Annotated in this window: 98 protein-coding genes, 5 tRNA genes and 1 pseudogene (1 of these 104 only partly in view); 51 read left to right on the top strand and 53 right to left on the bottom strand. The window is 61.6% G+C overall.

Going from position 1 to position 113,928, the window contains the following annotated elements:
* From N8H22_RS09715 to N8H22_RS09675, 9 genes are all read left to right on the top strand, one after another.
* Positions 1-176: the final stretch of a FimV/HubP family polar landmark protein gene (locus N8H22_RS09715; RefSeq protein ID WP_264590305.1), read on the top strand. 2,617 nt of this gene lie to the left of the window's left edge; 176 of the gene's 2,793 nt are visible here — the last part of the coding sequence; its start codon lies off the left edge, out of view; its stop codon occupies positions 174-176.
* 1 nt (position 177) lies between these two features.
* Positions 178-1,041 carry a tRNA pseudouridine(38-40) synthase TruA gene (gene truA / locus N8H22_RS09710; RefSeq protein WP_264590304.1) on the top strand — a complete coding sequence of 288 codons (864 nt, stop codon included), beginning with the start codon at positions 178-180 and terminating at the stop codon, positions 1,039-1,041.
* A 106-nt stretch (positions 1,042-1,147) separates the two neighbouring features.
* A complete protein-coding gene (locus N8H22_RS09705; protein WP_264590303.1) occupies positions 1,148-1,771 on the top strand; it encodes a phosphoribosylanthranilate isomerase in 624 nt (207 codons plus the stop codon).
* 224 nt (positions 1,772-1,995) lie between these two features.
* Entirely contained in the window at positions 1,996-2,889 is an 894-nt protein-coding gene (gene accD / locus N8H22_RS09700) for an acetyl-CoA carboxylase, carboxyltransferase subunit beta (RefSeq protein WP_264590302.1), read from the top strand.
* A complete protein-coding gene (gene folC, locus N8H22_RS09695; RefSeq protein ID WP_264590301.1) occupies positions 2,886-4,187 on the top strand; it encodes a bifunctional tetrahydrofolate synthase/dihydrofolate synthase in 1,302 nt (433 codons plus the stop codon). The genes accD and folC overlap by 4 nt, the downstream gene beginning before the upstream one ends.
* The gene (locus N8H22_RS09690; RefSeq protein ID WP_264590300.1) at positions 4,171-4,767 is read left to right on the top strand and encodes an SPOR domain-containing protein; all 597 of its coding nucleotides are present in this window, start codon (positions 4,171-4,173) and stop codon (positions 4,765-4,767) included. The genes folC and N8H22_RS09690 overlap by 17 nt, the downstream gene beginning before the upstream one ends.
* Before the next feature lie 136 nt (positions 4,768-4,903).
* Positions 4,904-5,416 (top strand): CvpA family protein, encoded by a 513-nt coding sequence (locus tag N8H22_RS09685; RefSeq protein WP_264590299.1) that lies wholly within the window; start codon positions 4,904-4,906, stop codon positions 5,414-5,416.
* A 74-nt stretch (positions 5,417-5,490) separates the two neighbouring features.
* Positions 5,491-6,996 carry an amidophosphoribosyltransferase gene (gene purF / locus N8H22_RS09680; protein ID WP_264590298.1) on the top strand — a complete coding sequence of 502 codons (1,506 nt, stop codon included), beginning with the start codon at positions 5,491-5,493 and terminating at the stop codon, positions 6,994-6,996.
* Positions 6,997-7,053: 57 nt separating this feature from the next.
* Entirely contained in the window at positions 7,054-8,265 is a 1,212-nt protein-coding gene (locus tag N8H22_RS09675) for an O-succinylhomoserine sulfhydrylase (RefSeq protein ID WP_264590297.1), read from the top strand.
* A 62-nt stretch (positions 8,266-8,327) separates the two neighbouring features.
* Here N8H22_RS09675 and gspD read toward each other — a convergent pair whose 3' ends face one another.
* Both gspD and N8H22_RS09665 read right to left on the bottom strand, forming a co-directional pair.
* On the bottom strand, positions 8,328-10,583 hold the full coding sequence (gene gspD, locus N8H22_RS09670; protein ID WP_264590296.1) for a type II secretion system secretin GspD: 2,256 nt from the start codon (positions 10,581-10,583) through the stop codon (positions 8,328-8,330).
* A gap of 3 nt (positions 10,584-10,586) precedes the next feature.
* Positions 10,587-11,210 (bottom strand): type II secretion system protein N, encoded by a 624-nt coding sequence (locus tag N8H22_RS09665; protein WP_264590295.1) that lies wholly within the window; start codon positions 11,208-11,210, stop codon positions 10,587-10,589.
* Positions 11,211-11,488: 278 nt separating this feature from the next.
* Here N8H22_RS09665 and N8H22_RS09660 point away from each other — a divergent pair.
* Positions 11,489-11,564, top strand: a tRNA-Val gene (locus N8H22_RS09660).
* A gap of 37 nt (positions 11,565-11,601) precedes the next feature.
* Positions 11,602-11,678: transfer RNA gene (locus N8H22_RS09655), tRNA-Asp, on the top strand.
* Positions 11,679-12,178: 500 nt separating this feature from the next.
* Here N8H22_RS09655 and N8H22_RS09650 read toward each other — a convergent pair.
* Both N8H22_RS09650 and N8H22_RS09645 read right to left on the bottom strand, forming a co-directional pair.
* Positions 12,179-12,508 (bottom strand): protealysin inhibitor emfourin, encoded by a 330-nt coding sequence (locus N8H22_RS09650; RefSeq protein ID WP_264590294.1) that lies wholly within the window; start codon positions 12,506-12,508, stop codon positions 12,179-12,181.
* Positions 12,509-12,519: 11 nt separating this feature from the next.
* Positions 12,520-13,560 carry a M4 family metallopeptidase gene (locus N8H22_RS09645; protein ID WP_264590293.1) on the bottom strand — a complete coding sequence of 347 codons (1,041 nt, stop codon included), beginning with the start codon at positions 13,558-13,560 and terminating at the stop codon, positions 12,520-12,522.
* Between the two features lie 191 nt (positions 13,561-13,751).
* Between N8H22_RS09645 and N8H22_RS09640 the strand changes: the two genes are divergently transcribed.
* From N8H22_RS09640 to N8H22_RS09630, 3 genes are read left to right on the top strand one after another with little or no spacing between them, the layout of a single operon-like run.
* On the top strand, positions 13,752-15,191 hold the full coding sequence (locus N8H22_RS09640) for a cytochrome ubiquinol oxidase subunit I (RefSeq protein ID WP_264590292.1): 1,440 nt from the start codon (positions 13,752-13,754) through the stop codon (positions 15,189-15,191).
* 1 nt (position 15,192) lies between these two features.
* Positions 15,193-16,200: a cytochrome d ubiquinol oxidase subunit II gene (gene cydB, locus N8H22_RS09635; RefSeq protein ID WP_264590291.1), complete on the top strand. Its 1,008-nt coding sequence runs from the start codon at positions 15,193-15,195 to the stop codon at positions 16,198-16,200.
* Between the two features lie 9 nt (positions 16,201-16,209).
* Complete coding sequence (locus N8H22_RS09630) at positions 16,210-16,347, top strand: DUF2474 domain-containing protein (RefSeq protein ID WP_037020167.1); 138 nt, start codon at positions 16,210-16,212, stop codon at positions 16,345-16,347.
* Between the two features lie 227 nt (positions 16,348-16,574).
* Here N8H22_RS09630 and N8H22_RS09625 read toward each other — a convergent pair whose 3' ends face one another.
* Both N8H22_RS09625 and N8H22_RS09620 read right to left on the bottom strand, forming a co-directional pair.
* Positions 16,575-17,618, bottom strand: a complete 1,044-nt coding sequence (locus N8H22_RS09625; protein WP_264590290.1) for an AraC family transcriptional regulator — start codon at positions 17,616-17,618, stop codon at positions 16,575-16,577.
* A complete protein-coding gene (locus N8H22_RS09620) occupies positions 17,615-18,625 on the bottom strand; it encodes a carbon-nitrogen hydrolase (RefSeq protein ID WP_264590289.1) in 1,011 nt (336 codons plus the stop codon). The genes N8H22_RS09625 and N8H22_RS09620 overlap by 4 nt, the downstream gene beginning before the upstream one ends.
* Before the next feature lie 181 nt (positions 18,626-18,806).
* On the opposite strand from N8H22_RS09620, the gene N8H22_RS09615 reads away from it, so the two are divergent.
* From N8H22_RS09615 to N8H22_RS09600, 4 genes are all read left to right on the top strand, one after another.
* Positions 18,807-20,837, top strand: coding sequence for an NADPH-dependent 2,4-dienoyl-CoA reductase (locus N8H22_RS09615; protein ID WP_264590288.1), 2,031 nt, complete (start codon positions 18,807-18,809; stop codon positions 20,835-20,837).
* A 54-nt stretch (positions 20,838-20,891) separates the two neighbouring features.
* Complete coding sequence (locus N8H22_RS09610; protein ID WP_264590287.1) at positions 20,892-21,305, top strand: nuclear transport factor 2 family protein; 414 nt, start codon at positions 20,892-20,894, stop codon at positions 21,303-21,305.
* A gap of 209 nt (positions 21,306-21,514) precedes the next feature.
* Positions 21,515-22,876 (top strand): chromosome partitioning protein ParA, encoded by a 1,362-nt coding sequence (locus N8H22_RS09605; protein WP_264590286.1) that lies wholly within the window; start codon positions 21,515-21,517, stop codon positions 22,874-22,876.
* Positions 22,876-23,829, top strand: coding sequence for a pyridoxal-phosphate dependent enzyme (locus tag N8H22_RS09600; RefSeq protein ID WP_264590285.1), 954 nt, complete (start codon positions 22,876-22,878; stop codon positions 23,827-23,829). Before N8H22_RS09605 ends, N8H22_RS09600 begins: the two co-directional genes overlap by 1 nt.
* A gap of 44 nt (positions 23,830-23,873) precedes the next feature.
* Here the strand turns inward: N8H22_RS09600 and chrA are convergent, their stop codons facing one another.
* Both chrA and N8H22_RS09590 read right to left on the bottom strand, forming a co-directional pair.
* Complete coding sequence (gene chrA / locus N8H22_RS09595; protein ID WP_264590284.1) at positions 23,874-25,094, bottom strand: chromate efflux transporter; 1,221 nt, start codon at positions 25,092-25,094, stop codon at positions 23,874-23,876.
* A 90-nt stretch (positions 25,095-25,184) separates the two neighbouring features.
* Positions 25,185-26,129: a DUF1853 family protein gene (locus N8H22_RS09590; protein ID WP_264590283.1), complete on the bottom strand. Its 945-nt coding sequence runs from the start codon at positions 26,127-26,129 to the stop codon at positions 25,185-25,187.
* 188 nt (positions 26,130-26,317) lie between these two features.
* Here N8H22_RS09590 and N8H22_RS09585 point away from each other — a divergent pair, with 188 nt between their 5' ends.
* From N8H22_RS09585 to N8H22_RS09550, 8 genes are all read left to right on the top strand, one after another.
* On the top strand, positions 26,318-27,205 hold the full coding sequence (locus tag N8H22_RS09585; protein ID WP_264590282.1) for an NAD(+) kinase: 888 nt from the start codon (positions 26,318-26,320) through the stop codon (positions 27,203-27,205).
* A complete protein-coding gene (locus N8H22_RS09580) occupies positions 27,205-28,176 on the top strand; it encodes a metallophosphoesterase (RefSeq protein ID WP_264590281.1) in 972 nt (323 codons plus the stop codon). Before N8H22_RS09585 ends, N8H22_RS09580 begins: the two co-directional genes overlap by 1 nt.
* Positions 28,173-29,033, top strand: coding sequence for a rhomboid family intramembrane serine protease (locus N8H22_RS09575; protein ID WP_264590280.1), 861 nt, complete (start codon positions 28,173-28,175; stop codon positions 29,031-29,033). The genes N8H22_RS09580 and N8H22_RS09575 overlap by 4 nt, the downstream gene beginning before the upstream one ends.
* A gap of 71 nt (positions 29,034-29,104) precedes the next feature.
* Positions 29,105-29,383, top strand: coding sequence for a DUF1315 family protein (locus N8H22_RS09570; RefSeq protein WP_049325827.1), 279 nt, complete (start codon positions 29,105-29,107; stop codon positions 29,381-29,383).
* A complete protein-coding gene (locus N8H22_RS09565; RefSeq protein ID WP_264590279.1) occupies positions 29,383-30,222 on the top strand; it encodes a DUF2797 domain-containing protein in 840 nt (279 codons plus the stop codon). Before N8H22_RS09570 ends, N8H22_RS09565 begins: the two co-directional genes overlap by 1 nt.
* A 218-nt stretch (positions 30,223-30,440) precedes the next feature.
* Positions 30,441-33,101, top strand: coding sequence for an aminopeptidase N (gene pepN / locus N8H22_RS09560; RefSeq protein ID WP_264590278.1), 2,661 nt, complete (start codon positions 30,441-30,443; stop codon positions 33,099-33,101).
* Between the two features lie 390 nt (positions 33,102-33,491).
* Complete coding sequence (locus N8H22_RS09555; protein ID WP_264590629.1) at positions 33,492-34,493, top strand: YCF48-related protein; 1,002 nt, start codon at positions 33,492-33,494, stop codon at positions 34,491-34,493.
* A gap of 21 nt (positions 34,494-34,514) precedes the next feature.
* Positions 34,515-36,890: an RND family transporter gene (locus N8H22_RS09550; protein ID WP_264590277.1), complete on the top strand. Its 2,376-nt coding sequence runs from the start codon at positions 34,515-34,517 to the stop codon at positions 36,888-36,890.
* A gap of 270 nt (positions 36,891-37,160) precedes the next feature.
* Here the strand turns inward: N8H22_RS09550 and nuoN are convergent, their stop codons facing one another.
* From nuoN to nirB, 17 genes are all read right to left on the bottom strand, one after another.
* Positions 37,161-38,630, bottom strand: coding sequence for an NADH-quinone oxidoreductase subunit NuoN (nuoN, locus tag N8H22_RS09545; protein ID WP_264590276.1), 1,470 nt, complete (start codon positions 38,628-38,630; stop codon positions 37,161-37,163).
* 7 nt (positions 38,631-38,637) lie between these two features.
* Positions 38,638-40,167, bottom strand: a complete 1,530-nt coding sequence (gene nuoM / locus N8H22_RS09540) for an NADH-quinone oxidoreductase subunit M (protein WP_264590275.1) — start codon at positions 40,165-40,167, stop codon at positions 38,638-38,640.
* 21 nt (positions 40,168-40,188) lie between these two features.
* Positions 40,189-42,033, bottom strand: coding sequence for an NADH-quinone oxidoreductase subunit L (gene nuoL, locus N8H22_RS09535; RefSeq protein WP_264590274.1), 1,845 nt, complete (start codon positions 42,031-42,033; stop codon positions 40,189-40,191).
* A complete protein-coding gene (nuoK, locus tag N8H22_RS09530) occupies positions 42,030-42,338 on the bottom strand; it encodes an NADH-quinone oxidoreductase subunit NuoK (protein WP_264590273.1) in 309 nt (102 codons plus the stop codon). Before nuoK ends, nuoL begins: the two co-directional genes overlap by 4 nt.
* Before the next feature lie 3 nt (positions 42,339-42,341).
* Positions 42,342-42,842, bottom strand: coding sequence for an NADH-quinone oxidoreductase subunit J (gene nuoJ / locus N8H22_RS09525; RefSeq protein WP_264590272.1), 501 nt, complete (start codon positions 42,840-42,842; stop codon positions 42,342-42,344).
* A gap of 78 nt (positions 42,843-42,920) precedes the next feature.
* Positions 42,921-43,469, bottom strand: a complete 549-nt coding sequence (gene nuoI, locus N8H22_RS09520) for an NADH-quinone oxidoreductase subunit NuoI (protein WP_264590271.1) — start codon at positions 43,467-43,469, stop codon at positions 42,921-42,923.
* A gap of 12 nt (positions 43,470-43,481) precedes the next feature.
* Positions 43,482-44,474: an NADH-quinone oxidoreductase subunit NuoH gene (gene nuoH, locus N8H22_RS09515; protein ID WP_264590270.1), complete on the bottom strand. Its 993-nt coding sequence runs from the start codon at positions 44,472-44,474 to the stop codon at positions 43,482-43,484.
* On the bottom strand, positions 44,471-47,200 hold the full coding sequence (nuoG, locus tag N8H22_RS09510; RefSeq protein WP_264590269.1) for an NADH-quinone oxidoreductase subunit NuoG: 2,730 nt from the start codon (positions 47,198-47,200) through the stop codon (positions 44,471-44,473). The genes nuoH and nuoG overlap by 4 nt, the downstream gene beginning before the upstream one ends.
* Before the next feature lie 133 nt (positions 47,201-47,333).
* Entirely contained in the window at positions 47,334-48,683 is a 1,350-nt protein-coding gene (gene nuoF, locus N8H22_RS09505; RefSeq protein ID WP_264590268.1) for an NADH-quinone oxidoreductase subunit NuoF, read from the bottom strand.
* On the bottom strand, positions 48,680-49,174 hold the full coding sequence (gene nuoE / locus N8H22_RS09500) for an NADH-quinone oxidoreductase subunit NuoE (protein ID WP_264590267.1): 495 nt from the start codon (positions 49,172-49,174) through the stop codon (positions 48,680-48,682). Before nuoE ends, nuoF begins: the two co-directional genes overlap by 4 nt.
* Before the next feature lies 1 nt (position 49,175).
* Positions 49,176-50,957 carry an NADH-quinone oxidoreductase subunit C/D gene (gene nuoC / locus N8H22_RS09495; RefSeq protein ID WP_264590266.1) on the bottom strand — a complete coding sequence of 594 codons (1,782 nt, stop codon included), beginning with the start codon at positions 50,955-50,957 and terminating at the stop codon, positions 49,176-49,178.
* A 65-nt stretch (positions 50,958-51,022) separates the two neighbouring features.
* On the bottom strand, positions 51,023-51,697 hold the full coding sequence (locus N8H22_RS09490) for an NADH-quinone oxidoreductase subunit B (RefSeq protein ID WP_264590265.1): 675 nt from the start codon (positions 51,695-51,697) through the stop codon (positions 51,023-51,025).
* 10 nt (positions 51,698-51,707) lie between these two features.
* Complete coding sequence (locus tag N8H22_RS09485) at positions 51,708-52,115, bottom strand: NADH-quinone oxidoreductase subunit A (protein ID WP_264590264.1); 408 nt, start codon at positions 52,113-52,115, stop codon at positions 51,708-51,710.
* Between the two features lie 270 nt (positions 52,116-52,385).
* A complete protein-coding gene (gene cobA, locus N8H22_RS09480; RefSeq protein WP_264590263.1) occupies positions 52,386-53,141 on the bottom strand; it encodes a uroporphyrinogen-III C-methyltransferase in 756 nt (251 codons plus the stop codon).
* A 25-nt stretch (positions 53,142-53,166) separates the two neighbouring features.
* The gene (locus tag N8H22_RS09475; RefSeq protein WP_264590262.1) at positions 53,167-56,016 is read right to left on the bottom strand and encodes a nitrate reductase; all 2,850 of its coding nucleotides are present in this window, start codon (positions 56,014-56,016) and stop codon (positions 53,167-53,169) included.
* Positions 56,017-56,098: 82 nt separating this feature from the next.
* The gene (gene nirD, locus N8H22_RS09470; protein ID WP_264590261.1) at positions 56,099-56,425 is read right to left on the bottom strand and encodes a nitrite reductase small subunit NirD; all 327 of its coding nucleotides are present in this window, start codon (positions 56,423-56,425) and stop codon (positions 56,099-56,101) included.
* Between the two features lie 24 nt (positions 56,426-56,449).
* Positions 56,450-58,915, bottom strand: coding sequence for a nitrite reductase large subunit NirB (nirB, locus tag N8H22_RS09465; protein ID WP_264590260.1), 2,466 nt, complete (start codon positions 58,913-58,915; stop codon positions 56,450-56,452).
* A gap of 480 nt (positions 58,916-59,395) precedes the next feature.
* Between nirB and N8H22_RS09460 the strand changes: the two genes are divergently transcribed.
* Positions 59,396-59,704: a methionine biosynthesis protein MetW gene (locus N8H22_RS09460; protein WP_264590259.1), complete on the top strand. Its 309-nt coding sequence runs from the start codon at positions 59,396-59,398 to the stop codon at positions 59,702-59,704.
* 8 nt (positions 59,705-59,712) lie between these two features.
* Here the strand turns inward: N8H22_RS09460 and N8H22_RS09455 are convergent, their stop codons facing one another.
* Together N8H22_RS09455 and N8H22_RS09450 are read right to left on the bottom strand one after the other, a co-directional pair.
* On the bottom strand, positions 59,713-61,386 hold the full coding sequence (locus N8H22_RS09455) for a bifunctional protein-serine/threonine kinase/phosphatase (RefSeq protein ID WP_264590258.1): 1,674 nt from the start codon (positions 61,384-61,386) through the stop codon (positions 59,713-59,715).
* A gap of 51 nt (positions 61,387-61,437) precedes the next feature.
* The gene (locus N8H22_RS09450) at positions 61,438-62,649 is read right to left on the bottom strand and encodes a nitrate/nitrite transporter (protein ID WP_264590257.1); all 1,212 of its coding nucleotides are present in this window, start codon (positions 62,647-62,649) and stop codon (positions 61,438-61,440) included.
* Between the two features lie 387 nt (positions 62,650-63,036).
* On the opposite strand from N8H22_RS09450, the gene N8H22_RS09445 reads away from it, so the two are divergent.
* Positions 63,037-63,987 (top strand): 1-phosphofructokinase family hexose kinase, encoded by a 951-nt coding sequence (locus N8H22_RS09445; RefSeq protein WP_264590256.1) that lies wholly within the window; start codon positions 63,037-63,039, stop codon positions 63,985-63,987.
* On the opposite strand, the gene N8H22_RS09440 is transcribed toward N8H22_RS09445, so the two are convergent.
* The 9 genes from N8H22_RS09440 to N8H22_RS09400 all read right to left on the bottom strand — a co-directional run bounded on the left by N8H22_RS09440 (position 63,971) and on the right by N8H22_RS09400 (position 73,259).
* On the bottom strand, positions 63,971-64,414 hold the full coding sequence (locus N8H22_RS09440; RefSeq protein WP_264590255.1) for a thioesterase family protein: 444 nt from the start codon (positions 64,412-64,414) through the stop codon (positions 63,971-63,973). The two genes, N8H22_RS09445 and N8H22_RS09440, sit on opposite strands and share 17 nt — an antisense overlap.
* A 90-nt stretch (positions 64,415-64,504) precedes the next feature.
* The gene (locus N8H22_RS09435; RefSeq protein ID WP_264590254.1) at positions 64,505-65,083 is read right to left on the bottom strand and encodes an ANTAR domain-containing protein; all 579 of its coding nucleotides are present in this window, start codon (positions 65,081-65,083) and stop codon (positions 64,505-64,507) included.
* Between the two features lie 12 nt (positions 65,084-65,095).
* Positions 65,096-66,316 (bottom strand): CmpA/NrtA family ABC transporter substrate-binding protein, encoded by a 1,221-nt coding sequence (locus N8H22_RS09430; protein ID WP_264590253.1) that lies wholly within the window; start codon positions 66,314-66,316, stop codon positions 65,096-65,098.
* A 161-nt stretch (positions 66,317-66,477) separates the two neighbouring features.
* The gene (locus tag N8H22_RS09425) at positions 66,478-68,103 is read right to left on the bottom strand and encodes a BatD family protein (protein ID WP_264590252.1); all 1,626 of its coding nucleotides are present in this window, start codon (positions 68,101-68,103) and stop codon (positions 66,478-66,480) included.
* A complete protein-coding gene (locus N8H22_RS09420) occupies positions 68,100-69,824 on the bottom strand; it encodes a VWA domain-containing protein (protein WP_264590251.1) in 1,725 nt (574 codons plus the stop codon). The genes N8H22_RS09425 and N8H22_RS09420 overlap by 4 nt, the downstream gene beginning before the upstream one ends.
* Entirely contained in the window at positions 69,821-70,840 is a 1,020-nt protein-coding gene (locus N8H22_RS09415) for a VWA domain-containing protein (protein ID WP_264590250.1), read from the bottom strand. Before N8H22_RS09415 ends, N8H22_RS09420 begins: the two co-directional genes overlap by 4 nt.
* Complete coding sequence (locus N8H22_RS09410) at positions 70,833-71,333, bottom strand: DUF4381 domain-containing protein (protein ID WP_264590249.1); 501 nt, start codon at positions 71,331-71,333, stop codon at positions 70,833-70,835. Before N8H22_RS09410 ends, N8H22_RS09415 begins: the two co-directional genes overlap by 8 nt.
* Entirely contained in the window at positions 71,330-72,298 is a 969-nt protein-coding gene (locus tag N8H22_RS09405; RefSeq protein ID WP_264590248.1) for a DUF58 domain-containing protein, read from the bottom strand. The genes N8H22_RS09410 and N8H22_RS09405 overlap by 4 nt, the downstream gene beginning before the upstream one ends.
* A 1-nt stretch (position 72,299) precedes the next feature.
* Entirely contained in the window at positions 72,300-73,259 is a 960-nt protein-coding gene (locus N8H22_RS09400; protein ID WP_264590247.1) for a MoxR family ATPase, read from the bottom strand.
* A gap of 209 nt (positions 73,260-73,468) precedes the next feature.
* Here N8H22_RS09400 and N8H22_RS09395 point away from each other — a divergent pair, with 209 nt between their 5' ends.
* Positions 73,469-78,334: an NAD-glutamate dehydrogenase gene (locus N8H22_RS09395; RefSeq protein WP_264590246.1), complete on the top strand. Its 4,866-nt coding sequence runs from the start codon at positions 73,469-73,471 to the stop codon at positions 78,332-78,334.
* 75 nt (positions 78,335-78,409) lie between these two features.
* Here the strand turns inward: N8H22_RS09395 and N8H22_RS09390 are convergent, their stop codons facing one another.
* On the bottom strand, positions 78,410-79,306 hold the full coding sequence (locus N8H22_RS09390; protein WP_264590245.1) for a DUF6685 family protein: 897 nt from the start codon (positions 79,304-79,306) through the stop codon (positions 78,410-78,412).
* A gap of 200 nt (positions 79,307-79,506) precedes the next feature.
* Between N8H22_RS09390 and N8H22_RS09385 the strand changes: the two genes are divergently transcribed.
* A complete protein-coding gene (locus tag N8H22_RS09385) occupies positions 79,507-79,728 on the top strand; it encodes a DUF2835 domain-containing protein (RefSeq protein WP_264590244.1) in 222 nt (73 codons plus the stop codon).
* 100 nt (positions 79,729-79,828) lie between these two features.
* On the top strand, positions 79,829-80,860 hold the full coding sequence (locus N8H22_RS09380) for a quinone-dependent dihydroorotate dehydrogenase (protein WP_264590243.1): 1,032 nt from the start codon (positions 79,829-79,831) through the stop codon (positions 80,858-80,860).
* Between the two features lie 115 nt (positions 80,861-80,975).
* Here the strand turns inward: N8H22_RS09380 and N8H22_RS09375 are convergent, their stop codons facing one another.
* Positions 80,976-81,191, bottom strand: a complete 216-nt coding sequence (locus tag N8H22_RS09375) for a ribosome modulation factor (RefSeq protein ID WP_003289553.1) — start codon at positions 81,189-81,191, stop codon at positions 80,976-80,978.
* A 356-nt stretch (positions 81,192-81,547) separates the two neighbouring features.
* Here N8H22_RS09375 and rlmKL point away from each other — a divergent pair, with 356 nt between their 5' ends.
* Positions 81,548-83,725 carry a bifunctional 23S rRNA (guanine(2069)-N(7))-methyltransferase RlmK/23S rRNA (guanine(2445)-N(2))-methyltransferase RlmL gene (gene rlmKL / locus N8H22_RS09370; RefSeq protein ID WP_264590242.1) on the top strand — a complete coding sequence of 726 codons (2,178 nt, stop codon included), beginning with the start codon at positions 81,548-81,550 and terminating at the stop codon, positions 83,723-83,725.
* 71 nt (positions 83,726-83,796) lie between these two features.
* Here rlmKL and dacB read toward each other — a convergent pair whose 3' ends face one another.
* Complete coding sequence (gene dacB / locus N8H22_RS09365; RefSeq protein ID WP_264590241.1) at positions 83,797-85,254, bottom strand: D-alanyl-D-alanine carboxypeptidase/D-alanyl-D-alanine-endopeptidase; 1,458 nt, start codon at positions 85,252-85,254, stop codon at positions 83,797-83,799.
* 268 nt (positions 85,255-85,522) lie between these two features.
* Between dacB and N8H22_RS09360 the strand changes: the two genes are divergently transcribed.
* Positions 85,523-85,867, top strand: a complete 345-nt coding sequence (locus N8H22_RS09360; RefSeq protein ID WP_264590240.1) for a 50S ribosome-binding protein YggL — start codon at positions 85,523-85,525, stop codon at positions 85,865-85,867.
* On the opposite strand, the gene N8H22_RS09355 is transcribed toward N8H22_RS09360, so the two are convergent.
* The 6 genes from N8H22_RS09355 to N8H22_RS09330 form a co-directional block, all read right to left on the bottom strand.
* Complete coding sequence (locus N8H22_RS09355) at positions 85,851-86,939, bottom strand: FUSC family protein (RefSeq protein WP_264590239.1); 1,089 nt, start codon at positions 86,937-86,939, stop codon at positions 85,851-85,853. The genes N8H22_RS09360 and N8H22_RS09355 overlap by 17 nt on opposite strands.
* A gap of 3 nt (positions 86,940-86,942) precedes the next feature.
* Entirely contained in the window at positions 86,943-88,274 is a 1,332-nt protein-coding gene (locus N8H22_RS09350; RefSeq protein WP_264590238.1) for a deoxyguanosinetriphosphate triphosphohydrolase, read from the bottom strand.
* A gap of 119 nt (positions 88,275-88,393) precedes the next feature.
* The gene (locus N8H22_RS09345) at positions 88,394-88,714 is read right to left on the bottom strand and encodes a hypothetical protein (RefSeq protein WP_264590237.1); all 321 of its coding nucleotides are present in this window, start codon (positions 88,712-88,714) and stop codon (positions 88,394-88,396) included.
* Complete coding sequence (locus N8H22_RS09340) at positions 88,711-89,091, bottom strand: phage holin family protein (protein ID WP_264590236.1); 381 nt, start codon at positions 89,089-89,091, stop codon at positions 88,711-88,713. Before N8H22_RS09340 ends, N8H22_RS09345 begins: the two co-directional genes overlap by 4 nt.
* A 17-nt stretch (positions 89,092-89,108) precedes the next feature.
* Positions 89,109-89,510, bottom strand: a complete 402-nt coding sequence (locus N8H22_RS09335; RefSeq protein ID WP_264590235.1) for a DUF883 family protein — start codon at positions 89,508-89,510, stop codon at positions 89,109-89,111.
* Positions 89,511-89,697: 187 nt separating this feature from the next.
* On the bottom strand, positions 89,698-90,966 hold the full coding sequence (locus tag N8H22_RS09330) for an OprD family porin (RefSeq protein ID WP_264590234.1): 1,269 nt from the start codon (positions 90,964-90,966) through the stop codon (positions 89,698-89,700).
* A 420-nt stretch (positions 90,967-91,386) separates the two neighbouring features.
* On the opposite strand from N8H22_RS09330, the gene N8H22_RS09325 reads away from it, so the two are divergent.
* Complete coding sequence (locus tag N8H22_RS09325) at positions 91,387-91,626, top strand: glutaredoxin family protein (RefSeq protein ID WP_264590628.1); 240 nt, start codon at positions 91,387-91,389, stop codon at positions 91,624-91,626.
* Between the two features lie 121 nt (positions 91,627-91,747).
* Here the strand turns inward: N8H22_RS09325 and N8H22_RS09320 are convergent.
* From N8H22_RS09320 to mobA, 4 genes and pseudogenes are all read right to left on the bottom strand, one after another.
* Positions 91,748-91,824: transfer RNA gene (locus tag N8H22_RS09320), tRNA-Pro, on the bottom strand.
* Between the two features lie 107 nt (positions 91,825-91,931).
* Positions 91,932-93,086 (bottom strand): annotated as a pseudogene (locus N8H22_RS09315) (IS3 family transposase).
* 173 nt (positions 93,087-93,259) lie between these two features.
* Entirely contained in the window at positions 93,260-93,481 is a 222-nt protein-coding gene (locus tag N8H22_RS09310) for a YgdI/YgdR family lipoprotein (protein WP_264590233.1), read from the bottom strand.
* A gap of 67 nt (positions 93,482-93,548) precedes the next feature.
* Positions 93,549-94,130, bottom strand: a complete 582-nt coding sequence (mobA, locus tag N8H22_RS09305; RefSeq protein WP_264590232.1) for a molybdenum cofactor guanylyltransferase MobA — start codon at positions 94,128-94,130, stop codon at positions 93,549-93,551.
* A gap of 604 nt (positions 94,131-94,734) precedes the next feature.
* On the opposite strand from mobA, the gene N8H22_RS09300 reads away from it, so the two are divergent.
* The gene (locus N8H22_RS09300; RefSeq protein ID WP_264590231.1) at positions 94,735-95,766 is read left to right on the top strand and encodes an acyltransferase; all 1,032 of its coding nucleotides are present in this window, start codon (positions 94,735-94,737) and stop codon (positions 95,764-95,766) included.
* 75 nt (positions 95,767-95,841) lie between these two features.
* On the opposite strand, the gene N8H22_RS09295 is transcribed toward N8H22_RS09300, so the two are convergent.
* Complete coding sequence (locus tag N8H22_RS09295) at positions 95,842-96,093, bottom strand: I78 family peptidase inhibitor (protein ID WP_264590627.1); 252 nt, start codon at positions 96,091-96,093, stop codon at positions 95,842-95,844.
* A gap of 271 nt (positions 96,094-96,364) precedes the next feature.
* On the opposite strand from N8H22_RS09295, the gene N8H22_RS09290 reads away from it, so the two are divergent.
* Positions 96,365-96,766: a PA2779 family protein gene (locus tag N8H22_RS09290; RefSeq protein WP_264590230.1), complete on the top strand. Its 402-nt coding sequence runs from the start codon at positions 96,365-96,367 to the stop codon at positions 96,764-96,766.
* Positions 96,763-97,758 carry a PA2778 family cysteine peptidase gene (locus N8H22_RS09285; RefSeq protein WP_264590229.1) on the top strand — a complete coding sequence of 332 codons (996 nt, stop codon included), beginning with the start codon at positions 96,763-96,765 and terminating at the stop codon, positions 97,756-97,758. Before N8H22_RS09290 ends, N8H22_RS09285 begins: the two co-directional genes overlap by 4 nt.
* On the opposite strand, the gene N8H22_RS09280 is transcribed toward N8H22_RS09285, so the two are convergent.
* Positions 97,728-99,011, bottom strand: a complete 1,284-nt coding sequence (locus N8H22_RS09280; RefSeq protein WP_264590228.1) for an FAD-binding oxidoreductase — start codon at positions 99,009-99,011, stop codon at positions 97,728-97,730. The genes N8H22_RS09285 and N8H22_RS09280 overlap by 31 nt on opposite strands.
* A gap of 172 nt (positions 99,012-99,183) precedes the next feature.
* On the opposite strand from N8H22_RS09280, the gene N8H22_RS09275 reads away from it, so the two are divergent.
* From N8H22_RS09275 to N8H22_RS09230, 10 genes are all read left to right on the top strand, one after another.
* Positions 99,184-99,260 (top strand) — tRNA-Val (locus tag N8H22_RS09275).
* Positions 99,261-99,486: 226 nt separating this feature from the next.
* A complete protein-coding gene (thrS, locus tag N8H22_RS09270; protein WP_264590227.1) occupies positions 99,487-101,409 on the top strand; it encodes a threonine--tRNA ligase in 1,923 nt (640 codons plus the stop codon).
* Positions 101,409-101,960: a translation initiation factor IF-3 gene (gene infC / locus N8H22_RS09265; RefSeq protein ID WP_264590226.1), complete on the top strand. Its 552-nt coding sequence runs from the start codon at positions 101,409-101,411 to the stop codon at positions 101,958-101,960. The genes thrS and infC overlap by 1 nt, the downstream gene beginning before the upstream one ends.
* A gap of 61 nt (positions 101,961-102,021) precedes the next feature.
* Positions 102,022-102,216, top strand: a complete 195-nt coding sequence (gene rpmI, locus N8H22_RS09260; protein ID WP_003298367.1) for a 50S ribosomal protein L35 — start codon at positions 102,022-102,024, stop codon at positions 102,214-102,216.
* Between the two features lie 27 nt (positions 102,217-102,243).
* Positions 102,244-102,600 carry a 50S ribosomal protein L20 gene (gene rplT / locus N8H22_RS09255; RefSeq protein WP_008569012.1) on the top strand — a complete coding sequence of 119 codons (357 nt, stop codon included), beginning with the start codon at positions 102,244-102,246 and terminating at the stop codon, positions 102,598-102,600.
* A gap of 167 nt (positions 102,601-102,767) precedes the next feature.
* The gene (gene pheS, locus N8H22_RS09250) at positions 102,768-103,784 is read left to right on the top strand and encodes a phenylalanine--tRNA ligase subunit alpha (RefSeq protein ID WP_264590225.1); all 1,017 of its coding nucleotides are present in this window, start codon (positions 102,768-102,770) and stop codon (positions 103,782-103,784) included.
* 35 nt (positions 103,785-103,819) lie between these two features.
* Entirely contained in the window at positions 103,820-106,198 is a 2,379-nt protein-coding gene (gene pheT, locus N8H22_RS09245) for a phenylalanine--tRNA ligase subunit beta (protein ID WP_264590224.1), read from the top strand.
* A 3-nt stretch (positions 106,199-106,201) separates the two neighbouring features.
* Positions 106,202-106,504 (top strand): integration host factor subunit alpha, encoded by a 303-nt coding sequence (ihfA, locus tag N8H22_RS09240; protein ID WP_003282572.1) that lies wholly within the window; start codon positions 106,202-106,204, stop codon positions 106,502-106,504.
* The gene (locus N8H22_RS09235; protein WP_264590223.1) at positions 106,485-106,841 is read left to right on the top strand and encodes a MerR family transcriptional regulator; all 357 of its coding nucleotides are present in this window, start codon (positions 106,485-106,487) and stop codon (positions 106,839-106,841) included. The genes ihfA and N8H22_RS09235 overlap by 20 nt, the downstream gene beginning before the upstream one ends.
* 80 nt (positions 106,842-106,921) lie before the next feature.
* Positions 106,922-106,998 (top strand) — tRNA-Pro (locus N8H22_RS09230).
* Between the two features lie 95 nt (positions 106,999-107,093).
* Here the strand turns inward: N8H22_RS09230 and N8H22_RS09225 are convergent.
* Positions 107,094-108,293 (bottom strand): tyrosine-type recombinase/integrase, encoded by a 1,200-nt coding sequence (locus N8H22_RS09225; protein WP_272890757.1) that lies wholly within the window; start codon positions 108,291-108,293, stop codon positions 107,094-107,096.
* Positions 108,294-108,328: 35 nt separating this feature from the next.
* Between N8H22_RS09225 and N8H22_RS09215 the strand changes: the two genes are divergently transcribed.
* Positions 108,329-108,565 carry a hypothetical protein gene (locus N8H22_RS09215; RefSeq protein WP_264590648.1) on the top strand — a complete coding sequence of 79 codons (237 nt, stop codon included), beginning with the start codon at positions 108,329-108,331 and terminating at the stop codon, positions 108,563-108,565.
* 291 nt (positions 108,566-108,856) lie between these two features.
* A complete protein-coding gene (locus N8H22_RS09210) occupies positions 108,857-110,062 on the top strand; it encodes a hypothetical protein (RefSeq protein WP_264590222.1) in 1,206 nt (401 codons plus the stop codon).
* A gap of 133 nt (positions 110,063-110,195) precedes the next feature.
* Here N8H22_RS09210 and N8H22_RS09205 read toward each other — a convergent pair whose 3' ends face one another.
* Positions 110,196-111,695 (bottom strand): Fic family protein, encoded by a 1,500-nt coding sequence (locus tag N8H22_RS09205; protein WP_264590221.1) that lies wholly within the window; start codon positions 111,693-111,695, stop codon positions 110,196-110,198.
* A gap of 432 nt (positions 111,696-112,127) precedes the next feature.
* Between N8H22_RS09205 and N8H22_RS09200 the strand changes: the two genes are divergently transcribed.
* Together N8H22_RS09200 and N8H22_RS09195 are read left to right on the top strand one after the other, a co-directional pair.
* Positions 112,128-112,949 carry a type IV toxin-antitoxin system AbiEi family antitoxin domain-containing protein gene (locus N8H22_RS09200; RefSeq protein WP_048329024.1) on the top strand — a complete coding sequence of 274 codons (822 nt, stop codon included), beginning with the start codon at positions 112,128-112,130 and terminating at the stop codon, positions 112,947-112,949.
* The gene (locus N8H22_RS09195) at positions 112,933-113,814 is read left to right on the top strand and encodes a nucleotidyl transferase AbiEii/AbiGii toxin family protein (RefSeq protein WP_264590220.1); all 882 of its coding nucleotides are present in this window, start codon (positions 112,933-112,935) and stop codon (positions 113,812-113,814) included. Before N8H22_RS09200 ends, N8H22_RS09195 begins: the two co-directional genes overlap by 17 nt.
* Positions 113,815-113,928 lie beyond the last annotated feature (114 nt).

The following is a 113,928-nucleotide window of genomic DNA, read 5'->3' as shown; positions in this document are numbered from 1 at the left end:
ATGATTTTAATTTCTTCTCCGACACCGATGAGGCGACCACGAAGCTCGATTTGGCGCGCGCCTATATTGATATGGGTGACGCAGAGGGCGCCCGCGATATCCTCGATGAGGTCGTAACGGAGGGGAGCGAAGTTCAGCGGCAAGAGGCGCGAGAGATGCTCGCCAAGCTAGCCTGATATGCCTCATGAAGTACCTGAAGCGGCAGCCGTAACGGCTGCCGTTAACATTTCCAGAATCGCCCTAGGCGTCGAATACAAAGGTTCTAGGTATCGTGGTTTCCAGCGCCAGCGTGCCGGAGTGCCTTCTGTACAGGAGGCCTTGGAGCGGGCTCTTGGCAAGGTTGCGGGCGGGTATCCAGTTGCTTTGAGTTGCGCCGGGCGCACCGACGCTCTGGTGCATGCGAGCGGGCAGGTGGTGCACTTCGATACGCCAGTAGACCGCGATATGCATGCATGGGTCATGGGCGCGAATATGAACTTGCCTGGCGACATCAGTGTTACTTGGGCAAAGGAAATGCCTGCTCATTTCGACGCCCGCTTCAGTGCTATGGCACGTCGCTACCGCTATGTCATCTACAACGATCAGATTCGACCTGCCCACATGGCTGAGGAGGTCACTTGGAACCATCGCCCGCTCGATATTGACCTGATGCGAGAGGCGGCCCAAGCGCTCGTTGGTACGCATGACTTCAGCGCGTTCAGGGCGCGGCAATGTCAGGCCAAGTCGCCCATCAAAACAGTGCACCACCTGGAATTGTTTGAGCACGGTAAGTTTATCGTGATCGATGTGCGGGCCAATGCGTTCCTGCATCATATGGTGCGCAATTTTGCAGGGGTTTTGATGACCATTGGTGCTGGTGAGCGGCCAGTCGAATGGGCTCGCCATGTTCTTGAAACGCGAGTCCGGCGAACTGGAGGGGTTACTGCGCATCCTTACGGCCTGTATCTGGTGCGCGTGGAATATCCTGCAGAATTTGATTTGCCATCGCGATATCTTGGTCCGCATTTTCTCTCAGGCCTGAATGACTGCCAGTACGGCTAAGTGCATTACGAGTACTAACATTGTGTGGTTCGGCGACTGTCCACATTGGCTTGCAGGCTGCTGCGCTTTTGTTACCATCCGGTGTCTTTTGTATAGGTGTGCTTAGTTGTCGGTCGTTCGTAGCAAGATTTGTGGAATCACCCGCGTCGAGGATGCTCTTGCTGCTGCACAGGCTGGGGCGGACGCTATCGGCTTGGTGTTCTATGCCAAGAGTCCGCGCGCGGTCGGTATCCAGCAGGCACGACAGATCGTCAATGCGTTGCCACCCTTCATCAGTACCGTTGGTTTGTTCGTCAATGCGACTCGATGCGAGATTGGCGAGGTGTTGGATGCGGTTGCGCTTGATGTATTGCAGTTTCATGGTGACGAGACGCCCGCTGATTGCGAAGGCTTCGGTCGCCCCTGGTACAAGGCGCTACGTGTCGGTCCTGGTATTGATATAGCCACTCAGGCGGCACACTTTGCCGGGGCGAACGCCATTCTGCTCGATACCTATGTCTCCGGCGTGCCTGGAGGGACTGGGGAGCGTTTCGACTGGTCGCTGATTCCAGGTGCTCTACCTAAACCGTTGATACTTGCTGGCGGACTGACCATGGACAACGTGGCTGAAGCGATCGCCCAGGTGCGTCCTTATGCGGTCGACGTGAGTGGCGGTGTCGAGGTGAGCAGGGGCATAAAGGATGCTGCGAAGGTTCGGGCGTTCATCCGACAGGTTAGAGGTGTCATGTGACGCTTGGGGACTCTTTACCGTCCAGTAACGGATCGCTGGTTGTATTTGGCTCCGAGCGCCCTGTTCCATGTACGGCAAGGTCTTAGTAACTAGCGATCACGTAATTTGGCGTATCGCCGAATGCGGTAGCGGGTACCGGATGCGCGGTACCGAGCCGTAACAATGAATTTGACCGGCGCGCGACATGAATGCGCGTGGGATTGCAAGCTTTGGAGAACAAAAGCATGAGCAACTGGCTGGTAGACAAGCTGATCCCCTCGATCATGCGCTCCGAGACGCAGAAGAGCTCCGTGCCCGAAGGGCTGTGGCATAAGTGCCCATCCTGCGAAGCCGTGCTGTATCGCCCCGAGCTGGAGAAGACGCTCGATGTATGCCCGAAATGTCAGCATCACATGCGAATCGACGCTCGTACTCGGCTGGATATTTTTCTCGATGCCGACGGCCGTGAAGAAATCGCCAGTGATCTTGAGCCCGTTGATCGCCTGAAGTTTCGTGACAGCAAGAAATACAAGGATCGCCTCTCTGCTGCGCAGAAACAGACAGGTGAAAAGGATGCCTTGATTGCTATGCGGGGCACCTTGTTCAAGATGCCGGTGGTCGCGTGCGCGTTCGAGTTTTCCTTCATGGGCGGCTCGATGGGTGCGATCGTTGGTGAACGCTTTGTGCGTGCGGCCAATGTGGCGCTGGAGCAGGGCTGTCCCTTGGTTTGTTTCTCGGCTTCCGGTGGCGCGCGCATGCAGGAAGCGTTGATTTCGCTTATGCAGATGGCCAAGACCTCGGCCGTTCTGGCGCGCATGCGCGAAGAAGGCCTGCCGTTCATCTCCGTGTTGACCGATCCGGTTTACGGGGGGGTCTCCGCCAGTCTCGCGATGCTGGGCGATGTCATCGTCGCCGAGCCGAAGGCCCTGATTGGTTTTGCTGGTCCACGTGTTATCGAACAGACCGTTCGCGAGAAGCTTCCGGAAGGTTTCCAACGTAGCGAGTTTCTCCTGGACCACGGTGCTATCGATCTCATCATTCCGCGTGCCGAGCTGCGTGCCCGCCTCGCCAGTCTGCTCGCGCAGCTACAGCGCCTTCCTGCACCCGCGACACCCGCGCAGGTAACGGCTTCTGCATGAGCGCTAGAAGCCTCCCGGACTGGCTGAGTTATCTCGAGCAGCTGCACCCCGCAGCAATCGACATGGGGCTCGACAGGGTTCGCGAGGTTGCTGCGCGCCTCGGTTTGACTCGTCCTGCACCGCGCGTAGTTACCGTCACTGGTACTAACGGAAAAGGCTCCACCTGTGCCTTCATTGCCTCGTTGTTGCGGGGGCAGGGCCTCAAGGTCGGTGTGTACGGTTCGCCGCACTTGCTGCACTACAACGAGCGAGTGCGCATCGATGACAGTGAAGTCGATGACGTTGCTCTCTGCGAGGCCTTTGAGGCCGTGGAGTCGGCGCGTAACGGAACCTCGCTCACCTATTTCGAAATGGGCACGCTGGCGGCACTCTGGCTTTTCGAGCGTGCCAATCTGGACGCTGCGGTACTGGAAGTTGGCCTCGGCGGGCGCCTTGATGCCGTCAATCTGGTTGATGCGGACGTGGCGGTCGTGACCAATGTTGGCCTCGATCATGCCGAATGGTTGGGTGATAGCCGAGAAAGTGTAGGTTTCGAAAAATCTGGCATCTTTCGAAGTGCAAAACCCGCTATTTGCGGCGATCTCGACCCGCCAGTATCACTGCTGAGCCAGGCTGAGAGCTTGGGTGTGCCATTGTGTTTGCGTGGCCGGGATTATGATCTCGCGAGTGGTTCGGCGAACTGGCATTGGAGAGGCGTCAATGCGGTAGGCGATCAGCTTGAGCTGCATGACTTGCCGTTACTGCAGCTGCCCCTTGAAAATGCGGCTCTGGCGTTACAGACATACGCCCTGTTGAATTTGCCGTGGCAGCCAGAGTTTCTCGTTCGGGCTCTGCTGCAAGCTCGGATCGCAGGACGTTTCGACCGTCGAATGGTTCACTGGGAGGGGCGGACGCTCTCACTGCTGTTGGATGTCGGGCACAATCCCCACGCGGCCAGCTATTTGGCTGGGTATCTCGCGCAGCAGCCGCGACTTCGTCGTCTCGCAGTATTTGGTTTGCTGGCAGATAAAGATCTTGACGGCATTCTCGAGGTAATGGTGCCGCACGTGAGTGAGTGGGCGGTTGCGCCGCTCGATAGTCCGCGCTCCCGCTCTGCGACCGAATTGCGTGCTGCACTACTTGAACGCAAGGCGACGGTATACGAGTATCCAACGGTCGCGCAGGCGCTGGAGGCACAATGTCGCCGAGCCGAAGATCAGGATGAGATTCTCCTGTTCGGATCTTTCTATTGTGTCGCTGACGCATTGAAGTGGCTCACCCAGCGTACAGAGGGAACGGGACATGGCACTGCTGGATAAGGGATTGAAGCAACGCATGGTCGGGGCGTTGGTACTGATCGCTCTAGCGGTAATCTTCGTACCCATGCTGTTCACCCGTCAGAATGATCTGCGTCACGTGAGTGTTGACGCCCCTGCAATGCCTGCCACACCCTCGATCTCGAAAGTTGAGATGGAGCCGATTGCGGTGCCCGAGCCAGCGTCGATTCCCGAGGGTTTGGAAATCGCCGAAGAGACGGTGGACGAGGCATCTGCCGCCCCGACGCCTCAGGCAACCCCAGAAGAGAGGCCGACGGTCGCCACTCAGTCGGACGCGGTCCAATCGGCCCCGCAGGAACAAGCACGGCTGGATGCCAACAAACTGCCGGTGAGCTGGTCGATCCAGCTGGCCAGTTTGTCCAATCGGGCGAGTGCCGAAACCTTACAGAAAACGCTGCGTTCGCAGGGCTACAATGCATATATTCGTGTTGCGGACGGAATGAATCGGGTCTTCGTCGGGCCGCTGATCGAACGCGATGAAGCCAATCGATTGCGTGATCAGCTGCAGCGGCAACAGAAGCTGAACGGGTTCGTGGTTCGCTTCAAGCCGGAAGCCCTCTGAGCTGTCTGCGGGTGCTGAATCACGTTGCCGTGACCTTCCGGTACGCATACGCATCATGTTTGCTCCGGTGTTTGTGCTTACCCCGCAGCCGGGCGTCTGCTAAAATGCGCCGCCTTTCCCCTACGCAGAAGACGCCGTGGTTCTAACCTGGGTCGATTGGGCCATCATCGCCGTCATCGCTGTCTCCAGTTTGATCAGTTTGAAACGAGGATTCGTCAAGGAGGCCTTGTCGCTGCTCACTTGGATCGTTGCCGGGGTAGTCGCCTGGATGTTCGGTGGTGCGCTGTCACATCATCTTGCCGAATTCATCAGCACACCATCGGCACGGGTCATCGCTGCATGCGCCATTTTGTTCGTTGCCACTCTGCTGGTGGGCGCGCTGATCAATTTTCTGATCGGTGAACTGATTCGAGTGACCGGGCTGTCGGGAACCGACCGATTGCTGGGCATGGTATTCGGTGCGGCTCGGGGTGGTCTGTTGGTCGTGGTGCTGGCGGGTTTGCTTAGCCTGGCGCCAGTGCAAGAGGACATCTGGTGGCGGGAGTCGACCTTGTTACCGCACTTCCTGCTGATAGCCGATTGGTCGAAGAACCTGATTGTCGGGCTCAGCAGCCAATGGCTTGCAGGTTCGCTCACTCCGTCCAGCTGAGCCAAATTATCGAAAGCGCTTCTGGCAGTTCACTGCCTGGGTGCCAGCCTGAAACAAACTGAGAGGTTCCTTGCATGTGTGGCATTGTCGGCATTGTCGGTAAGTCGAACGTCAATCAGGCGCTGTATGATGCGCTTACCGTACTGCAGCATCGCGGGCAGGACGCCGCCGGTATCGTGACCAGCCATGATGATCGCCTGTTCCTACGCAAGGACAATGGCCTGGTTCGTGACGTTTTTCAGCAGCGTCACATGCAGCGACTGATCGGCAATATGGGCATCGGTCATGTCCGTTATCCCACTGCTGGCAGCTCCAGTTCTGCTGAAGCGCAGCCGTTCTATGTCAATTCGCCCTACGGCATCACGCTGGCGCACAACGGCAACCTGACCAACGTCGAGCAGCTCACCAAGGAAATCTACGAGTCTGATCTGCGTCATGTGAACACCAATTCCGATTCGGAAGTACTGCTCAACGTATTCGCCCATGAGCTGGCGGTGCGCGGCAAACTGCAGCCGACCGAAGAAGACGTTTTCGCTGCTGTGAGCAAGGTGCACGAGCGTTGCCGCGGTGGCTATGCGGTGGTGGCGATGGTGACTGGATATGGCATCGTCGGCTTCCGCGACCCCCATGCGATCCGTCCGATCGTCTTCGGTCAGCGTCATACCGATGAGGGCGTGGAGTACATGATCGCTTCGGAAAGCGTGTCACTCGATGTGCTCGGCTTTACGCTGATTCGTGATCTGGCGCCCGGCGAGGCGGTGTACATCACTACCGATGGCAAGCTGTTCACCCGTCAGTGCGCGGAAGCGCCGAAACTTGCTCCATGTATTTTCGAATATGTCTACCTGGCGCGCTCGGATTCCCTGATGGATGGGGTGTCGGTGTACAAGGCGCGTCTGCGCATGGGCGAGAAGCTTGCAGACAAAATTCTGCGTGAGCGACCCGAGCACGACATCGATGTGGTCATTCCGATTCCCGACACGAGCCGCACCGCTGCACTGGAGTTGGCCAACCGTCTGGGCGTCAAGTTTCGTGAAGGTTTCGTCAAGAATCGCTACATCGGCCGAACCTTCATCATGCCCGGTCAGGCAGCGCGCAAGAAGTCGGTACGACAGAAGCTCAACGCCATCGACCTTGAGTTTCGCGGCAAGAACGTGATGCTGGTCGACGATTCCATCGTCCGTGGTACCACCTGCAAGCAGATCATTCAGATGGCCCGTGAAGCCGGGGCGAAGAATGTGTATTTCTGCTCGGCAGCTCCGGCGGTGCGCTACCCAAATGTCTACGGTATCGACATGCCCAGTGCTCACGAGCTGATCGCACACAATCGTAGTACCGAGGAAGTGGCCGAGCTGATCGGTGCGGACTGGTTGGTGTATCAGGATCTTGAGGACCTGATCGATGCTGTCGGCGGCGGCAAGGTGAAGATTGAGAGCTTTGATTGCGCGGTGTTCGACGGCAAGTACATCACCGGCGATATCGACGACGCCTATCTGCAGAAAATCGAACAGGCGCGCAACGACGCGAGCAAGGCCAAGACCAATGCGGTCAGCGCCATCATCGACCTGTACAACAACTGACGAGACCGTCGCCTGCGGCGGCGGATACCGCAGCAGCGATACAAGGTGGAAATCACTATGTCGAATGAATGGGAAGCCGGACGGCTGGACAGCGATCTCGACGGTGTAGGGCTCGACACCCTCGCCGTGCGTGCAGGTCAGCGCCGGACTCCGGAGGCCGAACATGGCGAGCCCTTGTTCTTCACCTCCAGCTATGTATTCCGCAGTGCTGCCGATGCGGCGGCGCGCTTTGCCGGTGATGTGCCCGGCAACGTTTATTCACGTTATACCAACCCTACCGTGCGCGCATTCGAAGAGCGTATTGCCGCTCTGGAGGGCGCTGAACAGGCGGTCGCTACGGCGTCTGGCATGGCCGCGATCCTCGCCACGGTGATGAGCCTCTGTTCCGCTGGCGACCATGTGCTGGTTTCGCGCAGCGTATTTGGTGCCACCGTTTCGCTGTTCGAAAAGTATTTCAAGCGCTTCGGTGTGCAAGTCGACTACGTACCGCTGACCGACTTTTCGGCTTGGGAGCAGGCTTTCAAACCCAACACCAAGCTGGTGTTCGTCGAGTCACCATCCAACCCGTTGGCTGAGCTGGTGGACATCACTGCCCTCGGGCAGCTTTGCCATGGCAAAGGTGCACTGCTGGCAGTGGACAACTGCTTCTGCACGCCGGTATTGCAGCAGCCACTGGCGCTCGGTGCCGATATCGTCATCCACTCGGCGACCAAGTACATCGACGGCCAGGGCCGTTGCCTGGGCGGCGTTGTTGCCGGGCGAGGCGAGCAGATGAAGGAAATTGTCGGCTTTCTGCGGACCGCCGGCCCGACCCTCAGTCCGTTCAATGCCTGGGTATTTCTCAAGGGGTTGGAGACGCTGCGTTTGCGCATGCAGGCCCACTGCGCCAGCGCTCAGCAGCTGGCCGAGTGGCTGGAGCAGCAACCTGGGGTGGAGAAGGTCTACTACGCCGGCCTGCCCAGCCATCCGCAGCATGAACTGGCCAAGCGTCAGCAGAAGGGGTTTGGTGCCGTAGTGAGCTTCGAGGTCAAAGGTGGCAAGGAGGGCGCCTGGCGCTTCATCGACGCCACCCGCCTGATCTCGATCACGGCCAATCTGGGTGATAGCAAGACCACCATCACCCATCCAGGATCGACAACCCACGGGCGCCTGTCGTCGGTAGATCGTGCCACTGCCGGCATCCGCGATAGCCTGATCCGCGTCGCGGTGGGCTTGGAAGATGTCGCTGACCTGAAAGCGGATCTGACTCGCGGTCTAGCCGCGCTTTGACGCCAGCGGAGGGAACAGCGGGCGCAGACTCCCGCCCCCTCCGCAACCGTTGTTGCACCTGTTCACTCAGCTGCTGGCCCCACCCGTAGCACTATTCCGTCCAGACGTTGTTCCTGCGAGAGCCGTTCGCGCAGGCGAATGGCTTCGGCGCGGTCAGCGAAAGGGCCGACGTAGACGCGGGTGGTGCCGTTTCCCGGGCGGATATAGGCGGCGTAACCTAGCCCGGCCAGGCGCTCCTGCAAAGCTTTGGCACTGGCTGGATTGCTCAGACTCGCCAGTTGGACTGACCAACCCGCCGCTGATGGCCGGGGTTGCGATGTGGTTTGGATTGAGCTGGAACTACGCGATGGAACCGGTGCCAACGAGCCTTGGATCGGCTCGTTGGCACGCAGGTCGATGGCCGGTGCCGGTTCGCCTTGGCCATCGAACAAACGTTCGGGATTAGCTGGCAGGATGGCAGGACTGGCAGAGCCGGTCTCGATTACGCGGATATCGCTGTATTTCTTCCCAGACAGCGCGGCAAGGCCAGCGCGGTCGCGCACCACCGTTGGGCGCAGGAACACCATCAGATTGCGTTTGACGTGGCTCTCCTGCGTGGAGCGGAAGAGCGCGCCGAGTAGCGGGATGTCACCTAGAAGCGGGACCTTGGAGTCAGTGCGGGTCACATCATCCTGAATGAGTCCGCCGAGCACGATCACCTGGCCGTCCTCGGCAAGGATGGTGCTTTTGATCGAGCGTTTGTTGGTAACTAGATCGACTGCCTGGGCCGTCAGGCTGGCGCTCGGCGCGATGGAGGAAATCTCCTGTTCGATCTCCAGACGCAGCGTTGCGCCTTCGTTGATATGGGGGGTCACCTTCAGGGTGACACCGATATCCTGCCGCTCGATGGTGGTGAAAGGGTTGTTTGCTCCGGAGGCATCGGTGGTATAGGCGCCGGTCTGGAACGGCACGTTCTGCCCGACGAGAATTTCCGCCTCCTGGTTATCTAGCGTGAGCAGGCTCGGCGTCGAAAGCAGGTTGCTCTTGCTGTTGGACGACAGCGCGGTGACCAGGGCACCGAAGCTGCGCGTTCCGATGCCGATGATCGCGCCATCGGGCAGGTTGCTCGGTATTTCGTCCTCGTTAATAGCGTTCAATACGCTGCCAATCGACAGTCCGGTATTGCCGAAGTTGACCCCGCCGACCCCGCCGGTACCGCCGCGCGCATCCACTGCCCATTGCACGCCCAAGGCATCGGAGATGTCGCCGGAAACCTCGACGATCGCTGCTTCCACCATGACCTGCGCGCGGGGAACGTCCAGTTGGCGAACAATGCTTTCCAGCGTGCCGACCAGCTCCGGCTCCGCCAGCAGCACCAGGGCGTTCAGACTCTCGTCGGCGCGGATCAGAATATTCTGCGGGCGACTGGTGGTGGTTTCGCTTTCGCCAGTTTCCTTTAGCCCTTCGGAAATGTCGCCGAGGGTTTCGGCCAACGCCTTGGCATCGTTATGTCGCAGGCGTATCACCCGTGTGTTGGCCGAGCGGGTGGTGGGAGTGTCCAGAGTTTGCGCCAGGCTAACGAGCTTGCTGCGCGCCTGGGCCGGGCCGATGAAGATCAGCTGGTTGGTCCGTGAGTCGGCAATGATTTGCATCCCGGCGGTGCTTTTCGCTTCGCCGCGAATCAGCGAGTTGCGTAGCACCTCGGCAATGTCCGTCGCCCAGCCGTGGCGCAGGTTGAGCACACTGTAGTCGTCGGTCTCCGTGCGGTCGAGCTGGCGTACCAAATCCTCGATGCGAGCGATATTGGCACTGCGATCGCTGATGATCAGGGCATTGGCCGATGTTACGGCAGCAAGATGGCCGTACTGCGGCACCAGTGGCCGGATCAGTGGAATCAGTTCGGTTGCCGCGGTGTGCTGCACCTGGATGACCCGCGTTTCAAGCTGATCGCCTCCTGACGGACCACCGCCGGCTTCGGCCTTTGCCTCGGCGTTCGGGACGATGCGCGCGACATCGCCTTGAGTCAGCACGCTGAAACCGTGGGTGGCCATTACCGAGAGGAACAGCTGATAGACCTCGCTCATCGTCAGTGTGGCGTTGGATACCACACTGACCTGGCCCTTCACGCGGGGATCGACGATGAAGGTCTGGCCGCTGAGCTGACTGATCTGATCGATGAACGCCCGGATATCGGCATCCTTCAGGTTGATGGTCCAGCCGTCCTCTTGAGATGAGCTCGGCTCGATCCCTGCGTCTCCGGCTGCCAGCGAGGACAGCGGAGCGATCAGGGCAGAGGTGACGATCACAGCAAGCAGCGGGCGAGTGAAAAACGGCGGCATCGTTCAGTCATCTTCCATGGGCGGTTCGTTTGAGGGTTCAGTGGCTGGCTGGTTCACAGCGTTCTCCAACTGCTGGCGCAGCGCTTCCATCTGTTGTTGCATCTGTTCGGTACCAACGCCATCCATGGTCTCGTAGGGCTGTTGCGAAGACTCTTCGGGGATGAAGACGGGGGACCGGACGGCCGGGAAGTTCAGAATTTCCCGGCGGCCGTCGCGCATTATTTCGACGTGGTCCGGATGAACGCTGTGCAGGCTTATGCCGCTTTGCACTTCTTGACCCTGCCAGACCAGCTGAGGCGGCTGGCCGTCAAACTGGATGATTGCACTGGAGCGGTCGGGATCGGCATGCACGAAGCTGCCGTGCAGGGTCAGGCCGGCGGTGTTGGCTGTCGTTGTGCTCTGGGCGGCCGGCAGGGCTCCGAAGAGGAATTCCAGGCGCTGCGGATCAGACTGGCTCGCGGGGTTGATGCGACTGTCGTTGGCGGCAGGCGCGATCGGCGTGCGGCTGAGTTGCAGCCAGGCGCTGATTTGCCCGGCCAGGTAGATGCCGAAGAGGCAGAGCAGCAGGGCACTTAGGGCCACGGGGGTATGTTGCCGGTAATTCCGCAGGGTTCCTGGCAAAGACAAGCGAGATACTCCATGCCGCATCGTGTTGTTATGTCCGTTCGTGTACTGCCAACCTTAGGCACATATCGCGGTTTTCGACAGGCGACGGGTGGTGCAGGTGCATCAGTGGCCACCGTGATCCCGGCAGAACACTGACCGCACAGATATTCGATAGTGCCACCGCATAATTACAAACCCGTGAGGCAAGCGTGGTAGACCATCGTTGCGATAAAAAAATTCAACGCTGCTGTTGACTTAGCGTAGGTGGATAAGTAAATTGCGCGCCTCGCAAGGCGATCGGCTGATTAGCTCAGCTGGGAGAGCACCTGCATCACACGCAGGGGGTCGGCGGTTCGATCCCGTCATCAGCCACCAACCTTTGCGAGATTACGGACGAAAGTCCGGCCGACGCGCAGCGGTAGTTCAGTCGGTTAGAATACCGGCCTGTCACGCCGGGGGTCGCGGGTTCGAGTCCCGTCCGCTGCGCCATATCTGCTTCATCAAGGCTAGTTGCATAGCCCGGAAGCGTAGAAGAAGCGTCCCACAGGGGCGCTTTTTTTATGCCCGCGTTTTCGTCATGGTTGGCGGCGGGCTTTCGCGGCTGATGCGAGTTTGCGCCCGGAAACGAAGCGATCAGCTGACTCGAAATTGATGCGCACCATCTGGCGCAAAAGTTCCCAAGCTGCCCACGCAACTGGGCGCGTAAGTTCGGGACCAGAGCAGTTTGGGCAATTCTTGTGGCTGGGCCGTTTGAACGGCCACCTCCGCGTGCACCAGTGTATCCACAGCGCAATCAAGTCTCTTCATCGCTCAGCTATCTGAGCCGCTTGCGGCTGGCCATCGATCAAGATTGATCGCGCGTGATCAAGGGTATCCAGCAGCGCGAGGAGCAGGCTGCGACGAGTACCAGGGCTATCTGCCGTCGCGCCCGAGGCCGGTATCCTCCGCTGGTTGGCGAACGGCGCGCAGATCCTGGCGTGACCGTGGGCTCAGTCGCCGTCCAGTGAGCCGTTCTGCCACAGCGTCACCAGCTCCGCCGGCGCGCGTTCTTCGGGTACCTGCAAAACCAATTCGTTATTGATCTGGTCGCGATGAAAATGCAGTTCGATGCGGTAGAAGCGCTGGTCACCGGCGCCGGCGGTGGAGCTGGTCAGCGGCAGGCAGCGCTCCAGCACCGAGCAGAGGCGTCCGCGCTGGTGGCTGTCGTACTGGGCGAGGTCGATTTCCCGTGGGCGAGCGCGGGCGGGGAAGACGGCTACACCGCCTTGACGCGAGAGGCGTAGCCAGGCGTCGTGGCCTAGCGCCGGCAGTTTTTCCATCGTTTCATTTCCTATGCGACCGGTACGCCGACATCGTGCCAGGCCTGCTCCACCATGCGCGCGGTGTCTGCGCCGAACAGGCGCGCGCCATGCGCAATGGTGAGTCGGGCGAAATCAGCGAACTGTGCGTCGTTGGCCAGTCGACGATCACACAGCGTGTCATACCAGATCTGCCCGGCGTGTTCCCAGGCATAGCCGCCCAATGCGCTGGCGACAAGGTAAAAGGCGCGATTGGGAATGCCGGAGTTCAGGTGGACGCCGCCGTTGTCGTCACGGGTGACGATGAAGTCACGCATATGTGCCGGTTGCGGGTCTTTGCCCAGCACGGGATCGTCATAGGCACTGCCAGGTTCGGCCATCGAGCGTAGGGCTCGGCCCTGGACGTTGTCGGTGAGCAACTCGGCACCGATCAGCCAGTCCGCTTCGCCGGCGGTCTGGCCCAGGACATGCTGCTTGCTGAGTACGCCGAACACGTCGGATATCGATTCGTTGAGCGCGCCGGACTGATTGGCATATACCAGCGCGGCCTCACTCTCGATCAGGCCGTGGGTCAGCTCATGAGCGACCACGTCCAACGAGCGGGTGAACCGATGGAACAGCTCGCCGTCACCATCGCCGAATACCATCTGCTCGCCGTTCCAGAAGGCGTTTTCGTAACCCTGTCCGTAGTGCACGGTGCCGATCAGTGGCATCCCCTGGTCGTCCATCGAGTCGCGCTGGTAGACCTGCCAGAACAGCGCGTAGGTGGCACCGAGCGCGGCGTAGGCTTCGTCCACCGCGGCATCGCCGCTGTTCGGCTCGCCTTCGCTACGTCGCAGCATGCCGGGCAGCTGCATCTGCTGCTGGGCATCGTGGATGCGTCGCTGTGGGCGCCCAGGCGTGCGCAGCGCCGCAATGGCCGGGATGTGTTGCAGGTGCGGTGGACCAGGGTTGGCGCGCAGGCTGCGGACGTGTTCGAGCGTGCCACGCGCGCAGCGGCGCTGCTGTTGCGAGCCGTGCTTGACGATGCGATCAAGCAGGTAGGGTGGCATGAAGGTGCTGTGAGCCAGCATCGCGGGTGCTCCTTGATGTACTGCGCATTCTGATGGCGGCGGATATTCATCTGAACGAAGCCGAGCGCTGGTGTTCCCGCGCTGCGTGAACCGCTCGGAAGGTCGTGGCGCACCCTCGCGGGGTTCTGCTGTCACTTGAGCTGGGCCGTCATAACCGAGTGGCCAGCGGGCAGTACACGAGGATCAGTTTCATGTTCGGATTGGAAGCACTTGAACTTGCGCGAATCCAGTTCGCTTTCACCATCTCCTTCCACATCATCTTCCCGGCCATCACCATCGGCCTCGCCAGCTACCTGGCAGTGCTGGAGGGGCTGTGGCTGAAGACACGGCGCGACGTCTATCGCGACCTGTACCACTTCTGGCTGAAGATCTTCGCCGTCAACTTCGGCATGGGCGTGGTATCGGGCATCGTCATGGCCTACCAGTTCGGCACCAACTGGAGCGCCTTTTCGGAGTTCGCCGGCAGCGTCACCGGCCCCTTGCTGACCTACGAGGTGCTGACTGCCTTCTTCCTTGAGGCGGGCTTTCTCGGCGTGATGCTGTTCGGCTGGAACCGCGTCGGCCCGGGGCTGCATTTCTTCTCCACGGTGATGGTGGCGCTCGGCACGCTGATCTCGACCTTCTGGATTCTCGCCTCCAACAGCTGGATGCATACGCCGCAGGGGCACGAGATCATCGACGGCATCGTGGTGCCGGTGGACTGGCTGGCGATCATCTTCAATCCGTCGTTCCCGTACCGCCTGGCACACATGGCCACGGCTGCATTCCTCGCCACGGCATTCTTCGTCGGCGCTTCCGCTGCCTGGCACCTGCTACGCGGGCGCGACAATCCGGCGATCCGCAAGATGCTTTCGATGGCGATGTGGATGGCCCTGCTGGTGGCGCCGCTGCAGGCGGTGATCGGCGATCTGCACGGCCTCAACACGCTGGAACATCAGCCGGCGAAGATCGCTGCGATGGAGGGCCATTGGGATAACTCGTCGGGCGAACCGACGCCGTTGCTGCTGTTCGGCTGGCCGGACATGGAAGCCGAAGAAACCCGCTACAAGGTCGAGATTCCCTACCTCGGCAGCCTGATCCTGAAACACAGCCTGACCGAGCCGATCCCGGCGCTGAAGGATTTTCCGCCCGAGGACCGGCCGAACTCGACGGTGGTGTTCTGGTCGTTCCGCATCATGGTCGCGCTGGGCCTGCTGATGATCCTGACGGGCGTCTGGAGCCTGCTGCTGCGCCGCGGTGATCGCCTCTATCACTCGCGGCCGTTCCTGCGCCTGGTGTTGTGGATGGGCGCGTCCGGCCTGCTGGCGTTGCTCGCCGGCTGGTTCACCACCGAGATCGGCCGTCAGCCGTGGGTGATCTACGGCCTGATGCGTACCGCCGATGCGGTGTCCGCGCACAGCGCCGGGCAGCTGGGGCTGACATTGGCGTTGTTCGTCGTGGTGTATTTCGCGGTGTTCGGCGTGGGCATCGTCTATGTGCTGCGACTGGTCGCCAAGGGGCCGGTGGTCAATGAGGGGCGCGAGCAGGGCGTCGGCGGCGCGGGTCAGCAGCGCACGCCGATGCGGCCGATCTCGGCGGCCGACGCGGCGCTGGACGAACAGGGTGGCGATCAACTGGGGCAGGGGAATTGAGATGGGTATCGATCTTTCACTGATCTGGGCGGTGATCATCATCTTCGGGATCATGATGTACGTGGTGATGGACGGCTTCGATCTGGGCGTCGGCATCCTCTTTCCGTTCGTGCCTGGGCGCAGCGATCGCGATGTGATGATGAATACCGTGGCGCCGGTGTGGGACGGCAACGAAACCTGGCTGGTGCTCGGTGGCGCCGGGCTGTTCGCGGCGTTTCCGATGGCCTATGCGGTGGTGCTGTCGGCGCTATACCTGCCGATCATCCTGATGCTGATGGGGCTGATCTTCCGCGGCGTCGCCTTCGAGTTTCGCTTCAAGGCCAGCGAGGAGCGCCAGCACATCTGGGACAAGGCCTTCATCGGCGGCTCGCTGACGGCGACCTTTTTCCAGGGCGTGGTGCTGGGCGCATTCATCAGTGGGCTGCCGGTGGAGGGGCGTGCATTCGCCGGCGGCGCGTGGGACTGGTTGACGCCGTTCTCGCTGTTCTGCGGGCTGGCGCTGATCGTCGCCTACGCCTTGCTCGGCTGCACCTGGCTGATGATGCGCACGGCTGGTGATCTGCAGAGGCGCATGCATGACATCGGTATTCCACTCGTTTGGGCGGTGTTGGCTGTGACCGGCATCGTCAGCCTGTGGACGCCGCTGACCCACCCGGACATCGCCGAGCGCTGGTTCAGCCTGCCCAACCTGTTCTGGTTCATGCCGGTGCCGATCCTCGTGCTGCTCTGTGCCTTCGGCCTGCTGCGCGCGATCCGCCGCTACGCCAGTTTCACGCCGTTCCTGCTCACGCTGGCGCTGATCTTCCTAGGCTATAGCGGTCTGGGCATCAGCCTGTGGCCGAACATCATCCCGCCGTCGGTGAGCATCTGGGACGCCGCTGCGCCGCCACAGAGCCAAGGGTTCACGCTGGTCGGCGCGCTGCTGATCATCCCGCTGATCCTGATGTACACGGCCTGGAGCTACTACGTGTTCCGCGGCAAGGTCAGCGCCGAGGACGGTTATCACTAGGAGGCGTCCATGTCTGGTATGGAGCAGAAGCCATTGTGGCGGCGTCTGGCCTGGCTGGTGTTGCTCTGGAGCGGCAGCGTGCTGGCGCTGGCGGTGGTGGCCTGGCTGTTGCGCCAGGCGATGCAAGCGGCCGGTTTGAGTGCGTGAGCGAATGCCCGTGCACTTCATCGGTGCGGGCAGCGCCCCGCGCGGACGTCATCGTTCCTTCATCTGCGGCTTATAGCTTGGTTGGCACGCGGCTTGATGCGAATCCGCACGAGCCACCTCTGCAAACTGGAGCCAGAACGATGGACGACTACCAAGACGAAATACTCGAATTGCGCGCCGCCGAACAGGATTGCCCCGACGCCAGTGAAGACGCTGTCGAGCTCTGATCAGGGCAGCTGACGCTGGGCACGGCGGTACGCGCCGGGCGTCTGCCCGCTCCAGCGGCGAAATGCGCGCTGGAACGCTTCTGCTGAGGAGAAGCCGAGCAGCCAGGCGATCTCGCCGAATGCCAAGTCGGTATCGCGGATATAAGCCATCGCCAGATCGCGGCGCGTGTCGTTGAGAATGTCGCGGTAACGGGTGCCTTCCTCGTGCAGCTTGCGCCGCAGCGTCCAACTGGGCAGCTGCAGACGGTTGGCGATCTGCTGCAGGTCCGGCTCCTGGCCCTTGAGCAGTGGGCCGAGGACCTGGGTGACGCGTTCGCGCAGGCTGCGCGTGCGTGTAAGACGCGTCAGCTCCGCCTCGCAGAAGGTCAGCAACTGTCGCCAGGTCGCCGGGCAATGCTCCGGGTTGCGCAGGGCGAGCGCCGCCTGATCCAGATGCAGCTCGTTGGCGCTGGCGCCAAATGCCACGGCACGACCGAACAGCGCCTCGTAGCAGGCGGCGTAATCCGGGGCGTGAAATTCGATATGCACGGCGCTGGGCACCAGACGCTCGCCGGCCAGCCGTTGCAGCTGGGTCAACCAGCTGGCCAGAACGGTGTCGACCACGAAGCGGTTGAACGCGTTGTACGGGCTGATCGAATAGAAGCGCAGCCAGGCGCCGCTGGCGTCCTCGTGAAAGCTGGAACTGCCGCGATAGTTGGACGCGTACAGCGGCTCGAAGCGAATCAGCGTACGCGCCGCTTCACGCACGTTCGGCGCCTGGGCCGCGGTGATGCCGGCCAGGCCGAGGTGGCTCGGCAGGCGCAAGCGGCCCATATCCAGACCCAGCGCGGCATCGCCGGCAAGCTGGATGGCGGCGTGACCCAGGCGCATGTAGCGCGGAATCGACAGCCGCCCCTGCGGCTCGGCCAGGCGCTCGGCGTCCAGTCCATAACCAGCGAGCAGCGGTTGCGGGTCCAGGCCGCGCTCGCGCAGGGCTTCGCCCAGACTCAGCGTGAAGCTGACCGACAGATCGCCCAGGCGCACCGGCTGTGCCTTGAGCGTCACCGTTGCAACCACAGATTGGTCAGCTGCACCGGCGTACCGTGCAGGTTACGCGCCGGCTTGCGCGGTGAGCCGAGCAGGTTCCACGGCACGCCGAGGGTGCGCACCGCCATGTAGGGGCGCTCGTCCGCGGCGATGCCGGGGGAATCGGGGCAGGCTTCGGCCCAGTCATCGCGCGCGCCGGGTACAACGAGCAGGACAGCGTCTGCCGGGGGAGGCTCGCGATAGGCATCGCAGCCGATCAGCACCGCCAGCGGGCCGGCCGGCGTCGCCAGCGTCTGGCGCTGGATCTGTTCCGGCGCCGCGCTGTAGCGCCGTTCGTAGCGACCGAGTGCACGCTTGTACTGCAACGGGCCGATCGGCTGGCCGGAGCGGTCGAACGTCAGGCTGATCTGGCGCAGCGGACCCTCGCCGATCCGCAAGCGGCCCTGTTCCAGACGCGGCTCCGGCAACACGATGGAGCCGGCCACCAGCGTGATGCCATAGCGCGCCGCCAGCTCGCCGAAGATTGCCTGATAGGCCTCGGCCATCCTTTTCGCCTTCAGCAGCAACACCGCCTCGGTGCGCCGGTCGTCCTTCTGCTGGTTGCCGGTCAGCGCGCGCAGGTAGCGGCCGGGATTGCTCAGCGCCGTCCACTGCATGGCATCGCGCAGCGTGCGTGCCTGCTGCACTTCGGGTTTTTCACCGAGCGCGAACAGGCCAGTGCCGACATGCTCGGGCAGCACGACAATGGTCTTGGCGTTCAGCAATCCGGCGGCACGGGCCTGATCGAGATAGGTGGCGAATTTGAGGCGCAGGCGTTCCGGGCTCTGGTAGTCGGCCGGCTGCAGGCGCGTCTCGATGCCGAGCAGGTTGCCGTCGTCACCCGGCACGCCGACGCTGTGGATCGGCAGGGTGCGCAGGTCGGAGAGCAAAGGGCCGCTGCGCCGGTCGCCGGTCCAGTGCAAATAGGCGGTAAGCCCCGCGCCAGCGAGGATCAGTAGCAGGAGCAGTTGCAGATAGTGGCGCATGGGTCGGATCGCTTGGGGGAGGCGACCAGACTAGGCAAGCAGGCGCAGGTTGCCAAGTGCTTTGCACGAATCGATCAGGAAGTTGTCATTTCTGATCATTGAGTGGGGTGGGCGCTGTGGTTATCGTCGCCACATACCGACCGCGTCCCATGAGGCGCGGCAATTGCCATGAGGAACGACCATGACCGCCTACCCGCATCTGCTGGCTCCGCTCGACCTGGGCTTCACCACGCTGCGCAATCGTACCCTGATGGGCTCCATGCACACTGGCTTGGAGGAGATGCCCAATGGCTTTCAGCGCATGGCCGCCTTCTTTGCCGAGCGCGCCCGTGGCGGTGTCGGGCTGATCGTTACCGGCGGCGTCGGGCCGAACGAGGAAGGCTCTGTACGTGCCGGCGCGGCCAAGCTGTCGACGGCTGAGGAGGCCGAAGAGCACAAGATCGTCACCCAGGCGGTACACGAGGCAGGCGGCAGGATCTGCATGCAGATCCTGCACGCCGGGCGCTACGCCTACAGTCCCAAGCTGGTGGCGCCGAGCGCGATTCAGGCGCCGATCAACCCCTTCACGCCGCGCGAGCTGGACGAAGAGGGCATCGAGAAGCAGATTCAGGACTTCGTCAACTGCGCCCGGCTGGCCCAGCAGGCCGGCTACGACGGCGTCGAGATCATGGGTTCGGAAGGCTATTTCATCAACCAGTTCCTGGTCGCGCACACCAACCACCGTACCGATCGCTGGGGTGGCAGCTACGAAAATCGCATGCGCCTGCCGGTGGAGATCGTCACGCGCGTGCGTGATGCGGTCGGGCCGAACTTCATCATCATCTACCGACTGTCGATGCTCGACCTGATCGAGGGCGGCAGCGAATGGAGCGAAGTGGTGACGCTGGCCAAGGCCATCGAGCAGGCCGGCGCCACGCTGATCAACACCGGCATCGGCTGGCACGAGGCGCGCATTCCGACGATCGCCACCAAGGTGCCGCGTGCTGCTTTCACCAAGGTCACCGCCAAGCTGCGCGGCGAGGTGAACATTCCGCTGATCACCACCAACCGGATCAACACGCCGGAAGTTGCCGAACAGGTGCTGGCCGAGGGCGATGCCGACATGGTGTCGATGGCGCGGCCGTTCCTGGCCGACCCGGAATTCGTCAACAAGGCTGCCGCCGGTCACGGCGAGACGATCAACACCTGCATCGGTTGCAACCAGGCCTGTCTGGACCACACCTTCAGCGGCAAGCTGACCAGCTGTCTGGTCAACCCGCGCGCCTGCCACGAAACCGAGCTGAACTACATCCCCACCACCACGGTGAAGAAGATCGCCGTGGTCGGTGCTGGCCCCGCCGGCCTCGCCGCCGCGACGGTCGCCGCCGAGCGCGGCCACGAAGTGACGCTGTTCGACTCGGCCGCGGAGATCGGCGGCCAGTTCAACGTCGCCAAGCGCGTGCCGGGCAAGGAGGAGTTCTACGAGACACTGCGTTACTTCGCCAATCGGCTGCAGGAAACCGGCGTCACGCTGCGGCTGAACACCCGCGTCGGGGTGAACGAGCTGCTCGCCGGCGGCTTCGACGAGATCGTCCTGGCGACCGGCATCGTGCCGCGCACGCCGGACATTCCGGGCGTCGATCATCCGAAGGTGATCGGCTACCTGGATGCGATTCTCGAGCGCAAGCCGGTCGGGCAGAAGGTCGCGGTGATCGGTGCCGGCGGCATCGGCTTCGATGTCTCCGAATACATCACCCACGATGGCGAATCCACCAGCCTGGATCGCGAGGCGTTTTGGAAGGAATGGGGCATCGATCTGGGACTTCAGGCGCGCGGTGGCGTAGCCGGGGTCCAGCCGGCACCGCACGCGGCGAAGCGTCAGGTCTATCTGCTGCAGCGCAAGAAGTCCAAGGTCGGCAACGGCCTCGGCAAAACCACTGGCTGGATTCACCGTGCCGGCCTGAAGAGCAAGCATGTGCAGATGATCAGCTCCGTCGAATACTTGAATATCGACGACGCCGGGCTGCACATCCGAGTGGCGGAGGGCGAACCGCTGGTGCTGCCGGTAGATACGGTGATCCTCTGTGCCGGCCAGGATCCCTTGCGCGAGTTGCAGGGTGGACTGGAAACGGCGGGTGTCCCAGTGCACCTGATCGGCGGTGCTGATGTCGCCGCTGAGCTGGATGCCAAGCGCGCCATCGACCAGGGTTGCCGGTTGGCAGCCAGCCTCTGAATGACGAAAGCCCTGCCTCGAACGGGGCTATTCATTTTGCCAGGAGGTAAAACAATGGACAGCACACCCGTTCTGCAAGCTAATGCCGCTGCCACCCTGGATCGTTGGCACCGCATGATCGCGGCAGCGGATCTCAGCCACCTGCCGGAGCTGCTGCATCCGCAGGCGGTGTTCCGCTCCCCGATGGCGTTCAAGCCGTATGAGGGCGCGTCGATGGTCAGCCTGATCCTCAATACAGTGCTCAAGGTGTTCGAGGATTTCCGCTATCACCGCCAGCTGGCCAGCGCCGACGGTCTCGACGTCGTGCTGGAATTCAGCGCGCGTGTCGGTGATCGCGAGCTCAAGGGAATCGACATGATCCGCTTCGACGAGTCCGGCAGGATTATCGATTTCGAGGTGATGGTGCGTCCGATGAGTGGCCTGCAGGCGCTTGGCGCGGAAATGGGCAGACGCCTCGCAACGCGTTGACTGCGCGCTTTAGCCAAACCCATCGCAAATAAACCGGCTGGCGCGTGCGTCCCGTCCGATCCCGCCGGGGTGCTGCCAACCGAGTCACATTGCCAGCGCCGCCGTTTCCCCTAAACTTGCGCAACCAGCGAGATAGCCGCCTGCGTTGACGGCAATGCGCTATCTCGGGATTAACGTTGCTCGCTGGCGAGCGAAAAGGGACATCGAGCATGCAGATCAAACCGCAGATGGTCGAGGCTGTGCTGTTTTTCAATGAGCGCGGCATCTGCAAGGAAATGCTGTTCCCCGAATTCGAGGCCGTGCTCGATGGTGTGGTGAACCTGCGCGAATTCGCCGACCAGCAGATGCGTGCCGCCTACGTACTGATCGATCCGCGATTGCTGATTCGCGCTGCGGTGTTCTTCTACATCGACTTCAACGATGACGGCTCCGCGGACCAGGGCTGGAACATTCCACTGCGTAATCTGGCCGAGCGCACCGGACGTGGCCCCGATCTGGGCGCTGGCCCGATTCGGCTTGCCTGCCGCAGCCAGTGCCCGGTGTCCTGGCATCAGATGCATCTATGGGATCCGAGCCTGGGAAGCGAGAACAACACGCTTTCGCTGCTGGTCGAGCGAGTCAAGCGCAACCAGCTGGGCCTGCTGGTGGAGGAAGAGGCTCCGCCGGTCGTTCCGGCTGAGCGGTTGCAGATGGTCGCCGAAGATGCCTGGTACGCACGTGACCCGGCCAAGGCCGCAGCAGCCAAACGTTCGGAAGCACTCGAGCAGGAACAGCGACAGAAGGCGGCGTTGCTGATCAAACAGCAGCGCCAACGCATTACCAACCTCGAGCGCCAACGTGACGAGGATGTTGCCAGGTTGCGCGAGACTGCCGACGCGCAGCGACAACAGTTACAGGCCGAGATTGCCACCTTGCAACAGCGTCTGCAGCAGCAGATCGAACTCAATGGCAGCCTGCACGCGCAGATGGTCGAGCAGGCCGAGGCATTTCAGAAGGCGCGCGAGGAAATGAGCGGCCAGCTGCGTACGCTGGAGAAGAACGGCCGTATCGAGGTAAGCGCGGCGCGTGATCAGTTCGAGCACGAAGCGCAGGCACGTATCGCTGCGGCCATCGCTGAATACAAGGAGCAGGTATCGATTCGCGATGTGGAACTCGCCTACCGTAACGAGCTGGATGCGCAGCTCGAAGAGGAGATTCACCGCTTGACGCTCGAGCGCGATGAGCTGGCCGCACGCAGTGGCGACAAAATCCTCGAGCAGCTCGCACAAGCAGGGGTGGTCTTCATGGCCTACCACCCGGGGGCAGGCCATCTCACCATTGCGCTGGCGGATATCGCTCGCTACCAGGCCAACCCGCTGGCCTATGTCGCGGCCAAGTGCGCCGTTTCTGAAGAGCAGTACCGGCAGTGGTTGGAGCATTACCAGCAACCGAGTTGCGTGGCACGTCTGCCGAGTGGTGAGCGCTGTGCAATTCCGCTGGACAAGATCGACAGCCCGAGCCGTTTCGTGATTGGCCATTCCAACTGCTGCGCCCGCCATCGAACTGAAAACCGCCAGCGCACCGGCAGCTGATGACTTCGGCGGCGTCCGATGCATTCGCCCTCGCGGCCGGTGCAGCACCGCTGCAGGAGCTGCGGCTCGACTGGCTGACCGCACATGGCATCAGCCTGGCGGTACTGCGGTTAGATCTGGTCGATCCGGAGTTGTCCGGTAACAAGTGGTTCAAGCTCTCGCAGCACCTCGTGGCGGCTCACCTCAATCGGGCGCCAGGCCTTATCAGCCTCGGTGGTGCACACTCCAATCATCTGCATGCGCTGGCCGCCGCCGGACGCCGTTTCAGTCTGCATACCGTCGGTTTGTTGCGGGGCGTTGCGCAGGACACGCCTACGGTGCGCGATCTCCAGCGCTTTGGCATGCAGCTGCACTGGCTCGGCTATGGCGGTTATCGCGCGCGTCATCGAGCGGACTTCTGGGAGCCTTGGCTGCAGCACTATCCAGAATACCGTTGCATCCCCGAGGGCGGAGGCGGGTTGGCCGGCGCGCTGGGTTGCGTGCCTCTGGTCGCGCAACTACAGGCGCGCTTGGGCGATATTGGATGGACTGGATACGACGCGCTCTGGCTCGCAGTCGGGACTGGCACCACACTGGCGGGCCTGGTAATCGGTGAGGCGGGGCGGCATCCGGTGTTCGGTGCGCTGGCAGGACCGCCGTCACACGCAGTACCCGCCAATCTGGCACGATTGCTAGCCGAGGCAGGTATGGCGAACGCTGGTTATCAGCTGGTGGATGCCAGTCGCGACGGTTTCGGTCGTTTCGATGCCGAGCTCGCCAATTTCATGCTCCAGACCGAGCGCGTCGGTGGTGTGCCGCTGGAGCCCGTCTATACCGCCAAGGCCCTGCTGGCGTTGCGCTTGCGGATCGAGGCCGGAGATTTCTCGGCTGGCACGCGGCTGATCTTCGTGCATACCGGCGGTCTGCAAGGTCGGCGGGCTGCCGAAGCGCAGCTGCAGCAACTGGGCGGCTGACCTACGCGCGACTTGTTTCTTGCGCGAGAGCGCGCCGATCTGCGTCAGGTTGCCAGACCAAACAACCATCCCGCTCCGCCACCGGCCGCGACCACCAGCCAGGGCGGCATCTTCCAGAACATCAACGCGACCAGCGCGAGCAGCGCCGCTGCGAAGTCCGCTGGACCTGCAATGGCGCTGGTCCACACCGGATCGTAGAGGGCGGCAATCAGCAGACCGACTACCGCGGCGTTCACGCCGCCCAAGGCAGCCTGGGTGTGACGGCTGCGGCGCAATAGCTGCCAGAAGGGCATGGCGCCGATCACCAGCAGAAACGATGGCGCGAACACTGCCAGCAGACACACTGTTGCGCCGAGCCAGCCGCTGGGCGCGGTGTTCATCGAGGCGCCGAGGAAGGCGGCGAAGGTGAACAGCGGACCGGGAACCGCCTGCGCCGCACCGTAGCCGGCAAGAAAGGTGTTCTTGTCGACCCAGCCGGTCGGAACGACCTCGGCCTGCAACAATGGCAGCACTACATGGCCGCCACCGAACACCAGCGATCCGGTGCGATAGAACGCATCGACCATCGCCAGCAGCGGGTTCGATGACACTTGCGCGAGGACTGGCAGCCCGATCAGCAGCGCGAAGAATAGGCCCAACAGCAGCAAAGCCGTGCGCCGCCCGACAGCGACAGACAGTGACGTACTCTGAGGGGCGGCATCAGCGCGGAACAGCCAGAGGCCGAACAGGCCCGCAGCCAAAATGACACCGACCTGGCTCCAGGCCGAGGGTGCCAAGAGCAACGTGCCAGCGGCAGCGACGCAGATACCGATGCGCCGGTTATCGGTGCAAAGGCTGCGGCCCATGCCCCAGACCGCCTGGGCGACCACAGCCACGGCGACAATCTTCAGCCCCTGCAGTGCGCCGCTCGGTACTGCATCGTCCCAGGCCTGGATGCCGATGGCGAACAGAGTCAGGACGAGGGCAGAAGGTAGGGTGAAGCCGGCCCATGCGACCAGGGCGCCACGATACCCGCCGCGTAACAAGCCTATGGCGAGACCTACCTGACTGCTCGCCGGGCCTGGCAGGAACTGACAGAGCGCTACCAGATCGGCATAACTGTGCTCGTCCAGCCAGCGGCGGCGCTGGACGAACTCATTGCGGAAAAAGCCGAGGTGCGCGACCGGGCCGCCAAACGAAGTCAGGCCCAGTCGCAGAAAAACCAGAAAGACCGTCCACGCGCTGGAGCGTGGCGTGGCGTCGGAGTGGTTGTGAGGGGTTGTCATGGTCCAATCGTAGTCGTGGCAGGTGACGGGCCGGGCCGGGCATGCAGCCAGCTAGCTAGCTTAGGTAGTCTTTGTGACAAGCTGAAGCATCTAGGTGTGTGTCTGAGCTGGCCAGGCATCGTCGACGAGAAATACACGCTCTTGTTCGATCCAGGTGCCGTGATCGACTGAGTCGAGACGTATCAGCAACCGCGGTTGCGTCGCCGCGGGGGCGAGCGCGAGCCATTGATCGAACTCGTCCCGCGCCCACAGCTGGAGAGTCTCGATTCGAGCAGGTGCCAGCCAGCTTTGCCGTTGCAGCGGTTGCCAGCGGGCGTTGGGGTGCAGCTGGTCAAATTCCTTCCAGCATGACTGACGAATCCAGCGACCGTGCAGATGCTGCGGGTTGCAATCAGCAGGAGTTCCTCCGGCGGACGGCCAGGGCTGAAACAGGTAACCGCCGAGCCAGAAACTGCTGCGCACGGGTTGGCAGGTCAGCTCCTGCAGCACTGCGGCTGCTTGAGCATGCTGCGCCAGCGGCAATTGACGTTGGCATAGATGCGCCAGCTTGAGGTCGAGCCGGTCATGGCTGCCGGGTCCAAGCCAGTGGTCATGCCGGAGGCTGTCCCCTTGGTCGAGGCCGAGGTAGAACTTCACGGCGAGCTCGAGGTGATGGACTCCCTCGGCATCGCGCAGCAGCAGATCCAGTTCGCCAAGCGTCTGGCCGCCCTGACGTATCGGCAGATTGGCCGCGAGCAGCTCGATATCCGGCACCTGGCAGAGTACGTATTGCCATAGTCGCTCGTAATACAGTCCCAGCCGACGCACGCTGCTGCGCGCGAGCCAGGCTTGCAGCGGCGTGGGATCGTCGTCCTGGCGTATCAGCCAGTCGGCGAGTAACCCAGGCGACGCCTGCCAGCGGGTCGCCGCGAGGGGATGCCGCTGCATCCAGCGCCCGTTGTCCAGTAGCGGTGGTGAGACGATGGCCCAGGCGAGATCACGCACCTGCGGATTTAGCAGGCGAGTCGGAAAGTCGTGGAGGCTGGAAATAGACATGCCTGGAGCATAGCCGAGGATGGTTTGCCGCTGCTTCGGCGTTTCGCCCATAATCGCCGGACCGGCGGATATCTTCTGCCGGCTTATGTTCTAAGGCGAGGAGACGGCGCTCGAGTCGACTCCAGCCGTTTCGTCACGTGCGCCGCCTTCCGACTGCCCCGTCCTGTTACTCATACCAGGGAGCCTCAATGGAGCAATTCCGCAATATCGGCATCATTGGCCGCCTGGGCAGTTCTCAGGTGCTGGATACCATCCGCCGGCTGAAAAGGTTTCTCGTCGAGCGTCATCTGCATGTGATCCTCGAGGAGAACATTGCCGAGGTGCTGCCCGGCCACGGCATGCAGACTTCGTCGCGACAGCGCCTCGGCGAGACCTGCGACCTGGTGATCGTGGTCGGCGGCGATGGCAGCCTGCTCGGAGCTGCGCGGGCGATGGCTAAACATCGCGTGCCGGTGCTGGGAATCAACCGCGGCAGCTTGGGTTTTCTCACTGACATCCGCCCGGATGAGCTGGAGGAAAAGGTCGCCGAGGTGCTCAGCGGGCAATACACCCTGGAGAACCGTTTCCTGCTTGAGGCTCATGCCCGGCGCTTCGAGGAAACCATCGGCGCCGGCGATGCGCTCAACGACGTGGTGCTGCATCCGGGCAAGTCGACCCGGATGATCGAGTTCGAGCTGTATATCGATGGCCAGTTCGTCTGCAGCCAGAAGGCCGACGGCCTGATTGTTGCGACGCCTACCGGATCCACCGCCTACGCTCTGTCTGCGGGTGGACCGATCATGCATCCCCGGCTGGACGCCATCGTCATCGTGCCGATGTATCCGCACACGCTGTCGAGCCGCCCGATCGTGGTCGACGGCAACAGCGAGCTGAAGATCGTGGTCTCGCCAAACATGCAGATCTATCCGCAGGTATCCTGCGATGGCCAGAACCACTTCACCTGCGCACCGGGCGATACCGTCACGGTGCGCAAGAAGCCGCAGAAACTGCACTTGATCCATCCGCTGGATCACAATTACTACGAAGTGTGCCGGACCAAACTTGGCTGGGGCAGTCGCTTGGGCGGAGGCGATTGATGCAGCTTGATCCCGAGCGCGGCTATGACCTGATCGGCGATGTGCATGGCTGCGGCCACGCGCTGGGACGTCTACTGGACGGACTCGGTTATCGCTTCCAGGGCGGTGTCTGGCGTCATCCGCGTCGGCAGGTGATCTTCCTCGGCGACATCATCGACCGTGGCCCGCACATCCGCGAGGCGCTGCATCTGGTCTATGACATGGTCGATCATGGGCAGGCCTACTGCATCATGGGTAATCACGAGTTCAACGCTCTGGGCTGGTACATGCCGGCGCCGCCGGGTAGCGGTCGTGATTTCGTGCGTGAGCATTCACCGCGTTTTGCCCGGCTACTGCAGGAGACGCTCCAGCAGTTCGAGCACCATGCCGAGGAGTGGAAAGCCTTCCGCGAATGGTTCTACGGTTTGCCGCTGTTTCTTGAGAGCGAGCGCTTCCGGGTAGTGCATGCCTGCTGGGACAACAGCGTCATCGCGCGGCTGCGGCCGCTACTGAACGACGGCTGCATCAGCCCGGGCATCCTGCGCGAGGCTGGCCTGCCGGGCACCTTCATCTGTCAGGCTCTGGACCGGCTGCTGCGTGGCACCGACATGCCGTTGCCCGAGGGCGTGACGCTGACCAGCGAGGAAGGCTTCGTGCGCACCTTCTTCCGTACCAAGTTCTGGGAAGAAAACCCGCAGACCTACGGCGACGTGGTATTCCAGCCCGACGGCCTGCCGGAACACGCGGCGCGCATGCCGCTGTCTGCGCAACAGAAGAACCGCCTGTTCCTCTACGGGCCGGACGAGCCGCTGTTGTTCGTCGGCCACTACTGGCGGCGCGGCCAGCCGGGGCCGCTGCGCGACAATCTGGCCTGCCTGGACTACAGCGCAGTGAAGAATGGCAAGCTGGTGGCCTATCGGCTGGATCAGGAAGTCCGTCTGGACCCGGCGAAGTTCGCCTGGGTCGACGTCTGTGCGGTGTTCCGCACATGAGTGTCGCGGTGAGCGAAGCGCTGCGCCTGCCCCTGTCGGAAGACCTCAGCGGGTTCATCGCGCTGCTGCACCGCCTGCGCGTGCCTTGCCGGGTGTCGGAGGAGGGCGACCAGCAGGTGCTGCGCGTGCCCGGCGAGGTGGTCGAGCAGGTTCGTGATCTGTATGCGCGCTATCCGCGAGGCGACGACCGCGTGGTCGTCGAACAGCCTGGTCGGCGCGGCGGTTTCGTCACGACTCTGCGTGCCAGCCCGCTGACTGCGGCGCTGCTGGTGCTCACCCTGATCGTCGCGGCGATCACCCTGCTCGGCGAGAATTTCGCGGCGATTCGCTGGCTGAACTTCGTTGATTTTCGCATCGACGGCGAGTACGCCTATTTCGCCACATTGGAGCAGACCTTCGCAGCGGGGCAGTGGTGGCGTCTGATCACGCCGATCTTCGTGCACTTCGGCATCCTTCATCTGGCCATGAACAGCATGTGGTACTGGGAGCTGGGGCGGCGTATCGAAGCCCATCAGCGTGCCTGGATGCTGCTGGCGCTGACCGTGCTGTTCGGTCTGGTATCCAACTTCGCGCAGTATCTGTTCGGTGGGCCGGGCATCTTCGGTGGTCTGTCCGGTGTGCTCTACGGTCTGCTCGGGCATTGCTGGCTGTATCAGAAGCTCGCGCCGAACGAGGCCTACCGGCTGCCGCCCGGCGTCGTGGTGCTGATGCTGGTGTGGCTGGTGATCTGCCTGACGGGCGTCATCGAGGTGCTCAGCTTCGGCGCGCTGGCGATTGCCAACGCGGCGCATGTCGGCGGGCTGGTCGCCGGCTGCGTGACCGGCGTGATCGGCGGCACCCTGGCGCGGCGCCGCTAGTGGGCTGTCGCGCTTTTCCCTAAAGCGCGACAGCCCGGTAGAATGCCCGCTCGTTTCCCCCGGAGCTGGCCATGTCGACCTTTATCCAAACCGCCGAAAATATCACCCCCGAAATTTACGCGAGCCTCAAGCAGGCCCTCGAACTGGGCAAATGGGCTGACGGCCGCAAGCTGACCCCTGAGCAGAAGGAAACCTGCATGCAGGCGGTGATCGCCTGGGAGATGAAGAATCTTCCCGAGGAAGAACGCACCGGCTACATGGGAGGCCAGGAATGCGGCTCCAAGAGCAAGAAGGCCGAGGCCGCCATTGACACCAGCCTGTTCGCGCCGGCTTCCGGAACCCGCCACTGATGCTGGAGCTTGGACGCGGCGCGCTGGAGAAGATGTCGGTTCAGCTCGAATCTGGCGTGCCGGTGCAGTATGCCTTTCGCCTCGGTGAAGGGCTGGTGCCGGTCAATCCATTGATCGGCAGGACGCTGCGGCTGGAGTACCTCGGTGCCATCAACTGCACCCACTGCGGGCGCAAGACCAACAAGAGCTTCAGCCAGGGCTACTGCTATCCCTGCTTCAAGAAGCTGCCGCAATGCGACGTCTGCATCATGAGCCCGGAAAAATGCCACCACGACTTCGGCACCTGCCGCGATCCGCAATGGGGCATGGACTTCTGCATGACCGACCATGTGGTCTACCTGGCCAACTCGTCGGGCATCAAGGTCGGCATCACCCGCGCCACCCAGCTGCCGACGCGCTGGCTTGACCAGGGCGCCAGCCAGGCGCTGCCAATCATGCGCGTCGCCACTCGTCAGCAGTCCGGCATGGTCGAGGACCTGTTGCGCAGCCAGGTGGCCGATCGCACCAACTGGCGCGCGCTGCTCAAGGGGGATGCCGACCCCATCGACTTGATCGCGATGCGCGAGCAGATCTTCGATGCCTGTGCCGAAGGGCTGCGGAATCTGCAGCAACGCTATGGCCTGCAGGCGATTCAGCCGGTGGCCGATGCCGAAGTGCTGGAGATTCGCTATCCCGTCGAGGCGTATCCGACCAAGGTGGTCAGTCTCGATCTGGACAAGACACCGGTGGTCGAAGGCACGCTCAGGGGCATCAAGGGCCAGTACCTGATCCTCGATACTGGCGTGATCAACATTCGCAAGTTCACCGCTTATCAGGTGGTAGCCAGCGCCGCTGCGTAGGGTGGATAACGCTTCGCTTATCCACCGATTGGCGCGGCAGGCTCAAGAATGAGCGGCCAGAGCAACCGCGTGGAAAAGACCGCGCCGTTTTCCACCCTACAAGTCGGCCGCGACAGACGTTAAGCTCGAACCATCTGCAGCCCGGCATACGGGCTGGCAATCCATCGCCACTTTCCCGCTTGAAGCTTGCCGCTTGAAGCTCAGCCGACGAGGTTTCCATGCGTACCGAACAACCGAAAGTCATTCATCTGAAGGATTACCAGGCCCCCGAGTACCTGATCGATGAAACCCATCTGACCTTCGAGCTGTATGAGGACCGCACGCTGGTGCACGCCCAGCTGGTGATGCGCCGCAACCCCGAGCGCCCGGCGGGCAAACTTCCGCCGCTGGAGCTGCATGGCCAGGAACTCGAGCTGCTGTCCATCGCGCTGAACGATCGCGAGCTGGGCCTGGGCGACTATCAGCTCAGCGAAGATTGCCTGACCCTGCAGCCGGACAGCGACAGCTTCGTCATCGACAGTTCGGTGGTGATCCATCCGGAGAGCAATACCGCGCTGGAAGGGCTATACAAGTCCGGCAGCATGTTCTGCACGCAGTGCGAGGCCGAGGGCTTCCGCAAGATCACCTACTACCTCGACCGCCCGGACGTGATGAGCAAGTTCACCACCACCGTGAGCGCCGAGCAGAAGGCCTACCCGGTGCTGCTGTCCAACGGCAACCCGATCGCCAGCGGCAGTGAGGACAACGGCCGCCACTGGGCGACCTGGGAAGACCCGTTCAAAAAGCCGGCCTATCTGTTTGCCCTGGTGGCGGGTGACCTCTGGTGCGTCGAGGACAGCTTCACCACCATGAGCGGACGCAACGTGGCGCTGCGCATCTACGTCGAACCGGAAAACATCGACAAGTGCCAGCACGCCATGGACAGCCTGAAGAAGTCGATGAAATGGGACGAGGAGGCCTACGGTCGCGAGTACGACCTGGACATCTTCATGATCGTCGCGGTGAACGACTTCAACATGGGCGCCATGGAGAACAAGGGCCTCAACATCTTCAACTCCAGCGCGGTGCTGGCCCGCGCCGAAACTGCCACCGATGCTGCGCACCAGCGCGTCGAGGCAATCGTCGCTCACGAATATTTCCATAACTGGTCCGGCAACCGTGTGACCTGCCGTGACTGGTTCCAGCTGTCGCTCAAGGAGGGCTTCACCGTCTTCCGCGACTCGCAGTTCAGTGCCGACATGAATTCGGCGACGGTCAAGCGCATCGAGGACGTTGCCTACCTGCGCACCCACCAGTTCGCCGAGGATGCCGGCCCGATGGCCCACTCGGTGCGCCCGGAGTCCTTCATCGAAATCTCCAACTTCTACACCCTGACCGTTTACGAGAAGGGTGCTGAAGTGGTGCGCATGATCCAGACGCTGCTGGGCGAAGAGGGCTTCCGCAAGGGCAGCGATCTGTACTTCGCACGGCATGACGGCCAGGCTGTGACAGTCGATGACTTCGTCAAGGCTATGGAAGATGCCAACGGCGCGGATTTCACCCAATTCAAACGCTGGTACAGCCAATCTGGAACACCGCGCCTCGCCGTCAGCGAGCAGTACGACGAGGCGGGCAAGACCTACAGTCTGACCTTCCGCCAGAGCTGCCCACCGACGCCGGGTCAGCCGAGCAAGCAGCCCTTTGTCATTCCGGTGGCGTTGGGCCTGCTGGGCGCCGATGGCGCTGAACTGCCGCTGCGACTGGAAGGCGAGTCGGCAGCAGTCGGAACCAGTCGCGTGCTGGCGGTTAGCGAAGCCGAGCAGACCTTTACCTTCGTCGACGTCGCCGAGCGCCCACAGCCATCGCTGCTGCGTGGCTTCTCCGCGCCGGTGAAGCTGGATTACCCGTATAACCGCGACCAGCTGATGTTCCTCATGCAGCACGACTCCGACGGCTTCAACCGTTGGGAGGCGGGCCAGCAGTTGTCCGTGCAGGTGCTGCAGGAGCTGATCGGCCAGTATCAGCGCGGTGAAGCGCTGGCGATGGACGAGCGTCTGATCGAGGCGCTGCGCAGCTTGCTGCAGAACGAGGACCTCGACGCCGCGATGGTCGCCGAGATGCTGTCGCTACCCAGCGAGGCCTATCTCACCGAGATCAGCGATGTGGCCGATGTCGATGCCATTCACGCCGCGCGCGAGTTCGCCCGCAAGCGCATTGCCGAAGAGCTGTTCGATCTGCTCTGGCAGCGTTATCAGACCAATCGCGAGCTATCCAGCCAGACGCCCTATGTGGCTGAAGCCGGTCATTTCGCCCGTCGCGCGCTGCAGAACATCGCGCTGTCGTACCTGATGCTCACCGAACGCCCTCCGGTGCTGGAAAGCTGCATCGAACAGTTCGATCAGGCCGACAACATGACCGAGCGTCTGACAGCGCTGGCGGTGCTGGTCAATTCACCGTTCACAAAAGAGCGCGAGCAGGCGTTGAGTACCTTCGCTGAGCACTTCAAGGACAATCCGTTGGTCATGGATCAGTGGTTCAGTGTGCAGGCTGGCAGTTCGTTGCCCGGCGGGCTGGAGCGGGTCCAAGCGTTGATGCAGCACCCGGCTTTCACCTTGAAGAATCCGAACAAGGTTCGCGCGCTGATCGGTGCCTTCGCCAACCAGAACCTGGTCAACTTCCACCGCGCCGATGGTGCCGGCTACCGTTTCCTCGCCGATCAGGTGATCACCCTCAACGCGCTCAATCCGCAGATTGCCTCGCGCCTGCTGGCGCCGCTGACGCGCTGGCGCAAGTATGACGCAAGCCGTCAGGCGTTGATGAAGCACGAACTGGAGCGCATTCTCGCCTCCGGCGAACTGTCCAGCGACGTATACGAAGTGGTGAGCAAGAGCCTCGCCTGATGCTCGGTCCAGGCCGGTCATGCAAGGTGACTGGCCTGGCCCGCGGCGCGCTCTGCTATCGGGTGCGTGTGTTGTCCATCCCGACAGGATGTCGGGGTGGACATCCTGTCGTGCGTCGCGACTACTCCGCAGTGTAGTGGCATCGTGCTAGATCAGCTTGGCTGATCGGCCGCCAATCAGCACCCGCAAGTTAACAAAACATAACGTCCCGTCGATTGTAAGCCTTCTTCGAAGCTGGCTAGGATGGCTGTGCCTGCCAATCCAGGCCTTACCTAAATAAAAATAAAGGGGGTATGTATGAGTGAGCCCGTTTTGCGGCGCACCCAGTCCGGCCGCGCTGTGGCAACAGCCCAGACAGCGGTATTGCGTTCTCGCTTTTCGCTGGCCAGTGTGCTTTCGCTCTGCGGTGCCATCTCACTGTTGTCGCTGAATGCGCTGCCGGTGCAAGCCCAGGCCGCTGTCGATCCTCAGACCCGCTATTCGATTGAATCGAAGCGTGCGGTCTCCCATCTTCTTCTCGACATCACCCAAGCCGGCGATCGACTGGTTGCCGCGGGTGACCGTGGACACATCCTCTTCTCCGACGATGCCGGCAAGCACTGGCTGCAGGCCAAGGTGCCAACGCGCCAGCTGCTCACAGCCCTTCACTTCGTCGATGACAAGCACGGCTGGGCAGTCGGTCATGATGCACTGGTGCTCGCCACCCAAGACGGGGGCGAAAACTGGAACGTGCAATACGAAGAGCGCGAGCGCGAAGCGCCGCTGCTGGATGTCTGGTTCGAGAATCCCCAGCATGGCATCGCCGTTGGCGCCTACGGTGCGCTGATCGAAACCACGGACGGCGGCCAGAGCTGGAACGACATCAGCGATCGCCTGGATAACGAAGACGGGGTGCACCTGAACGCCATCGCACAGATCCAGCATGGCGGGCTGCTGGTGGTAGGCGAGATGGGCAGCCTGTTCCGCTCGTCGGACCTGGGGCAGACCTGGGAACGGCTCGATTCGCCCTACGAGGGTTCCTTCTTCGGCGTGCTCGCGGGGGGCGAGAGCGGGTTGGTGTTTGCCTACGGGCTGCGTGGCCATCTGTTCCGCTCTGTCGATTCCGGTGATAGCTGGGAGCAGATCGAGTTGAGCAACGGTAACGGTCATCCCCTGGAGTCGGGCCTGGCGGGCGGCAGTGTGCTGCGTGACGGTCGCATCATCATCGTCGGCCACGGCGGTGCGGTGCTGACCAGCAGCGATCAGGGACGCACGTTCAAGTACTTCAGCCGGCCTGACCGGTTGTCGCTGTCGGGTGTGAGCGCCAACGGTGGTGACAACCTGGTCCTGGTAGGGCAGGGCGGTGCCCGCATCACCTCGCCGTCGGGCGCGGATCTGGCCACACAACAATAAGAAGCCGGGAGAACCACTCGCATGACCAAGCATCAACAGAAACCGGCGTCGTTCCTTGAGCGTCTGGTCTTCAACAACCGCAAGGCGGTCATCTTCATCTGTGCGCTGATCAGCGCGTTCCTGTTTTACCAGGCCGCTCAGGTGCGCCCGGAAACCAGCTTCGAGAAGATGATCCCGCTGGGGCATCCGTACATCCAGAAGATGCTCGAGCACCGCAACGACCTCAGCAACATGGGCAACACGGTGCGCATTTCCGTGGAGGCCCTGGAAGGCGACATCTTCTCCAAGGAGTACATGGAGACGCTGCGCCAGGTGCATGACGAGGTGTTCTATATCCCCGGCGTTGATCGCTCCAACATGAAGTCGCTGTGGAGTCCCAGCGTACGCTGGACGGAGGTGACCGAAGAGGGCTTCGCCGGTGGTGAGGTGATTCCGCAGACCTATGACGGCTCGCCCGAGAGCCTCGATGACCTGCGCGACAACATCCTCAAATCCGGACAGATCGGCCGGCTGGTGGCGAACAACTTCAAATCGAGCATCGTCGACGTGCCGCTGATGGAGTCCTATCCGGATCCCGAAGACCAGGGCAAGCAGATCAAACTGGATTACCAGCAGTTCTCCCACGAACTGGAAGAGAAGATTCGCGAGAAGTATCAGGCGCAGAATCCCAACGTGAAGATTCACGTCATCGGCTTTGCCAAGAAGGTCGGTGATCTGATTGACGGCCTGGTAGGCGTGGCGCTGTTCTTTATCGTCGCCATCGGTGTCACCTTCGCGCTGCTGCTGTGGTTCACCCGCTGCCTCAAGAGCACCATCGCCGTACTGGTGACCACCTTGATCGCCGTGGTTTGGCAGCTCGGCTTGCTGCATACGCTGGGCTTCGGGCTGGATCCGTATTCGATGCTGGTGCCGTTCCTGGTGTTCGCCATCGGGATCTCCCACGGCGTGCAGAAGATCAATGGCATCGCCATGGCCTCCGGGCAGACCACCGACCCGCTCGCCGCGGCGCGCCTGGCATTTCGTCAGCTGTTCGTTCCCGGCATGGTGGCGTTGCTGTCCGATGCGGTGGGCTTCGTCACGCTTCTGTTGATCGACATCGGCGTGATTCGTGAGCTGGCCATCGGCGCCTCGCTGGGTGTGGCGGTGATCATCCTGACCAACCTGATCCTGTTGCCAGTGGCGATTTCCTACATGGGTATCAGCCAGAAGGCGATCAAGCAGGCCCGTGACGAGGCCTCGCGTGACCATCCGTTCTGGCGTGGGCTGTCGAAATTCGCCAGTCCGACCGTGGCGCCGATTTCCATCACCATCGCTGTGCTGGCCTTGGTCGGTGGCCTCTGGTACGGGCAGAACCTGAAGATCGGCGACCTCGACCAGGGAGCGCCGGAGCTGCATCCGGACTCGCGCTACAACCTGGACAATGATTTCGTCATCCGCAACTACTCCACCAGTTCCGACGTGCTGGTCGTGATGGTCAAGACCGCACCCGAAGGCTGCTCGCATTACGACACGCTGGCGGCGATGGACGAGCTGATGTGGAAGATGCAGAACACCAGTGGTGTGCAATCCGCGGTGTCGATGGTTACGGTGGCGCGCCAGGGCATCAAGGGCATGAACGAGGGCAGCCTGAAGTGGGAAACGCTGTCGCGTAACCAGCATGTGCTGAACAACTCCATCGCCCGTGCCGAAGGCATGTACAACAGCGACTGCTCGCTGGCGCCGGTACTGGTATTCCTTAACGACCACAAGGCCGAGACGCTGGAACACGTGGTCGCCGCGGCCAAGGAGTTCGCCGAGGAGAACAATCGCGAAGGTCTGGAGTTCGTGCTGGCGGCGGGTAACGCTGGTATCGAGGCGGCTACCAACGAGGTGATCGCCGCGTCGGAAACCACCATGTTGATCGCGGTTTACCTGGCGGTCAGCGTCATGTGCCTGCTGACGTTCCGCTCGCTGGCGGCCACGCTTTGCGTGATCCTGCCGCTGGTGCTGACCTCGATCCTCGGTAACGCGCTGATGGCCTTCATGGGCATCGGGGTGAAGGTCGCCACGCTGCCGGTGATCGCGCTGGGCGTGGGTATCGGTGTCGACTACGGCATCTACATCTACAGCCGCCTGGAAACCTACCTGCGCCAAGGCATGACATTGCAGGAAGCCTACTACCAGACGCTGAAATCCACCGGCAAGGCGGTGGTGTTCACTGGCATCTGTCTGGCGATCGGCGTAGTCACCTGGGTGTTCTCGGCGATCAAGTTCCAGGCCGATATGGGTCTGATGCTGACCTTCATGTTCCTCTGGAACATGGTCGGCGCGATCTGGCTGCTGCCGGCACTGGCCCGCTTCCTGATCAAGCCGGATCGGCTCGCCGGCAAGGCTGTCGATGCAGTGGCGGCTCACTGAGAGAGAGTCGTCAGCGCCTCGGTGCGCTGACGCAGCATCCGGAACGCCCGCAGCGCAAGCTGCGGGCGTTCTGCTTTCTAGCCCAGGCGCCGCTGCGCGGGGTGAAGGTCTGAATGTGGAATAGCCACCCGGATTCGATCCCGGGAGGTGCTGGGTGCAAGGCCGGCGGGCGTATCAGTCCGCATCCTCAGGTCGCGGAAAGCAGAACGCCCCGAACCAGGCGGGGCGTTCTGTCAGAGACCGGGGGCGATCCCGGTATTGTGGGGACGCTCAGAGTGCGGCCAGGCCTACCTGTTGGACCAGCTCCAGCAGCGGCTGTGGGTAGATGCCAAGCAGCAGGGTAAGTGCGGCGACAGCCACCAGCATGATGCCACCGGCGCGCTGGCCCCAGTCGAACGGTGCATCGTGGCGGCGAATGCCCGGCTCGACGAGAAACAGCGTCACCATGACTCGCAGGTAGTAATACAGGCCGATGGCGCTACCGGCGATCAGCGTACCGAGCAGCCACCACAGCTGCGACTCGACCCCGCTGGCGACCACGTAGAACTTGCCGATGAAGCCCGCGGTCAGCGGAATACCGGCCAGCGAGAGCATCATCAGGGTAAGCACGGCAGTCAGGTACGGACGCCGCCAGAACAGACCGCGGTACTGGTACAGCGCGTCCGCGTCACGGCCCTGGAACGGGCTGGACATCAGAGTGATCACGCCGAACGCGCCGAGGCTGGTCAGCACGTAAGTCACCAGATATACGCCGACTGCTTCCACCGCCAGGCCGTTGCTGGCGATCAGCGCCACCAAAAGATAGCCGAAATGGGCGATCGACGAGTAGCCGAGCAGGCGCTTCAAGTTGCTCTGGTTCAACGCCAGCAGGTTGCCGGCGAGAATCGAGGCGATGGCGATCAGGCTCAGCGCGTCGTTCAGCCAGCCGCCGCTGGTAGCTGGCGACAGCTGATACAGCCGCAGCAGCACCGCGAATACGGCAACCTTGCTGGCAGTGGCGAGAAACGCCGAGACCGGTGCCGGGGCGCCCTCGTAGACATCTGGGGTCCACAGGTGGAAGGGGACCAGCGAGAGCTTGAAGCCAAGGCCGATCAGCATCATGCCGATGCCGGTTTGCACCAGTATCGACGAGCCCTGTGCGGCAAGACTGCTGCCAATCTCGGTGAAGGCCAGGCTGCCGGACTCGGCGTACAGCAGCGCCATGCCGAACAACAGAAACGCGCTGCCGGCGGCAGAGAGCACCATGTACTTGATGCCGGCTTCGAGCGAACGCCTGTTGAAAAAGGCATACGCAACCAGCCCGTAGACCGGTACGGAAAGCAACTCCAGACCAATGAACAGGCTCGCCAGGTGCTGTGCGCTGACCAGCACCATGCCGCCTGCTGCGGACAGCAACATCAGCAGGTAAAGCTCTTCCCGATTGCCGGGAAAGCCGCTGCCGCCAGGCCTCTCGCCCAGATAGGCATGTGCCAGCGTGACGCAAACCAGCGTCGCGAGCAGCATCAGTGTCATGTAGAAGTAGGCGAAGCCGTCGGTGCGCAGCAGCATCGTGACCTGCTGCACATCGGCTTGCATCGCCGGAACGATCGAAAACAGGGCGAGCACCAGGCCGCCGGTGCTCAGTGTGTAGCTCAGGCCGTGGTTGCGCCGCCAGGCGATTGCCAGCATCACCACCACGACGGTGGCACTGACGACGAGCAGCGGCAGCAGGGCGATGAAGTGTTGTTGAGTGAGTTCCATTGCGCGACTACCGGACCGAAGCGAGTTGGGAGAAAGCGGTACTGAACCATTGCTGCACGCCGCTCATGGTGGCCAGCGAGGTATCGAATACCGGCTGCGGATAGATTCCGAGCAGCACCAGCAACGCGGCAAGCGAAAGGATCATGCCGACCTCGCGGACATCCAGACTCGGCAGGCTGCCCTCCGCCTTGACCGGACCGAAATGCGCGCGATGGATCATCGCCAGCGAATACACCGAGGAGAGCACCAGACCGAAGGTGGCGATCACCACGATCCACGGCCACTGGCCGAAAGCACCGAACAGCACCACGAACTCGCCGACGAAGTTGCCGGTACCGGGCAGGCCCAGCGAGGCGGCGGCGAAGAACAGGCTCAGCGCCGGCAGCCAAGGCAGGCGCGACCACAGACCGCCCATCTCGCGCATGTCGCGGGTGTGCAGGCGCTCGTAGAGCTGGCCACAGAGGATGAACAGCGCTGCCGCCGAGAGACCGTGGGCGATCATCAGCACCACCGCACCTTGCAGTGCCAGTTCGCTGCCGGAGTAAATGCCGATCAGCACGAAACCCATGTGGGAGATGCTGGAATAGGCGACCAGACGCTTGATGTCGGTCTGACCGAACGACAGCAGCGCGCCGTAGAAGATACCGATGAGGCCGAGCGCCATCGCGATCGGCGCGAAGTCCGCCGAGGCATCTGGAAACAGCGGCAAGGCGAAGCGGATCATGCCGTAGGCGGCGGTCTTCAGCAGGATGCCGGCGAGATCGACCGAGCCTGCGGTCGGTGCCTGGGCGTGGGCATCCGGTAGCCAGGCGTGCAGCGGTACGATCGGAAATTTCACTGCAAAGGCGATGAAGAAGCCGAGCATCAGCAGAAACTCGATCTTGGGATCGAGATCGGCATCGAGCAGCAGGGCGTAGTCGAAGGTGAGCACGCCGGTGTTGTGGTAGTTCACCAGCACCAGGCCGAGGATCGCCACCAGCATGATCAGGCCGCTGGCCTGGGTGTAGATGAAGAACTTGGTCGCCGCGTTGATCCGCGAACGCTTGCCTTCCGAGCTGTGGCCCCAGAGCGCGATAAGGAAGTACATCGGCACCAGCATCATTTCCCAGAAGAAGAAGAACAGGAACAGGTCGAGGGCGAGGAACACACCGACCACGCCGCCGAGAATCCACATCAGATTGAGGTGGAAGAAGCCGACATGGCGCTGGATCTCTTTCCACGAGCAGAGCACCGACAGCACACCGAGCAGGCCGGTAAGCAAGATCATCAGCAGCGACAAGCCGTCGAGCGCCAGGTGCAGATTGATGCCGAAGCGCTCGATCCAGACGTGTTTGAACTCCAGCGCCCAGGTCGAGCCCGACTCAGGCGCGGGCGCCAGGCTGTAGTCGCCGTGGCCCCAGAGCCAGAGGCCCAGGCCGAACAACAGCGCCATGGTGAACAGCGCGATCCAGCGCGGCAGGGTCTGGTCGAAATGCTCGACCACCCAGCAGAGCAAGCCGCCGATGAAGGGAATCAGGATTAGCCAGGGCAGAATCACGGTTTCGAGTCCTTGGGCAATTCAGAGCAGGATGATGCCGAGCAACAGCACGGCTCCGCCGACGATGGACAGCGCATACCAGCGCAACTGGCCGGTTTCGCTGCGGCTCAGCACGAGGTGACTGCCGCGCGCGGTGCGTGGCACCAGGCCGATGGTGGCGTCGAAGGGGTCACGGGCGAGCAGGCGGCAGAGCCACAGGTAGGGCTGCACGAAGAGCTTGTCGTAGAGCCAGTCGAAGCCCCAGGCGGCGAACCACCAGGCGCTCAGCAGGCGTCCGGGCGCGCTCTGGGCGATGGACGTGACCAGCCCGCGCTTGCCGAGGAACAGTGCCGCGGCCAGCAGAATGCCGGCGATTGCAATGGCGCCGGACACCAGCTCCAGGCTGTGCTTGGCCTCGCCGCCAGCATGGCCGACGCTTTCAGGCAGCACGCCAGCCAGTGGCGGAGTGATCAGCGCGCCGACCACGGTCGACAGCACGATCAACACCATCAACGGCAGGTTGTGGGCGATACCGTGGCCGGCATGCGCTTCGGTCTGCGGCTTGCCGTGGAAGGCGATGAAGATCAGCCGGAAGGTGTACAGCGAGGTGAGGAAGGCGCCTGCGAGCCCCGCATAAAGCAGCCCGCTATGTCCGCTGGCGAAGGCTTCCCAGAGGATCTCGTCCTTGGAATAGAAACCGGCCGTGACCAGCGGCAGGGCGGCCAGTGCGGCGCCGCCGACGATGAAGCTGGCGTAGGCCAGCGGCAGCTTCCTCCACAGACCGCCCATCCTGAAGATGTTCTGCTCGTGGTGGCAGGCGTGAATCACCGCGCCGGAGGCGAGGAACAGCAGGGCCTTGAAGAAGGCATGGGTCATCAGGTGGAAGATCGCCGCGTCCCAGGCGCCGACGCCGAGGGCGAGGAACATGTAGCCGATCTGGCTCATGGTCGAGTAGGCGAGGATGCGCTTGATGTCGGTCTGCACCAGCGCGGCAAAGCCGGCCAGCACCAGCGTCACGCCGCCGACGACGCCAACCAGTTCGTGCACGTCTGGCGCCAGCAGGAACAGCCCGTGGGTGCGGGCAATCAGGTAGACACCGGCGGTAACCATGGTCGCCGCATGGATCAGCGCAGAGACGGGAGTCGGGCCAGCCATGGCGTCGGCCAGCCAGGTCTGCAGCGGCAATTGCGCCGATTTCCCGACTGCGCCGCCGAGCAGCGCCAGGGTTGCGAGGGTGATCCACAGATCGCCCTCGGCGAACTTCTGCGGCGCCAGCGCCAGCAGCTCCTGGATGTTCAGCGTGCCGAGCTGGACGAACAGAATGAACAGGCCGAAGGCCATGAACACGTCGCCGACGCGGGTGACGATGAACGCCTTCAGCGCGGCGTTGCCGTTCTTGCGCTCCTTGAAATAGAAGCCGATCAGCAGGTAGGAGCAGAGCCCGACGCCTTCCCAGCCGAAGTACAGCAGCAGCAGGTTGTCGCCCAGCACCAGCAGCAACATGCTGAAGATGAACAGGTTGGTATAGGCGAAGAAGCGCGAATAGCCCTCCTCGCCGCGCATGTACCAGCTGGCGAACAGGTGGATCAGGAAGCCCACGCCGGTAACCACGCCGAGCATGGTCAGCGACAGGCCGTCCAGATGCAGACCGAAGGACGCCTGCAGACCGGCGACGTCCAGCCACTGCCACAGCTGCAGGATGTAGACCCCTTCGGCCGGCGGCGTGGTGTTGAATTGCCAGATGACCCAGGCGCTGGTCAGGGCGCTGAGGCCCACCGAGCCGACGCCGATGGTCGCAGCCAGATTCTCGGAAATCCGCCCGCGGGAAAAGGCGAGCAGGAAGTAGCCGAGCAGCGGAAAAACGAAGGTCAGGAATAGAAGATTCATCCGTGCATCTCGCTTGCGGCATCGACGTCGAGGGTATTGAAGCGGCGGTACAGCTGCAGCAGGATCGCCAGGCCGATGGCGGCTTCGGCTGCCGCTAGGGTGATCACCAGGATGAACATGATCTGCCCGTCCGCCTGTGCCCAGCGGCTACCGGCGACGATGAAGGCCAGACCGGCGGCGTTCATCATGATTTCCAGACTCATCAGCATGAACAGGATGTTGCGCCGCACCATCAGACCGACCAGCCCGAGGCAGAAGAGGATCGCGGCGACGGCCAGGCCGTGTTCGAGAGGAATGGCTTGCATGGTTTACTCCTTCGCCTCGTGACGGCCCAGGTGGTAGGCGGCGATCAGCGCGGCGAGCAGCAGCAGCGACGCCAACTCGACGGCCAGCAGATAGGGGCCGAATAGCGCCACGCCAACCTCCTTCGGACCGACGCTGGTCTGTGCCAGCGGGGCGTTGCTTGGCGCGGCGAACAGCGCCCAGAGCAGCTGTGCGAGCAGCAGGGCAGCGAGCAGCGACGGGCCGATCCAGATTTTCGGTGTCAGCCAGGCGCGTTCCTGTTGAGCGATCGCCGGGCCGAGGTTGAGCATCATCACCACGAAGACGAACAGCACCATGATGGCGCCGGCATAGACGATGATCTCCAGCGCTCCGGCAAACGGCGCGCCGAGGCTGAAGAAGCACATGGCTACCGCCAGCAGCGAGATGACCAGATAGAGCAGGGCGTGCACCGGGTTGCTGCCGGTGATCACCCGCAGGGTGGAAACCACCGCGACACCGGCGGAGAAATAGAAGGCGAATTCCATGACGTCAGGTCCTCGAAACTGTGGCGTCGCTTGCCCATAAGGCGAGCGGGCGGAAGGAGCGGGGGCGCGGCGATACGGTCACGGCAGCAACCCCTTGACGTTGATTGGCTCGGCTTCGCACTGCGCGGCGCCCTTCGGCTTGCCGGCGATGGCCAGGCCGGAAACGCGGTAGAAGTTGTAGTCCGGGTTCTTGCCCGGACCGGCGATCAGCAGGTCTTCCTTCTCGTACACCAGATCCTGGCGCTTGTACTCGCCCATCTCGAAATCCGGGGTCAGCTGGATTGCGGTGGTCGGGCAGGCCTCCTCGCACAGGCCGCAAAAAATGCAGCGCGAGAAGTTGATGCGGAAGAATTCCGGATACCAGCGGCCATCCTCGGTCTCGGCCTTCTGCAGCGAGATGCAGCCCACCGGGCAGGCCACCGCGCAGAGGTTGCAAGCCACGCAGCGTTCTTCGCCGTCGGGGTCGCGAGTCAGCACGATGCGACCGCGGTAGCGCGGTGGCAGGTACACGGCCTCTTCCGGGTATTGCAGGGTGTCGCGCTTGCGGAAGGCATGGCTGAACACCATCACCAGGCTGCGCAACTGGGTGTAGGTGCCGTGCAGCACCTCGCCTAGGTATTTGAACATGGGTCTTTCTCCTTACTGCGCGGCAAGCACGAGCGCGCCGGTCACCAGCAGGTTGATCAGGGTCAGCGGCAGGCAGAACTTCCAGCTGAAGGCCATCACCTGGTCGTAGCGCGGCCGCGGAATCGAAGCGCGCAGCAGGATGAACAGCATGATGAAGAAGCCGGTCTTGAGCGCGAACCAGAAGAACGACAGCCACGGCAGCGTCTCGAGGAAGGGCCCGTGCCAGCCGCCGAAGAACAGCGTGGTCAGCAGTGCGGAGATCAGCACGATGCCGATGTACTCGCCGACGAAGAACATGCCCCACTTCATGCCCGCGTATTCGATGTGATAGCCGTCAGCGAGCTCCTGCTCGGCTTCTGGCTGGTCGAACGGATGACGGTGGGTGACGGCAACGCCGGCGATGAAGAAGGTCGCGAAACCGAGGAACTGCGGGATGATGAACCACAGGTGCTGCTGTTGATACTCGACGATGTCGCGCATGTTGAACGAGCCGACCTGCGCCACGATGCCCATCAGCGACAGGCCGAGGAACACCTCATAGGACACCGTCTGCGCCGAGGCCCGCAGGCTGCCGAGCAGGGCGAACTTGTTGTTGCTCGACCAGCCGGCGAACAGCACCGCATAGACGGTGAGGCCCGCCATCGCGAAGAAGAACAGCAGGCCGATGTTCAGATCCGCCACGCCCCAGGTCGGCGTCACCGGCACCACGGCAAAGGCGATCAGCAGCGAACTCATCGCCACCACCGGTGCCAGGGTGAAGATCGGTTTGTCGACGAAGGGCGGTGTCCAGTCTTCCTTGAAGAACATCTTCAGCATGTCGGCGGCAAGCTGGAACAGACCGAACGGCCCGACGCGGTTGGGGCCGTAGCGATCCTGCCAGAGTCCGAGAAGGCGCCGCTCGACGAAGCTCAGCAGCGCGCCTGCGACCACCACCACCAGCAGGATGACGATGGCCTTGAGCACCTGGATGATCACGTCGATGATTTCGGGGGTCAGCCAGCTCATTGCGCGGCCTCCTGCAGGTTACTCACGGTCGCGCCGGCGAAGACGGCAGGCACGCCGGTGAGGCCAACCGGCAGTCCCACCACTCCCACGGCGAGATCATCAAGAATGCGCAGCGGCAGCCGCAGCGGTTGCCCGTTCACGCGCAGGGTCAGCATGGCGCCTTCGTTGACGGCCAGGCGCGCGGCTTCGGCCGCGTTCAGCGCCACATAGGCCTGCGGGATGCGTTCCTGGATCGGTGCGGCCAGTGCCGAGGTCTCGTCGCTGCCGAACAGGTGATACAGCGGCACGGCCTGCCAATGCCCGGGCTGCGGGGCAAAGGCGGCGTTCGGGACGAACCAGGGCAGCGCGGCACCGCGGGATTCGAGCAGGCGCACGCCTGGATCGCCGGCGCGCAGATGCCCGCCGACCTCGTCCTGGAACTTGTTCCACGCTTGCGGCGAGTTCCAGCCGGGCGACCAGGCGAAGGGGATCTGTTGGCGGGCCTCGGCCGAGCCGGAATAGCCTTCCATGGAGAAGGCGAACGCCGAATCCGGGTCCTGCGGCTGACGCGGCTCGTGCACGCTGATATTGGCGCGCATGGCGGTGCGGCCGCTGTAGCGCAGTGGTTCGCGGGCCAGCTTCAGGCCCTTGATGCGGAAACCGGCCTTCGGCGCCGCGTCGCGGATACCGTCCAGCAACGGCTGGCTGGCGGCGCACGCTTCGGTGGCCTGGTCGAGCTGCGTCCATTCCACCGGGCGGTGCTCACGGGTCGATTGCAGCGCGTGCAGCCAGCGCCAGCCCTCACGAATCAGGATGCTGCTGTCGTAGTAGCTGGGTTCGAATACCTGGAAGAAGCGCTGCGCGCGGCCCTCCTGGCTGACCAGGGTACCGTCGCCCTCGGCGAAACTGGCCACCGGCAGCAGCAGGTCGGCACGCGCGGCCGTTGCGGTGTGCTGATGATCGGCGACGATCCGCACCTTTGCCGCATCCAGCGCAGCGTCGACGTCGGCCTGGGCTGCGCGGCGATAGAGGTCGTTCTCCAACACCAGCACGGCGTCGGCCTCGCCGCTGGTCAGCGCGCGTAGCGCGGCGTCCACCGATTTGTCGGCGCGCTCGTCGGCCAGCAGCAGAGCCATGCCCAGGCTGTTGGCTTCGGCGGCCACCAGACTGATCGAGGCATTCTTCTCGCGGTTGTGCAGCGCCTGGGCGATGTTTGCGGCGGCCTCGAGCACGGTTTTCGAACCGAGCGAGGCACCGCAGACGATCAGCGGACGCTTGCCGGCCAGCAGGGCATTGGCGATGCGCTGCGCCAGCTGTACGGCATCGGTTTCCAGTCCGGTAACCGCCGGTGCGCTGGGGTCGATGGCATGCGCGACGGCGAAACCCAGGCGGGCCAGATCATCCGGTGCGGCCTGCACGCTTTCGGTCGCCACGTCGTCCAGGCGGGTTTCGCTGACGCAGGCGATGAACAGCGGACTCCGCGCGTGCTGAGCGACGTTCTGCACGGCGGCCTGGTGCCATTCGGGAATCTTCGACGCCGCGGCGATCTCGGTGGCCTTGCCCTTGACTGCCTGGCGCAGCGACAGCGCGATGCGCGGCGCGGTCTGGGTCAGGTCCTCGCCGAGCACGAAGATCGCGTCGTGTTCTTCGATCTCGCGCATCGACGGCGTCGGCAGCGGACCGTTCTGCAACAGCTCGCGGATCAGTTGCAGATTCTGCAGTTCCTGGGCGGCGATGCCGGAATAGAAGTTGTCCGCGCCGACCAGTTCGCGCAACGCGTGGTTGCTTTCCAGGCTGGCGCGCGGCGAACCGATGCCGATCAGCCGCCGGCCAGCGAGCAGGGCGGCAGCCTGGTCCAGCGCGGCATCCACGCCCAGGGTGGTCTGTTCCGTCTGCAGCAGCGGCTGGCGCGGACGATCCTTGCGGTTCACGTAGCCGTAACCGAAACGGCCCCGATCGCAAAGGAAATAGTGGTTCACCGCACCGTTGAAGCGGTTCTCGATGCGGCGGATCTCGCCATAGCGCTCGCCAGGGCTGATGTTGCAGCCGGCCGAGCACTGCTGGCAGATGCTCGGCGCGAACTGCATGTCCCACTTGCGGTTGTAGCGCTCGGAGTGCGTCTTGTCGGTGAACACGCCGGTCGGGCAGACCTCGACCAGGTTGCCGGAGAACTCGCTTTCCAGCACGCCGTCCTCGACGCGGCCGAAGTAGACGTTGTCATGCGCGCCGAACACGCCGAGGTCTTCGCCGCCGGCATAATCCTTGTAGTAGCGCACGCAGCGGTAGCAGGCGATGCAGCGGTTCATCTCGTGGGCGATGAACGGGCCGAGTTCCTGGTTCTGGTGGGTACGCTTGGTGAAGCGATAGCGGCGCTTGTTATGGCCGGTCATCACCGTCATGTCCTGCAGATGGCAGTGACCGCCTTCCTCGCACACCGGACAGTCGTGCGGGTGGTTGATCATCAGCCACTCGACCACGCTGGCGCGGAAGGCCTTGGCCTCCTCGTCGTCGATGGAGATCCAGGTCTTGTCGGTCGCCGGCGTCATGCAGGACATGACCAGGCGACCGCGGGTGTCGTTCTCGTCCTGGTACTGCTTGACCGCGCACTGGCGGCAGGCACCGACGCTGCCCAGCGCCGGGTGCCAGCAGAAGTAGGGAATATCGAGGCCGAGGGACAGACAGGCCTGCAACAGGTTGTCCGCTCCGTCGACATCGAAGGCTTTGCCGTCTACGTGGATCGTGGCCATAGGGTTATCTTCTTACCCGCCGCGGCGGGCCTGGCTAATGGAAAACGGTTCCCGCCGGGGCGTCGGGATGCGAAGGGCAATGGCAGCGGCCAACTTCCTTCGGCATCGTCCGCGCGACGGCGGCGGGGCTATCTCAGAGCGCGTTGCCCGTCACGCCGATCGGCGCACCGGTCGATTGCGCGATTCCTGCTTCGAATTCCTCGCGGAAGTACTTCACCGCGCTGCCCAACGGCTCCACAGCGCCTGGCGCGTGAGCACAGAAGGTGCGGCCCGGGCCGAGGAAGTCGACCAGCTGCAGCAGGGTGTCGATGTCCTGCTGCGTACCCTGGCCGCGTTCCAGCGCGCGGAGAATCTTCACGCTCCACGGTAGACCGTCACGGCAGGGCGTACACCAGCCGCACGACTCGCGGGCGAAGAACTCCTCCATGTTGCGCAGCAGCGAGACCATGTTGATCGAGTCGTCCACCGCCAGTGCCAGCCCGGTGCCCATGCGGGTGCCGACCTTGGCGATGCCGCCGGCATACATCTGCGCCTCAAGATGCTCGGGCAGCAGGAAGCCGGTGCCGGCGCCGCCGGGCTGCCAGCACTTGAGGCGATAGCCATCGCGCATGCCGCCGGCGTAGTCCTCGAACAGCTCGCGGGCGGTGATGCCGAACGGCAGCTCCCAGATGCCCGGAGTCTTCACCTTGCCGGAGAAGCCCATCAGCTTGCTGCCCATGTCTTCGCTGCCGGGACGGGCCAGGGTCTTGTACCAGTCCACGCCGTTGCCGATGATCGCCGGCACGTTGCACAGCGTCTCGACGTTGTTCACGCAGGTCGGCTTGCCCCACACGCCGACGGCGGCGGGGAAGGGTGGCTTGGCGCGCGGGTTGGCGCGGCGGCCTTCCAGCGAGTTGATCAGTGCGGTTTCTTCACCGCAGATGTAGCGCCCGGCGCCGGTGTGCACGAACAGTTCGAAATCGAAGCCGGAACCGAGGATGTTCTTGCCGAGCAGGCCGGCGGCTTTGGCTTCGGCGATGGCGCGGTTCAGGTTGTGTGCCGCGTCGACATACTCGCCACGCAGGAAGATGTAGCCGCGATAGGCCTTCAATGCCCGCGCGCTGATTAGCATGCCTTCAACCAGAAGGTGCGGCAGCTGCTCCATGAGCAGGCGGTCCTTCCAGGTATTGGGCTCCATCTCGTCAGCATTGCACAGCAGATAACGGATGTTCTGCGACTCGTCGGACGGCATCAGGCCCCATTTCACCCCGGTGGGAAAGCCGGCACCGCCGCGACCCTTGAGTCCGGATTCCTTCACCGTCTGCACGATGTCGGCCTGGGCCATCTGCGCCAGCGCCTTGCGTGCTGCCGCGTAGCCGTTCTTCTGCTGGTATTCGTCGAGCCACACCGGCTGCCCGTCGTCGCGCAGACGCCAGGTCAGCGGGTGGGTTTCCTCGTTGCGGGCCACGCGGTTGGCCGGACCGAGGGAAGCGAGCGGCTTCATGGGTAGGCCTCCAGCAGGGTGGCTACGCCTTCGGCGCGGACATCGCCGAAGGTGTCATCGTCGATCATCAGCGCCGGAGCCTTGTCGCAGTTGCCCAGGCAGCACACCGGGATGAGGGTGAAGCGTCCGTCCGTTGTGGTCTGCCCCGGAGCAATGCCGAGCTGGCGCTGTAGCGCTTCGAGGATGGATTCGTGCCCGCCGATGAAGCAGGTCATGCTGTCGCAGACGCGGATGATGTGGCGGCCCACCGGCTGGCGGAAGATCTGGCTGTAGAAGGTGGCGACGCCCTCGACGTCGCTGGCCGGGATGCCGAGCAGTTCGCCGATGGCATCGGCGGCACCGTCCGGCACCCAGCCGCGGGCCTTCTGCACAATCTTCAGCGCTTCGATGGAGGCGGCGCGCGGGTCTTCGTAGTGGTGTATTTCGTGCTCGATGGCCGAGCGCTCGGTTTCGCTGAGAGCGAAACGGTCAGTCTGGATAAGCGTGCTCATATCAGCGGTCCACGTCGGCCATGACGAAATCGATGCTGCCCAGGTAGGCGATCAGATCCGCGACCATGCTGCCGCGAATCACCGCGGGAATCTGTTGCAGGTGCGGGAAGCTGGGCGTGCGGATGCGCGTGCGGTAGCTCATGGTGCTGCCGTCGCTGGTCAGGTAGTAACTGTTGATCCCCTTGGTCGCCTCGATCATCTGGAAGCTCTCGTTGGCGGGCATCACCGGACCCCAGGACACTTGCAGGAAGTGCGTGATCATGGTCTCGATGTGCTGCAGCGTGCGTTCCTTCGGCGGCGGTGTGGTCAGGGGGTGGTCGGCTTTGTAGGGGCCTTCCGGCATGTGCTTGAGGCACTGCTCGATGATGCGCAGGCTCTCGCGCATCTCGCCCATCTTGACCAGGCAGCGGTCATAGGCGTCGCCGTTAACTGCCAGCGGAATCTCGAACTCGAAATTCTGGTAGCCGGAGTACGGCCGCGCCTTGCGCAAGTCGAAGTCCAGGCCGGTGGCGCGCAGGCCGGCGCCAGTGACGCCCCATTCGAGGGCTTCCTTGGTGTTGTACGCGGCTACGCCCTTGGTGCGGCCAATGAGGATGCTGTTCTTCAGTGCTGCCTTCTCGTACTCGGCCAGGCGTTTGGGCATCCAGTCGAGGAACTCGCGCACCAGGCGGTCCCAGCCGCGCGGCAGGTCGTGGGCGACGCCGCCGATGCGGTACCAGGCCGGATGCATGCGGAACCCGGTGATCGCCTCGATCACCTTGTAGGCACGTTGGCGGTCGGTGAAGGTGAAGAACACCGGCGTCATGGCGCCGACGTCCTGGATGTAGGTGCCCAGGTACAGCAGGTGATTCTGGATGCGGAAGAACTCGGCCATCATCACGCGGATGAAGTCGACGCGGTCCGGCACCTTGATGCCGGCGAGTTTCTCCACGGCCAACACGTAGGGCAGGTTGTTCATCACCCCGCCGAGGTAGTCGATGCGGTCGGTGTAGGGGATGAAGCTGTGCCAGGACTGACGCTCGGCCATCTTCTCGGCGCCGCGATGGTGGTAGCCGATCTCCGGCACACAATCGACGATCTCCTCGCCATCGAGCTGCAGAATGATGCGGAACGCGCCATGGGCGGACGGGTGGTTGGGGCCGAGATTGAGGAACATATAGTCCTCGTGCGCACCGCCGCGCTTCATGCCCCAATCTTCGGGTTTGAAGCGCAGAGCTTCCTGCTCCAGATCCTGCTTGGCCGCGTTCAGGCTGTAGGGGTCGAACTCGGTGGCGCGCGCGGGGTAGTCCTTGCGCAGCGGGTGGCCTTCCCAGGTCGGCGGCATCAGCATGCGGGTCAGGTGCGGGTGGCCAGTGAAACTGATCCCGTACATGTCCCAGACTTCGCGCTCGTACCAGTTGGCGTTGGGCCAGACGGAGGTGGCGGTCGGCAGGTTGAGGTCGCCTTCCTTCAGCGCCACCTTGATCATGACGTCGCTGTTACGTTCCAGCGACATCAGGTGGTAGAACACGCTGAAATCGGCGGCGGGCAGGCCCTGGCGCTGGGTGCGCAGGCGCTCGTCGACGCCGTGCAGATCGTAGAGCATCACGTAGGGCTTGCTCACCTGGCGCAGGAAGCTCAGCACCTCGATCAGGCGCTCGCGCGGTACCCACAGCACCGGCATGCCGGTCAAGGATGGCTGCAACGTGAAGGTTTCGGCGCCGAAGCGCGTTTTCAGTTCGACGACGATATCCTGGTCGTCAGCCTTGTAAGGCGGGATGTACAGAACGCTGTCTGCAGTCATGATCTCGGTCGCTTTCGGTCAACGTCGGGGTGTGAAAAAGCCTTCCCGTGGGGAATGGCGGAAAATCACACGTCGTCGGGGCTGCGCAGGTTGGTGACCTGGATGCGCTGTTCGCGTCGCTGTTCTTTCTGCGAAGGCATTTCGGCACGGTAGATGCCTTGATCGCCGACGACCCAGGACAGCGGACGGCGCTCCTTGCCGATGGATTCCTGCAGCAGTTGCAAGCCTTGCAGGAACGCCTCGGGGCGGGGCGGGCAGCCGGGTATGTAGACGTCCACGGGGAGGAACTTGTCGACCCCCTGAACGACCGAGTAGATGTCGTACATACCACCGGAGTTGGCGCACGAACCCATGGAAATGACCCACTTGGGCTCGAGCATTTGTTCGTAGAGACGCTGGATGATCGGCGCCATCTTGATGAAGCAGGTGCCGGCGACCACCATGAAATCGGCCTGGCGCGGCGAGGCTCGGATTACCTCGGCACCGAAGCGGGCGATGTCATGTGGCGCGGTGAAGGCAGTCGTCATCTCCACGTAGCAGCAGGACAGGCCGAAGTTGTACGGCCATAGGGAGTTCTTGCGCCCCCAGTTGACCGCGTTGCTCAGCACGTCTTCCAGCTTGCCCATGTAGATGTTGCGATGGACTTGTCCTTCTAGTGGGTCGGCAACAGTCTCCTGCTGGCCGATCGGATAGCGGTCGACGACCGCATCCGGATCGATCCGGGTAAGTTTGTATTGCATGTGAAGAGCCTCATTGTTTTAGCTTCGCCTGTCGCTCGCGACGGCTTGCAGGCGCCCAATCGAGCGCCCCAACCCGCCAAAGGTAGACAAGACCCGCCAACAGAATTGCTATGAATACGGTAGCTTCAATGAGGCCCGCCCAGCCGCTTTCGCGCACTGATACGGCCCAGGCAAAGAGGAAAAGGGCTTCGACGTCGAAGATCACGAAGAGCATCGCGACCAGATAAAATTTTGCCGAGAGGCGCAGGCGCGCACCGCCAGTAGGGACGATGCCGGATTCGAAGGGTTCGTTCTTGGCGCGGCCCCAGGCCTTGCTACCAAGCAGGCTCGAGGCACCGAGCATGAATGCGCACAGCGCAACGACGCCAAGGAGAAATACTGCGAAGCCCCAATGATGGGACAGAGATACATCAGGCATGCCGGGCCCCTTAACGGATCGGCTTATGTATGTCCAGCTTACGACTGCGGCTATGCGTCGCAACTCTCAATGGCCGGGCATTCTAGGCGCACTTAAAAAGTAAGTACATGTTTCTTCATGAAACTTATCGATGTGTTTTTCACGATTGATTGATATCGCTGATGAGGTGGTTGCCGGCAATTCGGCTCTCGCCCAGGCGTGGCGCAGGTTAGCGGCCGATTGCCGGCAACCCCCAGGCTAGACGGCCGAAGGAAAATTTTCCTGACGAGTTCAGGCTATGCAATGGCCCAGCGTGGCATTTGCCTCGTTGTGATGTCCGGCTGGCGTCGCTACTTCGCCGATCACCAGGATCGCCGGACTCTTCAGCTTGAAGATCAATGCATCGCGGCACATGTCGGCGAGGCTCGAACGGCATTCGCGTTGCTGCGGCAGCGAAGCGTTCTCGATCATAGCCACTGGCGTCGAAGCAGCAAGCCCACCTTCCAGCAGCCCGACCTGCACCTGCTCCAGCTTGCTCACACCCATGTACACCACCAGCGTGGTGCCGCTTTTGGCCAGCGCCTGCCATTCCGGACTGCTGTCGTCGAGTGTGTGCGCCGTTACCAGGGTGACGCCGCGGGCGACGCCGCGCTGAGTCAGCGAGATACCACACTGGGTCGCACCGGCCAGCCCGGCGGTGATGCCGTTGACCAGCTCGACCTCGATACCGCGCGCCGCCAGCCATTCGGCTTCTTCGCCACCGCGGCCGAAGATGCACGGATCGCCACCCTTGAGGCGCACCACGCACTTGCCCTGGCGGGCGTAGCGCAGCATCAGCCGGTGGATGAAGGCCTGCGGCGTCGAGCGGCAGCCGCCGCGCTTGCCCACCGGGATGATGCGAGCGTTCGGGCAGTGCTCGAGCACGGCGGGGTTGACCAGGTCATCGATCATCACCACCTGTGCCTCGCCCAGTGCGCGTACGGCCTTGAGGGTCAGCAGCTCCGGGTCGCCAGGGCCGGCGCCTACCAGCCAGACTTTTGCGCTCATGGGGAAATCCTCGTCTTGGTTGGTATCAGGAAAGTGCGCGTTCCGGCTGGCTGGCCAGCAGACGCTTGATTTCGGGAACGCAGGAGCCACAGCTGGTGCCGCAACCGAGTTCCTGCTTGAGGCCGGCCAGATCGAGACCGCGCTCAATGCCAGCGCAGATCGCGCTCTGGCTGACGTTCAGGCAATTGCACAGCGTGCGGTCGGTTCCGACCTTGGCATTGCCCGGTGGCGCACTGAGCGGCGCCAGCAGCCAGCGGCGCAGTTCGGCGTCGGCACTACCGCTTTCCCAGAGGCTGCGCAGCCACTGCCGGGCGGCGGTCTCGCCGGCCAGGCGCAGGGCGACGATACGGCCGTCCTCGATGCGTACGCGCTTGCCGACTGCACGACGCTGGTCGTCATAGGCCAGCACCGGGCCGTCGTCGAGGCCGAGCAGGCTGTCGATGGCGTCCAGCTCGGCAGCGGTTGGCGCCGCGTTCCGGGCGGCGCGGATCAGCAATGCCGAGCGTTCGCGTCCGCCGAGGCAGAAACTGGCGTAGTCGAAGGTCTCGAACAATGGCCGCAGCGCCTCGAAACGTCGCTGCACATCGTCCTCAACCAGCGCAAAGAACTGCCAGGGCAGTTCGACCTGTTCCACTTCGATGCCGGCGTGCTTGAGTTCCGGTTGCTTCGATAGCGGATCGACACTGGCCAGGGTCAGGACATTGCTGCCCAGCCCCTTGAGGAAGCGATCGCCCCAGTGCATCGGCAGAAAGGCCTGGCCGGCGCGCAGGCTGTCGTCCTTCTGCACCGGCAGGATCAGGCTGCCGCGCCGGCTCTTCACCTTCACCAGCTGGCCGTCCAGCAAACGCCGGCGACGCATGTCCTCGGCATTCATGCCAAGCAGTGCTTCTTCGACATGGCCGAACAGCCGCGCCGAGGTGCCGGTACGGCTCATGCCGTGCCACTGGTCGCGCAGCCGACCGGTGTTGAGCGTCAGCGGATAGCGCGCCTCGCGCTTTTCCTTCGGCGCCTGGTAGTGCTCGGCAACGAAGCGCGCGCGGCCATTGGCAGTAGGGAATACACCGTCGCCATACAGCCGTGCGGTGCCCAGTTCGCTGCCTGGCGGAAACGGCCATTGCTGCGGACCGAGGGTGTCGATCAGTGCGTAGCTCAGGCCGCTGTAGTCCAGATCGCGGGCGGCGGTGAGCGGCTTGTACTCCTCGAACAGCGCTTCGGCATTTTCGAACGCGAACAGGCTCGGCGCGCCGGGACGCAGGTGACGTTCCAGCCGTCGGGCGAAATCGCAGGTGATCGCCCAGTCCGCGCGGGCTTCGCCGGGCGCCGGCACGGCACGACGCACATGGCTGATGCGGCGCTCGGAGTTGGTCACGGTGCCTTCCTTCTCGCCCCAGCTCGCGGCCGGCAGCAGAAGATCGGCGTGGCGGCAGGTTTCGGTGGTGAAGAAGGCTTCCTGCACCACGACGAAGGGGCAGGCGGCCAGCGCCTCGTGGACTTTCTGCTGGTCCGGCAGCGACTGCGCCGGGTTGGTGCAGGCGATCCACAGCGCCTTGATCTTGCTTGCGCGCACCGCCTCGAACAGCTCGATGGCGGACAGCCCGGGCTGTGCCGGCAGCTGCTCGACGCCCCAGTAGTCCGCCACTTCGGCGCGGTGTTCGGCATTGGCTGCGTCGCGGTGGCCGGGCAGCAGATTGGACAGGCTGCCGGTTTCGCGTCCGCCCATGGCGTTCGGTTGGCCGGTGAGCGAGAAGGGGCCGGCGCCTGGCTTGCCGATCTGTCCGGTGGCCAGGTGCAGGTTGATCAGCGCACTGTTCTTGGCGCTGCCGGCGGTGGATTGATTCAGCCCCATGCACCACAGGCTTAGAAAGCTCGGCGCCCCATGACGCGCAGGAGCTGCTGCACTCGGTGCGGCCGCGTTAAAAACCGGCTCGGGATGCTCATTTACTGCATGTAAACTCCGCTCCCTCGCCGTTTTTTGCCTTGCCGCGCCTTCGCTCGCGACGCTCCTGCTCGCCCTGGGTTTTCCGATCAGCCGTGCGCAGGTTTGCAGATCATCTACCGAGATGCCGCAGAGGTCCGCGACCATCGCCGGGGTGTAGTCGCGCACCAGGCTTTTCAGCGCATCGAAGCCCTCGGTATGCGCATCGATGAAGCGGCGGTCGATCCAGCCTTCCCACATGAGGATATGCAGCAGGCCGTGGAACAGCGCGACATCGGTGCCGGGCAGGATCGGCAGGTGCAGATCGGCCAGCTCGCTGGTGTCGGTGCGCCGCGGGTCGACGACGATGATGGTCATCTCCGGCCGCTTTGCCTTGGCTTCTTCCAGACGGCGGAACAGCACCGGATGCGCGTAGGCCATGTTGCTGCCGGCGATCAGCAGGCAGTCGGCCAGCTCGATGTCCTCGTAGGAGCAGGGTGGGGCGTCGGCGCCCAGGCTGCGCTTGTAGCCGACCACCGCCGAGGACATGCACAGCCGCGAGTTGGAATCCAGGTTGTTGGTGCCGACCAGAGCGCGGGCCAGTTTGTTGAAGGCGTAGTAGTCCTCGGTCAGCAGCTGGCCGGAGACATAGAAGGCGACGCTGTCCGGCCCGTGTTCGCGGATGGCCTCGGCGAAAACGTTGGCCGCGTGCTCCAGCGCGTTGTCCCAGTCGGTGCGGCCGCGGGCCAGGCCCTTGCCCAGACGCAGCTCAGGGTAGAGCGCGCGAGCGTCGAGATCGCCGGTCAGGTGCAGGGTCGAGCCCTTGCTGCACAGCTTGCCGAGGTTGGCCGGATGGCTGGGATCGCCAGCCACGTCGAGGATGCGCTCGCCGTCGTGCTCGATCAGCACGCCACAGCCGACACCGCAGTAGCAGCAGGTCGAGGCGGTTGTCATACGCATGGCGTCGTCTCCTGGAAGGTCGAGCGGGTGCGACGTCGTAGGGTGGACAACGCTTCGCTTGTCCACCGCTTCGTCGGTCGTCTCAGGCACATTTGGCTGCGCTATTCAGCGCCAGTTGTACGCGACCGTTCTCCACCCGCGCTTCGTGGCGGTGTGCGCAACCCACATCGGGTGCCAGCGCCTCGCCGCTGGCCAGATCGATCTGCCAGTTGTGCAGCGGGCAGGCGACCTGCTTGCCGTAGACGATCCCCTGCGACAGCGGGCCGCCCTTGTGTGGACAGCGGTCGTCGAGGGCAAAGACCTGATCGTCCGTGGTACGGAAGATCGCGATGTCGCCCTTGGGGCCAGCGATGATGCGCGAGCCGAGCGGGTTGATCTCATCCAGTGCGCAGATATCGAGCCAGTTCATGCGGTGTCCCTCCAGATCAGGTGCTCAGGCGTTTTCCAGCTGCTTGACGGCGATGCGGTCGAATTCCTTCTTCAGCTGTGGCTTGGAGAGCTGCTCCTGCCACGGGTCCTGCTCGAAGGAGAGCGAGAACAGCAACCGCTGGTGCAGCGCCTTGCGTCGCTCGGCGTTGTCCAGCACGGCCTTCTTGATGTGGTCTATGCCGACGCGCTGCAGGTAGTGCACGGTGCGCTCGAGGTAGAAGGCTTCCTCGCGGTAGAGCTGGAGGAACGCCAGGCTGTATTCCATGACCTCCTCGGCGCTCTTCACCTTGACGAAGAACTCGCCGGCCTCGGTCTTGATGCCGCCGTTGCCGCCGATGTACAGCTCCCAGCCGGAGTCCACACCGATGATGCCGACGTCCTTGATGCCGGATTCGGCGCAATTGCGCGGGCAGCCGGAGACGGCCAGCTTGACCTTGTGCGGCGACCACATGTTGAACAGCGCGTGTTCCAGGTCGATGCCCATCTGCGTCGAGTTCTGTGTGCCGAAGCGGCAGAACTCGCTGCCGACGCAGGTCTTCACGGTGCGGATGGATTTGCCGTAGGCGTGGCCGGAGGGCATGTCCAGGTCTTTCCAGACGCCCGGCAGGTCTTCCTTGCGGATACCCAGCAGGTCGATGCGCTGACCGCCGGTGACCTTGACCATCGGCACCTGGTACTTGTCCGCCACGTCGGCGATGCGTCGCAGCTCGGAGGCATTGGTGACGCCACCCCACATCCGCGGCACCACGGAGTAGGTGCCGTCCTTCTGGATGTTGGCGTGGGCGCGCTCGTTGATGAAACGTGACTGCGGATCGTCCTTGGCCTCGCCCGGCCAGGTGGAGATCAGGTAGTAGTTCAGCGCCGGCCGGCAGGTGGCGCAGCCGTTTGGCGTGCGCCATTCCATGAAGGCCATGGCCGCCGGAATGCTGGTCAGGTGGTGCTCGCGAATGGCCTTGCGCACCTGACCGTGGTTGAGGTCGCTGCAGCCGCAGATGGCTTTCTCGCTCTTCGGCTTGACGTCGGCGGCGCCGCCCACGGTATTGATCAGAATCTGCTCGACCAGCCCGGCACAGGAGCCGCAGGAACTCGCGGCCTTGGTGTGCTTTTTCACCTCGTCCACCGAGAACAGCCCGTGCTCCTGGATCGCCTTGACGATGGTGCCCTTGCACACGCCGTTGCAGCCGCAGACTTCCATGTCGTCGGGCATGGACATGGCCTTGTTCTGGCCCTGGTGACCAGCGTCGCCGATGGCGCCCTCGCCTAAGCCGGCCGCACCAAACATCAGATGGTCGCGGATCTGCGCGACGTTCTGCCCCTCGCGGACCTGGCGGAAGTACCAGCCGCCATCGGCGGTGTCGCCATACAGGCAGGCACCGACCAGCACGTCATCCTTGATCACCAGTTTCTTGTAGACGCCGCCGATGGGGTCGGAGAGGGTGATGGTCTCGGTGCCGTCGCCGCCGATGAAATCGCCGGCCGAGAACAGGTCGATGCCGGTGACCTTGAGCTTGGTCGAAGTCACCGAACCCAGGTAGCGAGAGAAGCCGAGCATGGCCAAATGGTTGGCGCAGACCTTGGCCTGTTCGAACAGCGGCGCGACCAGGCCATAGGCCGTGCCGCGATGGTTGGCGCATTCGCCGACGGCATAGATGCGCGGGTCATAGGTCTGCAGGGTGTCGTTGACCAGGATGCCGCGGTTGCACGGGATGCCGGCCTGTTCGGCCAGTTCGCTGTTGGGGCGGATGCCGGCGGCCATCACCACCAGGTCGGCGGGGATTACTTCACCGTCCTTGAACTTGACCGCGCAGACCCGGCCTTCGCCGTTGTCGAGCAGTTCGGCGGTGTGCTTGGGCAGGAGAAACTTCAGGCCGCGGCTTTCCAGCGCGCTCTGCAGCAGGGTGCCGGCGGTCTTGTCCAGCTGGCGCTCCATCAGCCAGTCACCGATGTGCACCACGGTCACATCCATGCCGCGCAGCTTGAGACCGTTGGCCGCCTCCAGGCCGAGCAGCCCGCCACCGATGACCACCGCATGTTTGTGAGTCTTGGCGGCTTCCATCATCACCTGGGTGTCGGCGATGTCGCGGTAGCCGATGACGCCCTGCAGGTCCTTTCCGGGAATCGGCAGGATGAACGGATTGGAGCCGGTGGCGATGAGCAGGCGGTCGTATTCCGCCTCACTGCCGTCATCGGCGATGACCCGGCGTTTGACCCGGTCGATCTTCACCACCTTGCGGTTGAGCATGAGGCGGATGCCGTTCTCGGCGTACCAGTCCAGATCGTTGAGCACGATCTCTGCGAATTGCTGTTCGCCGGCCAGCACCGGGGAGAGCAGGATACGATTGTAGTTGGGATGCGGCTCGGCGCCGAACACCGTGATGTCGTAGAGCTCGTGAGTGAGCTTGAGCAGTTCTTCCAGGGTCCGCACACCGGCCATGCCGTTGCCGATCATTACGAGTTTGAGTTTCTTCATGCCCGTTCTCCGTGCCAAGCGACGTCTGCCGCCCGGCCTGCTCGAAATTTTTCAACAACAAAAAAGGCGTCCCACCGGTTCTCCGGTGAGGACGCCTTTGTCCGTGTCCCGCTCTGTCGGGAAACCAGGCCCTCTTCGTTGAAGGCCTGGCTGTATGTCTGTTGCAAACGCTTCTGCAGGCCCTGTGCCAACTTGCTCAGGGTGCCGCAATTGCTGGGCTCGCATTCTCGCACAGATGGTCGAACGCATCCGTGGCGCACCATCCTGAGGCGGTTTGCCCGTCGCTGGTGCGACGGCTGCCTGGGATGAGTCGGTTGACAGCGTCGCCGGGGCCTGCCTAAAGTTTTGCCCATGCGCCGATTTAGTCAGCTACTTGCGGGGCGCCTGGGACCGAAAGGTTTCGAAATACCGCTAAAGCGCTGGTTCCGGTGAAGCCTCCCACCGCTGCCCAGCGGAATACGTGAGGCGGAATCTCCAAGCATGAAAGCAACGCACGCACAGCTACGTCTGGCCCCGATCACCAGTGGGCCGATCCGTTCCAATCCCAAGGTCCTTCTCGGCGGCGCCCATCAGCCGTCTCTGTTGCGCTATCTCGACGGATGGCCGCGACGTAATAGTCGGTCTCGCGCATTGCTCGTGCAGTTCGCCGCAGCTGACGAGTCGCTTGCCCGCTTCGCTGATGACAGTTTCGATCTCGCGGTGATCCAGTCGCCATCGGCCGAATGCCTGGATGAGTGCATCCGCGAGCTGACCCGTGTAGCACGACAGGGCTTGATCACCCGCCGCTGATGCACCGTTCACCTGGCGCCGAGCAATGCCAGCAACAGCAGCAGATTCGCCAGCAGTGAGAGCAGTGCCAGCCCGCGCCAGACCTTCAACGGTTCACGCTCCAGCAAAGGGCGCGGGCGCGAGGGTAAGAACTGGCGCTCGCCCTGTTCGAGTTCCAGCAGCCACTGCTCGGCTGTCTCGTAGCGCTGTTGTGGGTCGATTGCCACGGCTCGGTTGAGCATTTCCTCGATCCAGGCGGGCACGTCGGGCCGATAGCGGCTGAGCGGCACTGGGACGCCGAAGCGCGGATGCTGGAAGGGCTCGATTTCACCGTAGGGATAATGGCCGCTGAGCAGGTAATAAAGGGTGACGCCGGCGGCATAGAGATCCTGGGCGACGTTTGGAGTCGTGCCGGTGAAGGCTTCCGGGGCCAGGAAGCTGGGCGTGCCGGGCGGGCCGTCCGGCTCGACACGCGAAAGTCCCGGGCAGAACGCCAGGCCGAAATCCAGAATGCGCAGCTCGCCATCGCCGCCCAGGTGCAGATTCTCCGGCTTGAGATCGCGGTGCAGGATATTGCGCCGGTGCAGCATGCCCAGCGCACGCAGCAGTGCCGACGCCAGCCGCAGGCAGTCTGGCAGGCTCAGCGGGCCGCGTTGTTGGAATCGCTCGGCGAGGGACTGGCCGGCGTATTCGCGTTGTACGTAATACAGGTGCTGGCGCTGCGGCAGTTCGTGAACCTCTACCACGCCACGCCCGGCGACTCGCCGCAGGAACCATTCTTCCTGCAGTAGCGCAGCGGCGGCTTCGGCTTCGTCGTGGCGGCTGGTCGGCAGAGTCTTCAGCAGCCAGGGCTGTCCGTGCTCGTCGTGAACACGGTACAGCAGCGACTGGCGCGACTCGCTGAGCAATCCATCCACCCGCCAGCCCTCGAACATCTGGCCGGCGCGCAGTCGTGGTGCCAGTGGCCAGTGCTGCAACTGTGCGAGGGCGTCAGCCAGTGCCGCTTCGGGCAGCGCTTCGACCCGCAGCAGCAGTGCGCTGGCGTTGTCTTGGCTGCCGCATTGATGAGCGAGATTGACCAGCGCCAGGGCGGCAGCGGATAGATCGGTTTCGTCCTGTAGTACATTCGCGATGTCGCGCTCGCTGATGCTTGCCCACACGCCATCGCTGAGCAGCACGAAGCCGTCGCCGACCTGCAGTTCGCCGTCGAGATAGTCGATCAGCAAGTGCTGATCCAGCCCCAGCGCGCGCTTGAGCACATGCTGCATGCTGGATTGCTCCCAGACATGATCTTCGGTCAGCCGCTCCAGACGCCCGTCTTGCCAGCGATAGGCGCGGCAGTCGCCGACGTGGGCCAGGGTGTAGCGCCTCCCGCGCAGCACCAGCGCGGTAAGCGTTGTCAGCAGCGGCTGGCCGCCGCCATTGGCCTGCAGCCAGCGATTCTGTGCACCCAGGATGCGCTCCAGCGATTGCGCCACCGGCCAGGTTTCCGGCGTGGCGTAATAGTCCAGCGCCAGAGCCTGCAATGTTGCCCGTGCCGCCAGACCACCGTCGGCACACTGGCTGACGCCGTCTGCGAGTGCGAACAACAGACCCTTGCTGGTGGCCAGTGCGGCGGAGGGCGTGACGATGCGCAGGGCATCCTGGTTGTCCGTGCGCGGGCCGGTGGCGCTGGCTTCGCCGTAGCTGAATTGGAGAGGCATGGACGTTCTCTGACGATTGGCCGCAGCGGTTGCTGCGGTCAGCACGGATGATCAGACGCGCGCCGCGGTCATCGCCGCCGAGCCCCAGGTCGTGCGCCAGCGGCGCTTGACGCCGTGCAGGCCAAACCAGGCCAGCACGCCGAGGCTGGCGAACAGCCAGAGGCCGAGCTGGTAGTCACCGGTCGACTGCTTGACCGCGCCGAGCCCCGCGGTGAGCAGAAAGCCGCCGATGCCGCCGGCCATGCCGATCAGGCCCGTCATCACGCCGATCTCCTTGTGAAAGCGCTGCGGCACCAGCTGGAACACAGCGCCATTGCCGGCACCGAGGCTGAGCATGGCGACCACGAATAGCGCCAGCGCGGCGGTCGAGCTTGGCAGGTTGAAGCCCACGGCGGCGATACAAATCGCTGCCACGGTGTACATCACCAGCAGTGCGCGGATGCCGCCGATGCGGTCGGCCAGGGCACCACCGAGTGGGCGCAGCAGGCTGCCGGCGAACACGCAGGCGGCGGTGTAGTAGCCGGCCTTGACCGGGTCGAAGGCGTACTGGTCGTGAAAGTAGCCGGGAAGGGTACTGGCCAGGCCGAGAAAGCCGCCGAAGGTCACGCTGTAGAAGAACATGAACCACCAGCTGTCGCGGTCGCCCAGCGCCTTCAGGTAATCGGCGACAGATTTCGGCTTGGGGCGGTTGGGCGCGTTCTTCGCCACGCTGGCGAAGATGCCGAGCGTCAGTACCAGCGGGATCAGCGCCAGGCCGAACACATTGTTCCAGCCGAACATCGAGGCCAGCACCGGCGCGAACAGCGCCGCGAGCACGGTGCCGGAGTTGCCCGCACCGGCGATGCCCATCGCCTTGCCCTGATGCTCGGCCGGATACCACTGTGAAGCCAGCGGCAGCGCCACGGCGAACGAGGCGCCGGCCATGCCGAGGAACAGGCCGAGTAGTAAAGCCTGTTCGTAACTGCGGATGCCGTGCAGCCAGGCGACGAACAACGCGCCGATCACCACTACCTGGCCGATCAGCCCGGCGCTCTTGGGCGAGGTGCGGTCGGCGAGCACGCCCAGCACCAAGCGCAGGACTGCGCCGGAGAGGATCGGCGTGGCGACCATCAGTGCCCGTTGCTGGGTGGTCAGCCCGAGGTCGGCGGCGATCTGCACGCCTAGCGGCCCCAGCACGTACCAGACCATGAAACTCAGGTCGAAGTAGAGAAAGGCAGCAAACAGGGTCGGCGCATGGCCGGCTTTCCAGAAACTTGTGCTCATCGGTTCGGCTCCAGTCGAGATAGCGCAGCGGCGGATGCCGTTGCGCAGGTGGCACATGGATCACTGCAGCCCCAACGCCGGGGCGAAAACGACAAAGGCGCCGCAGCACGCCTGCCGGAACAGGGTGATGCGACGCCTTTGTCGTGGATCGGTGGCCGCCGTTGGCTACCGGATGACTGGATTGAGCAGAAAGCGTGCCAGCTGACGAAGACGCTGGTATTTGGGCGTTTGCTGCGCTGGCATGGCCGGCGAGGTCGCCGGTTACGCGCACCTATGGCGCACGACTGGCGCAAAGCGGGGCAATTGGCGAGTCAAACCGGCGGAGTCGGCGACTACGTCTTGCTGATAGTCTTGCCTCAGCGCTGCCGCAAGCCAATGGAGTGATCGATGACGCGCATTGCCACCCTGACCCTGAACCCCGCGATGGACCTGGCCGTCAGCACACCGCGTGTGGTCGCTACCGACAAGTTGCGCTGCTCGCGGCCACGCCACGATCCGGGGGGTGGCGGCATCAACGTGGCGCGGGTGGTGAAGATTCTCGGCGGCGAGTCACTGGCGGTTTACCCGGCCGGCGGCCCCTTCGGAGATCTGTTGCGCCGCGCGCTGGACGAGCTGAACCTGGCCCATCTGCCGGTGGCGATCGCCGGCGACACCCGTGAGAGCTTCACCGTCGACGAGGAGGCGACCGGGTTGCAGTATCGCTTCGTGCTGCCCGGTCCGTCGCTCAGCGAGCAGGAGCGGCAGGGCTGTCTGGCGGCATTGCGCGGGCTGCACCCGGCCCCCGGCTATCTGGTGGTCAGCGGCAGCTTCACGCCCGGGATCGGTGCGGCGTTTTTCGATGAGTTGCTGGCGCTGGCGGCGCAGGTCGGCGCTCGGCTGGTGGTCGATCTCTCCGGCGAGCCGCTGCTTTATGCGGCGCAACGCGGTGGCGCCTATCTCATCAAACCCAGTCTGAACGAACTCGCTACGCTCATGGGACGGCCGCTGGAGCGCGAGGCGGAGCAGGAAGCAGCCCTGCGTGAGCTGATCCAGCGCGGTGCTGCCGAGATCATCGTCCTGTCGCTGGGGGCGCAGGGGGCGCTGTTCGCCTGTGGTGAGCGCCTCGAGCGTCTGCCGTCGCCGCAGGTGCCGGTAGTCAGCGCGGTGGGCGCTGGCGATAGCATGCTCGGCGCCATCGTGCACGCGCTGGCGCAGGGCCGTGAGCTGGGCGAGGCAGTGCGTTACGGCGCGGCAGCCGGGGCGGCAACGGTGATGCGTCCGGGCACTCAGCTCTGTCTGCGCGAGGATGTGGAGCGGTTGTTCGGAGAGTTGCAGGCGACGATCAGTCGATGCGATTGACGCGTGGGAACTTTGCGACGAACTCCGCGGGCATAGGCACCACTCGGCTTTGCCGATAGTCGTAGAACACGAAGCCGGACTTGGCCATGGCGACCAGCGTGCCGTCCGCCGGGCGGGTAATGCGGAAGATGATGTCGCCGCCGTAGCGGTTGAAGTCCATCACCCCGACGTCGAAGCGCAGCGCATCGCGCGCATGAGCCTCGGCTTTGTAGGTGGTGGCGAGGTCGGTGACGATGATGCCGCTGCCGTCCTTGCTGGTCTCGGCGATGCCGTATTCGAACAGGAAGCGTGCCCGCGCCTCGGAAATCATCGAGATCATCGAGTCGTTGGCCAGGTGATTGCCGGCGTTGATATCGGTGATGCGTACCGTGAGCTGGGTCGAGAAGCAGTACAGCTCCTCTGGGAACTGCAGAGTCAGGCGCGCCATGACGGCTGTAACCTCGGTGTGGGAACGGGAGCGGCGATTCTACGGGATCGCCGCGCTGGCCCCCGCCAGATTGGACCTTCGCCGCATGCCTCAGTGGCCGAGCAGTTCGTTCATCGCAATGATCTGTTCGGCCACCTGGATCAGCTTCTGCTGACGGCTCATCGCCTGCCGTCGCATCAGCGTGTAGGCCTCTTCCTCGTTGCACTCGCGCATCTTCATCAGCATGCCCTTGGCCAGTTCGATGCGCTTGCGTTCGGCGAGCTGCTGGTCGCGGGCCTGTAGCTGGGCGCGGATCGCCTGGTCGCTTTCGAAGCGTGCCATGGCGACATCGAGAATCGGCTTGAGCCGCTGCGCCTGGATGCCCTCGACGATATAGGCACTGACCCCGGCGCGGATCGCCTGGCGCATGGCGTCGGGATTATCGTCGTCGGTGAACAGTACGATCGGGTGTGGCCGGTCGCGGCTGACCAGTACCACCTGTTCCATCACATCGCGGCCGGGGGAGTCGGTATCGATCAGTACCACGTCCGGGCGAATGGCTTCGACGCGCTCGGGCAGATCGATGATCAGGCCGCAGTCGTCGATGACATCGAAGCCGGCGTCGATCAGGGCGTTCCGCAGGCGGCCGACCTTCTTCGGGGTATCGTCAATCAGGAGAATGCGCAGCATGCCGTTCTCCGCTCAGGACGCACTGGCCAGGACGGTATCCGCCAGGGCATGCAAGGCGAAACCACGCGCATAGGCCGCTGGATCGGAACCATCCCAGAGGCTGCCATCCATCAGCCGGCTGCTGCGCATCGGCGTGGCCGGCACGGCGATGCCCAGTGCGCTGGCGGCGTCGCGGTAGAGGGCGGTCTGTTGCACGGCACTGGCCACCGCCAGGTAGTCCGGATCCTGGCGCAGCAGACCCCAGCGGCGCAGTTGGGTCATGAACCAGAGGCCGTCGGAATGGAACGGCATATTCACCGCGCCGTCGGCGAAAAAGCGCAGGGGATGCGTGTCCTGCCAGCTGTTGCCGAGGCCATCGCTGTAATGTCCGAGAAAGCGCGGCGCGATGGAGCCGAGGGGGGCGTCGACGTGCTCGCACGCCGCGATCAGCTGGGCCGTGCTGCGGCGGTTCTCCTCGTTCTGATCGATGAAGCGGCTGGCGGCGAGCACGGCCATGATCAGTGCGCGAGCGGTATTGGGGTACTGATCGACGAAAGCCTGGGTGCAGCCGAGCACCTTTTCCGGGTGGTCCGGCCAGATCGACTGACTGGTGGCCAGGGTAAAGCCGGTATCCTCCGCGACTGCTTGCGCGCCCCAGGGCTCGCCCGCACAGAAACCGTCGATACGTCCGCTGCGCAGGTAGGTGACCATCTGCGCCGGCGGCACCACCACGGTCCGCACGTCATCCAGCGGATGGATGCCGTTGGCGGCTAGCCAGTAGTACAGCCACAGCGCATGCGTCCCGGTGGGAAAGGTCTGGGCGAAGGTCAGGCGTGCACCGCTTTGGCGCACGCAACGGCGCAGTGCCTCTGCATCGGTCACGCCCGCGGCCTTCAGTGGTGCGGACAGATTGATGCTTTGACCATTCTGCGCGAGCCCCATGAGCACGGCCATGTCCACCGGTGCGCTGCCGCCGATGCCCAGGTGGACTGCGTAGATCAGGCCGTACAGTCCATGCGCGGCGTCGAGTTCGCCGTCGACCAGCTTGTCGCGCAGGCCGGCCCAGGAGTGCTGTCTGCGCAGATTGAGCGTGAGACCGAACGGCTGGGCGAATCCCTGGGTGGCGGCGACGATCAGCGATGCGGCGTCGGTCAGCGCCATGAAACCGAGATTGATGGTGGTTTTTTCGGGGGCATCACTGCCGCCGACCCAGGCCAGGGCGTCGTCGCGGTATGAAACAGCCGTATCGCTCATGCAGGCAGCCTTATCGAATGCAGGTCGGCGCAGACGACAGCGCCGGGAATCCGCCTAGCCTGTAGCAAGCGATATGCCAGCCGTCACGTGGCTTGCGTGGGTACATGAGTCCCGAGACGGCTGAGTGATTGGTGGGGCAGGCCGCCAGACGTTACCGCAACTCAGCGTGGATACAGCGGTGGCAGGATACCGGGCTCCTGTACGGCGCTTGGCGTTGCTGCCGGCGGCAGGGTCTGGATGGCCTGCCAGAGCGCATCGCCTTGCCAGCGCTGGCCGGTTTCGCTGTACAGCGCACCGTTGAGCCCATCGAGCGCATCGGAGAGCGGTACGAAGCGCGCTGCCATGTCGGCAAGCGTCTCCGGCTGCTGGCGGGCCCAGGCATCCAGCGCCTGCCGAGTGGTCTGAGTGTCGTTGGCCTGACAGGCGCGACGCAGATCGTCCAGCAGGCTGCGCGGCGTCGGCCCGGGCTGCAGGGCACGCAGCACTGCAGGCTGCCGACGCGCACGCCACCACAAGCCGAAACCGAGTGCGGTGGTGAGGAACAACACTGCCGTGCTCAGCTGCCAGGGCCATAGCAGCGCTGGCCGGCGCGACGGCTGGCTGGACTGCATGGGCTCCAGCGGTGCTTGTTCGAGACCGAGGTTCTCAGCCACTTGCAATGTGCGTGCAGGGAGCGTGGTGCGCTCGAGACGGTCTTCGAGGGTGTTCCACCAGACGACTTCGACTACTGGCAGCTGCAGTTCACCGCTGCGGACTGGCACCAGCGCTTCGCGCTCCTCGCGGCTGCCGGTCAGCCCGTCGGTGCCGACTTCGTCGGCCAGGCTCGGCTGGTCGGGATAGCGTCGCAATCCGGCGGCCTTGCCCGTGCCTACCGAGGGCAGCTGGGCACTGGAGAGTCCCTTGGCCTTGAGCAGCAGGCTGCGGGTCAGGGATTCACCATGCATGGCTTGCGCCGGCTCCGGACTCCAGGCTTCTACCAGGGTCAGCTCAGTGGCGGGCAGCCACGGGATGCCTGGCGGATAGTCAGCGGGCTTGGCCTTCACATGCAGCGGGATGTTCGGTGACTTCACCTGAGTGGATCTCCCGGGTCGCGGCCCGAGTAGCGAGTTGCCGACGGCTACGGTCGTGGCGCTGAACAGCTGGCCGGGAATCAGCAGTTCGCCGCTCCGCTGCGGGAATAACGCGTAGCGGATTTCTATGACGCCGTGGCGTACGCCGTTGATGGTCTTCTCGTAGGTCCGCGGATCACCGAGCCGCTCGACCAGCGCCTCGGGCATCTGCAGGGGTGAGAGACTGCTGTCGTCGTAGAGCGACACCGAATGGAAGATGCGCAGGGTGAGGATCACCTGGGCCTGAACGTAGACGCTGTCGTGATCGAGGCTGGCGTCGATGAAGATTGGCGCCAGCTGGGTACTGTCATCCTTGCTGCGCGATTCCTGAACCAGCAGGGCGATAGGCTGGCTGCGCAGTTCGCCAAGCTGCAGCGACGGGATCACCACGTGGCCGGTACGCTTGGGGCGCAGGGTAGTCAGCCAGCGGGTCACCGAGCGGGTTTCGCCGTTGACGTTGGAGAGCCTGTTGAGCTGACGGGTGTCGAAGACCTCGAACAGGTCGTCCAGCGGCTGCAGGTCGGGTTTGCCGAACACGGCGGCATCGCGTGCTTCGAGCGTCAGTTCGAGGGTTTCGTCGATGCTCAGCTGGGTGCGGTCGACGCTGGCATGCAGCAGCGCGGCATTGGCCTGGCAACCCAGGGCCACGAGCAGAAGAAAGACCATCACGCGGATCATCGATTCAGTTCCTGGCGCTTGCGTTGTTCGTAGAGGAATTTGCGGCGCAACAGCTCGCCGGGATTATCGGGAATCTGCCTTAGCCACTGCTCCATCGCCTGATGGCGTTCGGCGGTCGGCAGGTCTTCCAGCGCCGCGGCCGCAGGCGCCTGGTCCGACGCCTGCGCCGGCTGTGGTTCGGCAGACTGCGGCTCGTCGCCCGGTCCTTCGCGGTTAGCGGGTGAAGCCGGCGTCTGTTGTGTCGTCGAGTCTGGCGGTGGCACCTGTGCAGGACCTGTCTGCGGGTTGGGTGGTACTTGCTCTGAGGGCTTGGGAGACGGCTCTTCGCCGGCCGGCTGCTCGTCCTGCCGGGATTGCTGCTGGCGTTGGCGCAGCAGTTCTTCCACCAGCGCCTTGTTGCGTTGTGCCGGCTCAAGGTCAGGCTGGCGCTCCAGCGCCTGTTCGTAGGCTTCGAGGGCGGCTTCCAGCTGTTCGCTGCGGGCCAGGGCGTTGCCGCGGTTGTAATGGTCTGCCGCACCGTCGCCCTTGGCGAAGCGTTCGGCGGCAGCGGCGTAATCGCCGGCACGATACAGCGCTATGCCCTGCCAGCGGGGATCCTGGAAGCGTTCGGCCGCTTGCGCCGGGCGCTGGGCGTCGAGTAGGCGCTGCCCCTGCTGATCCGGGCGCAGCCACAGGTCGTCGAACTCCAGCGCACTGGCCGGCGGTGTCTGCAGCAGCAGGAGCGGCAGGCAGAACAGCCAGCCGCGGCGTCCGGCGCAGGCGGCGAGCAGCAGCAGTGGCAAGAGCAACCAGTAACCCTGGTCGAGCCAGGTATCCAGGCGGGTGGTTTCGTCGAGGGTGAGCGTACTACCGGCTGCGTCGAGTAACCCGAGGTTCTGCAGGTCCGCATCGTCGACCCGGGACTGCTGGTAGCGACCGCCGAGCTCGGCGGCGAAGCGGCGCAGGCCGGCGTTGTCCAGTCGCGGAATGAGGATCGCGCCGTGGGCGTCCTTGAGGAAACTGCCGTCTTCGCCGGCGATGGGCGCGCCCTGCTCGGTACCGATGCCGAGAATCGACAGCTGCGCGTTACGCTCGCCAAGCAGTTCGAGAATGGCACGCTGCTCGGTGTCGCCGACCGCCGCAGTCATCAGCAGCAGTCTGCCGCGGCCCTGCGCGCCCTGTTCGAGCAGCGCAAGGCCTTGAGCCACGGCGAGATCGGCGCGCTGTCCGGGTTCGGGCATCAGTGCCGGGCTCAGCGCGTTCAGCAGGTTGGTCGTGGTGGCCAGATCATCAGACAGCGGAACGAGCGTATGGGCACTGCCAGCAAAGACGACCACCGATGTCTGCGCGTCGGGACGGCTTTCAAGCAGGTCGAGCAGCTTGCGTTTGGCGTGTTCCAGGCGCGTCGGTGGCGTATCGGCGGCGAGCATGGCGGGGGTCACTTCGAGCAGCACCACCAGCGGATCGGCGCGCTTGAGGCTGGGTTGCTCCAGACGCTGCCAGCTCGGCCCGAGCAGGGCCAGACAGGTCAGCAGCCAGGCCAGGCCGAGGGCAACCCAGGGCAGGCGACTATTGCGCAGGCGGCCACGGGTCAGCAGTTCGGCATGAAAGGCTTCGGGCAGCAGCCGCTGCCAGCGACCGATCTGCCGCTGTCGGTGCCAGAGTCGCCAGAGCAACCAGAGCAGCAGCGGTACGATCAGCAGCCAGAAAGGTCTGAGCAGTTGCGGCCAGAAGGCGTTCATCGGCGGCGCTCCAGGGACGAAGCGAGGCGCTGCAGTTGTGCCTGCCAGAGATCGGCGGCGACCAGCAGCAGGCTGATCAGCAGCGCTGCGCTGAGCGGCCAGGCATACAGTGGATGGGCGACACGCGCCCGCGCCGGTTGTTGTGCGGTCGGCTCGAGGCGATCCAGAGTTTCGCCGATGGCCTGCAGTTCGGCGCTTGAACGCGCGCGGAAGTAGCTGCCGCCGGTGCGCTCGGCGAGTGCACGCAACGTGGCCTCATCCAGGTCTAGCCCCGGATTGAAGCCGAACCGGCTGAGTACGCCACCTTCCTCGATATCGGCGCCGATGCCGATGGTGTGGATTTTCACCCCCTCGTCAGCGGCCAGCTGCGCGGCCACCAGCGGCTCGATCTCGCCCCCGTTGTTGGCACCGTCGGTGATCAGCACCAGTACCCGGCTGTGGGCAGGACGTTCGCGCAGACGCTTGACCGCCAGGCCGATGGCATCGCCGATGGCCGTATTGCTGCCGGCGATACCAACCAGCGCTTCATCGAGCCAGGTGCGCACCGTGTGCCGGTCGAAGGTCAGCGGGGCCTGCAGATAGGCCTTGCTGCCGAACAGGATCAGTCCGACGCGGTCGCCATGACGGGCCTCGATGAAATCACCGAGCAGCACCTTGACCAACTCCAGGCGGGTAATTTCTTCGTCCTGCCACTGCATGTCGGGGTAGTCCATCGAGCCGGATACGTCGACGGCGAGCAGCAGGTCGCGACCGCTGGTGGGCAGAGGGAGCGGCTCGCTGAGCCATTGCGGGCGTGCGGCAGCGAACAGTAGCAACAGCCAGATGGTCAGGTAGGGTATCTGCTGGCGCCAGGCGGGCAGGGCGACTCGTGCGCGACGCCCGGAAAGGCTTTCCAGCTCGGCGAGAAAGCTCACCTTGAGTGCAGCCTCACCACTGTCGGCGGCCGGCAGCAGACGACGCAACAGCCAGGGCAGCGGCAGCAGCAGGAAGACCCACGGCCAGGCCAGTTCAAACATGCTTGCGAATCCAGATATCGACGGCCTGTTCCAGGCCGTCGATGGCCTTGTCGTCCAGCCGGCATTCGGCGCGATAGGCACCTTCCACCAGCACCATCCAGCGAGTCAGGCCGGCAGCCGGACAGCGACTGTCGAGGAACGCCAGCCAGGCGCGACCGCTGAGGGTATGCGGGTGATTGTCCGGGTAGCGGGTGCGGCACAGGCGCTTGAGCAGTGCGTTGAGCTGCTGCAGCCACTGGCTGGCCGGCTGCCCGCCGTACGGCTTGCTCAGCTTGGCCAGTTCGATAAGCGCGGCCTGACGGTGTGGGTCCAGCGGTTGCTCGGCGAGCTTCTGCCGCGGGCGCACGCGACGCAACAGGCGATAGCGGAAATGCCAAAGACCGCCGACAGCGAAAGTCAGCAGCAGCGCCAGCAGCCACCAACCCGGCGCAAGCGGCCACCAGGAAATCGGCGCGGGCATGATCGGTGGCGCCAGTTGGTCCAGCGGATTCATGGCCGCGCCCCAGGCTGTTGCACGCGGAGGTGGTCGCGCAGCTGTTCGACCGGGTCGCGCTGGGTATCGAGTGGCATCAGCGGTACGCGCAGGCGGTCGGCCAGGCGCTGCCAGCGTGCGCTGCGCGCCTCGCCCTGCTGGCGATAGGCCTGACGCAGCGCAGCGTCGTGGGTATCGAGCTCCAGGCGGGCGCCGCCTTGGGCAAAACGCAGCAGACCGGCAGCGGGGAGCGCATGGTCGAGTGGATCGGAAATCGGCAGCAACAACAGATCGACGTGGCGTGCGAGCAGGCTCAGTTGCTGCTCGGCTGCGTCGCCCAGCGTGCGCTCGTCGCAGAGGATCACCGCCAGGCTGCCTGGCCGCAGCACTTCACGGGCGCGGCGCAGCGCCAGGCCAAAGGTGTCGGGTTCGAGCGGCGTGTCGGCGTCGAGCTGGCGGTTGGCCCTGACCAGGCGATCGAGCAGCTGCAGCAGGCTCTGCTTGTTGCGCCGCGGTTTGATCTCGTGGTGCTCGGCATTGCCGAACACCAGCCCGCCGACCCGATCGTTGTGCAGCAATGCCGCCCAGCCGATCAGGCTAGCGGTTTCGGCGGCCAGGACGGACTTGAATGCACGCCCGCTACCGAAGAACAGCCGACGGCTTTGCTCCACCAGCAGATAGATGGGGCGCTCGCGCTCTTCGTGGAACAACTTGGTATGTGGTTCCTGGGTACGCGCGGTGACGCGCCAGTCGATGGTGCGCACGTCATCACCGGCCTGGTAGACCCGCACCTGATCGAAATCCACCCCGCGCCCACGCAACTTGGAGTGATGCAAGCCGACCAGAGGGCTGCGTCGATGTGGCGTGGAGAACAACGGGACCTCGCGGACGCGGTGACGCAGGTCGATGAGCTCGCTCAGGCTGGTGCGCACGCCTGCGCCAGCCGGCGCTGCCGGCGGCATGGGAGAACGCGGGTCTGGATGCATCTCAGGCGACCGCCACCACATCGAGGATGCGTTGCAGCACGCGATCCTGGTCGATGCCGGCTGCCTCCGCCTCGAAGGAAAGGATCAGGCGATGGCGTAGTACGTCGAAGAGCATCGCCTGAATATCTTCCGGGCTGACGAAGTCGCGCCCGGCCAGCCACGCATGCGCACGGGCGCAGCGGTCCAGGGCGATCGAGCCACGCGGGCTGGCACCGTAGGCGATCCATTCGGCGAGCTCGGCGTCGAACTTGGCTGGCGTACGAGTGGCCATGATCAGCTGGACCAGGTACTCCTCCACCGCATCGGCCATGTACAGGCCGAGTATCTCCTTGCGCGCGGCGAAGATCGCCTGTTGGCTGACGCGGTGTTCCGGCGCCGCTTCGCCGTTGATGGCCTCACCGCGCGCCTGTTGCAGGATGCGCCGCTCAACCGAGGCATCCGGGAAACCGATTTTCACGTGCAGCAGGAAGCGGTCTAGCTGCGCCTCGGGCAGCGGGTAGGTGCCTTCCTGTTCGATCGGGTTCTGCGTGGCCATGACCAGAAACAGCGGCGGCAGGTCGTAGGTGCTGCGGCCCACGCTGACCTGGCGTTCGGCCATGGCCTCCAGCAGTGCCGATTGCACTTTCGCCGGTGCGCGGTTGATTTCGTCGGCAAGCACCAGATTGTGGAAGATCGGTCCCTGCTGGAAGACGAAGCTGCCGGTTTCCGGGCGATAGATCTCAGTGCCGGTGATGTCGGCAGGTAGCAGGTCGGGGGTGAACTGAATGCGATGGAACTCGGCCTCCAGGCCTTCGGCCAGCTCCTTGATCGCGCGCGTCTTGGCCAGCCCCGGCGCACCCTCGACCAGCATGTGGCCGTCGGCGAGCAGGGCGATCAGCAGTCTCTCGATCAGCCGGTCCTGCCCGAGAATCTGGGTGGAAAGGAACTGTCGCAGCGCGATTATCGATTCACGGTGGTCCATCGTTTCAAGGCTTCCAGAAAGGGATGGAACGTCGGCTCGTTCCGGCTGCCGGTCGCGGCGCGTGATCCGGCTGGCGCCGCTTCAACAGGCTGCGGCGAGCGCGTCACTTTACTGCATTTGCGGCGGTCTAGACTAACGTTGAACCTTCACCCTGTGGGGTCAGTCACTACCGACGATCCCTTTTTTCAGCAAGCCAAGCGGGGCAACTCATGGCGTTCTTTACAGCGGCCAGCAAAGCCGATTTTCAGCAGCAATTGCAGTCGGCGCTGGCGCAACATGTAGATGGACAACTGCTCTCCCAATTGGGCCTGTTCGCCGAGCAATTCTTCGGCATCGTTGCTCTGGACGAACTCACCGAACGGCGAATGACTGATCTGGTCGGCTCGACTCTGGCCAGCTGGCGTCTGCTGGAGCGCTTCGATCGCACCAGCCCGCAGGTGCGGGTATTCAACCCCGACTACGAGAAACACGGCTGGCAATCGACCCACAGTGTGGTCGAGGTACTGCACCCGGACATGTCGTTTCTGGTCGATTCGGTGCGCATGGAGCTGACCCGCCGGGGATACAACATCCACACTTTGCAGAACTGTGTGCTGCAGATACGGCGTGCGGCCGATGGCAGCCTGCTCGAGCTGCTGCCCAGGGATCAGTCGGCGACCGATAGTGGCGCCGAGTCGCTGATCTTCATCGAGATCGACCGCTGCGCGAGCATGGCCGAGTTGCGTGAGCTCGAGCAGTCGCTGCTCGGCGTGCTCGCCGATGTGCGGCTGGTCGTCGGTGATTTTCTGGCGATGAAGGCGAAGGTTACGGACATTCGCGGTCGTCTGCAGACGGCGGACCTGTCCGGTGTGCAGATCGATGACGAGGAGTTGACCGAGATCGATGATTTCCTTGGCTGGCTGGCGGAGGACCATTTCACCTTTCTCGGCTACGAGGAGTTCTCGGTCGCCGAATCGGCTGAGGGCGGTCGCATCCTGTATGACGAGGGCTCGCTGCTTGGGTTGTCGCGCAACCTGAGGGTCAACCTGTCCGCCGAGGATCAGGCGCTGTTGCCGTCCTCCCTGGCTTACCTGCGTGAGCCATTGTTGCTGTCGTTCGCCAAGTCGGCGACCCAGAGTCGCGTGCACCGTCCGGCTTACCCGGATTTTGTCTCGGTTCGTGAGTTCGATGCGCAGGGCCAGGTGGTCCGCGAGTGCCGCTTCATGGGGTTGTTCACCTCGTCGGTGTACACCCAGAGCGTGCGGCGCATTCCCTACATTCGGCGCAAGGTCGATGCAGTGGTTTGGCGCTCCAACTTCGGTGGCTCAACGCATCTGGCCAAGGAGCTGGTACAGGTATTGGAGGTGCTGCCGCGCGACGAGTTGTTCCAGGCCTCCAATGACGAATTGTTCGAGAACGCCGTGGCCATCGTGCAGATTCAGGAGCGCGCGCGGCTGCGGCTGTTTCTGCGCTTCGATCCTTATCGACGTTTCTGTTATTGCCTGGTTTACGTGCCGCGCGACAATTATTCCACCGAGACGCGAATGAAGATTCAGCAGGTACTGCTGGATCGGCTCCAGGCCGGTGGCTGCGAGTTCTCCACCTATTTTTCTGAATCGGTGCTGATCCGCGTGCAGTTCATTCTGCGGCTGGATCCAGGTCGTCTGCCAGAGGTCGATCCGCAGCGTCTGGAGCAGGAGGTCCTGCAGGCCTGCCGCAGCTGGCAGGACGAGTATGCGGGGCTGGTGGTCGAGCGCTTCGGCGAGGCACAGGGGACCAATCTGCTTGGTGACTACCCCAAGGGCTTCCCGGCCGGATATCGCGAGCGCTTTTCGCCGCAGTCGGCTGTGGTGGACATGCAGCACCTGCTCAGCCTGAGCGAGGATCGGCCGCTGGTGATGAGTTTCTATCAGCCGGTTACTGCCGAAGAGAACCGCCTGCATTGCAAGCTCTACCACATCGACACGCCGCTGCCGCTGTCGGACGTGCTGCCAATCATGGAGAACCTCGGCCTGCGGGTGCTGGGCGAGTTTCCCTTCCGCCTGCAGCGCAAGAACGGCCGCGAGTACTGGATGCACGACTTCGCCTTCACCTATGGCGCGGGGCTGGAAATCGACCTGCTGGAAATCAACGAGCCGCTGCAGGATGCCTTCATCCACATCAACAATGGCGATGCGGAGAACGACGCCTTCAATCGCCTGGTGCTGACCGCCGGCCTGACGTGGCGCGAGGTAGCGTTGCTGCGTGCCTATGCGCGTTACCTCAAGCAGATCCGCATGGGGTTCGATCTTGGCTACATCGCCAGCGCTTTGCTCAACCACACCGAGATCGCCCGCGAGCTGGTGCGGTTGTTCAAGATGCGTTTCTACCTGGCGCGCAAGCTCGCCGATGAGGATCTGGCCGACAAACAGCAGCGGCTGGAGCAGGCCATCCTCACGGCGCTGGATGAGGTTGCGGTGCTCAACGAGGATCGCATTCTCAGGCGCTATCTGGCACTCATCAAAGCGACCCTGCGGACCAATTTCTATCAATCTGATGCTGGCGGTCGCGCCAAGGATTACTTCAGCTTCAAGTTCGATCCGCGAGCGATCCCGGAGATGCCGAGGCCGATTCCCAAGTACGAAATCTTCGTCTATTCGCCGCGGGTCGAGGGCGTGCACCTACGGGGCGGCAAGGTGGCGCGCGGAGGTCTGCGCTGGTCGGACCGCGAGGAAGACTACCGCACCGAGGTGCTGGGCCTGGTCAAAGCCCAGCAGGTGAAGAATGCTGTCATCGTGCCCGGCGGGGCCAAGGGCGGTTTCATTCCGCGCCGCCTGCCCGCCAATGGTTCGCGCGACGAGATCCAGGCCGAGGCTATCGCCTGCTATCGGATCTTCATCAGCGGCCTGCTGGACCTCACAGACAACCTCAAGGAAGGGCAGGTGGTGCCACCGCTCGGGGTGCTGCGTTACGACGAGGACGATCCGTACCTGGTGGTGGCTGCCGACAAGGGCACCGCGAGTTTCTCCGACATCGCCAACGGCATCGCCGCTGCCTATGAATTCTGGCTGGGCGATGCGTTCGCCTCCGGAGGCTCGGCCGGCTATGACCACAAGAAGATGGGCATCACCGCGCGCGGCGCGTGGGTCTCGGTACAGCGACATTTCCGCGAGCGCGGCATCAATGTGCAGACCGACAGCATCAGCGTGATCGGCATCGGCGACATGGCCGGCGACGTGTTCGGTAACGGCCTGCTGATGTCCGAAACGCTGCAGCTGGTGGCTGCTTTCAACCATCTGCACATCTTCATCGACCCCGATCCTGACCCGGCGCGCAGCTTCGCAGAACGCAAGCGGTTGTTCGAGTTGCCGCGTTCGTCATGGGCTGATTACGACAGTGCGTTGATCTCCTCCGGCGGTGGCGTGTTCCCGCGCTCGGCCAAGCGCATTCTCATCACCCCACAGATGAGGCAACGCTTCGCCATCGATGCTGAGCAATTGACGCCGACCGAACTGATCAATGCATTGCTCAAGGCGCCGGTCGACCTGCTGTGGAACGGTGGCATTGGCACCTATGTCAAGAGCAGCACGGAAACCCATGCGGACGTCGGCGACAAAGCGAACGATGCGGTGCGTGTCGATGGCAACGAGCTGCGCGCCAAGGTGGTCGGCGAGGGTGGCAATCTCGGCATGACGCAGCTGGGGCGGGTGGAATATGCACTGCACGGCGGCAGCAGCAATACCGACTTCATCGACAATGCCGGCGGAGTCGACTGCTCCGATCATGAGGTCAACATCAAAATCCTGCTCAACGAGCTGGTTGTCGCTGGCGACATGACCGGCAAACAGCGCAATCAGTTGCTGTTCGACATGACCGATGCGGTGGCTGAACTGGTGCTGCATAACAACTACAAGCAGACCCAGGCGCTGTCGCAGGCTCAGTATCGCTCGCGCGAACGAGGCGCCGAATACGTGCGTCTGATCGCAGCGCTGGAGGGCGAGGGATTGCTTGATCGGAAGCTGGAGTTTCTACCCAGCGATGACGCGTTGGCCGAGCGCGCCATCCTGGGCAAGGGCCTGACTCGACCGGAGCTGTCGGTGCTGATTTCCTACAGCAAGATCGAACTGAAGGATGCCTTGCTCAAATCGCGGGTGCCTGACGATGACTATCTGGCCCGCGAGATGGAAAGCGCCTTCCCGCAACTGCTGGGCGAACGCTATCGCGAGGCGATGCTGCAGCATCGCCTCAAGCGCGAGATCGTCAGCACCCAGATCGCCAACGATTTGGTGAATCACATGGGCATCACCTTCGTGCAACGGCTCAAGGAAGCTACCGGGATGAGTGCGGCCAATGTCGCCGGAGCCTATGTGATCGTGCGCGATATCTTCCACCTGCCGCATTGGTTTCGGCAGATCGAGGCGCTGGATTACAAGGTGCCCGCCGAGCTTCAGTTACGGCTGATGGATGAGCTGATGCGACTCGGCCGCCGCGCCACGCGCTGGTTCCTGCGCAATCGCCGCAGTGAGCTGGATGCCGCGCGCGACGTGGCGCATTTCGGTCCACGTGTTGCGGCCCTGGGGCTCAAACTCGACGAGCTGCTCGAGGGGTCGACCCGTGAACTCTGGCAGGCGCGCTACCAACGCTACACTGCCGCCGGCGTACCAGAGCTGCTTGCGCGCATGGTGGCAGGCACCAGTCACCTGTACACGCTTTTACCGATCCTTGAGGCGGCCGACGAAACCGGTCAGCCGCCTATCCATGTCGCAGCGGCGTATTTCGCGGTTGGTGGCGCGCTGGAGTTGCCGTGGTATCTGCAGCAGCTGACCAATCTGCCGGTGGACAACAACTGGCAGGCACTGGCCCGGGAAGGCTTTCGTGACGACCTGGATAGTCAGCAGCGCGCCATCACCGTGTCGGTCCTGCAGATGGATGCCGGAGCCGAGCAGCCGGGGCAGCGCGTTAGCGCCTGGCTGGGACAACGCCAGTATCAGGTCGATCGCTGGCTCAGCATGCTGGCTGAACTACGCGCCGCGAGCACGCCGGATTACGCCATGTATGCGGTAGCCAGTCGTGAGTTGCAGAATCTGGCCCAGGCACCGGCGGGCCGCAGTGAGTAAGCGGTATCCGCGATCGTGTTGCTGTTCAGGGGAGCGCCGGCTGGCTATGCCGGCCGGCGCAGGGCGGAACGCCGCTCACGGCTCGATTGGTTGGCCGCGTTTGAAACGTGTGATTTGCGGTAGGTCGCGCAGGTAGCGCACCATGTCCGGTGCGCCGGCCAGCTTCAACCCTTCTCCGATGGCATTGGCGGTGGGTTCGCGCTTTTCCAGCAGCAGCAGCTCGGAACTGTTGGCGTTGCGCAGCAGGGTCAAGCGGGCGTATGGCACCTGAGTATCGAGTAGCAGTGCCATGAACTCCCGGTCGTTCCACGCCTGGGCAGGCATGGCCACCGCGTGGTACTGCTCGTCCAGCGCACGAAGACCGGCTCGATCGAGACGATAATCCGTAAGTTCGGCGGGCATGGTGACTTCCAGTCCGCGCAGTCGCGCATAGGCCACCGCGCTGGCGAACTCCTCGACATGATGCTCGCCTGACCAGTACAGGCGTTCGCCCAGCCAACTGGCCTGGCGCAGCTCGATGGGGGCACCCTGAGCGTACCCTGGCAGCGCTACGCTCAGGGTGCGCAGGAAGTCTTTGTAGCTGATGATGCGTACCCGCCGACAGATTTCGGTAGCGGCAAACGCGTCGATGGTCGGATAGGCAATGCCGTCACGGCTCTGGCCGCCGAGGCCGTCGATCTGGCGCAGATCGATGGTTGCCTGGGATTCGCTGTCTTTTATGATCAGACGGGTCAATGCCGCATGTGCGCGGGCCTTGTCTTCCTGTACCGGGCCGGAAAGGGCGCCACGTGGTAGTTCTAGCAGGCGCTGCAGGCACGGCCCATCATTCCAGAAAATGCTTGGCTCCGGCTCGTACAGCGGCGCGAAGGGCAGGCTCAACTGGCTGGCGCGCTCCAATGCAGGGTGCGACGTCTTGGCGCGCAGTCCCAGGCGTTGGGCCAGTTTGGCGATATGGGTAGTCAGTAAAGGCATTGGCTCGGGCAGGCTCGTGACGATGCTTGAGCTCGAAAAACTCTGGCCGGAGTGTGGCAGACCGGAACGTAATGCGCACCTGCTTTGCGATCCTGGTCGGCTCCCGCCCATGGCTTGTGGCAGTACCGCGCGCTGGATGACGACGAATCGCCTACGCATCGATATGACAATATTGCGGTAGTTGAACACAAGGAGCCTCCATGCCGAACCTGGTGCTGGATATCGCGTTGCCCGCTGAGCGGCTGCTGGCGGTGTATCAAGGGCATGCCAATCGGATCCTGATCCGCAGCCGGGATGGCAGGCGGGTCAGCTTGCCAGCGCATCATCTGCGACCGTTTGTGACCCGCGAGGGAGTGTTTGGTTCCTTCGAGATGGAATTCGCCGAGCATGGCCAGTTGATCGGCTTGCGCCGCTTGCGCTGAGCTGGCGCCATCGGTGGCGCGCTGCCCCGTGCAAGGCGGCTGATTTGTCTCTTCGCCTGCTATACTTCGCGGCCACTCTTTCCGAGATTCTAGGCTGCGTATGTATAACCTGGCCCGCCAGTTGCTGTTCAAGTTGTCCCCGGAAACGTCCCATGAGCTTTCTCTCGATCTCATCGGCGCGGGTGGCCGTCTCGGCATCAACAGACTGTTGAGCAAAGCGCCGGCGAGCCTGCCGGTACGCGTCATGGGCATCGACTTTCCAAACCCGGTCGGGCTTGCGGCAGGGCTGGACAAGAACGGTGAGGCCATATGTGGCTTGTCGCAACTAGGCTTCGGCTTCATAGAAGTGGGCACCGTCACGCCACGGCCGCAGCCAGGCAATCCGAAACCGCGAATCTTCCGCCTGCCGGAGGCGGAGGCCATCATCAATCGCATGGGTTTCAACAATCACGGCGTGGATGCCCTGCTGGCTCGTGTGGATGCAGCCAGGTTCAAGGGCGTGCTGGGAATCAACATCGGCAAGAACTTCGATACACCTGTCGAGCGCGCGGACGAGGATTATCTACTGTGTCTGGACAAGGTGTATCACCACGCCAGTTACGTCACCGTCAACGTCAGCTCACCGAACACGCCTGGCCTGCGCAGCCTGCAGTTCGGTGATTCGCTGAAGCGGCTGCTGGATGCGCTGCGCTTGCGCCGCGAGGATCTTGAGGTCGAGCATGGCAAGCGAGTGCCGCTGGCGATCAAGATCGCGCCGGACATGACCGACGAAGAAACTGCACTGGTGGCTGAAACCGTATTCCAGGCTGGTATGGACGCGATCATCGCAACCAATACCACGCTTGGCCGTGAGGGCGTTGCCGGTCTGGCGCATGCCGACGAGGCCGGCGGGTTGTCCGGCGCGCCGGTACGCGAAAAGAGTACCCATACGGTGCGGGTGCTGGCGCAAACCCTCGGTGGTCGTTTGCCGATCATCGCGGTAGGAGGAATCACCGAAGGACGCCATGCGGCCGAAAAGATCGCCGCCGGGGCAAGCCTGGTTCAGCTGTATTCGGGATTCATCTACAAGGGGCCGGCGCTAATCCGTGAGGCCGTGGATGCCATCGCCGAGCTGCGCTCTAAGGCGCAGTGACCGGAAGCAGGGGAAGTGTGTTCTGCCCGGTACGGGGCTCCGGATTGGGAGCCCCTGGGCTTCTAGCCCGCCGCCCGGATGGGGCGTGCCATGAAGAGTCGGTTAGATCGGTGAATCAGCCGACCGCGTGAAGTTCGTTCAGTCGATGCAGACCGGCAGTGCCGGTCAAACCATCCCAGTTGTCGCCGCGACCCTCCCGCCAGCCGTTGATCCAGGCTTGACGTACAGTGGGATGGGTAAAAGGACACAGGTCGCGAGATTTGCCATGTATGCCATGTTGATAACCGCGCAAGAATGCTCGTTCCATCGGATCACGCTTGAGTCTTCTCATTGGGTATTGCCCTCAGTGGTTGACTGGTGTTCCTCGTGGCCTCATGGCGAGGCCGGGGCAGATAGACTGCCAGTGGGTCCGCTGCCGGCGTGGCGGACTCCGTCGATCTCATTGCGAAATCGACCTGAGACGATTTCTAACCCAATGCCGGAGAGGCGGGAACGATCGTTTTGTCATAAGTAGGTAACCAAACTATGGTTCTCCCCATAAGCCATGCGCAGTGCCGGGAGCAGCGCTGCTTGCCCTGAGCCAACCCGTCACTGTCCTTGCGTTTTCGTGACGCAAGGCATTTTTTACCGGGTATGTTCCGACGAAGGGTCGGGATGCCTTGGATCGAACACTTTCTGGAAATACGCATGACCGATCGTCACGAACTTATTCTTACCTGTCCCAAAGGACTCGAAAGCTTGTTGTTTGAAGAGGCAGCGAGTCTCGGCCTGGAGGACGCGCGTGAGCAAACGGCAGCGGTTCGCGGCAACGGAACACTTGAGGTCGCCTATCGGCTGTGCCTCTGGTCGCGTCTGGCGAACCGGGTGCTGCTGGTCGTCAGTCGGTTTCCGACCGAGACGGCCGAGACTCTTTATGAAGGGGTGCGGGCGGTCGACTGGGCCGACCATCTCGAGCCGACCGGTAGTCTGGCAGTCGAATTCAGCGGGCGCGGATCGGGCATCGACAACACCCATTTTGGTGCCCTCAAGGTCAAGGACGGCATTGTCGATCGCTTGCGCACCACCAGCGGTGAGCGGCCCAGCGTCGACAAGCTGAATCCCGATCTGCGGGTCCACCTGCGCCTGGACAAAGGCCAGGCAGTGCTGTCGATCGATCTGTCCGGTCACAGCCTGCATCAGCGTGGCTATCGTCTGCAGCAGGGCGCGGCGCCACTAAAGGAAAACCTGGCCGCGGCAGTGCTCATCCGCGCAGGATGGCCGCGTATTGCTGCCGAGGGCGGCGCGCTGACCGACCCGATGTGCGGGGTAGGCACTTTCCTCATCGAAGGCGCCATGATGGCGGCCGATGTCGCACCGAACCTCAGGCGTGAGCGCTGGGGCTTCAGTGCCTGGCTCGGTCATATACCGGCGCTTTGGGAACGGCTACACGCCGAGGCCCAGGCCAGGGCCGCCGCAGGACTGGCTCGGCCACCGCTATGGATACGCGGTTACGAAGCCGATCCGCGCCTGATTCAGCCGGGACGCAACAACATCGAACGTGCCGGACTGTCCAGCTGGATTCGCATCTACCAGGGTGACGTAGCGACTTTCGAGCCGCGTCCCGACCAGAACCAGAAGGGGTTGGTCATATGTAATCCGCCTTATGGCGAGCGTCTGGGGGATGAAGCGAGCCTGCTGTATCTCTATCAGAATCTCGGCGAGCGGCTGCGTCAGGCCTGTCTGGGCTGGGAGGCCGGGATATTCACCGCTGCACCGGATCTCGGCAAGCGCATGGGCATCCGCAGCCATAAGCAGTACGCGTTCTGGAACGGCGCACTGCCGTGCAAGCTGCTGCTGATCAAGGTCGAACTGGATCAGTTCGTCACTGGGCGTCGTTCTGAGTCGGTGGAGCCGAGCGCGGCGCAGGCACCTGTCGAGCTGGCACGACTGAGCGAAGGCGGGCAGATGTTTGCCAACCGCTTGCAGAAGAATCTGCGTCAGCTGGGTAAGTGGGCGCGGCGTGAAGGAATCGAATGTTATCGGCTGTACGATGCCGATATGCCGGAATATGCGCTGGCGGTAGATCTGTATCGCGACTGGGTGCACGTGCAGGAGTATGCGCCGCCACGTTCGATCGATCCGGAAAAGGCGCAGGCGCGTCTGCTCGATGCCCTGGCGGCGATTCCGCAGGCGCTAGGCATCGCCCGCGAGAAGGTGGTGGTCAAGCGACGCGAGCGGCAGAGCGGGACGCGCCAGTACGAGCGGCAGGCAGCGCAAGGGGAGTTCCTCGAAGTGTCCGAAGGCGGGGTGAAGTTGCTGGTCAACCTCACCGATTACCTCGATACCGGACTGTTTCTCGATCATCGGCCGCTGCGGCTGCGTATTCAGCGCGAGGCAGCGGGCAAGCGATTCCTCAATCTGTTCTGCTACACGGCCACTGCTACCGTGCATGCGGCCAAAGGTGGTGCACGCAGCACCACCAGCGTGGACCTGTCGCGGACTTATCTGGATTGGGCGCGGCGCAATCTGTCGCTGAATGGTTTGTCTGATCGTCAACGGCTGGAGCAGGCGGATGTCATGAGCTGGCTTGCGGCAGACCGTGGCGAGTACGACCTGATTTTTATCGATCCGCCGACGTTCTCGAATTCCAAACGGATGGAGGGGGTGTTCGATGTACAGCGTGATCACGTCGCCTTGCTGGATCTAGCCATGGCGCGGCTCGCTGCGGGCGGGACGCTGTACTTCTCCAACAACTTCCGCAAGTTTGTGCTTGATCCAGGCATTACGGAGCGCTACGGAGTGGAAGAGATTAGTGCATCCACCATTGATGAAGATTTCCGGCGCAACCCGAAGATTCATCGCGCCTGGCGGCTTCAGGCCCGCTGAGCAGAGGCGTTGCTGGATGTTTGAATGAAAGAGGGCAGCCTGCAGGCTGCCCTCTTTTCGTTTGCGATCAATCAGCGCTGAGCAGTGTTCTCATTGCGCTGGCTGTGCAGGCTGACCAGCACCTGGTCGAGGATTGACGATGCACCCCAAGGGCGTGGGTGATTCAGAATCGCTACTACCGCCCAAGAGTTGCCGTCACCATCGCGGCTGTAGCCGGCAATCGCACGCACGGTATTCAGGGTGCCCGTCTTGATGTGTGCCTTGCCCGCCACCTGCGTGTTGCGCAGGCGTTTGCGCATGGTGCCATCCACTGCCGCAAGCGGCATCGAAGAGATGAACTCGGCGGCGTAGGGGCTGCGCCAGGCGGCTTGCAGCAGGCTAGCGAGCTCGCGCGCGCTGACGCGCTCGGCGCGGGACAGGCCCGAGCCATTCTCGATGACCAGGTGCGGCGAAATCAGCCCCTTCTTCGCCAGCCACTGGCGAATAACACGCTGGGCTGCCTTGGAGTCATCGCCATCCGCCTCGTTACGAAACTCGGCACCAAGACTCAGGAACAGCTGCCTGGCCATGGTGTTGTTACTGTATTTGTTGATGTCGCGGATGATCTCCACCAGATCGGGCGAGAATGCCCGGGCCAGAAGGCGGGCGTCGTCCGGTACCTGGGCCACCCGATCATGACCGCGAATGCTGCCACCCAACTCACCCCAGATGGCTCGCACCGCTCCTGCGGCGTAGCGTTGATGATCCAGCAGGGACAAGTATGTCTGGGTCTTGCAGCCGGCTGCGAGTTTCCCCGTGACCACCACGGTGACGCCGTCGGCGTCGGTAACCGGATTGAACAGAACATCCGGCCAGCTTGGGCACTTGGCTGGCGGAAGCGCCCTGACGCGATTGTCGATGCGTACGCTAGCGATTGGTGGCTCCACGGCCACGTTCACTTTGCCGCCATCGTTGCGCACGATGAATCGCAGAGCCTTGAGGTTGACCAGCAGCGAGTCGGGACCGACCAGGAACGGCTTGTTCTGGTCGCCGCCGTCATCGTTGAAAATCGGCAGATCCGGTTGGATGAAGTGGCTGCGGTCAAGAACCAGATCGCCGGTCACTTCGCGCACGCCGTTGGCGCGGAGATCGCGCAACAACAACCAGAGCTTTTCCATGTTCAGCTTGGGATCACCGCCGCCCTTGAGATAAAGGTTGCCGTTGAGTGTGCCGTTGACCAAAGGGCCGTCGGCGTAGAACTCGGTCTTCCACTGATGGTTGGGCCCGAGCAGCTCGAGCGCGGCATAGGTGGTAACCAGCTTCATGGTGGAGGCGGGGTTCACTGAAACATCGGCGTTGACGAAGGTCGGTGCGCCTTTGGCATTGAGCGGCAGCATGACGACCGAGAGCGCGTCGCGGTCGATCTTGTTGGCTTTCAGTGCCTTCGTTACCGGCGCTGGCAGCGCCTGATTCACCGGGGCGGCCTGGATGGGCCAGGTCAATGGCAAAGCCAGCGCGGCGATGGCCATGCTGCGACGGAATCTATTCATTTGTCGGCGCCTCTGAAAAACGGGCACGAATCGCTGAATGCGGCATACGGATTCCCACTGCTTTAAGGGAAAGATGCGGGCAATTATGCCCGGGCTGTGGAGGCGCGGTGCCTCTATCCGATAAGCGTAGCCGGGCCCGACGCTATCCTGCAAAAGCGTTGAGCAAAGAATTTTTATCGGGGCTGTGCCGGTCTGGCAGTTTCGTCGCTTAACCCTGGCGTAACTGGTAGAGTGCGCGCCGTTATCAAACCAGAAAAGGACCGATCCAATGGCTACCAATCGCTCGCGTCGCCTGCGCAAGAAACTCTGTGTCGACGAATTCCAGGAGCTTGGCTTCGAGATCAACCTGACCTACCGCGAGGGGATCGATGGCAAGGCCGTGGATGAGTTCCTCGAAGCGTTCGTCACCGAAGCCATGGAAGCCAAGGGGCTCGGCTACATCGGCGGCGAAGATTACGGCTTCGTTTGCCTGGGCCGTCGTGGTTCCGTCAGCGAGGAGCAGCGCGCGGAAGTGGATGCCTGGCTGAAGGGGCGTTCCGAACTTGCCGAGTACACCGTCAGCCCGCTGATGGACGTCTGGTATCCGGAAAACCCGATCAGGACCGAGGCGTAGTCGCCTTCTCCTGCTCCTCAGCTGCCTGCGGTCGTTTCGACGACCGCCTGGCCATCAAGCGGCGCAGCAGGTAGCCGATCAGTGTCACTCCCAGCGCCAGTCCAACGCCGATCGTGGCGTTGATCAAGCGCACTTGGGGCAGGTCCCAGTCCTGCGCCAAGGTTTCCGCCAGCAGCAAAAAGCTGAGTGTGGTTTGCAGCACGAATAAGCCGTAGTGATGCGCTTGAAAAGCCCGGCCGAATACCACCAGCGGCAGCAGAATCATCACCATCAGTGGCGGATCCGCAAGGCTGTGGCCCATGTAGATCAGAATGGCCGCCGCACCGAGAATGCCCACGCAGGCCTGTACCGCACGCACCAGGCTGCGTTCCATGTCCATCTGCAGTGTGGTGAAGACTGCGAGTGTCAGCCAGTAGCCCCGTGGCAGTTCCGCAAGATTTACGATCACCCCGCCGAGCGCGCATGCCACCACGTAGGTCAGCGCATGCCGCCGCCACTGGCGTATCGGAGTGCGCCGTGCATGGCGACGCAGTACGCGCAGCAGGCTCACCAGGCGTGGCATGTAAGGCCACATGCGCAAACCGTGCATCCCGCGCATGCCGAAGGCGAGCAGCGTCACCCATAACCCGCCCAGCGCGAACAGTGTTGCGATCGCGTAGGGGTTGTTGAAGTCGGCAATGCCATATTGCCCTTGTCCCAGACACAGGCAGATCGCCAAGCCGATGCCCAGTTTGCCCGCTTCGCTGCCATAGCGTTGCAGCCAGGCCAGCAGCAGGCCGTAGAATGCGAACAGGCCCAGGCTGATCAGTGGGTGAGTGGCAGACCAGAAGCCCAGTCCAGCGCTGCAGGCACCCAACGCAATGAGCAGCAGCATGCGCAGCATGCCGAATCGGTGCAGGGGGTTGGCCTTCGCTGCCTGGAACGCGCCAACGGTGGCCCAGAGAAAACCTGGATGACCACTGAAAAGCCCGAGCAGGAGGGGCAGGGCGCAGCCAAAACCGGCGACCAACGCCGCGCCCCAAGCCGGACGACCCGGATGCCAGTGCAGGGTTTCGTGTAAGAACCGTTTCATCCGTCACACCGGGCTGGAGCGGCCGGTCATCTCGCCGGCCATCTCCGTGGCGTAGCTGTCGGTCATGCCGGCGATGAAGTCGATCACCCGCAGGAACGACTGGTACAGCGGCGCTTCCGGGCTCGGTGCGTTGCGGCCTAGGAGATCGAGGATGCGTTGGTTCTTGAACGATAGGTTGCGCCCGCGATGCTGTTCCAATGCGGCTCCACAAAATGCGTTCAGCAGGATTTCCAACGTCGTGTAGGCGCCAATTTCGTGCAGGGTCTTGCGCTTGTCTTGGAATATCTTCTCGCGTGCTATCGCCTTGGCCTGCAGCACGCACTGCTTGGCGGGCCCATGCATGTGCTCGACCAAGTCACCCGGCAGCTCCCCGGCAAGCAGACGCTCCTGCTGGTCGACAAAGGCGCGTGCGGCAGCATTGGTCAGGTGCTCGATCGCTTTGCCACGGAGAATTGCTAGCTTGCGACGACGGGAATCCTTCGGGCCGAGCTGCCGATAGGTTTCCGGCAGGTCGTCCCCGACCAGCCCTAGCAACAATGCTTCCACTTGTGCGTAGTCGAGCAGATCCATCTCCAGGCCGTCTTCCAGATCTATCAGGCCGTAGCAGATATCGTCCGCAGCTTCCATCAGATAGACGAGCGGATGGCGGCCCCAGCGTTGTTCTTCCACCTGAGGCAGGCCAAGCTTCAGCGCAATCTGTTCGAGCAATTGCTGTTCGTTCTGATAGCAGCCGAACTTGTGCTTCTTGTAGCCAAGTGCCTCGGCATGGCGAGAGGTCCAAGGGTATTTGAGGTAGGTGCCCAGGGTGGCATAGGTCAATCGTGTGCCACCGTCGAACTGGTGGTATTCCAGCTGCGTCAGCACGCGGAATCCTTGGGCATTACCTTCGAAGTTGAGGAAGTCGGCCCGCTGGGCGTCGCTCATGTCGTCGAGCCAGCCACGACCTGCGGCCTGCTGAAACCAATAGCGTATGGCGTCTTCCCCGGAATGACCGAATGGCGGGTTGCCGATGTCGTGCGCCAGACACGCGGACTGCACGATCATTCCGAGGTCGGCTGGGCTGCACCATTCGGGCAGGTCGTCGCGCAATACTTCGCCGACCCGCATGCCCAACGATCGACCTACACAGCTCACTTCGAGCGAGTGGGTCAATCGGGTGTGAATGTGATCGTTGCTGGATACAGGATGGACCTGGGTCTTGCGGCCCAGACGGCGGAATGCTCCGGAAAAGATGATGCGATCATGATCCTTGTGGAACGGGCTACGGCCGAGTTCTTCACTGCTGTGTGCGGATTTTCCGAGTCGCTCACGGGTAAGCAGGGTATGCCAGTCCAAGGACTATCTCCATATGGCCTCCAGCAGGCGAGTTTACGCTAACACACTCGCGGGTACGTCTTCCGACGTACTGCGGGATTTCCTCGTTTCAGAGGGTTCGTTCGATACGAACTTGGCAATTAACGCAGCTTCTGGCGCAGTTTCTGCTGTCCTTTGACCAACGGATAGAGCGTGATCGCGACCCGGGCAAGCGTGCCTACCTTGCCCAGCCTGCGGCCAAACAGTGCCAGAATCACGGTCGCTACCATCATCAGCGGTGTCTTACCGGTGCCGTGGTCCGCTTCTTCTCGACGTCCAGCGATCATGGATTTGACCTGCTCGAGCGGGTGGGTCAGCGGCTGAGCATGGTAAAGCAGTTGCTGGCGGTGCATCTCCATGCGCAGACGAACCAGCTCCTTTCGCATGTGCATATCGCTTGCTGCACTGAGTTGCTGGCTCATGGCAAAAGGCGCTCCCGGTCGCGTGCGAGTTCTTCCAGAGTAGCTTGGAACGGCGTGGCGCATGCCTTGGCGAGCTTCAGGGCCCGAGTGATACAGATCAACATGACAATCGCATAGATTGTACAAAGCACCAGAATCGCTGCGATTCGGTGGGTGTCCCAGAAGGCGATCACTACGGCCGCCGAGAGACCCACTAGTACCAGCAGCCCAAGAATGAGGCTGATCCCCGCGAGAAGAAAAAGCCGGAAGGTTCTAGCCTTCTCTTCCTGCAACTCAATACCCAGAAGCTCTAGATGCCCCTGTAGCAGGCCGACAAACGCTCCGCCCAGCTTCTTTAGCGATGGCTTGGGCGCTTCTTCGCCGGGTTTGACATCCATTGGCCTATCTCCGTGAATCAGCGGCGCGAAGAAAGCAGACCAAGAAGGAACCCCACTCCAGCAGCGATACCTACAGATTGCCACGGGTGACTATGCACGTAGTCTTCAGTGCATTGGATCGCCGCTTGGCTCTGTTCGCGCATCGAGATTTCGCGCTCCTTGAGCAGCACCTTCGCACGGGCGAGATTCTCGTTGATCTTGCCGCGCAGCTCCTCGCTCTGTGTGCCGGCGGTTTCCTGGGTGTGCTTGAGTAGGCGTTCGGTATCGCCGATCAGCGTGTGAAACTCCTCGATCAGTGCATTCTGGGCGTTCTGCAAATTCCGACGATGAGCTGACTTGTCGATCAGGGAGCTGTTGTGAGTTGTGGAGGAGGGAATTGGGGTTTCGTCGGTAGTGCCGAAGGTGGACTCTGTAGACATGTGCTGCTCCTCATGAGTGTGCATCAACGGGAAGTTCCGCTACCTCAGGTTTCGAGCATAGCTTGGTGGTAAGGTTCCCGCTTCGGTAGTTGGGCAATGCTGGAGACAGTACAGATTTTTCAGAATACAAAAAGAAACCCGCCGAAGCGGGTTCTTTTTCTACTGCAACGAGTGCTGTAGGTCGCTATTACATCAGCGGGATGGTGTAGCTAACGATCAGACGGTTTTCGTCTAGATTGTTGGTGCGAGCAATATTGCCCCGGGAAGTTGCATTGCGCCATTTGACGTTCAGGTTCTTCAGCGCACCTTCCTGGAAGGTGTAGCCGATATCCATGTCGCGTTCCCAGATCTTGCCTTCGGACAAGCCAGTGCCACGATCTACGTTATCGCCTGTGATATAGCGGGTCATGAAGGTCAGGCCCGGGATCCCGACAGACGCGAAGTTGAAGTCATAACGAGCCTGCCAGGACTTCATGTCTGCATAGGCGAAATCGTTGATCTGGACATAGTTGACCAGGAACGGATCGGTGGCCTCAGCCACATAGGCAAAACCGGTATCGCCACTCATCTTCTGATAGCCGAGCCCAAAGCTGTGGCCGCTCAGAGCATAGGTAACCATCGCGCCCAATGCGCGGTTGTCTACGTTAGACGAGCCATCTTCAGAAGAGCGAGCGTAGCGCAGATCTGTTTTGAGGGACTGCTTATCGCCCAGCGGTAGTACGTGCACCAAGTTGGTCGAATGCTGCTTGTAGACTTCTTCCAGGTTGCTGTAGTAGTACGAGGCGGTCAGGTCATTGGTAAGTTTGTAGCTGCCGCCCGCGAAGATGAAATCATCCACGTCGCTGGAATCAATAGCGGTTTCGCCGAAAGCAGCACCCTTGCCACCATAGGCCAACTCTTCGTTATTGGACGAGTTGCGATGATTGGCGCGGTTGAGATAGCCGCCGTCCAGAGTCAGGCCTTCAATTTCCTTGGAAACGATTTGGGCGCCTTGGAAGGTTTGCGGCAGCAAGCGCGAATCGCTCGAGGAGATAGCCATGTTCTTTAGCTGGAGTGTGCCCACTTTCAGCACGGTCTCTGACATTTTTGCCTTGGCTGCCAAGCCTAGAGAAGAGTATTCATCTGCAGCCTTGTCGGATTCCATCGGCAGCAACCCACTGCCAGTACGTCCGCCACCCGAATCGAGCTTGACGCCCAGCAGGCCTAGAGCATCAACACCAAATCCTACAGTACCTTCGGTGTAGCCTGACTCAACGCGGAGAATAAAGCCTTGCGCCCATTCTTCAATCTTGCTTTGGCCTGGATCTTCTCGGATATCTCGATTGAAATAGAAGTTACGCAGTTCCAGGCCGGCCTTGGTGTCTTCGATGAAGGCGGCTTGGGCGATGGTCGGGACAGCCAGTGTTGCTCCCAGAGTGGCAAGGGCCACGCCCCGGGCGATGGGGGTCTTGAGCATTTCTTATTTCTCCTCGTTGGATGATGCTCTGAAGTCGCTCTTTACGGCGCCCTGCAATTAAACATTACAGGGTAGTTTCAACCTTTAGACTTTAGTCGTCAGGGCTTCGCAGTCAACGTGCTAGACGCTTCGGCTGAATATTTTCCTGTTCGACTGATTCAGAACTACCGCTTTCCGACACTGCATTACGGCGCTGAATGAGTGAACGCACCCTGCAATCTGTTTGTTGCCTTGGGCTGCGGCATCCTAGCGTTTCGTTGGCTGAGAGTCGAATCCTGTCGCCGATGCAGGCGATACGAGTGAGCAGCGAGTCACAATTCGATGCGATTACGCTTGCTCGATGTTCTGTCGGGGATCGTCGATTCGATCTGGTTTTCAGCTGCTAGAATTCGCAACAGGATTAACTGGACGGACATATATATGCTGCCTGAATGCCAGCTTTTCGGAACTTTAGGCTGCCATCTTTGCGAGCAGGCCGAGGAGGTGTTGATGCCTCTGGTGGAGCATGGCCTACTTGTGGAATTGCTGGATATTGCCGATCGAGTGGAGTGGGTCGATGACTACGGTCTACGTATACCCGTGTTGCGCCGGGTTGACACAGGCGAGGAGCTGGATTGGCCGTTTGAGGCGGAGCAAGTCGTAAGCTTTCTGAGAGGGTAGGGCGAACATACAAGTGCTGCTTGCTGCTTAAGCATGGAAAGCAGCCAAAACAAAAACGAAAAAGCCGACCCTGAGGTCGGCTTTTTAATCTCATTCATCTGTTGTGCTGAGATTCGGGATATGGTCGGAGCGACTGGATTCGAACCAGCGACCTTCTCGTCCCGAACGAGACGCGCTACCAAGCTGCGCTACGCTCCGAAGATGGCGCGCATTTTACAGAAAAAGTTTGGTTCCACAAGGGCTTAGAAAAGATTTTTTTGCGAAGGTGCGCGCTTGGTATAGCTGGCTGTCGACGAGCTTGGGTTCTACCCCATTTCCACGGACGGTTTTGAAAGGGCTGAAAACTTCAAATCTTGCCGGGCGACTCTACGACGCATTCGGGGGTTATGAAGCCGCTCGATGTAGTCGAATAAATCCGCCCGTGCTTCATCGCGGGTTCGATACGACTGATGGCCAACGCGTTCCCGTTTGAGCTGACCGAAGAAACCTTCACAGGCCGCGTTGTCGCCGCAATGCCCGACGGCACTCATGCTGCAGACCAACGTGTTGTGATTCAGAAAGCGCTGGTAGTCCGCACTGGTGAATTGGCTGCCGCGATCCGAATGCAGGATCACTGACCAGTCTCCCTGGCGCTGCCAGGTCGCCATCTCCACCGCTCGAATCACCATCTGCCGATCCTGTCGGTGATGCATCGACCAACCGATCACCAGCTTGCTGTACAAGTCGAGCACCACGCATAGGAAGAGCTTGCCTTCCAGCGTGGCTAATCTCCGTGATATCCGTAACCCACTTGCGCTCCGGTTCCGGCGCACTGAAGTCGCGCTCCAGCAGGTTTTTCACGCCTGCTGGGCGGCCGCTGGAAACTCTGCCAAAACCACGCATCTTCCTGCGTGGCCAGCCTTGAATGCGTTCAGCCGTCATCAGGCGAGCAACGCGGTTCAGGCTGACAGCTTCACCCTCGTCGAGCAGATCCTCGTGCATCCGGGGCGCTCCGATCACGCCGCGGCTATCCTCGTGAATCTCCCGAATGCGCCTTGCCAGGCGCGCGTTCTCTTGAGCACGTGGGCTTGGTTCGCGACCCCGCCAGGCGTAATAGCCACTGGCAGAAACCTTCAGGCAACGGCACATCAGTCGTACCGGGTACTCGTCGCGGCAGCGCTGGATCACCGTGTACCGCTCGATGATTCCTTGGCAAAGTACGCTGCCGCGTCTCTTAAAAAAACACGTTCCTTGGTGACTCTGGCCAGCTCGCGCTTGAGGCGGGCAAGCTCCTCATCCCGCGGACTTCCTGTTCCAGGAAAGGCTTTCTCAGTGCCTGGCTGCGCCTCTCGCACCCAGCGGGTGAGCAGATTGGGAGCCACGCCAATCTCCAAGGCCACCTGTCGGCAGCTTGCCCCTGAACGACGAACCAGTTCGATGGCTTCCCGCTTGAATTCGGGGCTGTATTTCTTGCGCTTCATGAACACTCCTTCAGCTCGGCATGAGCTTACTCGAAAGTGTCCGTGCTAACGGGGTAGAACCCCTTGTTGCGTGCATTCATTTCCAACAACAGCACTGCGCTGGATCGTTCGCTCGTTCGCTCGCTCGCGATGCTGGCGGATAGGATATGCCGGCATCGGCTACCTTTGAGTAGCTAAAGCTCTCGAACAGTCCGAACCTGATCTTTGTTCACCTTGCCCGGATTGCCATCGAGTTGCTCGTATTCGTAGAAACCGGACTCGTCGTCGTACTTGGGTTGGTCGAGTGTCTGGATCTCGCGTCCGTCGTTGAGGGTAATGACGCTTGGGTTAGCGCACCCGGTGAGTGCTCCCAGTCCGAAGACGACCAGTAGTGCCGGAATGATGCTTGTGCGCATGATCCTTTCCCTTTTTGATGATGATGCACATGGGACGGACCGACACCGGGCTAAGTTCCCGTGGTGCCTAGCGCTGGAGAAGCTCCGGAGTGTTGAGGTTCGCAAGGCGTGGATCGTTCTCCGGTAGATCCAGAGCACGAGCGCCGAGCGTCAACAGCACGTGGAGAGGGCTTCGATCTCCCGCCTGCCAGGCAGCCTCGAGCTGCCCGCCAAGATGGAGCGGAATCATGCAGAAAAGGGGCTCCCACTGCTCGCTTCGACGAACCATCAGCGGGTGGTCGTGATCGCGTATTGCCGACGCGTGCAGCAAGCGCAACAGCGGTGCATCAATCAGTGGAGCATCGCAGGGCAGCACCATCAGCCAGGGATGGCGGGCAGCGGCAAGGCCGGTTCGAATTCCGGCGAGCGGACCGGAGTAGTCCGATTGGCCGTCCGAGATAAGACGATCGGCATAGGGCGCGTACTGCTCTTGGTTGCGATTGCAGGACAGCAGCAGATCGTCGGTCAATGGTCGAACGACCGAGTGCATCCATGCGATCAGCGGCCGATTGCGCCATTCGATCAATCCTTTATCTCTTCCACCCATGCGTAGCCCCCGCCCGCCAGCAAGAAGCAGGATCGAGCAGGAAGGAAGGGGGCTTTCGGCCATAGCAATGCTCCGGCAAAAGACTGTCGTATAACACTCGACTTGTTCGTCCACAACTGGAGGTAAGAGTCGCTTCGCGGATCAGTCTTTAGGCCTGGTCAAGATTGCCATTGTTGTTCGCGCAGTGGGTGATTGCCCGCACGTCAAACACCTTCTTGTCATGCGCTCGTTTACGCGAGGATGACTGTATTGGATTCGCGCTCGGGGAGTTGCGTGGATTGCGGAGGAGATGACTAGAGTCCACTGTCAATGGACAGTACCGAGTTCGTTAGTGGATGGGGATGGCCCAGCCCATCAGGTTTCCCCCGCGAATAACCGGGGGTGCAAAGGCCGCGAGGCTGAGGGGTGTCGATGAAGGCTGGAGCTCTCTAGCGCTAGAACCGCCTCTAAAGAGCTACCACGGGGTCCGCAAGGCAAAGCGAGCGCTACGGTGCGCGATGCACCAACCGTCGCTGGCTGCCCTTACTCCGGCTAGGTGTCATTCCCTGCCCGCCCAGCAAACAAGACGGCAGCAACAAACCCTTGAATGCGTTGTCTATCTGCTTCATTCGCCGTGCGCCGGGCGGATGTGGCCTTCTTCATTGCCCTCATAACAAGGAGAACGATCATGCAGGAGAGAAACGTTTGGGTCGATTACGCCAAGGCGATCGGTATCATCCTGGTCGTCTACGGACATGTCGCACGAGGGGTCTTCAATGCGGGACTACCCATGGATGAAGCTGAGTTCGTGCTGGTCGACAGCATTATCTACAGCTTCCATATGCCGCTGTTCTTCTTCCTGTCGGGTCTGTTCTTTTTCGATTCGCTGCAAAAGCGCGGCAAGGGCGGATTGATCATCAACAAGGTCGACACCATCGTTTATCCCTTCATCGTCTGGTCGCTGTTGCAAGGCCTGATCGAGGTGGTGCTTTCCAATTACACCACCGGGCAGGTGACGCTGAGCGAAGTGTTCTCTTTGCTGTGGATGCCGCGTGCGCAATTCTGGTTCCTTTATGCGCTGTTTCTCGTGTTCATTGTGTGCTCGTTCCTTTATGCGCGCGCGGATCGCCGCTATTTCCTACCGCTGGTCGTGTTGTTTGGCGTGTTGTTCGTTTTCAAAGACGATCTCACCATCAATTCAGCGACGAAATTCATCCTCGGCAATACAGTCTTTTTTGCCCTCGGCATCTGGTTCAATGAGGTGAAGCAGTACTTCCTGGCGCGTTTTGCTTCGTTGACGCTCTTCTTCGGGACCCTTTTTGTCGCCGGGCAGTACTTGTTTCACGTGTCCTTCGGCATGAATTATGAGGATGGTGGCCTGCCGGTGCTGGCGTTGGCGACCATCTCGATCTTCTTCATGGTCGCGTTGTCGATGTGGCTGGGGCAGTTCCGCGTGAACTGGCTGCTATTTGTCGGCGCTTCGTCGATGACGATTTATCTGATGCACATCCTTGCGGGCAGCGGTGTACGGGTGATCCTCGCCAGCTTCCTGGGGGTCGACTCGATACCGGTTCACTTGGTTCTAGGTACCTTGGTTGGTATCGGGGCGCCGCTCTTGGGCCAGATCATCATCAATCGGTATAACCTGAGCTTTCTTCTTACCCCGCCCAAGCCGGTTTCCGCCACGAACTGGCGTATGCGCAAAGCCGTGGCGCAGTAATGGACTACCGTTCTGGCGCTGCTGTTCTCCCTACAAGAGGGCAGCGGCGCTCCGCTACTGTTTGATTTCACTTTGCTAACCGCAGGTTAGCCGTTCGATTTTCAGATTCTTGTCCGTGTGGATGTTCAAACGCCCGCCATCGAACTCCAACGTGACCACCTGATCCGGGCGCAACAGTCGAGCGGACTGCGCTCCGGCTTGGCTACGTGCCTGTTCCAGGAGATCTGGGGTCGCGGTGCGTCCCAGTAGATACTGGACCCGCTCATGATCACATTGGTCGTTGGAGCTGCGTTGGGGTGCCCCGATTTGGGATTGGCAGCTGCTCATGAGCAGTGCAGTAACTAGAACGCTGGCTCGATACAGTTTCGGCATATGGCTCTCCATCTAACGCATGGGCCTCAATACGCGACTAACGTTTCGATCGACTACGATCAATGTTAGTGGCGCGGAAGGCAAATCGCCTGGCAGCTACGGGTACTTAGTGCCACTGGCGTCTTGAAACTCGATGCAAAGGGAACCGGAGCGGCCACCGTTGCGTCTTATTGTTGATGGTCTTTTGCAACTTTCGCGGGCCGATCCGATAATAGGAGTATCTGCTATGTCCACTTCCCCCTTGCTCAAGCGTATTGCTGCCATGTTGGCTGCTCTGCATTTACTGCTGGTCGCGCAGGTTCCACTGGCGCAGGCGGCAATGATTGGTACGCCTGAAGTCATTGCGGAGCAACAACAGCAAGTCGATCGCCAGCAGTTGCTCACGATGCTGGACGATGAAGAGGTTCAGAACAAGCTTGAATCCATGGGGGTTGAGCGAGCGCAAGTGGAAAAGCGCATCAACAGTCTGACTCCATCGGAGCTGGCGCAGTTTAACCAGCAACTCGACCAAGCACCGGCTGGAGCTGGGGTGGTTGGAATCATCGTGCTGTTTCTGGTGATCTTCATCATCACAGACATGCTCTGCGCAACCAATATCTTCAATTTCGTCAATTGTATAAACCGTTGAGTTGGCGTCATGGCTGGGCTCTCACACTAGCCATCGGTTTGCTCGGGGGCTGCGCACAGCAACCGCTGGTCGACGGCGCAAGTACGCAGCTTCCCGAGCGCGTCGAACTTGTCGATGTTCCTTTCTTTGCGCAAGAGGATTACCAGTGCGGCCCTGCCGCACTTGCGACGATGCTGGTTCAGCGCGGGCGAGCCGTTACGCCAGAACAATTGGTCGAGCAGGTCTACATACCGCAGCGCAAAGGCAGTCTGCAGGTCGAAATGGTCGCTGCAGCGCGCGCCAGTGGGACGCTGGTCTATCCGCTGCGACCGAGCCTGAAAGCGCTTCTTGCTGAAGTCGCAGCCGGTAATCCGGTACTGGTCCTGCAGAATTTAGCTTTCGACCGCTGGCCGCAGTGGCATTTTGCAGTAGTGGTTGGGTATGACTTGGCTGAGCAAGAGTTAGTTCTTCGCTCCGGGACGACCAGGCGATGGACCGGCAGCTTTCGCCTGTTCGAACGCAGCTGGGCGAAGGGCGATCGCTGGGCAGTGGTGATGGTTGCCCCTGACCATGTGCCAGCCACCGCGGAGGAAACTGTATGGCTAAGAGCGGCCAGCGATCTGGAGCAAGTAGGGCAGGTCGAGGCCGCACGCACCGCTTACCGAACTGCCGGTGCGCGTTGGGCGGGCGGCTTAGCTTGGTTCGCCTTAGCCAACAGCGAATACGCCGCGGGTGATCATGCGGCCGCGGAAGACGCCTTGCGTACGTCGCTGAGTCGCGATTCGGCTTTTGCGGTGGGCTGGTTCAATCTTTCTCAGGTGATGGCCGAGAGGGGGTGCACAGCGGAAGCAGTCAAGGCACGGATCTGTGCCGTGCAGCTGGCTCCAAACGATAGCCGCTTTACCGAACCGCTGCCTGAGCCTATTGGTTCTGGCAGACCTACGTGTCGGGCGGTGCCCTCCTGTCCGTCAACTGGTGACCATCAGAAACCGAGGCGATCACGTAGGCTGTAGTACAAGGCGCCGAGAGCGCTGAGCGGCACTCGCAGTTGGTGCCCGCCAGGGAACGGATGATGCGGCAGGCTGGCGAAGGCGTCGAAGCGTTCTGCTTGCCCCCTTAGCGCTTCGCTGATGATCTTGCCGGCCAGGTGGGTGTAGGTAACACCGTGGCCGCTGCAGCCCTGTGAGTAGTAGATGTTTTCTCCAAGACGACCCACTTGTGGCAGTCGTGACAGTGTCAGTAGAAAGTTTCCGGTCCAGCTGTAGTCGATCTTGATGCCCTGCAATTGCGGGAAGGTTTTTAACAGTTTAGGGCGGATGATCGATTCGATGTTGGCCGGGTCGCGGGCGCCGTAGGCAACGCCGCCGCCATAGATCAGGCGCTTGTCGGCCGAAAGTCGGTAGTAGTCGAGCAGGTAGTTGCAGTCTTCAACGCAATAATCTTGGGGCAACAGACTTCCCGCCAGTTCATCCCCCAGGGGTTCGGTAGCGATTACTTGGGTCCCGCAGGGCATCGACTTGGCAGCCAGCTCGGGGACCAATCCTCCGAGGTAGGCGTTGCCGGCGATCACCAGAAACGATGCATGTACCGAGCCTTCTGCTGTATGTACCACTGGCGTCGGACCGCGCTCGATGCGGATGACCGGACTTTGTTCGTGGATCACTCCTCCCAGCGATTCCAGTGCCGCCGCTTCGCCAAGCGCCAGGTTGAGTGGATGAATATGGCCGCCGAGCTTGTCCAGGGTTCCACCGACGTAGCGGTCGCTGTCGACCACCTGGCGGATGTCGTTTTGATCAAGTAGTTCTAGTTGGTCGTAGCCGTAGCGATGCCAGAGACTCTTCTGAGCTTCCAGATGGCGCATCTGCTTAGTGGTGAGTGCGGCGAAGACGCCTCCGTCCTTGAGATCGCATTGAATACCGTAACGCGCGATACGCTCCCGAATGATGCGGCCACCTTCGAAAGCCATGTCACCGATGAGGCGCGCCTCATGGCTGCGAACGCTGCGCTCCACGCTGTCGATATCGCGGCTGTAGCTGTTTACGATTTGGCCACCGTTGCGCCCTGATGCTCCGAAACCGACTTTGGCAGCTTCGAGAACCACCACCCGGTAACCATGCTCGGCGAGAAATAATCCGGTTGATAGACCCGTATAGCCGGCGCCGATAATGCAGATGTCGGTGTACTTGGTTTCACGTAGCGAAGGGCGTTCCGGAGCCACATTTGCTGAAGCCGCATAGTAGGAAAGGGGATAGTTTGCGTGCGACATATTGGTATCCCTGTTGAAAATATTTGACGCGATCCTATCGCGGCCGTCGCCGCATCGCTAGGGATGGATTCGGCCTCCTTCGTGAGTCGTTCAAAGATTCCAAATATCAGAGGCTTAGCGAGAAAAAGTGCTTGACTCCCGCGGGTAGCACTATAGAATGCGCACCCATCGAAGGCACATAGCTCAGTTGGTTAGAGCACCACCTTGACATGGTGGGGGTCGTTGGTTCGAATCCAATTGTGCCTACCAAATCGGAAAAAGGGTCGCGAAAGCGGCCCTTTTTTTTGGCCTGCTTGCCAGTTGCTATGCGTTTCTGAAAGCATGCCTGTTCAATTTCCTCCAGTGACTTCGGTTTCTGCGAATCGAGCCTACCGGCGCCTGCCACTGTGCGGCAGGAGACTCGCGGAATCGCTTTCCTGGCTCATCCCAACCCACGTGGCCTTTGGTAGGGGTCACCACTAGGAGAGGAGGCGCCATGCCCATCGTTACTCTTCCTGACGGCAGTCAGCGTTCGTTTGATCATCCGGTATCTGTTGCTGAAGTCGCGCAGTCCATTGGTGCTGGGCTTGCAAAGGCGACCTTGGCAGGTAAGGTGGATGGCAGGCTTGTCGACGCCTGCGATCTGATCGATCGCGATGCGACCTTGCAGATCATTACGCCAAAGGATGAAGAGGGATTGGAGATCATCCGTCACTCCTGCGCGCATCTGGTTGGTCACGCTGTAAAGCAGCTGTATCCCACTGCAAGGATGGTCATCGGCCCGGTCATCGAAGAAGGCTTTTATTACGACATTGCCTACGAGCGCCCGTTTACGCCGGATGATGTTGCGGCAATCGAGGCGCGCATGCGGGAGCTTATCGACAAGGATTACGACGTCGTCAAGAAGGTTACGCCGCGCGATGAGGTAATCGAGGTGTTCAAGTCCCGCGGCGAAGAATACAAGCTCCGCCTGGTTGAAGACATGCCAGACGAAAAGGCTATGGGGCTTTACTACCATGAGGAATATGTGGACATGTGCCGTGGTCCGCATGTCCCTAATACGCGTTTTCTGAAAGCCTTCAAACTGACCAAGTTGTCAGGGGCGTACTGGCGTGGGGACGCCAAGAACGAGCAGCTGCAGCGGGTCTACGGTACTGCTTGGGCTGACAAGAAGCAGCTGGCTGCCTATGTTCAGCGCATTGAGGAGGCGGAGAAACGCGATCACCGTAAGATCGGCAAGCGCCTGGACCTTTTCCATACCCAGGAGGAAGCTCCGGGCATGGTGTTTTGGCATCCGAACGGCTGGACGCTTTATCAGGTGCTAGAGCAGTACATGCGTGCGGTGCAACGCGAGAATGGCTATCTGGAGATCAAGACACCTCAGGTGGTGGATCGGGTGCTCTGGGAAAAGTCGGGGCACTGGGCTAATTACGCGGAAAACATGTTCACGACAGAGTCTGAGAGCCGCGATTACGCGATCAAGCCGATGAACTGTCCGTGCCATGTGCAGGTTTATAACCAGGGGCTAAAAAGTTATCGGGAATTGCCGTTGCGCCTTGCGGAGTTTGGTGCCTGCCATCGGAATGAGCCGTCGGGCGCGCTGCATGGCATTATGAGAGTGCGTGGTTTCACTCAGGACGATGCTCACATCTTTTGTACCGAAGAGCAGATGCAGTCCGAGTCGGCGGCCTTCATTAAGCTGACACAGGCGGTTTATGCTGATTTCGGTTTCGATGATATCCAGCTCAAGCTGTCAACTCGCCCGGAGAAACGGGTCGGTTCCGATGAGCTTTGGGATCGTGCCGAGGCCGCGCTCGCGGCAGCGCTCGATAGCGCCGGTCTGGCGTATGACTTGCAGCCTGGCGAGGGTGCGTTCTACGGACCTAAGATCGAGTTTTCGCTGAAAGATTGCCTGGGGCGGGTCTGGCAGTGCGGTACTCTTCAGCTCGACTTCAATCTGCCGATTCGCTTGGGTGCGGAGTATGTCAGCGAGAATAATGATCGCCAGCACCCGGTAATGCTGCATCGCGCGGTCCTAGGTTCTTTCGAGCGTTTTATCGGCATTCTGATCGAGCATTACGAAGGTGCTTTCCCGGCATGGCTGGCGCCAACACAGGCTGTCGTCATGAATATCACTGACCGGCAGGCTGATTTCGCACTCGAAGTCGAGAGAACGTTGAATCAAAGCGGGTTCCGTGCCAAGTCTGACTTGAGAAACGAGAAGATCGGCTTTAAAATCCGCGAGCATACTTTGCTCAAGACTCCTTATCTCTTGGTTATCGGGGATCGGGAGGTTGAGACTCGATCCGTTGCTGTGCGTACCCGTGAAGGCGTCGATCTGGGCTCCATGCCCCTCGAGCAATTCGCGCAGATACTGACACAGGCGGTTTCCCGGCGTGGTCGCCAAGATCTGGAGTAATGACTATTAAGCGTGAAATGAGACAAGACAAACGAACCGCACCTAAGGCCCCGATCAACGAGAATATCTCGGCTCGTGAGGTCCGTTTGATTGGTGCTGATGGCGAGCAGATTGGCATCGTCTCGATTGATGAAGCGCTTCGAGTAGCAGAAGAAGCAAAGCTGGATCTGGTGGAAATCTCTGCTGATGCAGTTCCGCCGGTGTGCCGGATCATGGATTACGGCAAGCACCTGTTTGAAAAGAAGAAGCAGGTTGCAGCTGCAAAGAAGAACCAGAAGCAGATTCAGGTTAAAGAAATTAAGTTTCGTCCAGGGACGGAAGAGGGTGACTATCAGGTCAAGCTACGCAACCTGGTGCGTTTCCTTAGCGAGGGGGACAGGGCCAAGGTTTCTCTGAGATTCCGTGGTCGTGAGATGGCCCATCAGGAACTGGGGATGGAATTGTTGAAGCGGGTCGAAAATGATCTGGCTGAGTACGGCTCCGTCGAACAGCATCCAAAGATGGAAGGACGCCAGCTGATCATGGTCATCGCTCCCAAGAAGAAAAAGTAACCACCAGGGCACTGGCAGGCCTTGCGGTTATTTGTAATCACCCACACTGTGGAGATCGAACATGCCAAAGATGAAGACTAAAAGTGGTGCTGCAAAGCGCTTCAAGAAGACTGCGAATGGCTTCAAGCACAAGCACGCTTTCAAGAGCCACATCCTGACCAAAATGACCACCAAGCGTAAGCGTCAGCTGCGCGGTTGCTCGCAAGTGCATCCGTCCGACGTTGCAAAAGTGGAGCGCATGCTGCGCGTTCGTTAATTCGGTCAAGACTCAGAGGAATAACTCATGGCTCGTGTTAAGCGTGGCGTCGTTGCCCGTCGCCGTCACAAAAAAATTCTGAAACTCGCCAAAGGCTACTATGGTGCGCGTTCGCGCGTATTCCGCGTTGCCAAGCAGGCGGTAATCAAAGCAGGCCAATATGCCTACCGCGATCGCCGTCAGCGCAAGCGCCAGTTCCGCGCTCTGTGGATCGCTCGTATCAACGCCGGTGCTCGTGTTAACGGTCTGTCCTACAGCCGTTTCATTGCTGGCTTGAAGAAAGCGGCCATTGAGATCGATCGTAAGGTTCTGGCCGATCTGGCAGTGAACGAAAAAGCGGCGTTTGCTGCGATTGTCGAAAAAGCGAAGGCTTCTCTGGCTTAAGCCCCGACAATCACGGGTCTTCGGACTCGTTGTAACGTCACCGATAGGGGAAGAGCCTTGTGCTCTTCCCCTATTTTGTATCTGTACAGGGTTTTTCCAAAAGTGCGTATGGCAGCCGTAGTAATCAGTTGTCAGCGCGGTTCTGCAAGAACCTCTGGAGGTTGTACATGGAAAACCTGGATGCACTGGTCTCGCAAGCGCTCGAGGCCGTGCAACAATGTGACGACGTCAGTGCCCTGGAGCAGATTCGGGTCCAGTATTTGGGCAAAAAGGGCGAGCTCACCCTGGTAATGCAGACACTGGGTAAGCTTTCGCCCGAAGAGCGTCCGATGGCGGGTGCGCTGATCAATACGGCCAAAACCCAGGTTCAGGACGCGCTCAATGCCCGCAAGGTCCAGCTTGAGCAAGCCGCGCTGGACGCCCAGCTCGCAGCCGAGTGCGTCGACGTTTCTCTGCCTGGGCGCGGACAGAGTTCTGGTGGGCTGCATCCGGTAACGCGCACCCTTGAGCGGATCGAGCAATTCTTCAGCCATATCGGTTACAGAGTTGCGGAAGGCCCGGAAGTCGAGGATGACTATCACAACTTCGAGGCGCTCAATATCCCAGGGCATCATCCGGCTCGTGCGATGCACGATACCTTTTATTTCAATGCCAACATGCTGTTGCGTACTCATACCTCGCCGGTTCAGGTGCGTACCATGGAATCCCGCCAGCCTCCGATCCGTATCGTTTGTCCGGGGCGGGTTTACCGCTGCGACTCGGATATCACCCACTCACCGATGTTTCATCAGGTTGAAGGATTGCTGATCGACGAAGGCATTAGTTTTGCCGACTTGAAAGGCACCATCGAAGAATTCTTGCGAGTGTTTTTCGAAAAACCGCTCGGTGTGCGTTTCCGCCCCTCCTTCTTCCCGTTCACCGAGCCTTCTGCTGAAGTCGACATGCAGTGCGTAATGTGTAGTGGCAAGGGCTGTAGAGTGTGCAAACAGACCGGTTGGCTAGAGGTCATGGGTTGCGGAATGGTGCATCCCAATGTTCTGCGGATGTCTGGCATCGACCCCGAAAAGTTCCAGGGTTTTGCTTTTGGAATGGGGGCAGAGCGCCTCGCCATGCTTCGTTATGGCGTTAATGATTTACGTCTGTTCTTCGACAACGACCTGCGGTTCTTAGCGCAGTTTCGCTAGCGCAACGCCCGTCAACGGATTCTCAGGAGAACAGAATGAAATTCAGTGAGCAATGGCTGCGGAGTTGGGTCAACCCGCAGGTTTCCCGTGATGAGCTGGTGGCTCGTCTGTCGATGGTTGGTCTTGAGGTTGATGCTGTAACGCCGGTCTCCGGAGCCTTCAGCGGCGTAGTGGTAGGGGAGGTGCTGAGCACCGCCCAACATCCGGATGCAGATAAGTTGCGCGTTTGCCAGGTCACTAACGGCCATGACACTTTTCAGATTGTGTGCGGTGCGCCGAATGTACGCCCTGGCCTGAAGATCCCCTTCGCCATGATCGATGCCGTACTGCCCGGCGATTTCAAGATTAAGAAGGCAAAGCTACGCGGTGTGGAATCTCACGGTATGCTTTGTTCGGAAACTGAACTACAAGTCGGTACCGACGATAGTGGCTTGATGGAACTGGCCGTCGATGCGCCCGTAGGACGCGACTTTCGCGAATATTTGGGGCTCGATGACGTAAGCATTGAGATCGGTCTTACCCCGAATCGCGGCGATTGCCTTTCGTTGAGAGGTTTGGCGCGTGAAGTTGGCGCTATATACGGCGCAGTGGTCCAGTCACCTGAATTTTCCGCGGTCGTCGCGACTCATGACGAGCGGTGTTCTGTCGACGTTCTTGCCCCCAAGGCCTGTCCGCGCTACCTCGGGCGGGTAATTCGCAATGTTGATCTCTCGTGCCCAGCGCCGTTGTGGATGGTGGAGCGGCTGCGTCGCTCTGACGTACGCAGTATTGATGCGGTTGTCGATGTCACCAATTATGTGATGCTTGAGTTAGGGCAGCCGCTGCACGCTTTCGATCTGGCGAAGATCGAAGGCGGCATTCAGGTGAGAATGGCTGGTGAGGGTGAGGAGCTGGTGCTGCTCGATGGCCAGAAAATCAGCCTGCGTGCCGATACTCTCGTGATCGCTGACCATCAGCGAACGTTAGCGATCGCAGGAGTGATGGGCGGCGAACACAGCGGTGTTGGTCCACAAACTACGGATATTTTTCTAGAAAGCGCCTTCTTCGACACCATTGCACTGGCCGGCAAGGCGCGGTCATATGGTTTGCACACGGATGCTTCTCATCGCTACGAGCGCGGTGTCGACTCGCAACTTGCTCGGATGGCGATGGAGCGCGCCACTGCGTTGCTGCTCGATATCGTTGGAGGGGAAGCGGGGCCGGTTGTTGAGGTCGTAAGCGAGGCGGATCTACCACAGGTTGCCCCGATCACGTTGCGTGCCGAGCGTGTTAGTCAGATGCTCGGTCTGTCGATGGAGTCTGTCCAAATAGTTCAGCTTTTGAGCGCGCTTGGTTTGACCGTTACTGAAGAAGCCGCTGGCCGCTGGCAGGTTGGAGTTCCCAGTCACCGTTTCGATCTCAGTCTGGAAGTTGACTTGATCGAAGAGCTGGCTCGCTTGCACGGATATGATCGTCTGCCGGTACGTTATCCACAGGCCCGGCTAGCACCTGAGGCGAAGGCTGAAGCTCGGGCTGATTTGCCGCTGCTGCGCCGTCTGTTGGTTGCTCGTGGCTATCAGGAGGCGATCACTTATAGTTTTATCGATCCCAAACTGTTTGAGCTATTCACTCCGGGGGTTGAGCCGTTGCAGCTGGCGAACCCAATTTCTGCCGACATGGCGGTGATGCGCGCATCGCTCTGGCCAGGACTCATTAAGGCTCTGCAACATAATCTCAATCGCCAGCAGGCGCGGGTACGGCTATTCGAGGCTGGTCTGCGTTTTGTTGGCCAGCTAGATGGCCTTAAGCAGGAGGGGATGCTAGCCGGAGTGATCACGGGGAGTCGCCTGCCCGAGGGATGGGCTAACGACCGCGAAGTCGTCGATTTCTACGACGTCAAGGCTGACGTCGAGGCTTTGCTGGCTTATGCCGGTGCTAGCGATGCGTATCGTTTCGTTGCAGGAGAACACCCAGCGCTGCACCCCGGTCAGACCGCACGTATTGAGCGCGATGGTCGGCTGATCGGCTATGTTGGCAGTCTGCATCCCAAGCTGGCGAGCGACTTAGGAATTGGCCAATCGGTGTATCTGTTCGAGTTGCGCGTCGAGGAGATCGTCGACGGCCGCCTGCCTAAATTCAGCGAGCTTTCTCGATTCCCTGAGGTACGCCGAGATCTTGCCGTATTAGTTGGGCGCGGTATTGCAGCGGAGTCCGTGCTGCAATGTATCCGTGAGGCAGCGGGAGAGAACCTGACCGACCTCAAGCTATTTGATGTCTATCAGGGCAAAGGTATTGATCCTTCTAGCAAAAGTATGGCAGTCGGCTTGACCTGGCAGCACCCTTCACGCACTCTTAACGACGAAGAGGTAAGCGCAGCTATGCAGCGAATTCTTACCTCTCTGGAAGAAGGGTTCAACGCCACGTTAAGGAAATAGCGTATGGGGGCTCTGACGAAAGCTGAAATGGCGGAACGTCTATATGAAGAGCTAGGCTTGAATAAGCGCGAAGCCAAGGAGTTGGTCGAGCTTTTTTTCGAAGAAATTCGCCAGGCACTGGAGCACAATGAACAGGTGAAGTTGTCCGGGTTCGGCAACTTCGACCTGCGCGACAAGCGTCAGCGTCCTGGTCGAAATCCGAAAACAGGCGAGGAAATTCCGATCACGGCGCGCCGCGTCGTGACTTTCCGTCCGGGGCAAAAACTCAAAGCCAGGGTCGAGGCCTATGCTGGAACCAAGTCATAATGACGAGCTTCCCGTCATACCGGGCAAACGTTACTTCACGATTGGAGAAGTGAGTGAACTCTGTGCGGTGAAGCCACACGTACTTCGATACTGGGAGCAGGAGTTTCCACAACTCAACCCGGTCAAAAGGCGAGGCAATCGACGTTATTACCAGCGCCAAGATGTACTGATGATCCGCCAGATTCGAGCGCTTCTGTATGAGCAGGGGTTCACCATTGGCGGAGCTCGCCAGCGTCTTTCCGGCGACGAAGCGCGTGACGATACCACGCAGTACAAACAACTGATTCGCCAAATGATTTGCGAGCTGGAAGAGGTTTTACAGGTCCTGCGGAAATAGCTAAGGCTCTAATAAAAACTTTCACATTTTCAGATGCTTAATGTATAGTTACACCCGTTTCCAGCGAAGCTGGAGCACTTCGGGGCGTAGCGCAGCCTGGTAGCGCACTTGCATGGGGTGCAAGGGGTCGAGTGTTCGAATCACTCCGTCCCGACCAAAAAAACCCTAAAAAATCCAGTTACTTAGCGGTGACTGGATTTTTTTATGGGCGCTTCACACTTAAAAGCGCAGGGACTTTTGCGGGACTTTTTTTCATCCTGCCATTCTCCTCAAAATTGTCAGGGCCGGCCCACGCGAGTCGGTAGCCGAAATCCTGTTGGCTTCATCGATCAGTTTGTCCAGCTCGGCGGCTGAATAGTGACTGGTGATGCTGCCGTTCTTGTGACCCAGCAGAGCCTTCCTGTCTTCCTCCGTCACACCAGCTGCCCGAAGTCTTCGACCGAAGGTGTGCTTCAGATCGTGAACGCGGATCGAAGCAAATCCAGGTGGAGCAGGGCGCATGAAGCGCTCCTGGAATTTCTTCGCAGCTCTGACCCTGGCTTTCTTCCATGCCGAGTCGTTCATCCGGTGAACTGGAGTGGCCTTGCCGTTTCGATCGGGTTGTCCGTAAGGAAATACCCAGACCGGATCAAGCCCGCGCTGCCCCTCGATCACCGACTTGGCTACGCTGTTGAGCACCACGAGTCGCTCGTCGCCGTTCTTGACCCCGGAACTCTCATGCCGGCCACCAAAGTCCGCCGGTATGAGAAATACGCTGGTGTTGAGCTCAGGAATCGGTATCTCCCAATCCCAGCGAAGCTTCACAACCTCCTGTTCGCGTGAGCCGCTGTTGACCTTGTACAGGGCCATGCGGCGCAAATGATCAGGCAGTTCGGCGAAGAGAATCGACTGCTCTTCCCAGGACATAGGGTAGGGGAGTCGCCTCGTCTTCTTCTCTTCCAGCTTGGTGATCATCGGCACTACGTCGAGCCAGGGACGCTTCTGCTCATCACGCCATTTTCGGGCGCACAGGTTCAGGATGCGTATGACGCGCTCCAAGGCGATGTTCACCGTGCGGTGTGAAACGCCAGGCTTCAACTTGCCATCGCGGGTTCTGGTGCTCTTGAGTCGATCCCTTATGTAGGGGGCCAAGGTCTCGTCGTCGACATGAGTCAGAGGCTGGTCGCCAATATACGGGTCCAACTGCTCCAGATAGATGGCTGTGAGGCCTATCGACGGCTGATCCCTGTACTCGGTCAGGTAACGCGTAGCGGCTTCCCGCCAGGTTCTGATCGTGCGGACGCCGTAGATCTTCTGTTCCCGGAGCTTTTCCAACTTGTGTATCAGGTATTGCTCTGCCTCCTTCCTATCGCTTGATCCAGTGCTTTCCTGAATTCGCTGACCTCTGAAGACCTTGTCGATGTGCCAGGTCCCGTTCCTTTGGTAGAGGCCGCTAATGGTTTTTCGCGCCATGGTTTTTCTCCTAGGCGCTCGCTGCGGGAGTGATCATGTCCCTTGGCACCTTCCTTTTCAATGATGGCTCGGTCGATGTAGGCGTCTGCCCAGGCATCCAGCTCTTCGCGATCAAAGCCGATGCCTTGCACGCCAATGCGGAATTCCCGCACGTAAGGCCGGACGGTTTTGTTGAACTCTGTACGGCACATGCCGAGGTAGGCGGGGGCCGCACCGGCTCGGAGGATTCGGGGTGGGCAGGTGATCAAGCGTGCGGCTATCTGCTCAGATGATGCGGGCATGAATATCGCCTCCTTATCGACCCTGATCCGTTCTGCAGATGCTGTCCCCTGCTGGCCGGGCGAACAACGTGGTGGAGGGGGCTGGGGAGGGTTTGGTACAACAACCGTTTTGGTTCGGTTTGACCTGATGGATCGTGGCGTATGGCCAGCCGTTGGCTGGTCGGCGATATCAGGCTTGAGGATTGATACGTGTCTTCCGAAGAGGTAGCCCAGCAACCTGGTTCCAGCCCTGGTGGCCCAGTCAGTCGTGAGGAGATGTACGCAGAGGTGTGGCGGCGTCCCATGACCAAGATCGCGGATCACCACCGTGTTTCTTCCAGCTTCTTGGCGCGTGTGTGTGCCCGCATGAATGTCCCGCGGCCGCCGCGTGGACACTGGGTAAAGCTGGAGAATGGAATACCAAGTCCTCAGCCACCGCTGCCTGAGGCTGGGCCTGGTGATCTTCAGGTCTGGCGCAAGGGAGATGCTCTTGGTGCTGTTTCTCAACCGGCTCCGAAGGCACCGGTGCCGCGTAAAATCAGGCCTGAACAGCTCCGTATATCGCGATCAAGGCAGCACCCTGTTGTCGTGGGGGCGTATGAGGTCTTTGAGCAGGGGCGAGTCATCGACCAGGGGTTCCTCAAGCCAGGTAGGCAGCGTCTGGTGGATGTCGTGGTGACCAAGCCTCAGCTTGAGCCGGCTCTGAAATTGGCGAATCAGCTGTTTCTCAAGCTGGAGGCTGCCGGCCATCGCGTGATGTTTGCACCGAGTGACCGAACCTATGCCCGGGCCTCGCTTGATGAGCATGAGCACCCACCCAAGAAGCCAAGGCACCGGCATCCGGCGTTGTGGTCACCATCCAAGCCCACAGTGGTCTTCGTGGGGACGGTTGCCATTGGGCTGACGTTATTTGAGATGACTGAGGAACTGGAGGCCCGCTACATCGATGCCAAGTACATCCCCACCTCCAAGATACCGTCGCAGCAGATGCGCCGCTTGAGCCCAACCTGGAACTGGTCGACTCGGATGGACTTTGCGACCGGCCGCCTATGTATAAGAGCGTTCTCGCCATATCCGTGGACTGATTGGTCTCAGAGTTGGAAGGAGGTCAAGCAAAGCCAGCTGCGTGGCCAGCTGGATGAGATCGTCCAGCAGCTCACGGACGCCGCGCCTGTAATTGCCCGATTGGTAGAGGAAGCCGAGGAGCAGGCGAGAATTCGTCAGCAGGAGTGGAAGGAGCAGATGTGCCGGCTCGAGGAGAGAGAACGGATTCGACGTCAAAACGAGGCAAGGGAGCAGGCGAGAGCTGATTTGCTGAGCGCCATCAAACAGTGGGATGACATCAAGCGGATCCAGGCCTTTTTCAGTGATGCTGAGAGCTCCGTATCGAATCTGCCCGAAGCCGAGCGGTGTATTGCTATGGACAAGCTTGCCCAAGCGCGTGAGCTTGTTGGCGAGCTGGATCCGCTTCAGGCGTTGCTGGAATGGAAGGGGCCGCGGGAGCGCTGAAACTGATTCTGTCTGGGTTTACGAAACTCGGAAAATGCTCACTGATAGTGAGCATTTTTTATATTTCTTAAACCTGTTGCTTGCTCTGAATGCATTGGTTTGTTCAGCTCGCCTAAACGATAAAAAGATGCGGCTATTGACGTGTTTCTCGAGCCGCGTGTTGCTCGCTAAGAACCTGCTGGGCAGTCTGTTCTATGTAGTCGAAGACTTCAGTGGGTACCGTGTACTGGTATTGCTTACGACGGTGCTTCGAAACAAAGCCATCATTGGTTAGGCACATCATCACCAGATTCGCCAAGTCGCTGCCGCGGATGTCGAATCGTTCATCCACAGCCCTGTAGACGGCGTCGTAGCACTCCAGAAAAGCGGCTTCTTCGCGGAGTTCGACCTCCAGGGCGTGCTGAGCCATTTCCATGGTGAAGATGACGCAGGCAGTTGCGTCCCAGTAGCGGTAGATCGCTGCATCTCCCCGGAAGTCGAAAGCCAACTTGCCAAAGTCGATCCACTGCACATCCCAGAAATCCCGGGCTGGGCGGGAGAAGTCCTGCAGTGCCTCCAGATACAGGCGCTCCTCACGTTTCATTGCCACCGACACTGGCAGTAGCAGGCCGTTCTCCAAGGCGCCCGCGCGGCAAAGTGCCTGGTGGATCAGAAACCGGGATAGGCGTCCGTTTCCATCCATAAAGGGGTGGAGGAATACGAAACCAAAGGAAATGATTCCAGCCGCTACCAGCGGGTCGATTTGGGTGGGGGCCTCATTCGCAAACTGCATGAGGTGCTCCATCAGTTCGCGGCACAGCTCTGGTGGAGGGGGAACGTAAGTTACCCCAGCAGCCCCTTGAAGGGCTCCTGCGAGGTGGTTTTGTTCATGCCTGAATGCCGCAGCTAGATCATAAGGGTTCGATACCGTGGCGTTCTGCAACGCCACCAGATACTCCTCGGTCAGCGGCTGGCGTTCGTGTGCCTGGCGTAGCAAGTGAATGAATCGCCGCGACTTGTCCTCGTTCGGCGCTTCGCGTTCGATAGCGAACGAATCCTTGGTTTCATGCAAATATGCCCAGTTGATCGCCCGATCCATCATGACCGGAGGCAGGGACTCCATGAAGGCTTTCGCCCGGCCAAGTATGTCGTGTTCCTGAAGTTCGATCAGCCTGGCGGTTCTTTCCACGGTGGCGCAGTAGCTCACGTCGCCAAGGCCGTTGAATTCCACCCGCCACCGGGAGTTTCTTGTTCCCGGGCGGGTCACATAGCGCTTGGGATCGAAGAGCGGTACGAAAGCCCCCCGAACCGGTGCATGCTGAGGAACCTCCTCGCCGGTGAATGCTTCTCTCAGATAGCACGCCTTGCGAATGTAGATGCCGTTGGGCGCCTCCTGCAGGGCATTCTCCAGGGCTGCGACTGGTATCTTGGGGAGAGCCTGAGTCAGAATGGCAAGATTGACCCCCTCATGCTTCAGCGCGAAGAGGACATGGCCCAGCAAGTCATCAGCAGCCGGTGCGATGGCAGATGGTACAGCCAAGGTCTGGCCTATCTTCTTCAAGCGAGTGACAGGCTGCACAATCGCTGGCAGATGCAAGGGGAATGCGGACAGTTGCATGGCTTCGCGTAGCCAAGCGTAACCGACTAGGTGCATGTCAAAAATTCCTTTAGCTTGGCTCTGGCCCCCAGATTTTCTTGAGTGAGACAAGAAAATCTTCATTTTTTTCGATTCTACTGATTTTTTCTTAATTTATTCAGGCCGATTTCGTCCAACAAGCATTGGGATGACATAAAGCGAATCCAGGCCTTTTTCAGTGATGCTGAGAGCTCCGTATCGAATCTGCCCGAAGCCGAGCGGTGTATTGCTATGGACAAGCTTGCCCAAGCGCGTGAGCTTGTTGGCGATCTGGATCCGCTACAGGCGTTGCTGGAATGGAAGGGGCCTCGGGAGCGCCTGTAGCAATGTTCAAGAACTCCTCGGTGCTGGTTTATAAAAGCTGAATTTTGCTCACTAATGGTGAGTTTTTTTTGGTTTCTATAAACCTTCTTCTTGCGGATGGTTTAGAAAATATCTATTTTGCTCACTATGAGTGTGCAAAAACCTGAAAAACTAAACTCCTTGCTTGCAGGGCTCGGCGACAGCGATCTGGTGTCCAGTAGCTGGTTGAAGGCTCATGGCTACAGCAGCAACCTCGTAGCGCGATATACCGCGAGCGGCTGGCTGGAATCGCCTGCGCGTGGAGTCTATCAACGACGAGGCGGACGTCTCACCTGGGCTGCTGTAGTGCGTGCATTGCAGGAAGGAGAACGATTGCCGCTGCATGTTGGTGGGCGTTTTGCCTTGGCTTGGCATGGGCACGAGCACTATCTGCGGTTGGGCGAGCGTGAGAGGGTTACTCTGTATGGCCCTGGAAGCCTCCCTGCCTGGGTGGATAAGCTTCCATTGAAAGCTGAGTTAGTGTTGTGCGGCAAAAGCCCATTCAATCTTTCAGCACTGTCATTCAAGGCCGACATGGATGACGAAGCCCTAAGGAATCTTGGGCTCGAGTGGGTGGATGCTGATGGCGACCGCGGCCGCATCGTCGTCGCGACACCTGAGCGCGCAATCCTCGAACTCTGTGATGGCGTGTCAGACGCATCGCTCGTTTATGAAGTGGATGCGCTGATGCAGGGTGCGGATACCCTTCGTCCCCAAAGGATAAGCATGCTGCTGCGACATTGCACCAGCATAAAAGCCAAGCGCTTGTTCCTAGCCCTCGCAGAACGCCACCAGCACGCCTGGATGGATCATGTCTCGTTGGACGGCGTCTATCTAGGGAAGGGAAAGCGTTGCCTGGTTCCCGGTGGTCGCTTGAACCCAACCTACCAAATAACCTTGCCGGCGGATCTTGATGAGCACCTGGGATAAGCGCTACACCGACCGAGTCCAGTTATTGGTGGAAATTCTGCCGACCTTGGCGAAAGAAACACGATTTGCCCTCAAAGGGGGGACGGCGATCAACCTGTTCGAGCATGACTTGCCCAGGTTGTCTGTGGATATCGATCTGACCTGGTTGCCGATGCAGGACTATGCGCAGGATGCTGGTCAGATCTCCGATGCATTAGAAAGTCTGGGAAGGGCACTTGGCTCTGCGCCATTAAGGCTACAAGTACAAACATCAGCGCCAGAGAGAGGTGGTTTCGTAAACCGGCTGATAGTGAGTCGTGGACGAGCCCGAGTCCAAATAGAAACGACTCCGGTGATGCGCGGTTCCGTGCATCCGGTACGGACAATGGTTGTCCAGTCGCAGGTCCAGGAGGCCTTTGGCTTTGCCTCGATCCAGGTGCTCGACTTTGCGGATCTATATGCGGGGAAAATGGCAGCAGCATTGTCGAGGCAGCATCCGCGCGACCTGTTTGATATAGGTTTGCTTCTGGCCGATCCGCGCACAGATGAGCGACTTTGGCGAACCTTCCTGATCTACATGACCTGTAGCCCGAAACCTGCCTGGGAGATGCTGGTTCCCAATGAGCCCAAGGATTTCGAGGCGATATACCAGACCCACTTCCGTGGTATGACTGCAGCACCTGTCAGCTCAGAGATGCTGCTGGAGCACCGCGCCAGGCTTCTTCTGCAAATTTCGGAGTGGCTGACTCCGCGGTCGAGAGCATTTCTGGAGTCCGTCGAGATGGAAAATCCAGATTTTGACTTGATCGAGTTGCCACAGGCAGCAGAGCTCCCCGCGATAAAAAGGAAACTGCAGAATCTTGCTTCACGATCAGCTACGAAGTGAATCGCCCCTAGTTTCGTAGACACCTCCAGGCCTCATAATGGACTACCCCCGCTCCGGTAGACATCCCCGGCCTATGCTTTGAGCATAGGAGGAAGTCTATGAGCACCCAACGAT

This window comes from Stutzerimonas sp. S1 (assembly GCF_025966695.1).
Classification (GTDB): Bacteria; Pseudomonadota; Gammaproteobacteria; order Pseudomonadales; family Pseudomonadaceae; genus Stutzerimonas.
This window is presented reverse-complemented; position numbering and strand designations above follow the sequence as displayed.

Excerpts from the sequence above, each read along its gene's own strand:
- truA (WP_264590304.1), top strand. The coding sequence starts at position 178 with ATGCCTCATGAAGTACCTGAAGCGGCAGCCGTAACGGCTGCCGTTAAC.
- accD (WP_264590302.1), top strand. The coding sequence starts at position 1,996 with ATGAGCAACTGGCTGGTAGACAAGCTGATCCCCTCGATCATGCGCTCC.
- folC (WP_264590301.1), top strand. The coding sequence starts at position 2,886 with ATGAGCGCTAGAAGCCTCCCGGACTGGCTGAGTTATCTCGAGCAGCTG.
- N8H22_RS09690 (WP_264590300.1), top strand. The coding sequence starts at position 4,171 with ATGGCACTGCTGGATAAGGGATTGAAGCAACGCATGGTCGGGGCGTTG.
- purF (WP_264590298.1), top strand. The coding sequence starts at position 5,491 with ATGTGTGGCATTGTCGGCATTGTCGGTAAGTCGAACGTCAATCAGGCG.
- N8H22_RS09675 (WP_264590297.1), top strand. The coding sequence starts at position 7,054 with ATGTCGAATGAATGGGAAGCCGGACGGCTGGACAGCGATCTCGACGGT.
- gspD (WP_264590296.1), bottom strand. The coding sequence starts at position 10,583 with ATGCCGCCGTTTTTCACTCGCCCGCTGCTTGCTGTGATCGTCACCTCT.
- N8H22_RS09650 (WP_264590294.1), bottom strand. The coding sequence starts at position 12,508 with ATGGAAAAACTGCCGGCGCTAGGCCACGACGCCTGGCTACGCCTCTCG.
- N8H22_RS09645 (WP_264590293.1), bottom strand. The coding sequence starts at position 13,560 with ATGCTGGCTCACAGCACCTTCATGCCACCCTACCTGCTTGATCGCATC.
- N8H22_RS09640 (WP_264590292.1), top strand. The coding sequence starts at position 13,752 with ATGTTCGGATTGGAAGCACTTGAACTTGCGCGAATCCAGTTCGCTTTC.
- cydB (WP_264590291.1), top strand. The coding sequence starts at position 15,193 with ATGGGTATCGATCTTTCACTGATCTGGGCGGTGATCATCATCTTCGGG.
- N8H22_RS09630 (WP_037020167.1), top strand. The coding sequence starts at position 16,210 with ATGTCTGGTATGGAGCAGAAGCCATTGTGGCGGCGTCTGGCCTGGCTG.
- N8H22_RS09620 (WP_264590289.1), bottom strand. The coding sequence starts at position 18,625 with ATGCGCCACTATCTGCAACTGCTCCTGCTACTGATCCTCGCTGGCGCG.
- N8H22_RS09615 (WP_264590288.1), top strand. The coding sequence starts at position 18,807 with ATGACCGCCTACCCGCATCTGCTGGCTCCGCTCGACCTGGGCTTCACC.
- N8H22_RS09610 (WP_264590287.1), top strand. The coding sequence starts at position 20,892 with ATGGACAGCACACCCGTTCTGCAAGCTAATGCCGCTGCCACCCTGGAT.
- N8H22_RS09605 (WP_264590286.1), top strand. The coding sequence starts at position 21,515 with ATGCAGATCAAACCGCAGATGGTCGAGGCTGTGCTGTTTTTCAATGAG.
- N8H22_RS09600 (WP_264590285.1), top strand. The coding sequence starts at position 22,876 with ATGACTTCGGCGGCGTCCGATGCATTCGCCCTCGCGGCCGGTGCAGCA.
- chrA (WP_264590284.1), bottom strand. The coding sequence starts at position 25,094 with ATGACAACCCCTCACAACCACTCCGACGCCACGCCACGCTCCAGCGCG.
- N8H22_RS09590 (WP_264590283.1), bottom strand. The coding sequence starts at position 26,129 with ATGTCTATTTCCAGCCTCCACGACTTTCCGACTCGCCTGCTAAATCCG.
- N8H22_RS09585 (WP_264590282.1), top strand. The coding sequence starts at position 26,318 with ATGGAGCAATTCCGCAATATCGGCATCATTGGCCGCCTGGGCAGTTCT.
- N8H22_RS09580 (WP_264590281.1), top strand. The coding sequence starts at position 27,205 with ATGCAGCTTGATCCCGAGCGCGGCTATGACCTGATCGGCGATGTGCAT.
- N8H22_RS09575 (WP_264590280.1), top strand. The coding sequence starts at position 28,173 with ATGAGTGTCGCGGTGAGCGAAGCGCTGCGCCTGCCCCTGTCGGAAGAC.
- N8H22_RS09570 (WP_049325827.1), top strand. The coding sequence starts at position 29,105 with ATGTCGACCTTTATCCAAACCGCCGAAAATATCACCCCCGAAATTTAC.
- N8H22_RS09565 (WP_264590279.1), top strand. The coding sequence starts at position 29,383 with ATGCTGGAGCTTGGACGCGGCGCGCTGGAGAAGATGTCGGTTCAGCTC.
- pepN (WP_264590278.1), top strand. The coding sequence starts at position 30,441 with ATGCGTACCGAACAACCGAAAGTCATTCATCTGAAGGATTACCAGGCC.
- N8H22_RS09550 (WP_264590277.1), top strand. The coding sequence starts at position 34,515 with ATGACCAAGCATCAACAGAAACCGGCGTCGTTCCTTGAGCGTCTGGTC.
- nuoN (WP_264590276.1), bottom strand. The coding sequence starts at position 38,630 with ATGGAACTCACTCAACAACACTTCATCGCCCTGCTGCCGCTGCTCGTC.
- nuoL (WP_264590274.1), bottom strand. The coding sequence starts at position 42,033 with ATGAATCTTCTATTCCTGACCTTCGTTTTTCCGCTGCTCGGCTACTTC.
- nuoK (WP_264590273.1), bottom strand. The coding sequence starts at position 42,338 with ATGCAAGCCATTCCTCTCGAACACGGCCTGGCCGTCGCCGCGATCCTC.
- nuoJ (WP_264590272.1), bottom strand. The coding sequence starts at position 42,842 with ATGGAATTCGCCTTCTATTTCTCCGCCGGTGTCGCGGTGGTTTCCACC.
- nuoI (WP_264590271.1), bottom strand. The coding sequence starts at position 43,469 with ATGTTCAAATACCTAGGCGAGGTGCTGCACGGCACCTACACCCAGTTG.
- nuoH (WP_264590270.1), bottom strand. The coding sequence starts at position 44,474 with ATGAGCTGGCTGACCCCCGAAATCATCGACGTGATCATCCAGGTGCTC.
- nuoG (WP_264590269.1), bottom strand. The coding sequence starts at position 47,200 with ATGGCCACGATCCACGTAGACGGCAAAGCCTTCGATGTCGACGGAGCG.
- nuoF (WP_264590268.1), bottom strand. The coding sequence starts at position 48,683 with ATGAAGCCGCTCGCTTCCCTCGGTCCGGCCAACCGCGTGGCCCGCAAC.
- nuoE (WP_264590267.1), bottom strand. The coding sequence starts at position 49,174 with ATGAGCACGCTTATCCAGACTGACCGTTTCGCTCTCAGCGAAACCGAG.
- nuoC (WP_264590266.1), bottom strand. The coding sequence starts at position 50,957 with ATGACTGCAGACAGCGTTCTGTACATCCCGCCTTACAAGGCTGACGAC.
- N8H22_RS09490 (WP_264590265.1), bottom strand. The coding sequence starts at position 51,697 with ATGCAATACAAACTTACCCGGATCGATCCGGATGCGGTCGTCGACCGC.
- N8H22_RS09485 (WP_264590264.1), bottom strand. The coding sequence starts at position 52,115 with ATGCCTGATGTATCTCTGTCCCATCATTGGGGCTTCGCAGTATTTCTC.
- cobA (WP_264590263.1), bottom strand. The coding sequence starts at position 53,141 with ATGAGCGCAAAAGTCTGGCTGGTAGGCGCCGGCCCTGGCGACCCGGAG.
- N8H22_RS09475 (WP_264590262.1), bottom strand. The coding sequence starts at position 56,016 with ATGCGTATGACAACCGCCTCGACCTGCTGCTACTGCGGTGTCGGCTGT.
- nirD (WP_264590261.1), bottom strand. The coding sequence starts at position 56,425 with ATGAACTGGCTCGATATCTGCGCACTGGATGAGATCAACCCGCTCGGC.
- nirB (WP_264590260.1), bottom strand. The coding sequence starts at position 58,915 with ATGAAGAAACTCAAACTCGTAATGATCGGCAACGGCATGGCCGGTGTG.
- N8H22_RS09460 (WP_264590259.1), top strand. The coding sequence starts at position 59,396 with ATGAAAGCAACGCACGCACAGCTACGTCTGGCCCCGATCACCAGTGGG.
- N8H22_RS09455 (WP_264590258.1), bottom strand. The coding sequence starts at position 61,386 with ATGCCTCTCCAATTCAGCTACGGCGAAGCCAGCGCCACCGGCCCGCGC.
- N8H22_RS09450 (WP_264590257.1), bottom strand. The coding sequence starts at position 62,649 with ATGAGCACAAGTTTCTGGAAAGCCGGCCATGCGCCGACCCTGTTTGCT.
- N8H22_RS09445 (WP_264590256.1), top strand. The coding sequence starts at position 63,037 with ATGACGCGCATTGCCACCCTGACCCTGAACCCCGCGATGGACCTGGCC.
- N8H22_RS09440 (WP_264590255.1), bottom strand. The coding sequence starts at position 64,414 with ATGGCGCGCCTGACTCTGCAGTTCCCAGAGGAGCTGTACTGCTTCTCG.
- N8H22_RS09435 (WP_264590254.1), bottom strand. The coding sequence starts at position 65,083 with ATGCTGCGCATTCTCCTGATTGACGATACCCCGAAGAAGGTCGGCCGC.
- N8H22_RS09430 (WP_264590253.1), bottom strand. The coding sequence starts at position 66,316 with ATGAGCGATACGGCTGTTTCATACCGCGACGACGCCCTGGCCTGGGTC.
- N8H22_RS09425 (WP_264590252.1), bottom strand. The coding sequence starts at position 68,103 with ATGATCCGCGTGATGGTCTTTCTTCTGCTCGTGGCCCTGGGTTGCCAG.
- N8H22_RS09420 (WP_264590251.1), bottom strand. The coding sequence starts at position 69,824 with ATGAACGCCTTCTGGCCGCAACTGCTCAGACCTTTCTGGCTGCTGATC.
- N8H22_RS09415 (WP_264590250.1), bottom strand. The coding sequence starts at position 70,840 with ATGTTTGAACTGGCCTGGCCGTGGGTCTTCCTGCTGCTGCCGCTGCCC.
- N8H22_RS09410 (WP_264590249.1), bottom strand. The coding sequence starts at position 71,333 with ATGAATCCGCTGGACCAACTGGCGCCACCGATCATGCCCGCGCCGATT.
- N8H22_RS09405 (WP_264590248.1), bottom strand. The coding sequence starts at position 72,298 with ATGCATCCAGACCCGCGTTCTCCCATGCCGCCGGCAGCGCCGGCTGGC.
- N8H22_RS09400 (WP_264590247.1), bottom strand. The coding sequence starts at position 73,259 with ATGGACCACCGTGAATCGATAATCGCGCTGCGACAGTTCCTTTCCACC.
- N8H22_RS09395 (WP_264590246.1), top strand. The coding sequence starts at position 73,469 with ATGGCGTTCTTTACAGCGGCCAGCAAAGCCGATTTTCAGCAGCAATTG.
- N8H22_RS09390 (WP_264590245.1), bottom strand. The coding sequence starts at position 79,306 with ATGCCTTTACTGACTACCCATATCGCCAAACTGGCCCAACGCCTGGGA.
- N8H22_RS09385 (WP_264590244.1), top strand. The coding sequence starts at position 79,507 with ATGCCGAACCTGGTGCTGGATATCGCGTTGCCCGCTGAGCGGCTGCTG.
- N8H22_RS09380 (WP_264590243.1), top strand. The coding sequence starts at position 79,829 with ATGTATAACCTGGCCCGCCAGTTGCTGTTCAAGTTGTCCCCGGAAACG.
- N8H22_RS09375 (WP_003289553.1), bottom strand. The coding sequence starts at position 81,191 with ATGAGAAGACTCAAGCGTGATCCGATGGAACGAGCATTCTTGCGCGGT.
- rlmKL (WP_264590242.1), top strand. The coding sequence starts at position 81,548 with ATGACCGATCGTCACGAACTTATTCTTACCTGTCCCAAAGGACTCGAA.
- dacB (WP_264590241.1), bottom strand. The coding sequence starts at position 85,254 with ATGAATAGATTCCGTCGCAGCATGGCCATCGCCGCGCTGGCTTTGCCA.
- N8H22_RS09360 (WP_264590240.1), top strand. The coding sequence starts at position 85,523 with ATGGCTACCAATCGCTCGCGTCGCCTGCGCAAGAAACTCTGTGTCGAC.
- N8H22_RS09355 (WP_264590239.1), bottom strand. The coding sequence starts at position 86,939 with ATGAAACGGTTCTTACACGAAACCCTGCACTGGCATCCGGGTCGTCCG.
- N8H22_RS09345 (WP_264590237.1), bottom strand. The coding sequence starts at position 88,714 with ATGAGCCAGCAACTCAGTGCAGCAAGCGATATGCACATGCGAAAGGAG.
- N8H22_RS09340 (WP_264590236.1), bottom strand. The coding sequence starts at position 89,091 with ATGGATGTCAAACCCGGCGAAGAAGCGCCCAAGCCATCGCTAAAGAAG.
- N8H22_RS09335 (WP_264590235.1), bottom strand. The coding sequence starts at position 89,510 with ATGTCTACAGAGTCCACCTTCGGCACTACCGACGAAACCCCAATTCCC.
- N8H22_RS09330 (WP_264590234.1), bottom strand. The coding sequence starts at position 90,966 with ATGCTCAAGACCCCCATCGCCCGGGGCGTGGCCCTTGCCACTCTGGGA.
- N8H22_RS09325 (WP_264590628.1), top strand. The coding sequence starts at position 91,387 with ATGCTGCCTGAATGCCAGCTTTTCGGAACTTTAGGCTGCCATCTTTGC.
- N8H22_RS09310 (WP_264590233.1), bottom strand. The coding sequence starts at position 93,481 with ATGCGCACAAGCATCATTCCGGCACTACTGGTCGTCTTCGGACTGGGA.
- mobA (WP_264590232.1), bottom strand. The coding sequence starts at position 94,130 with ATGGCCGAAAGCCCCCTTCCTTCCTGCTCGATCCTGCTTCTTGCTGGC.
- N8H22_RS09300 (WP_264590231.1), top strand. The coding sequence starts at position 94,735 with ATGCAGGAGAGAAACGTTTGGGTCGATTACGCCAAGGCGATCGGTATC.
- N8H22_RS09295 (WP_264590627.1), bottom strand. The coding sequence starts at position 96,093 with ATGAGCAGCTGCCAATCCCAAATCGGGGCACCCCAACGCAGCTCCAAC.
- N8H22_RS09290 (WP_264590230.1), top strand. The coding sequence starts at position 96,365 with ATGTCCACTTCCCCCTTGCTCAAGCGTATTGCTGCCATGTTGGCTGCT.
- N8H22_RS09280 (WP_264590228.1), bottom strand. The coding sequence starts at position 99,011 with ATGTCGCACGCAAACTATCCCCTTTCCTACTATGCGGCTTCAGCAAAT.
- thrS (WP_264590227.1), top strand. The coding sequence starts at position 99,487 with ATGCCCATCGTTACTCTTCCTGACGGCAGTCAGCGTTCGTTTGATCAT.
- infC (WP_264590226.1), top strand. The coding sequence starts at position 101,409 with ATGACTATTAAGCGTGAAATGAGACAAGACAAACGAACCGCACCTAAG.
- rpmI (WP_003298367.1), top strand. The coding sequence starts at position 102,022 with ATGCCAAAGATGAAGACTAAAAGTGGTGCTGCAAAGCGCTTCAAGAAG.
- rplT (WP_008569012.1), top strand. The coding sequence starts at position 102,244 with ATGGCTCGTGTTAAGCGTGGCGTCGTTGCCCGTCGCCGTCACAAAAAA.
- pheS (WP_264590225.1), top strand. The coding sequence starts at position 102,768 with ATGGAAAACCTGGATGCACTGGTCTCGCAAGCGCTCGAGGCCGTGCAA.
- pheT (WP_264590224.1), top strand. The coding sequence starts at position 103,820 with ATGAAATTCAGTGAGCAATGGCTGCGGAGTTGGGTCAACCCGCAGGTT.
- ihfA (WP_003282572.1), top strand. The coding sequence starts at position 106,202 with ATGGGGGCTCTGACGAAAGCTGAAATGGCGGAACGTCTATATGAAGAG.
- N8H22_RS09235 (WP_264590223.1), top strand. The coding sequence starts at position 106,485 with ATGCTGGAACCAAGTCATAATGACGAGCTTCCCGTCATACCGGGCAAA.
- N8H22_RS09225 (WP_272890757.1), bottom strand. The coding sequence starts at position 108,293 with ATGGCGCGAAAAACCATTAGCGGCCTCTACCAAAGGAACGGGACCTGG.
- N8H22_RS09215 (WP_264590648.1), top strand. The coding sequence starts at position 108,329 with ATGTCCCTTGGCACCTTCCTTTTCAATGATGGCTCGGTCGATGTAGGC.
- N8H22_RS09210 (WP_264590222.1), top strand. The coding sequence starts at position 108,857 with ATGACCAAGATCGCGGATCACCACCGTGTTTCTTCCAGCTTCTTGGCG.
- N8H22_RS09205 (WP_264590221.1), bottom strand. The coding sequence starts at position 111,695 with ATGCACCTAGTCGGTTACGCTTGGCTACGCGAAGCCATGCAACTGTCC.
- N8H22_RS09200 (WP_048329024.1), top strand. The coding sequence starts at position 112,128 with ATGAGTGTGCAAAAACCTGAAAAACTAAACTCCTTGCTTGCAGGGCTC.
- N8H22_RS09195 (WP_264590220.1), top strand. The coding sequence starts at position 112,933 with ATGAGCACCTGGGATAAGCGCTACACCGACCGAGTCCAGTTATTGGTG.